100 protein-coding genes, 3 tRNA genes, 1 other RNA gene and 1 riboswitch (1 of these 105 running past the window's edge) are annotated in these 115,343 nt (G+C 71.4%); of the genes, 39 read left to right on the top strand and 65 right to left on the bottom strand.

The genetic code is table 11. The annotated features are described in order from the left end of the window. A protein-coding gene (locus G515_RS0108475) for an alkyl sulfatase dimerization domain-containing protein (RefSeq protein ID WP_028659803.1) crosses the window boundary here: on the top strand, positions 1-225 show its 3' end. 1,086 nt of this gene lie to the left of the window's left edge; only the last 225 of its 1,311 coding nucleotides appear in the window; the start codon falls outside the window, past its left edge; its stop codon occupies positions 223-225. Positions 226-296: 71 nt separating this feature from the next. Here G515_RS0108475 and G515_RS0108470 read toward each other — a convergent pair whose 3' ends face one another. Beyond that, the gene (locus tag G515_RS0108470; RefSeq protein WP_028659802.1) at positions 297-611 is read right to left on the bottom strand and encodes a DMT family transporter; all 315 of its coding nucleotides are present in this window, start codon (positions 609-611) and stop codon (positions 297-299) included. 9 nt (positions 612-620) lie between these two features. Further along, positions 621-685: riboswitch (guanidine-III (ykkC-III) riboswitch) on the bottom strand. A gap of 240 nt (positions 686-925) precedes the next feature. Next, positions 926-2,203, bottom strand: a complete 1,278-nt coding sequence (gene dctP, locus G515_RS0108465; RefSeq protein ID WP_169570503.1) for a TRAP transporter substrate-binding protein DctP — start codon at positions 2,201-2,203, stop codon at positions 926-928. Between the two features lie 504 nt (positions 2,204-2,707). On the opposite strand from dctP (G515_RS0108465), the gene G515_RS23910 reads away from it, so the two are divergent. After that, positions 2,708-2,830, top strand: coding sequence for a hypothetical protein (locus G515_RS23910; RefSeq protein ID WP_281168294.1), 123 nt, complete (start codon positions 2,708-2,710; stop codon positions 2,828-2,830). Positions 2,831-3,102: 272 nt separating this feature from the next. On the opposite strand, the gene G515_RS0108455 is transcribed toward G515_RS23910, so the two are convergent. The 8 genes from G515_RS0108455 to G515_RS0108415 form a co-directional block, all read right to left on the bottom strand. Then, a tRNA-Thr gene (locus G515_RS0108455) sits at positions 3,103-3,178 on the bottom strand. A 170-nt stretch (positions 3,179-3,348) separates the two neighbouring features. After that, entirely contained in the window at positions 3,349-4,896 is a 1,548-nt protein-coding gene (locus G515_RS0108450; RefSeq protein ID WP_028659800.1) for an alpha/beta hydrolase, read from the bottom strand. Further along, positions 4,893-6,068: a DNA polymerase III subunit delta' gene (locus G515_RS0108445; RefSeq protein ID WP_028659799.1), complete on the bottom strand. Its 1,176-nt coding sequence runs from the start codon at positions 6,066-6,068 to the stop codon at positions 4,893-4,895. Before G515_RS0108445 ends, G515_RS0108450 begins: the two co-directional genes overlap by 4 nt. Next, complete coding sequence (tmk, locus tag G515_RS0108440) at positions 6,065-6,709, bottom strand: dTMP kinase (protein WP_028659798.1); 645 nt, start codon at positions 6,707-6,709, stop codon at positions 6,065-6,067. The genes G515_RS0108445 and tmk overlap by 4 nt, the downstream gene beginning before the upstream one ends. A 405-nt stretch (positions 6,710-7,114) precedes the next feature. Then, complete coding sequence (topA, locus tag G515_RS0108435; RefSeq protein WP_028659797.1) at positions 7,115-9,865, bottom strand: type I DNA topoisomerase; 2,751 nt, start codon at positions 9,863-9,865, stop codon at positions 7,115-7,117. 249 nt (positions 9,866-10,114) lie between these two features. After that, a complete protein-coding gene (locus G515_RS0108430; protein WP_028659796.1) occupies positions 10,115-11,605 on the bottom strand; it encodes a DUF7059 domain-containing protein in 1,491 nt (496 codons plus the stop codon). A gap of 119 nt (positions 11,606-11,724) precedes the next feature. Continuing rightward, entirely contained in the window at positions 11,725-14,070 is a 2,346-nt protein-coding gene (locus G515_RS20300) for a sodium-translocating pyrophosphatase (RefSeq protein ID WP_051218032.1), read from the bottom strand. 430 nt (positions 14,071-14,500) lie between these two features. Next, on the bottom strand, positions 14,501-14,839 hold the full coding sequence (locus G515_RS0108415) for an anti-sigma factor antagonist (protein ID WP_028659795.1): 339 nt from the start codon (positions 14,837-14,839) through the stop codon (positions 14,501-14,503). A gap of 302 nt (positions 14,840-15,141) precedes the next feature. Here G515_RS0108415 and G515_RS20295 point away from each other — a divergent pair, with 302 nt between their 5' ends. Both G515_RS20295 and G515_RS0108405 read left to right on the top strand, forming a co-directional pair. Then, complete coding sequence (locus tag G515_RS20295) at positions 15,142-17,469, top strand: DEAD/DEAH box helicase (RefSeq protein ID WP_084653320.1); 2,328 nt, start codon at positions 15,142-15,144, stop codon at positions 17,467-17,469. 51 nt (positions 17,470-17,520) lie between these two features. Beyond that, positions 17,521-17,886, top strand: coding sequence for a hypothetical protein (locus G515_RS0108405; protein ID WP_028659794.1), 366 nt, complete (start codon positions 17,521-17,523; stop codon positions 17,884-17,886). Positions 17,887-18,048: 162 nt separating this feature from the next. Here G515_RS0108405 and G515_RS0108400 read toward each other — a convergent pair whose 3' ends face one another. From G515_RS0108400 to ssd, 7 genes are all read right to left on the bottom strand, one after another. Continuing rightward, the gene (locus G515_RS0108400; RefSeq protein ID WP_028659793.1) at positions 18,049-18,393 is read right to left on the bottom strand and encodes an Rv3654c family TadE-like protein; all 345 of its coding nucleotides are present in this window, start codon (positions 18,391-18,393) and stop codon (positions 18,049-18,051) included. A gap of 215 nt (positions 18,394-18,608) precedes the next feature. Further along, positions 18,609-19,037 carry a TadE family type IV pilus minor pilin gene (locus tag G515_RS20290; protein WP_084653318.1) on the bottom strand — a complete coding sequence of 143 codons (429 nt, stop codon included), beginning with the start codon at positions 19,035-19,037 and terminating at the stop codon, positions 18,609-18,611. After that, positions 19,034-19,228, bottom strand: coding sequence for a DUF4244 domain-containing protein (locus G515_RS20285; protein WP_036554974.1), 195 nt, complete (start codon positions 19,226-19,228; stop codon positions 19,034-19,036). The genes G515_RS20290 and G515_RS20285 overlap by 4 nt, the downstream gene beginning before the upstream one ends. A gap of 607 nt (positions 19,229-19,835) precedes the next feature. Beyond that, positions 19,836-20,432, bottom strand: a complete 597-nt coding sequence (locus G515_RS20280; RefSeq protein WP_036554970.1) for a type II secretion system F family protein — start codon at positions 20,430-20,432, stop codon at positions 19,836-19,838. A gap of 158 nt (positions 20,433-20,590) precedes the next feature. Then, positions 20,591-21,466 carry a type II secretion system F family protein gene (locus G515_RS20275; protein WP_051218031.1) on the bottom strand — a complete coding sequence of 292 codons (876 nt, stop codon included), beginning with the start codon at positions 21,464-21,466 and terminating at the stop codon, positions 20,591-20,593. Then, a complete protein-coding gene (locus G515_RS0108375) occupies positions 21,463-22,623 on the bottom strand; it encodes a TadA family conjugal transfer-associated ATPase (RefSeq protein WP_028659791.1) in 1,161 nt (386 codons plus the stop codon). The genes G515_RS20275 and G515_RS0108375 overlap by 4 nt, the downstream gene beginning before the upstream one ends. Further along, positions 22,620-23,693: a septum site-determining protein Ssd gene (gene ssd / locus G515_RS20270; protein ID WP_051218030.1), complete on the bottom strand. Its 1,074-nt coding sequence runs from the start codon at positions 23,691-23,693 to the stop codon at positions 22,620-22,622. The genes G515_RS0108375 and ssd overlap by 4 nt, the downstream gene beginning before the upstream one ends. A 185-nt stretch (positions 23,694-23,878) precedes the next feature. Between ssd and G515_RS0108365 the strand changes: the two genes are divergently transcribed. Further along, a complete protein-coding gene (locus tag G515_RS0108365; RefSeq protein ID WP_028659790.1) occupies positions 23,879-24,685 on the top strand; it encodes an HAD family hydrolase in 807 nt (268 codons plus the stop codon). 354 nt (positions 24,686-25,039) lie between these two features. On the opposite strand, the gene G515_RS0108360 is transcribed toward G515_RS0108365, so the two are convergent. Further along, positions 25,040-25,804, bottom strand: coding sequence for a Fic family protein (locus G515_RS0108360; protein WP_036554967.1), 765 nt, complete (start codon positions 25,802-25,804; stop codon positions 25,040-25,042). A 35-nt stretch (positions 25,805-25,839) separates the two neighbouring features. On the opposite strand from G515_RS0108360, the gene G515_RS0108355 reads away from it, so the two are divergent. Next, positions 25,840-26,883, top strand: a complete 1,044-nt coding sequence (locus tag G515_RS0108355) for a class I SAM-dependent methyltransferase (RefSeq protein ID WP_028659788.1) — start codon at positions 25,840-25,842, stop codon at positions 26,881-26,883. On the opposite strand, the gene G515_RS0108350 is transcribed toward G515_RS0108355, so the two are convergent. From G515_RS0108350 to G515_RS22625, 9 genes are all read right to left on the bottom strand, one after another. Further along, on the bottom strand, positions 26,861-27,580 hold the full coding sequence (locus G515_RS0108350) for a sirohydrochlorin chelatase (RefSeq protein WP_051218029.1): 720 nt from the start codon (positions 27,578-27,580) through the stop codon (positions 26,861-26,863). The two genes, G515_RS0108355 and G515_RS0108350, sit on opposite strands and share 23 nt — an antisense overlap. Before the next feature lie 77 nt (positions 27,581-27,657). Beyond that, positions 27,658-28,845: a uroporphyrinogen-III synthase gene (locus G515_RS0108345; protein ID WP_084653316.1), complete on the bottom strand. Its 1,188-nt coding sequence runs from the start codon at positions 28,843-28,845 to the stop codon at positions 27,658-27,660. Beyond that, the gene (nirD, locus tag G515_RS0108340) at positions 28,842-29,204 is read right to left on the bottom strand and encodes a nitrite reductase small subunit NirD (RefSeq protein ID WP_028659785.1); all 363 of its coding nucleotides are present in this window, start codon (positions 29,202-29,204) and stop codon (positions 28,842-28,844) included. The genes G515_RS0108345 and nirD overlap by 4 nt, the downstream gene beginning before the upstream one ends. Next, positions 29,201-31,759, bottom strand: a complete 2,559-nt coding sequence (nirB, locus tag G515_RS0108335; RefSeq protein WP_036554965.1) for a nitrite reductase large subunit NirB — start codon at positions 31,757-31,759, stop codon at positions 29,201-29,203. The genes nirD and nirB overlap by 4 nt, the downstream gene beginning before the upstream one ends. Positions 31,760-32,065: 306 nt before the next feature. Next, positions 32,066-33,493: an FAD-dependent oxidoreductase gene (locus tag G515_RS20265; RefSeq protein WP_036554962.1), complete on the bottom strand. Its 1,428-nt coding sequence runs from the start codon at positions 33,491-33,493 to the stop codon at positions 32,066-32,068. Then, positions 33,490-35,625 (bottom strand): molybdopterin oxidoreductase family protein, encoded by a 2,136-nt coding sequence (locus G515_RS20260; protein WP_036554960.1) that lies wholly within the window; start codon positions 35,623-35,625, stop codon positions 33,490-33,492. The genes G515_RS20265 and G515_RS20260 overlap by 4 nt, the downstream gene beginning before the upstream one ends. A 64-nt stretch (positions 35,626-35,689) precedes the next feature. After that, positions 35,690-37,207 carry an MFS transporter gene (locus tag G515_RS20255; protein WP_084653355.1) on the bottom strand — a complete coding sequence of 506 codons (1,518 nt, stop codon included), beginning with the start codon at positions 37,205-37,207 and terminating at the stop codon, positions 35,690-35,692. Between the two features lie 207 nt (positions 37,208-37,414). After that, positions 37,415-38,911 carry an alkaline phosphatase PhoX gene (locus tag G515_RS0108315; RefSeq protein ID WP_028659783.1) on the bottom strand — a complete coding sequence of 499 codons (1,497 nt, stop codon included), beginning with the start codon at positions 38,909-38,911 and terminating at the stop codon, positions 37,415-37,417. 164 nt (positions 38,912-39,075) lie between these two features. Beyond that, a complete protein-coding gene (locus G515_RS22625; protein WP_051218028.1) occupies positions 39,076-39,552 on the bottom strand; it encodes a nitroreductase family deazaflavin-dependent oxidoreductase in 477 nt (158 codons plus the stop codon). Between the two features lie 134 nt (positions 39,553-39,686). On the opposite strand from G515_RS22625, the gene G515_RS0108305 reads away from it, so the two are divergent. From G515_RS0108305 to G515_RS0108265, 9 genes are all read left to right on the top strand, one after another. Beyond that, positions 39,687-40,811, top strand: coding sequence for a sensor histidine kinase (locus G515_RS0108305; protein ID WP_028659782.1), 1,125 nt, complete (start codon positions 39,687-39,689; stop codon positions 40,809-40,811). Between the two features lie 49 nt (positions 40,812-40,860). Further along, positions 40,861-41,610, top strand: a complete 750-nt coding sequence (locus G515_RS0108300; RefSeq protein ID WP_028659781.1) for a LytR/AlgR family response regulator transcription factor — start codon at positions 40,861-40,863, stop codon at positions 41,608-41,610. Next, a complete protein-coding gene (locus tag G515_RS20245; protein ID WP_051218027.1) occupies positions 41,607-42,014 on the top strand; it encodes a DUF485 domain-containing protein in 408 nt (135 codons plus the stop codon). Before G515_RS0108300 ends, G515_RS20245 begins: the two co-directional genes overlap by 4 nt. After that, complete coding sequence (locus G515_RS0108290; RefSeq protein WP_084653314.1) at positions 42,011-43,510, top strand: sodium/solute symporter; 1,500 nt, start codon at positions 42,011-42,013, stop codon at positions 43,508-43,510. Before G515_RS20245 ends, G515_RS0108290 begins: the two co-directional genes overlap by 4 nt. A 209-nt stretch (positions 43,511-43,719) precedes the next feature. Further along, entirely contained in the window at positions 43,720-44,094 is a 375-nt protein-coding gene (locus G515_RS20240; protein WP_036554957.1) for a DUF485 domain-containing protein, read from the top strand. Then, a complete protein-coding gene (locus tag G515_RS0108280; RefSeq protein ID WP_028659779.1) occupies positions 44,094-45,695 on the top strand; it encodes a solute symporter family protein in 1,602 nt (533 codons plus the stop codon). The genes G515_RS20240 and G515_RS0108280 overlap by 1 nt, the downstream gene beginning before the upstream one ends. Positions 45,696-45,896: 201 nt before the next feature. After that, positions 45,897-47,876 (top strand): acetate--CoA ligase, encoded by a 1,980-nt coding sequence (acs, locus tag G515_RS0108275; protein WP_028659778.1) that lies wholly within the window; start codon positions 45,897-45,899, stop codon positions 47,874-47,876. 184 nt (positions 47,877-48,060) lie between these two features. After that, positions 48,061-49,353: a Na+/H+ antiporter NhaA gene (gene nhaA / locus G515_RS0108270; protein WP_028659777.1), complete on the top strand. Its 1,293-nt coding sequence runs from the start codon at positions 48,061-48,063 to the stop codon at positions 49,351-49,353. 38 nt (positions 49,354-49,391) lie between these two features. Beyond that, positions 49,392-49,826 (top strand): phage holin family protein, encoded by a 435-nt coding sequence (locus tag G515_RS0108265; RefSeq protein WP_028659776.1) that lies wholly within the window; start codon positions 49,392-49,394, stop codon positions 49,824-49,826. 368 nt (positions 49,827-50,194) lie between these two features. Here G515_RS0108265 and G515_RS0108260 read toward each other — a convergent pair whose 3' ends face one another. The 4 genes from G515_RS0108260 to nth are packed head-to-tail and all read right to left on the bottom strand — an operon-like array spanning position 50,195 to position 53,392. Next, the gene (locus G515_RS0108260) at positions 50,195-51,370 is read right to left on the bottom strand and encodes a MarP family serine protease (protein ID WP_028659775.1); all 1,176 of its coding nucleotides are present in this window, start codon (positions 51,368-51,370) and stop codon (positions 50,195-50,197) included. Beyond that, on the bottom strand, positions 51,367-52,062 hold the full coding sequence (locus G515_RS20235) for an NUDIX hydrolase (RefSeq protein WP_051218026.1): 696 nt from the start codon (positions 52,060-52,062) through the stop codon (positions 51,367-51,369). Before G515_RS20235 ends, G515_RS0108260 begins: the two co-directional genes overlap by 4 nt. Continuing rightward, the gene (locus tag G515_RS20230) at positions 52,059-52,688 is read right to left on the bottom strand and encodes a TlpA family protein disulfide reductase (protein ID WP_051218025.1); all 630 of its coding nucleotides are present in this window, start codon (positions 52,686-52,688) and stop codon (positions 52,059-52,061) included. The genes G515_RS20235 and G515_RS20230 overlap by 4 nt, the downstream gene beginning before the upstream one ends. Then, on the bottom strand, positions 52,688-53,392 hold the full coding sequence (gene nth / locus G515_RS20225; RefSeq protein ID WP_245565301.1) for an endonuclease III: 705 nt from the start codon (positions 53,390-53,392) through the stop codon (positions 52,688-52,690). Before nth ends, G515_RS20230 begins: the two co-directional genes overlap by 1 nt. 189 nt (positions 53,393-53,581) lie before the next feature. On the opposite strand from nth, the gene G515_RS0108240 reads away from it, so the two are divergent. Next, complete coding sequence (locus G515_RS0108240; RefSeq protein WP_028659774.1) at positions 53,582-54,259, top strand: Crp/Fnr family transcriptional regulator; 678 nt, start codon at positions 53,582-53,584, stop codon at positions 54,257-54,259. Between the two features lie 225 nt (positions 54,260-54,484). Here G515_RS0108240 and G515_RS0108235 read toward each other — a convergent pair whose 3' ends face one another. After that, the gene (locus tag G515_RS0108235; RefSeq protein ID WP_028659773.1) at positions 54,485-55,267 is read right to left on the bottom strand and encodes a helix-turn-helix domain-containing protein; all 783 of its coding nucleotides are present in this window, start codon (positions 55,265-55,267) and stop codon (positions 54,485-54,487) included. 114 nt (positions 55,268-55,381) lie between these two features. On the opposite strand from G515_RS0108235, the gene G515_RS0108230 reads away from it, so the two are divergent. Then, a complete protein-coding gene (locus G515_RS0108230; RefSeq protein WP_036554952.1) occupies positions 55,382-55,741 on the top strand; it encodes a DUF1330 domain-containing protein in 360 nt (119 codons plus the stop codon). Between the two features lie 18 nt (positions 55,742-55,759). On the opposite strand, the gene G515_RS0108225 is transcribed toward G515_RS0108230, so the two are convergent. The 4 genes from G515_RS0108225 to sp36 are packed head-to-tail and all read right to left on the bottom strand — an operon-like array spanning position 55,760 to position 58,106. After that, positions 55,760-56,572, bottom strand: a complete 813-nt coding sequence (locus G515_RS0108225; RefSeq protein WP_028659771.1) for an MBL fold metallo-hydrolase — start codon at positions 56,570-56,572, stop codon at positions 55,760-55,762. Next, on the bottom strand, positions 56,565-57,434 hold the full coding sequence (locus tag G515_RS20220) for an NUDIX hydrolase (RefSeq protein ID WP_051218022.1): 870 nt from the start codon (positions 57,432-57,434) through the stop codon (positions 56,565-56,567). Before G515_RS20220 ends, G515_RS0108225 begins: the two co-directional genes overlap by 8 nt. After that, a complete protein-coding gene (locus G515_RS0108215) occupies positions 57,434-57,904 on the bottom strand; it encodes a RidA family protein (RefSeq protein WP_028659770.1) in 471 nt (156 codons plus the stop codon). The genes G515_RS20220 and G515_RS0108215 overlap by 1 nt, the downstream gene beginning before the upstream one ends. A gap of 49 nt (positions 57,905-57,953) precedes the next feature. Beyond that, positions 57,954-58,106 carry a Sp36 family protein gene (gene sp36, locus G515_RS23295; protein ID WP_157571049.1) on the bottom strand — a complete coding sequence of 51 codons (153 nt, stop codon included), beginning with the start codon at positions 58,104-58,106 and terminating at the stop codon, positions 57,954-57,956. A 113-nt stretch (positions 58,107-58,219) separates the two neighbouring features. On the opposite strand from sp36, the gene G515_RS23595 reads away from it, so the two are divergent. Next, positions 58,220-59,389 carry a sensor histidine kinase gene (locus tag G515_RS23595; protein WP_051218021.1) on the top strand — a complete coding sequence of 390 codons (1,170 nt, stop codon included), beginning with the start codon at positions 58,220-58,222 and terminating at the stop codon, positions 59,387-59,389. After that, the gene (locus tag G515_RS0108200; RefSeq protein ID WP_028659769.1) at positions 59,386-60,060 is read left to right on the top strand and encodes a response regulator; all 675 of its coding nucleotides are present in this window, start codon (positions 59,386-59,388) and stop codon (positions 60,058-60,060) included. The genes G515_RS23595 and G515_RS0108200 overlap by 4 nt, the downstream gene beginning before the upstream one ends. A gap of 126 nt (positions 60,061-60,186) precedes the next feature. On the opposite strand, the gene G515_RS0108195 is transcribed toward G515_RS0108200, so the two are convergent. Beyond that, on the bottom strand, positions 60,187-60,768 hold the full coding sequence (locus tag G515_RS0108195; protein ID WP_028659768.1) for an NUDIX hydrolase: 582 nt from the start codon (positions 60,766-60,768) through the stop codon (positions 60,187-60,189). Between the two features lie 101 nt (positions 60,769-60,869). Here G515_RS0108195 and G515_RS20210 point away from each other — a divergent pair, with 101 nt between their 5' ends. The 4 genes from G515_RS20210 to bagB all read left to right on the top strand — a co-directional run bounded on the left by G515_RS20210 (position 60,870) and on the right by bagB (position 66,398). After that, on the top strand, positions 60,870-61,607 hold the full coding sequence (locus tag G515_RS20210; protein ID WP_211220986.1) for an ABC transporter ATP-binding protein: 738 nt from the start codon (positions 60,870-60,872) through the stop codon (positions 61,605-61,607). Next, on the top strand, positions 61,607-63,979 hold the full coding sequence (locus tag G515_RS0108185; protein ID WP_028659767.1) for an ABC transporter permease: 2,373 nt from the start codon (positions 61,607-61,609) through the stop codon (positions 63,977-63,979). The genes G515_RS20210 and G515_RS0108185 overlap by 1 nt, the downstream gene beginning before the upstream one ends. 101 nt (positions 63,980-64,080) lie before the next feature. Next, positions 64,081-65,097, top strand: coding sequence for an ATPase BagA (gene bagA / locus G515_RS0108180; protein WP_028659766.1), 1,017 nt, complete (start codon positions 64,081-64,083; stop codon positions 65,095-65,097). Then, the gene (gene bagB, locus G515_RS0108175; protein ID WP_028659765.1) at positions 65,094-66,398 is read left to right on the top strand and encodes an ArsA family ATPase; all 1,305 of its coding nucleotides are present in this window, start codon (positions 65,094-65,096) and stop codon (positions 66,396-66,398) included. Before bagA ends, bagB begins: the two co-directional genes overlap by 4 nt. A gap of 51 nt (positions 66,399-66,449) precedes the next feature. Here bagB and G515_RS0108170 read toward each other — a convergent pair whose 3' ends face one another. Next, positions 66,450-66,788 (bottom strand): WhiB family transcriptional regulator, encoded by a 339-nt coding sequence (locus G515_RS0108170; RefSeq protein WP_028659764.1) that lies wholly within the window; start codon positions 66,786-66,788, stop codon positions 66,450-66,452. 300 nt (positions 66,789-67,088) lie between these two features. Between G515_RS0108170 and G515_RS20205 the strand changes: the two genes are divergently transcribed. After that, positions 67,089-69,524, top strand: a complete 2,436-nt coding sequence (locus tag G515_RS20205; RefSeq protein ID WP_245565300.1) for a penicillin-binding protein — start codon at positions 67,089-67,091, stop codon at positions 69,522-69,524. A gap of 233 nt (positions 69,525-69,757) precedes the next feature. Here the strand turns inward: G515_RS20205 and G515_RS0108160 are convergent, their stop codons facing one another. Continuing rightward, on the bottom strand, positions 69,758-70,216 hold the full coding sequence (locus G515_RS0108160; protein WP_028659763.1) for a GatB/YqeY domain-containing protein: 459 nt from the start codon (positions 70,214-70,216) through the stop codon (positions 69,758-69,760). Positions 70,217-70,242: 26 nt separating this feature from the next. On the opposite strand from G515_RS0108160, the gene G515_RS0108155 reads away from it, so the two are divergent. Both G515_RS0108155 and G515_RS0108150 read left to right on the top strand, forming a co-directional pair. Then, positions 70,243-71,190: a metallophosphoesterase gene (locus tag G515_RS0108155; protein ID WP_028659762.1), complete on the top strand. Its 948-nt coding sequence runs from the start codon at positions 70,243-70,245 to the stop codon at positions 71,188-71,190. A gap of 77 nt (positions 71,191-71,267) precedes the next feature. Further along, positions 71,268-71,344: transfer RNA gene (locus tag G515_RS0108150), tRNA-Pro, on the top strand. Positions 71,345-71,685: 341 nt separating this feature from the next. Here the strand turns inward: G515_RS0108150 and G515_RS0108145 are convergent. The 7 genes from G515_RS0108145 to ffs all read right to left on the bottom strand — a co-directional run bounded on the left by G515_RS0108145 (position 71,686) and on the right by ffs (position 78,525). After that, positions 71,686-72,741, bottom strand: a complete 1,056-nt coding sequence (locus G515_RS0108145; RefSeq protein ID WP_028659761.1) for an aspartate-semialdehyde dehydrogenase — start codon at positions 72,739-72,741, stop codon at positions 71,686-71,688. Then, a complete protein-coding gene (locus G515_RS0108140; protein ID WP_028659760.1) occupies positions 72,738-74,012 on the bottom strand; it encodes an aspartate kinase in 1,275 nt (424 codons plus the stop codon). The genes G515_RS0108145 and G515_RS0108140 overlap by 4 nt, the downstream gene beginning before the upstream one ends. A 210-nt stretch (positions 74,013-74,222) precedes the next feature. Then, positions 74,223-74,831, bottom strand: coding sequence for a DUF5063 domain-containing protein (locus G515_RS20200; protein WP_051218020.1), 609 nt, complete (start codon positions 74,829-74,831; stop codon positions 74,223-74,225). Further along, complete coding sequence (recR, locus tag G515_RS0108130) at positions 74,828-75,424, bottom strand: recombination mediator RecR (RefSeq protein WP_028659759.1); 597 nt, start codon at positions 75,422-75,424, stop codon at positions 74,828-74,830. Before recR ends, G515_RS20200 begins: the two co-directional genes overlap by 4 nt. Before the next feature lie 70 nt (positions 75,425-75,494). Further along, positions 75,495-75,962, bottom strand: coding sequence for a YbaB/EbfC family nucleoid-associated protein (locus tag G515_RS20195; RefSeq protein WP_036554944.1), 468 nt, complete (start codon positions 75,960-75,962; stop codon positions 75,495-75,497). A gap of 52 nt (positions 75,963-76,014) precedes the next feature. After that, entirely contained in the window at positions 76,015-78,336 is a 2,322-nt protein-coding gene (locus tag G515_RS0108120; protein ID WP_028659758.1) for a DNA polymerase III subunit gamma and tau, read from the bottom strand. 98 nt (positions 78,337-78,434) lie between these two features. Beyond that, positions 78,435-78,525: signal recognition particle sRNA small type (gene ffs / locus G515_RS23040), an RNA gene on the bottom strand. Between the two features lie 123 nt (positions 78,526-78,648). Between ffs and G515_RS0108115 the strand changes: the two genes are divergently transcribed. Beyond that, positions 78,649-78,736 (top strand) — tRNA-Ser (locus tag G515_RS0108115). A gap of 71 nt (positions 78,737-78,807) precedes the next feature. Here the strand turns inward: G515_RS0108115 and G515_RS0108110 are convergent. From G515_RS0108110 to G515_RS0108085, 6 genes are all read right to left on the bottom strand, one after another. Then, the gene (locus G515_RS0108110; protein WP_028659757.1) at positions 78,808-80,064 is read right to left on the bottom strand and encodes a S8 family serine peptidase; all 1,257 of its coding nucleotides are present in this window, start codon (positions 80,062-80,064) and stop codon (positions 78,808-78,810) included. Further along, a complete protein-coding gene (gene eccB, locus G515_RS0108105; protein ID WP_028659756.1) occupies positions 80,061-81,485 on the bottom strand; it encodes a type VII secretion protein EccB in 1,425 nt (474 codons plus the stop codon). Before eccB ends, G515_RS0108110 begins: the two co-directional genes overlap by 4 nt. Continuing rightward, entirely contained in the window at positions 81,485-82,846 is a 1,362-nt protein-coding gene (locus G515_RS0108100; RefSeq protein ID WP_028659755.1) for an EsaB/YukD family protein, read from the bottom strand. The genes eccB and G515_RS0108100 overlap by 1 nt, the downstream gene beginning before the upstream one ends. 146 nt (positions 82,847-82,992) lie before the next feature. Further along, a complete protein-coding gene (locus tag G515_RS0108095) occupies positions 82,993-83,286 on the bottom strand; it encodes a WXG100 family type VII secretion target (protein ID WP_028659754.1) in 294 nt (97 codons plus the stop codon). 33 nt (positions 83,287-83,319) lie between these two features. Then, positions 83,320-83,634, bottom strand: a complete 315-nt coding sequence (locus tag G515_RS22620) for a WXG100 family type VII secretion target (RefSeq protein ID WP_051218019.1) — start codon at positions 83,632-83,634, stop codon at positions 83,320-83,322. A gap of 114 nt (positions 83,635-83,748) precedes the next feature. Further along, positions 83,749-85,110 (bottom strand): ubiquitin family protein, encoded by a 1,362-nt coding sequence (locus tag G515_RS0108085; RefSeq protein ID WP_169570487.1) that lies wholly within the window; start codon positions 85,108-85,110, stop codon positions 83,749-83,751. Positions 85,111-85,418: 308 nt separating this feature from the next. On the opposite strand from G515_RS0108085, the gene G515_RS0108080 reads away from it, so the two are divergent. The 7 genes from G515_RS0108080 to G515_RS0108050 all read left to right on the top strand — a co-directional run bounded on the left by G515_RS0108080 (position 85,419) and on the right by G515_RS0108050 (position 93,498). Continuing rightward, positions 85,419-89,429 carry a type VII secretion protein EccC gene (locus G515_RS0108080; RefSeq protein WP_028659752.1) on the top strand — a complete coding sequence of 1,337 codons (4,011 nt, stop codon included), beginning with the start codon at positions 85,419-85,421 and terminating at the stop codon, positions 89,427-89,429. 149 nt (positions 89,430-89,578) lie between these two features. After that, positions 89,579-89,758 (top strand): hypothetical protein, encoded by a 180-nt coding sequence (locus tag G515_RS0108075; RefSeq protein WP_028659751.1) that lies wholly within the window; start codon positions 89,579-89,581, stop codon positions 89,756-89,758. Positions 89,759-89,883: 125 nt separating this feature from the next. Next, the gene (locus tag G515_RS0108070) at positions 89,884-90,180 is read left to right on the top strand and encodes a type II toxin-antitoxin system VapB family antitoxin (protein WP_028659750.1); all 297 of its coding nucleotides are present in this window, start codon (positions 89,884-89,886) and stop codon (positions 90,178-90,180) included. Next, positions 90,152-90,712, top strand: a complete 561-nt coding sequence (locus G515_RS20185) for a LytR C-terminal domain-containing protein (RefSeq protein WP_084653310.1) — start codon at positions 90,152-90,154, stop codon at positions 90,710-90,712. Before G515_RS0108070 ends, G515_RS20185 begins: the two co-directional genes overlap by 29 nt. Before the next feature lie 109 nt (positions 90,713-90,821). Continuing rightward, the gene (locus G515_RS20180; protein WP_084653308.1) at positions 90,822-91,259 is read left to right on the top strand and encodes a hypothetical protein; all 438 of its coding nucleotides are present in this window, start codon (positions 90,822-90,824) and stop codon (positions 91,257-91,259) included. Next, complete coding sequence (locus tag G515_RS0108055; protein ID WP_028659749.1) at positions 91,256-92,203, top strand: hypothetical protein; 948 nt, start codon at positions 91,256-91,258, stop codon at positions 92,201-92,203. Before G515_RS20180 ends, G515_RS0108055 begins: the two co-directional genes overlap by 4 nt. Further along, positions 92,200-93,498, top strand: coding sequence for a hypothetical protein (locus tag G515_RS0108050; RefSeq protein ID WP_028659748.1), 1,299 nt, complete (start codon positions 92,200-92,202; stop codon positions 93,496-93,498). Before G515_RS0108055 ends, G515_RS0108050 begins: the two co-directional genes overlap by 4 nt. A 130-nt stretch (positions 93,499-93,628) precedes the next feature. Here the strand turns inward: G515_RS0108050 and G515_RS0108045 are convergent, their stop codons facing one another. Together G515_RS0108045 and G515_RS0108040 are read right to left on the bottom strand one after the other, a co-directional pair. Continuing rightward, entirely contained in the window at positions 93,629-95,065 is a 1,437-nt protein-coding gene (locus tag G515_RS0108045) for a vWA domain-containing protein (protein ID WP_051218017.1), read from the bottom strand. Positions 95,066-95,073: 8 nt separating this feature from the next. Beyond that, complete coding sequence (locus tag G515_RS0108040; protein ID WP_028659746.1) at positions 95,074-95,946, bottom strand: AAA family ATPase; 873 nt, start codon at positions 95,944-95,946, stop codon at positions 95,074-95,076. A 208-nt stretch (positions 95,947-96,154) separates the two neighbouring features. Between G515_RS0108040 and G515_RS0108035 the strand changes: the two genes are divergently transcribed. The 3 genes from G515_RS0108035 to G515_RS0108025 are packed head-to-tail and all read left to right on the top strand — an operon-like array spanning position 96,155 to position 98,972. Then, positions 96,155-96,850 carry a response regulator transcription factor gene (locus G515_RS0108035; RefSeq protein ID WP_169570485.1) on the top strand — a complete coding sequence of 232 codons (696 nt, stop codon included), beginning with the start codon at positions 96,155-96,157 and terminating at the stop codon, positions 96,848-96,850. Then, complete coding sequence (locus G515_RS20175) at positions 96,847-98,322, top strand: sensor histidine kinase (RefSeq protein WP_036554940.1); 1,476 nt, start codon at positions 96,847-96,849, stop codon at positions 98,320-98,322. The genes G515_RS0108035 and G515_RS20175 overlap by 4 nt, the downstream gene beginning before the upstream one ends. Beyond that, positions 98,319-98,972 carry a hypothetical protein gene (locus G515_RS0108025; RefSeq protein WP_028659744.1) on the top strand — a complete coding sequence of 218 codons (654 nt, stop codon included), beginning with the start codon at positions 98,319-98,321 and terminating at the stop codon, positions 98,970-98,972. The genes G515_RS20175 and G515_RS0108025 overlap by 4 nt, the downstream gene beginning before the upstream one ends. A gap of 43 nt (positions 98,973-99,015) precedes the next feature. Here the strand turns inward: G515_RS0108025 and zwf are convergent, their stop codons facing one another. The 6 genes from zwf to G515_RS0107995 all read right to left on the bottom strand — a co-directional run bounded on the left by zwf (position 99,016) and on the right by G515_RS0107995 (position 106,977). After that, a complete protein-coding gene (gene zwf / locus G515_RS0108020; RefSeq protein WP_036554938.1) occupies positions 99,016-100,443 on the bottom strand; it encodes a glucose-6-phosphate dehydrogenase in 1,428 nt (475 codons plus the stop codon). Between the two features lie 177 nt (positions 100,444-100,620). Continuing rightward, positions 100,621-102,561 carry an anthranilate synthase family protein gene (locus tag G515_RS0108015; protein ID WP_028659742.1) on the bottom strand — a complete coding sequence of 647 codons (1,941 nt, stop codon included), beginning with the start codon at positions 102,559-102,561 and terminating at the stop codon, positions 100,621-100,623. 234 nt (positions 102,562-102,795) lie between these two features. Next, the gene (gene efeB / locus G515_RS0108010) at positions 102,796-104,076 is read right to left on the bottom strand and encodes an iron uptake transporter deferrochelatase/peroxidase subunit (protein ID WP_084653306.1); all 1,281 of its coding nucleotides are present in this window, start codon (positions 104,074-104,076) and stop codon (positions 102,796-102,798) included. Between the two features lie 32 nt (positions 104,077-104,108). Continuing rightward, complete coding sequence (gene efeO / locus G515_RS0108005) at positions 104,109-105,302, bottom strand: iron uptake system protein EfeO (RefSeq protein WP_028659741.1); 1,194 nt, start codon at positions 105,300-105,302, stop codon at positions 104,109-104,111. A 62-nt stretch (positions 105,303-105,364) separates the two neighbouring features. Further along, complete coding sequence (gene efeU, locus G515_RS0108000; RefSeq protein ID WP_028659740.1) at positions 105,365-106,225, bottom strand: iron uptake transporter permease EfeU; 861 nt, start codon at positions 106,223-106,225, stop codon at positions 105,365-105,367. A 95-nt stretch (positions 106,226-106,320) separates the two neighbouring features. Then, complete coding sequence (locus G515_RS0107995; RefSeq protein ID WP_051218016.1) at positions 106,321-106,977, bottom strand: hypothetical protein; 657 nt, start codon at positions 106,975-106,977, stop codon at positions 106,321-106,323. A 427-nt stretch (positions 106,978-107,404) separates the two neighbouring features. On the opposite strand from G515_RS0107995, the gene dctP (G515_RS0107990) reads away from it, so the two are divergent. After that, positions 107,405-108,694, top strand: coding sequence for a TRAP transporter substrate-binding protein DctP (gene dctP, locus G515_RS0107990; protein ID WP_028659738.1), 1,290 nt, complete (start codon positions 107,405-107,407; stop codon positions 108,692-108,694). A gap of 86 nt (positions 108,695-108,780) precedes the next feature. Here the strand turns inward: dctP (G515_RS0107990) and G515_RS0107985 are convergent, their stop codons facing one another. After that, positions 108,781-110,952, bottom strand: coding sequence for a HelD family protein (locus G515_RS0107985; RefSeq protein WP_028659737.1), 2,172 nt, complete (start codon positions 110,950-110,952; stop codon positions 108,781-108,783). 246 nt (positions 110,953-111,198) lie between these two features. On the opposite strand from G515_RS0107985, the gene G515_RS0107980 reads away from it, so the two are divergent. Continuing rightward, positions 111,199-111,762 carry a protein-L-isoaspartate O-methyltransferase family protein gene (locus G515_RS0107980; RefSeq protein WP_028659736.1) on the top strand — a complete coding sequence of 188 codons (564 nt, stop codon included), beginning with the start codon at positions 111,199-111,201 and terminating at the stop codon, positions 111,760-111,762. 60 nt (positions 111,763-111,822) lie between these two features. Here G515_RS0107980 and G515_RS20170 read toward each other — a convergent pair whose 3' ends face one another. The 4 genes from G515_RS20170 to G515_RS0107960 all read right to left on the bottom strand — a co-directional run. Further along, positions 111,823-112,938: a YihY/virulence factor BrkB family protein gene (locus G515_RS20170; protein ID WP_051218015.1), complete on the bottom strand. Its 1,116-nt coding sequence runs from the start codon at positions 112,936-112,938 to the stop codon at positions 111,823-111,825. Positions 112,939-113,016: 78 nt separating this feature from the next. After that, positions 113,017-113,613 carry an RBBP9/YdeN family alpha/beta hydrolase gene (locus tag G515_RS0107970; RefSeq protein WP_028659735.1) on the bottom strand — a complete coding sequence of 199 codons (597 nt, stop codon included), beginning with the start codon at positions 113,611-113,613 and terminating at the stop codon, positions 113,017-113,019. Continuing rightward, entirely contained in the window at positions 113,610-114,923 is a 1,314-nt protein-coding gene (locus tag G515_RS0107965; RefSeq protein WP_028659734.1) for an MFS transporter, read from the bottom strand. Before G515_RS0107965 ends, G515_RS0107970 begins: the two co-directional genes overlap by 4 nt. 31 nt (positions 114,924-114,954) lie before the next feature. After that, a partial coding sequence (locus tag G515_RS0107960) for a 3-keto-5-aminohexanoate cleavage protein (RefSeq protein WP_028659733.1) occupies positions 114,955-115,343 on the bottom strand: 389 nt, incomplete at its 5' end.

Raw genomic sequence — 115,343 nt, 5'->3', positions numbered from 1 at the left:
CATCGGCTGGCCGGGCACCTGGCCCAGCTCGCCGTCCTTGCCTCGCCCGAGGACGCGCACGCCCACGAGGTGCGGGCCGCGGTCTTCTCCACCCGAGCCGAGCAGGAGCTCAGCACGATGTCGAAGGGCGTCTTCGGCTGGGCCGCCGCCGAGTCCCGGGCCGCGATCGCCGGCACCGACACCCTCGAGGAGGTCGGCACCGGCAACCCGCACTTCACGCTGTAGTTATCGGTGCGAGCGTGTCGCCGCCGCGCGAGTGCGTGGTGAACCCAGGATGCACCCGCGTCCTCGCGGCGTCAGTGGACCAGCTTGAGCCCGACGACGCAGCCGACCAGGCCGAGGATGAGCAGGACCTTGGCCAGGCTGACCGGCTCCGAGCCCGTCGCCATGCTGTAGACGACGGTCAGGGCGGCGCCGATACCGACCCATACGGCGTACGCCGTACCGACCGGCAGTGCGCGGAGGGCAAAGGCCAAGCCGCCCATGCTGGCCGCCAGCGCGACCACGAACACTACGCTGGGCCACAACCGGGAGAACCCCTCGGACTTGTCCAGGGCGAGTGCCCACACGGCCTCGAGCGCTCCGGAGAGCACGAGCACGATCCACGACATGATGACTCCTGAAGGCCGTCTTGTCGCGCTCCGGGTACGGCTCCCTCGTCCGGCGGTCACAGTCGCGACCGACCCCGCCAGGATACTCACGCCGCGACAACTGCACCGACTCGGCGACGATCCCCGCCGGTTCGGACACGTGCGCCGGCCGAGCGGCGCCGCGGTCCGGATCCAGCCTGGTTGCGCGCCGGGCGCGAGGGGCTCAGCGGCCCTCGACGTGGCCCGACCCATCGGCGGCGACGACAGCTTGCAGCCGACCGCGCACCTCAGCTGGGTCGAGGATCACCCGCCGCCCTTCGCGGATGATCGATCCGTCACTCCGGTCGGTGCGGAAGGGCGGCGTCCTCGAAGAGCCGCTTGCTCAGCGGGCGGAAGTCGACGCTGCCGGGCTGGTACCACTGGTCGAGGTCCTCGAGGCTGCCGCCGTCCTTGTACCCGAGTTCGTCGACGATGCCGGTCCACTTGTCGGCCAGCTCGGCCATCTGGTCCTTGATGTCGTCATCGAGGCGACCCTCGTCGATCAGGTCGTCGACAAGACCTTCCTCGGTCTGCTGGATGCGCTCCTCCGCCGCCGGATCGAAGCCGTCGATCGAGCCGCCGGCAGAGTTGGTGTCCACGACCATCTGCCGCGCGGCGTCCATGGTGCTGACGAGATTGCCGTGGAACTGGTCGATCTGAGCATCGAAGATGATCTGCTGGTAGGCCAATGGCAGCGCCTCGAAGCCGCTGCCGGCAAGGTGCGCACCGGTGGCCGAGCCTGTCATCCGGCTGCCGTTGAAGTGCCCGAGGTAGGGGGCGGCCTCCATGATGCCGGTCGAGCCGGCGACCTGGGGCTGGACGAACGTGCAGTCGACGGTCCCGCGCTCCAGGGCCTCGAAGGTTTCGCCGTACTCCATCGACACCCCGGTCGACCCGATGCTCTCCGCGATGGCGGCGTGCGCGCTACTGGCGATGCGCATCTGCCGGCCGTCCCAGTCCGCCAGGCTCGTGCCCGGCTCGCTGCACGCGGTGTAGTAGTCGCCCGCGCTCATCAGCGGGGACAACGGCACCAGGCCCTTGTCGGTGTACTCGGCGAGGAGTTCCTCGCTGTTCCACCCGAGTTCGCTCATCATCGCCGCGGACACCGCCTCACCCACCAGCGGGCTGGACTCCGAGTAGTGGGTCAGCTTGCTGTAGGCGTCGACCATCGGGTGCTCGTCCGGGAAGTAGATCGGGGCCGTGTAGGCGATGTCGATCCGGCCGTCCGCCAGCGCGTCCTCGACCTCCGGGTAGCCAGCGATCGACTGACCCCAGGCGATGTTGAACGAGATCTTGCCTCCGGACCGCTTCTCGACCGCCTTGGTGAAGGCCAGGGCGTTGGCTGCCGTCGGCGACGCCTGGGAGGAGGCCCCGGGCTGGAAGGTCAGGGTCACCGGCTCGAGGTCGGCGATGGCCTCGGCGACCTCATCCTGCGGGGCGCCGTACTCGAACCCCTCGCCGCTTCCCTCGCTGGCGGTGTTGCCGCCCACCGAACCCGCGCAGCCGACCACCACTCCCGCGACGGCGGCGAGCCCGATTGCTGTCCTTGCGATCCTGCGGATTCGCGGTGTCACGATCACGTTCGCTCCCGTTCGGTGGTCCCGGCCCGGCGTCCGGGCTGGCTCGGCAAATCACGGCGAATTTAACGAACGTTCGATGGGCTGTAAAGGAGTGCGCCCACGACTCGGATCCGAGGCGCATCCTCCCCGAGCCAGGAGTGTGGCCTGCGTCCTAGCCCTGGCCGGCCGGGAGTACGCCGGCGGGCCGCTCCCACGCTCCTGCCCCGCGACTCGACTCGCGCGTCCCCGGAGACGAACGAACCCCGCCTGTCGAGCACCTCGCGATCATGACCAACCGAAGAACCGGGCATCACCCAGTTTGGGCATTCCGACAGTGTCTTACGAATGCCTCGCCCCCTCGGCCTCGAATCTGACTACCGCTTGAACTCGAAGTCGGGATTCACGAGTGATCGACGTACCTGTGCAGTGCGGCGGCACTTCGATTGGTCGGCAACCGGGGTGTACGGAGGCTGGGATGACACCGAAACGCTGGGCTCTTCTGTTCTGATCACTGTTCTGGTGGGGCTGCTCTACATCGGCCCGATGGGGGCCGGGGAGTTCGTCATCTGGATCGCACTGGTCGTCCTGTGGGTCTTCCTGTTCGTGGTCTGGGGGTCCAAGCGCCGACGGCGAATCGGGTAGTCCCGAGCACCAGACGGCGCCCGCTTCTTCCAGGGACCTGCTGCTTCGGCGCATGCGTTCGACGCTTGACCTCTTGTTCGTCTGACTGCCCGAAGAGGTCCCACTGCTCGCGCAAGAAGCCGTGACCATGGGGGTTCCTACTCGATGCCCAGCGGTCGAGTGCCGGCCCATTCGCGGGGGCCATGATGTATCTGTCACGTACATCCCGGGCTTTCATCACCGAGAACGAATCGGCCCCTGCCAGCAGGTGCGCTGGTCAGGGGCGGATTCGGTGGAGCCGCCTGTCGGAATCGAACCGACGACCTTCTCATTACGAGTGAGATGCTCTACCGACTGAGCTAAGGCGGCGTGCTGCCTCGCGCGGCCGTGGACGCGCTCGGGACAACCCGGAGCAGTCTAGGTGACCGAGTGGCACGGTGCGAAACCGGCCCGCACGGGTGCCGGGGTGATCGCCCTTCGGATGCGTTCCGGCCCCTCCGAGAGCTTAGGCATCGCCGAAGGGCGGCGCGGGGCGAGCCTCAGCAGCGGAGGCCGTCGTCGGGGACGACGCCGTCGATGAGGAAGTCCTCGATCGTCACGTCGACGCAGGCATTGCCCATGCCGTAGCCGGTGTGGCCGTCGCCGTCGCGGGTGAGGAGGACACCGGATTCGAGTTGGTCGGCCAGCGCCTCGGCCCATTGGTACGGCGTGGCGGGGTCGCGGGTGGTGCCGACGACGAGCACCGGTGGGGCGCCGGCTCCGGTCACCTCGGGCGGGGGCTCGGCGGCCTTGCCGGGGAAGCCGCGGCAGGCGGTGAGGCTCCACGCGAAGACGTCACCGAAGGTGGGCGAGGCACGCTCGAAGTCGGGCACCTGGGCGGGCACCTGCCGGGGCGGGATCGCCCAGGGGTCGTCGAGACAGCTGATCACCCTGATCGCCTCGGAACTGTTGTCCTTATAGCCGGTGGCGCCACGGGAGCTGTAGATGTCGGAGAGGGCCAGCAGGGTGGTGCCGTCACCGTCGAAGGCCTCCTCGAGGGCGATCGTCAGTGCGGGCCAGGACTGCTGGGCGTACAACGGCGTCACGAGGCCGTAGAACGCGTTGCCGCCCTCGAGCTCCCGAGAGCCGCTGGTCGGGAGCGGCTCGGCGTCCACGGAGTCCATCAGGTCGCGGATCTGTTGCAGCCCCTCGTCCACACTGCCCTCCAGCGGGCAGTCGTCCTCGGCGAGGCACCACTCGACGTAGGAGCGCAGGGCGGTCTCGAACCCGGCGGCCTGCTCGAGGCTGGTCTCCCGCGAGGAGAGGGAGGGGTCGAGGGCGCCGTCGAGGACCAGTTGGCCGGCGCGCTCGGGGAAGAGATCCGCGTAGGTCGCGCCGATCTTGGTGCCGTAGGAGGCGCCGTAGTAGTCCAGCGCATCCTCCCCGAGGGCGGCCCGGAGGACGTCGAGGTCTCGCACGGTCTCGACGGTGGAGACGTGGTCGACCAGCGCCCCCGAGTGTCGGGCACAGCCGTGCACGAACCGCTCCCCTGCGACCGCCGCCTCGGCGGCCTCGGCCGGCGTGTCGGGATTGGGGTCACCAGCGATATAGGCGTCGAGGTCGGCGTCGCTGAGGCAGTCGACGGGTGCGCTCTCCCCGGTGCCGCGGGGGTCGAAGCCGACCACGTCGAAGGACTCCCGCAGCGGTTCCCCGAAGGCCTGGTCGGCCGAGGCGGCGTAGTCGGTGCCGGGGGCGCCGGGACCACCCGGATTGACCACCAGCGCGCCCTGTCGGTCGCCGGTGGCCGGCTCGGAGAGCAGGGCCAGCTCGATCGTCTCCCCGGCTGGGTCGGCGTAGTCGAGCGGCACGGTGAGGGTCGCGCACCAGGCGTCCTCGCACGCCGACCAGTCCAGCTCCTGCTGATAGAACCGGGCCAGCTCCGGTGCCGGCGGCTCCTGCGAACCCTCCTGCGGCGCCGGCAGGGAGTACGACGCGGAGCCGCCATCCTGGAGGCTGCGCAGCAGCGGCACGATCGCGGCGCCGGCGATGCCCAGCACCAGCGCGATCGCGGCGACCACCGCGACGGTCCAGCGGAGTGCCGTGCTCATCGGGCTCCCCCGGCGTCCGGCGCCTGCAGGGCGACCATCATCGACTCCAGCGCCAGGGCCGGCGGCACATTGAACTCCAGCATCTGCTCACGGGCCTCGAAGATCCACTCGATCCGGCGCAGGTTGAGCTCGGGACCGGTGCGGGCGACCTCGGCGACCTGGTCGCGGATCTCCTCGTTGACCAGGGCACCCGGCGCGCCGACGGCCAGGGCGATGGCGTCGCGGTAGACGCTGACCAGATCCATCAGGCCACGGTCGATCACGTCGAGCACCCGACGCTTGGCCCGGGTCTTCTGGGCCTTCTGGAGCGCGTTGAGGGCGGGGGCGTACTCGCGGGGCCTGCGGCCGCGCTCGACCACGCCGTAGGAGACATCCAGGTCGGACTTCTCCCGGGCGTCGAGCTCGCCGGTCACCGCCGCGGCCTCCTCCTCGGCCACCGCGACGAGATTGCCCGCGGCACGCAGGCAGGCCGCCAGGGAGGTGAGCTTGGCCGGCATGCCGACGATCTCCCGGCGACGTCGGGCGGTGTCCTCGTCGCGGGCCAGGGCCCGGGCGCGACCGATGTGCCCCTGGCTGGCCCGGGCGGCGTAGGCGGCCCGCTCAGCGGGTACGCCGTCGGCCCGAGTGAGGAACGCGGCCACGTCCTGGGCTGAGGGGGTCGCGAGGGTGACCAGCCGACAGCGCGAACGGATGGTCGGTAGGACGTCCTCGACCGTGGGGGTGCACAGCATCCACACGGTGCGGTCGGTGGGCTCCTCGATCGCCTTCAGCAGCGCGTTGCAGGCCGCCTCGGTCAGCCGATCAGCATCCTCGACGATCAGGATCTGCCAGCGCCGCCCGGCCGGGGCGAGGGCGGCGCTGCGCACCAGGCCGCGGACCTCGTCGACGCCGATACTGAGCTTCTCGGTGCGCACCACTGCTACGTCGGCGTGCGACCCGGCCAGCACCGTGTGGCACTCATGGCACTGGCCGCATCCGCCCGCGGCACACTGCAGCGCCGCCGCGAAGGCGACCGCGGCATTCGACCGGCCCGACCCCGGCGGACCGGTGAAGAGCCACGCATGGGTCATGCCGTGGCCGCCGACGGCGGTGGCGAGAGCGTCGATCACGGCCCGCTGGCCGACCAGCGAATCCCAGACCCTGCCGGTGCCGGTGACGCCGGGGACAGTCACGCCCGCACCGCGCGATCCAGCAGGTCCTCGAGACGGCCCAGAACGGCGGCCGCGATCACCTCGCGCGACTCGTGGGCATCGACCACCAGGTAGCGATCCGGATCGGCCGCGGCCAGGGCGAGGAAGCCGGCCCGCACCCGCTCGTGGAACTCCACCGACTCACCCTCGATCCGGTCGCGCCCCTCGAAGCGCCCGAGCCCGGCTTGGGGCGGCATGTCGAGCAGGACGGTGAGATGCGGCCGGAGATCGCCGGTCGCCCAGCGGGCCACCCGCTCGAGCTCGACGAGGTCGAGGGCACGGCCGGCGCCCTGGTAGGCGAGCATCGAGTCGACATACCGATCGGTCACCACGACCTCGCCCCGAGCCAGCGCCGGCAGCACCAGGGTCTCCACGTGCTCGGCCTTGTCTGCCAGATAGAGCAGCGCCTCGGTCTTGTCGGCGAGCACACCGGTCTCCGGGGAGAGCACGATCTCACGCATCCGCTCCCCCACGGGCGTGCCACCCGGCTCCCGGGTGAGCAGCACCCGGTGGCCGCGCCCGGTCAGGGCATCGCCCAGCAGCCGTGACTGGGTGCTCTTGCCCGAGCCGTCGCCGCCCTCGAAGCAGACGAACACTCCTCGCTGTGTCTCCCGGCCCTCCATCACGCGCCCCACCCTAGGAGGTGGCACCCACAATCGAGCCGTCGGTGGCCGCGACGACCCCTGAACGCCGCCCGCCGGACCGTGCCGGCACCCGGGTCGCTCGACTCCTGGCCGGTCCTGGCCGGCTCCGCGGTCCTCGTCCGGCCGGGTGTCGCCCGGGCCAGGGGTGCCGTCGCCCTCGGCGAGATCGACCTCGACGGCCTCCGGGTCGAGGTACGGATCGCGGAACTCCGGCACCGACTCGACCGTCTCCGGCTCGATGACGAACTCCGCGGCGTCGTCGTGCTCGTGGGAGTACGACGCTGGGAGCTCGGCAGAGCCCGGTCGGGTGACGGCCGAGCCCGCCCCTCACCCGACCAGGGCGCGATGTCGAACGACGCCGCGGCCGGCCGGGTCGGAGGAGGCTCAGGACTTCTTCGCGGTCGACTTCTTCGCGGTGCTCTTGGAGGCGGTCTTGGCGGTGGTCTTCTTCGCCGTGCTCTTCTTGGCCGCCGTCTTCTTCGTGGTGCGCTTGGCGCTCTTCTTCGCCGGCCCCTTGGCCCGTCGTTCGGCGAGCAGTTCGGCGGCCCGCTCGAGGGTGATCGCCTCGACCGAGTCGTCCTTGCGCAGGGTGGCGTTGAACTCGCCGTCGGTGACGTAGTCGCCGAAGCGTCCCGACTTCACCTGGATCGGCTGTCCCGAGACCGGATCGGCGCCGAGCTCCTTGAGGGGTGCCGCCGCGGCCGCCCGGCCGCGGGTCTTCGGCTGGGCGTAGATGGCCAGAGCCTCGTCCACGGTGATGGTGAACAGCTGGTCCTCGCTGGTGAGGGACCGGGAGTCGGTGCCCTTCTTCAGATAGGGGCCGTAGCGACCGTTCTGCGCGGTGATCTCGACGCCCTCGGCGTCCGTGCCCACCACTCGGGGCAGGGAGAGCAGCTTGACCGCGTCGTCCATGGTCACGGTGTCGAGCGACATCGAGGCGAACAAGGACGCCGTACGCGGCTTCTCGGCCTTCTTCCGGGCGGGCTTCTTGGCCGCGCCGGCCTCGGCGTCTGCGGCCTCGTCCTCGATCAGCTCGGTGACGTAGGGGCCGAAACGCCCGTTCTTCGCGACGATCCGGCGGCCCGTCTCGGGGTGGGTGCCGAGGTCGATCTCCTCGCCGGCTGGGTTGGCCAGCAGCTCGTGCGCCTTCTCGACGGTGAGTTCGTCCGGCGGCAGGTCGTCGGGCACGTTGGCCCGCTTGGCGAAGGCGGTGCCGTCGTCACCGGGCCCCTCGAGATAGGGCCCGTAGCGCCCCACCCGCAGGTGGAGCCCGTCCTCGGGAGCACCGATCCCGAAGGTCGCCAACTGGCGCGCGTCGATGTCGCCGAGCCCGTCGACCAGCGGCTTGATGCCCTGCACCTTCTCGGAGCCGAAGTAGAACTCGGTCAGCTCGGTGGTCAGGTCTGCCCGGCCGGCCGCGATCTCGTCGAGCACGTCCTCCATCGAGGCGGTGAACTCATAGGAGATCTGCCGCGGGAAGTGCTCCTTGAGCAGGCGCACCACCGAGAACGCGAGCCACGCCGGCACCAGGGCGGTGCCCTTCTTGTAGACGTAGCCGCGGTTGAGGATCGTGCCGATGATCGAGGCGTACGTCGAGGGCCGGCCGATCTCGCGCTCCTCGAGCTCCTTGATCAGGGTGGCCTCGGTGTAGCGGGCCGGGGGCTTGGTCTCGTGGCCGTCGGCCCGCAGCGAGGCCGCGGTGACCGAGTCGCCCTGGGACAGCTGGGGCAGCCGGGACTGCTCGTCGTCGCTGCGCTGCTCGGCGGAGTCGGTGCCCTCGACGTAGGCCTTCAGGAAGCCGTGGAAGGTGATCACCCGGCCGGAGGCGGAGAAGACGACGTCCTCGCCGGTCGCGGCGGCGCCGCCGAGGCGGATCGAGACGGACTGACCCACCGCGTCCTTCATCTGGGAGGCGACGGTCCGCATCCAGATCAGCTCGTAGAGCCGGAACTGGTCGCCGGTGAGGCCGGTCTGGGCAGGAGTGCGGAAGGATTCTCCGGCCGGGCGGATGGCCTCGTGCGCCTCCTGGGCGTTCTTCACCTTGCTGGCGAAGACCCGCGGCTTGTCGGGGAGGTACTCGGCGCCGTACAGCTCCCGCACCTGGGTGCGGGCAGCGTTGATCGCGTCGCCCGACAGCGTGGTGGAGTCGGTACGCATGTAGGTGATGAAGCCGTTCTCGTAGAGCCGCTGGGCCACCGACATGGTGACGCTCGCGCTCATCCCGAGCTTGCGGCTCGCCTCCTGCTGCATGGTGGTGGTGCGGAACGGCGCGTACGGCGAACGCCGGTAGGGCTTGGCCTCGACCGCACGCACGTCGTAGGTCGTCTCGGCCAGCGCTGCGACCAGGCTCTCCGCGCGCTGCTGGTCGAGGTGGACGACCTGCCCCGGCTTCTTCAGCAGGCCGTCGGCACCGAAGTCCGAACCGCGGGCCACCCGACCGCCGTCCACGGTGTGCAGTCGAGCGGGGAACATCCGCTGCTCGACACCCTCACCGGCGTCGAAGGTGCCCTCCAGGTCCCAGTAGGACGCCTGGCGGAAGTCCATCCGCTCCTGCTCGCGGTCGACCACCAGGCGGGTGGCGACCGACTGGACCCGGCCCGCGGAGAGGCCGGACATGACCTTCTTCCACAGCACCGGGGAGATCTCGTAGCCATAGAGACGGTCGAGGATCCGGCGGGCCTCCTGGGCCTCGACCAGCTCCATGTTGAGCTCGCGCGGGTTGGCGGCGGCCGCCAGGATCGCGGGCTCGGTGATCTCGTGGAAGACCATCCGCTTGACCGGGATCGACTTCTTCGGCTTCAGCTCGTCCAGCAGGTGCCAGGCGATCGCCTCGCCCTCGCGGTCCTCATCGGTGGCGAGGTAGAGCTCGTCGGCGTCCTTGAGCAGGCCCTTGAGCTTGGTGATGTGGCTCTTCTTGTCGCGCGGCACGACGTAGTACGGCTCGAAGCCGTTGTCGACGTCGACGCCGAACCGGCCCCACGGCTTGTCCTTGATCTTGGCCGGGGTGTCCGCGGCGCTCTGCGGCAGGTCACGGATGTGACCGATCGAGGCCTCCACGACGTAGTCCGAGCCGAGGTACCCGCCGATCTTGCGGGCCTTGGCCGGAGACTCGACGATCACCAGCTTGTGTGCCACTGAAGTCCTTCGCTGCTGCAACACGGATGAGATGCGAACCAGGCCCCACTCGGGCCTTGGGCCGACACGGTAGCGCGTCCTGCCGCGGCGACCGTTTCGCGGTGACCCCCGGGACGGTCGCCGTCTGATCGGACAGAGTGCCACAACCACCGCGAATTTCCCCGGGCCCGGGCGCCGACGGGACGCAGATCACCCCGTCGGGTGCTCGCCGTGGGCTCGCCATCCTGCTCGGGACCGGGCCCGCGACCCTCAGGCGTCGGCGAGGGTCAGGAAACCCTCCGCGACCAGCTCTCGGGCCGAGGGGAGGTACGTCGCGCGGATCTCGGCCGGATCCCGGTCGAGCACGTCGCTGATCGCGTCCAGGAGCTGTCCGACGGTGAGTTCGCCGTCGCACGCCCCGGCGAGAGCCCCCTCCACGGTGTCGACCTGACGCGCCCGCCTCAGCCCCCGCTGCTGCCGCAGAACCACCGTGGCGGGATCCTCGGCGCCCGGAGCACCCTGGGTCTCCTGGAGGACGTCCTCGCGGAGCACCAGCCGACTGGCCGGCCCGACCTCGGCACGGACGCCGTCCGCCCAGGCACCGATCGCCTGCGCGATCGGCTGCTCCACGTCGTAGGGCCACTCGATCAGCTCCTGCCGCGGTCCGTCGGTACGGCCGTGCTTGCGCAGGTTGATCCACCCGAAGCCCACCCCCTCCACGCCCTGCTCCTCCAGCCAGGACAGCCAGGTGTCGTAGCGCGCGTGGTAGTCGTCCACGTCGCGCGCCCCGGTGGACGGGTGATGGCCCGCGTCCTTGAGCCACAGCTCGACGTACGCCGCCGGGTCGAGCACCTCTCGCTGAACCACGAACGCGTCGCAGTCCTCACCCAGCCAGCCGCCGAGCCGCTCGTCCCACGGCCGATCCTCGGCGATCACCCAGTTGGCCAGGATCTGGCACCAGCCGCCGTCGGTCAGGTGGGCGGGCGCCGTACGCACGATGTCCTCGACCACGCGGTCCCCCGGGAGGCCGGAGTCGCGGTAGACCAGCCGCTCCCCGGTCGCCGGGGAGATCACGAACGGCGGGTTGGTGGCGATCAGGTCGAAGCGCTCATCGGCGACCGGTTCGAAGAAGGAGCCCTCACGGGCCTCGACCCGATCGGCGATGCCGTTCAAGGCGGCGTTGAACCGGGTCATCCACAACGCCCGACGGTTGACGTCGGTGGCCACCACCCGGCCGCTGTGACCCGCCAGGTGGAGCGCCTGCACACCGCAGCCGGTGCCGAGGTCGAGGCTGCGACCCACCGATTCGCGCAGGGTGAGCTGGGCCAGCGAACTGGATGCCGGGCTGATCCCGAGCACGTAGTCGCTCCCGACCCGCTGAGGTACTCCGTCCAGACCGGGAGTGAGGTCGCTGACCACCCAGAAGTGGTCCTCGTCGGCGGCGTACGGACGGACGTCCATCCGCGCGGCCACCTCGCCCACCGACTGTTCGAGCAGCCCGGCTACGGCCAACTCGTCGACCAGGCCGGGCAACGCCGCCTCGGCCCGCTCGACCGGCACCGTCGTCTGCAGCAGGAAGAGCCGGACGAGGGTCTCCAGAGCGGAACCGCCGGTGGTACGACGCAGCCCCGGCGTCGTCTCGTTGCGCCCGAGCGCCGCGTGGGCCAGCGGGCCGAGGGTCTCGGCCACGGAGTCGTAGGTGAAGTCGGCCTGCTCCAGCGCCGCACGCAGGCGGGCGGGGAGATCGGTGGGGGTGTTCACGGACGAAGCGTACGTAGAACGTCCCTCCGACAGCGATCGATAGGTGCGGATCGCTCTCGGAGGGACGCCCTCCGTGGCTCGGCGTCGATCCCCCTCTGTCTCGGCGCCGGGCGCGCGGCTCACTCCGACGTGTGGCCGGTCACGGCCGCCTCGCCGTCGTCGGAGGTCTCGATCGCGGTGCTGCGCCGCTTGGAGAGGAAGACCGCGACCGCGATGCCGAGGGCGGCCACCACGGCGATGGTGATGCGCACCGCGTCGTTGGCCCCGTCGCCGTAGGTGAGGGAGACGATGGCGGCGACGATCAGCAGGCTGACCAGGTTCATCACCTTCAGCAGCGGATTGATCGCCGGGCCGGCGGTGTCCTTGAACGGGTCACCCACGGTGTCGCCGATGACGGTCGCGGCATGCGCGTCCGACCCCTTGCCGCCGAAGTTGCCGTCCTCGACCAGTTTCTTCGCGTTGTCCCAGGCGCCGCCGGCGTTGGCCAGGAAGACCGCCATCAGGGTGCCGGTGGCAATCGCCCCGACCAGGAACCCGGCCAGCGGGCCGATGCCCAGCCCGAAGCCCACGGCGATCGGGCTGAGGATCGCGAGGATCCCCGGCGTGGCCAACTCCCGCAACGAGTCGCGGGTGACGATGTCGACCACCCGGCCGTACTCGGGCCGGGCCGTGCCCTCCATGATCCCGGGGATGTCGCGGAACTGCCGGCGCACCTCGTAGACGACCGCACCCGCGGCCCGGCCGACGGCGTTGATCGCCAGCCCGGAGAAGAGGAAGACCACCGCCGCGCCGAGCAGGGTGCCGACCAGCAGCTTCGCGTCGAAGACCAGGAAGAGGCTCAGCAGCTCGGTGCCCTCGCCGCCCACGCTGTCGGCGTACGCGTCGAAGGCGCTCTGGGTGTACGACGCGAACAGGGCGCTCGCCGCGAGGACCGCGGTCGCGATCGCGATGCCCTTGGTGATCGCCTTGGTGGTGTTGCCGACCGCATCGAGCTCGGTGAGGATCTGGGCTGCCTCGCCGTCCACGTCGCCGGACATCTCGGCGATGCCCTGGGCGTTGTCGGAGACCGGGCCGAAGGTGTCCATCGCGACGATGACGCCCACTGTGGTGAGCAGGCCGCAGCCGGCGAGGGCGACCGCGAACAGGGCCACCGTGACCGTGCCGCCCGCCAGCAGCGCGGCGCCGAAGACCGCTGCCCCGATCACGATCGCGGTATAGACCGCGGACTCGAAGCCGACGGCGAGACCGGAGAGGATCACGGTCGCAGCGCCGGTGAGGCTGGTCCGGCCGACGTCCTGGACGGGGCGGTGCTCGGTGCCGGTGAAGTAGCCGGTGAGCGCCAGGATCGCGGCGGCCAGGACGATCCCGATCACGACCGCACCCGCGGCCAGCACCTGCGGGCTGACATCGGCGGACACACCGGAGGCGCCCGGCAGGTCGCTCCAACTGCTCGGCAGGTAGATGAAGGCCAGCGCGACCGAGGCGATCGCGCCGATCACCGCCGAGACGTAGAAGGCCCGCTGGATGGTGACCAGGCCGTTCTCCCCGGCCCGCGGCCGGCACAGGTAGACGCCGACCACCGCCGTGAGCGCGCCGATCGCGGGGACCAGCAGCGGGAACACCAGGCCGAGGTCACCGAAGGCCTGCGCACCCAGGATGAGGGCGGCGACCAGGGTGACGGCGTACGACTCGAACAGGTCGGCCGCCATGCCGGCACAGTCGCCGACGTTGTCCCCCACGTTGTCCGCGATGGTGGCGGCGTTGCGGGGGTCGTCCTCGGGGATGTTCTTCTCGACCTTGCCGACCAGGTCGGCGCCGACGTCGGCGGCCTTGGTGAAGATCCCGCCGCCGACGCGCATGAACATCGCCAACAGCGCGGCACCGAACCCGAAGCCCTCCAGGACGTGGGCAGCCTGGGCGTCGAAGATCAGCACCACCACGCTCGCGCCGATCAGACCGAGCCCGACGGTGAGCATGCCGACACAGGCACCCGTCCGGAAGCCAATCCGCATGGCAGGGTCCCGACCCTCCTCATTGGCCGCCGCGGCGACCCGAAGGTTCGCGCGCACCGCCAGCGACATGCCGAGGTACCCGACCGCCGCGGAGAAACCCGCACCCAACAGGAAGAAGATCGACCTCCCGATCCGCACCCCCCAGTCGTCGGCGGGCAACGCCAACAACAGGAAGAAGGCGATCGCGGCGAACACCGCCAGGGTGCGGAACTGCCGGGCGAGGTAGGCGTTGGCGCCCTCCTGGACCGCATGGGCGATCTCGCGCATCCGCTCGGTCCCCTCCCCCGCGGCGAGCACCTCTCGCCGGAAGACCGCCGCCAGGGCCAGCGCCCCCAGTCCGATCAGGGCGACGACGACGACGAGGATCAGGTCACCGCCGGCGACGTCGATCCCCGCACCTGGCTCCCCTGGCGCCTGCGGGCTGGTGGTCGTGATGTGGGCGAGGGACGGCATCCAGTGACCTCCTGCAGGAAGGGACCTGTGAACGTGACTTGCACCACACCACGTCGGCCGCGTGATGGCAAGAGACATCGCCGCACGTCAGGGCTTTCGCCGGGACCTCACTTCTGGTCGCCCCGGGCCGGGTCGGTCCGGGTCGGGTCGGTCCGGGTCGGGTCGCCCCGGTTCGGGTCGGACGGGTTGGGTTCGGTCCGGGTCGGGTCGGGTCGCCCCGTGCCGGATCGCACAGCTCTGCGGTCGGGTCGCGTCGATCGGCGGGCGGGTCACGCGCGGCGTAGCCGTGCGAGCCGATCGTGCGGGGACGGTCAGGCCTCGACGGTGCTCGCGCCGATCCCGGCGGCGCTGCGGTCGCCGTGCCGGAACCGCGCAAGGTCCCGCGGCGCCGTTCGCCCCCGGTGCCCCGATGAGACGTCGAGCCGAAGGTTCAGGAGGCGGCCAGCGCGGCGTCCGCAGATGTGTGGATGGCGAAGACCTTGGCCAGGCCGGTGATCCGGAAGATCTTGAGCAGCCGCTCCTGCGTGCAGACCAGCAGCAGCGAGCCGTCGTGGGCGCGGACCTTCTTCAGTCCGCCGACGAGCACACCGAGCCCGGTGGAGTCCATGAACTCGACCCGCTCGAGGTCGATCACGAGGTCGTAGTTGCCCGCGGCGACCAGGTCGGTGATCTGGTCACGGAGTTTCGGCGCCGTGTAGACATCGATCTCGCCGCCGACCGCCACGACCGTCTTACCCTCCGCCTCACGCGTGGCAAGCGTCAGATCCACAAAGCACTCCCTACACCTCCGGGCCGTCCGGTCCGACTCACGACCTCGTGTCGTGATCGCCGAACCGCAGGTCGAGGTCTCGGGCCTCGCCCGGCGCCGGTCCCGGCCACCCTAGTGCCTGCCTCGGCCTCTTGTCCCGGGTACGTCGAACGACGGACGTAGCGGCCCGGCCGGCCTGCTCCGGGCCCGCACAGGACGTCTCCCCGCTGATCCTGCTCCTCGGGAGGAGACCGGCGCGATGTCGTACGAAGCAGTGCCGCCCCGGGCAAGGGGGCGAGGGGGCACTGCGGGAGAATGCGACCGTGGCCCCATCGGCGAGCACCCCGGCGGCGTCCGTGACCCGCGCGCTCGACCGCGTGCTCCGCGCCCCCGGCCGGGAGGATCGACTCACCCACCTCGAACAGCTCCCTCCCCGAACGGCCGTGGTCGAGGAATGGCCGCCCTGGGTGGATCCCCGGGTCGTGGAAGCCTTCGGACGCCAGGGCGTCGAGCAACCGTGGCGGCACCAGGTCGTCGCCGCCGAGGCCGCGCACTCGGGGGAGCACGTCGCGGTGGCCACGGGCACCGCCTCGGGCAAGTCCCTCGCCTACCAGGTGCCCGCCCTGGACGCCATCCTGCGCTCCCGCGGCCCACGCGACCGACGGGGCGCAGGAGTCCTCTACCTCGCTCCGACCAAGGCGCTCGCCCAGGACCAGCTCACCCGCGTTCGCGGGCTCGGGCTCGACGTCCGTGCGACCACCCACGACGGCGACTCGAGTCGTGAACTGCGTGACTGGACCAGGGACCATGGCGAGTACGTGCTCACCAACCCGGACATGCTGCACCGTTCGCTGCTCCCGGGACATCGGCACTGGGCACGCTTCCTCGCCTCCCTCGCCTTCGTGGTGATCGATGAGGGCCATCACTACCGCGGGGTCTTCGGCGCCCACGTCGCCCAGGTGATCCGCCGACTGCGGCGCGTCTGCGCGTCCTACGACGCCTACCCCACCTTCGTGCTGGCCTCGGCCACCATGGCCGAGCCCGAGGTGACCGCCCGTCGTCTGACAGGTCTCGAACATCTCCCCGTCACCGCGGACCACTCGCCCCGCGGTCAGGTCTCCCTCGCCCTGTGGCAGCCGCCGCTGAGCGGTCACGCCGGCGAGCACGGCGCCCCGGTACGCCGGGCCGCCTCCTCGGAGACCGCCGACCTGCTGGCCGACCTGGTGTCCTCCTCCGTGCGCACGCTCGCCTTCGTGCGCTCCCGGGTCGGTGCCGAACAGGTCGCCCTGACCACTCAGCGCCTCCTCGCCGAGGTCGACGTCTCGCTTCCCGGCCGAGTGGCGTCGTACCGAGGGGGATATCTGCCCGAGGAGCGGCGTGAGCTCGAGCAGGCCCTGCGACGCGGCGACCTGTTGGGCCTGGCAGCGACCAACGCCCTCGAGCTCGGCATCGACATCAGCGGGCTGGACGCCGTACTGATCGCCGGATTCCCGGGCACCCGGGCGGCCCTGTGGCAGCAGGTGGGGCGCGCAGGGCGCGGGGCCCAGGACGCGCTCGGGATCCTGGTGGCCCGCGACGACCCCCTGGACACCTATCTGGTCACCCACCCGGAGGCGCTGTTGGACCGGCCGGTGGAGGCGACCGTCTTCGACCCGGGCAACCCCTACGTGCTCGGACCCCACCTGTGCGCGGCCGCCCAGGAGATCCCGCTCACCGAGGCCGACTTCGACCTGTTCGGCCCCACGTCGGGCGACGTGGTCGCATCGCTGAGTCGGTCCGGGCTCCTGCGCAAGCGCCCCCGCGGGTGGTACTGGACCGATCGGCGCCGGGCCGCCGACCTCACCGACATCCGCTCGGCCGGGCGCGCGGTACACCTCATCGAGGCGGAGACCGGGCGGGTGATCGGCACCGTGGACGGAGCGCGGGCACACAGCACCGCCCACCCCGGCGCGGTCTATGTGCACCGGGGCGAGACGTACGTCGTCGACGATCTGGACCTCGACGAACACGTGGCGGTGCTGCGTCTCGAGGACCCCGGATACTCCACGACGGCGCGAGAGACGACCGAGATCACCGTGGTCACCGAGCGCGATCATCGCGCGTGGGGAGGATGCCGGCTGTCCTTCGGGGAGGTCGATGTCACCCATCAGGTGGTCGCGTTCCTGCGTCGTCGCCAACCCGGCGGGGACGTGATGGGTGAAGAGCCGCTCGATCTGCCCGAGCGCAGCCTGCGCACCAGCGCCGTCTGGTGGACGGTGCCCGAACTCATCCTCACCGAGGCCGGCCTGTCCCCGGCCAACCTGCCCGGCGCTGCCCACGCCGCCGAGCACTGCTCGATCGGCCTTCTCCCCCTCCTGGCCACCTGCGACCGCTGGGACATCGGCGGAGTCAGCACGGCCCGCCACCCCGACACCGGGCAGCTCACCGTCTTCGTGTACGACGGCCATCCGGGCGGGGCGGGCTTCGCCGAGCGCGGCTTCGCGACCGCCCAGCGCTGGCTCGGCGCCACCCGGGACACGATCGCGGCCTGCGAGTGCACGGAGGGCTGTCCGTCGTGCATCCAGTCACCCAAGTGCGGCAACCAGAACAACCCCCTCGATAAGCAGGCTGCTCTGAGGCTGCTCGAGGTGTTGTTGCGCCACGCCGGGTGAGGCTCGGCTTCGGAGCCACCCGGCGCTCGTCCCCCGACGTAGGCTCGGCACATGCTCCCCCTCGGGCTCGTGCTCCTCGGCGTCGGCGTCGTCGTGTTGGCGCTCGGCATCGTGACCACCAGCGACAACGGGGCGGACCCAGCGACCATGCTCGGCCTGGAGCTGGGGGCCACCACCATCTTCCTGCTCGGCACCTTCGCCGGACTGGCGGTGCTCCTCGGCCTCTGGCTGACCAAGGTGGGCACCAGACAGGGGCTCCAGCGTCGGCGCGACGCCAGGCAGCTCGCCCGGCTGAAGAAGGAGCAGGGGGAGGCTGAGGTCGCGGACCGTCCTGAGCGGGAAGCACCCCCGGCACCCCCGGGACCCCCGGAGGCGCCACGGGAGCAGGGGCCGCCGCGCGGCGAGACACCGTCCTGACCAGCACCTCTCGCCCGAACACCCTCCTTCCTCTTCCCTCTTCCTCCTCCCGCGGCCCGATTCCTGTCCGCGCGGGCTCGGATCCGGTGCGTCGGTCTCGCCGGCGGCGGCTGAGTGCCCTCATCCCCTCCCTTGGGCCGAACGCGGCATCCCGGTCAAACGTCAGCGGGGGTGCCCCGATTGAGGGGCGGTCACTGGTCCGGCACGCGCCTGACCTTGCAGATCACCGGTCTGACCCAGCCAGCCCGGCCCGGGCACCGTGACCGTGACGACCACCTCGAGCCCCGATACCTCGCAGGTGGTCAGGTCACCGCGGTTGCGTCCGGCCACCTCGGCGGCGACCCCACAGGGGTCCTCACCCCTCCCGACCGCACCGGCCGCTGCCAGGGCCGACAGATCGGCCGCCGCCTGGGCAGTGCGATGACCGACGAACATCGCCGCGACGACCCCCAGTGCCGCGCCCAACACCAGCAGGAGGCCGAGACAGGCGGTGGCGAAGACGGTCACCGACCCTCTCTCGCCGCGTCCCACCAGGCCATGGCATCGGTGCAGCGGCGCCTGCGGACCACGTCGTCGGCGCTCGTGAATGTGGGATGGGGATGCGCCTCGGGCCGCGTCTTCGGCGACGCCTTGGTCGACGCCTCGGACTCCGCCTCCGACGCGGCCCGGCCGGCCCGGCCGGCCTGCCGGGGGGCGACAGGGCCGGCCGCCCGTTCGACCGCTCACGACCCCGCTCCGCCCGACCAACTGACCGAGCCCTCCTCGGCCGCGGCGACTGCCTCGGCCCGCACCGTGACGCCGCCGACGAACCGGAACAACCCGCCCGGCCCGGTCACCCGAGCCGAAGCATCCACGGTGACCAGATCGTCGTCGGCGCTCACCCGCACGCGGGTCCCCTCGGGCCCGACACGCACGCCACGGGCCACTGCCGCGGCACGGTCATCGCCGCGGGCGACCGCCCGGGCCGTCTCACGCGCGGCGTCGATGGTGCGCAATTGTGCCGTGCCGACGGAGAGCAGCCACACCAGACCGACGGTGACGGCGACCAGCATGGGGAGCATCATCACCAGCTCCGCCGTCGCCGCCCCGTGATCACCGGCGCTCGAGAATCGCGAGCGCAGGCGTGCCCGGACGGTCCCCGCTGCGCTCACTTGATGCCCAGCAACGACATGACGTGGTCGAACAGGGTCGTGAGCAGGGTCTTGCCGAAACCCCCGGTGAGCAGCGTGTAGAGCAGCCCCGCCAGGCCCGCTCCCGCGGCAGTGCCGACGGCGTACTCGGCCGTCGTGATCCCCCGCTCGTCCAGGTGGCGACGGGCCAGCCGCTTGGTCAGATGTGTCATCGGTCCTCCTCGGTGGCGGCCGCCCGATGCGGCCGTTGACCTCGACCTTCGCCCGCGGGGAGGGCAGCGGCGACGTCCGGAGATGGAACTGTGGAGAGGCGGCTCCCGGTGCCACCGAGTGAAGGCCAACCGGCCCGAGGAGCAGATCTCGCCCGAATGCGGCGCCGCGCTACACAGCGCGCACCATCGCCGCCGGGGCCCTCGAGTCTCTGCCCGCACCACCGCCGACCCACGCCGAACCACCCCGAACCACCCCGAACCACGCCGGACGAGCCGAACCACCCCGGACGAGTCGGGCGACCCGGGCGGTCATGGCGGGACCGACATGGCGAGGTCGGGCGGTCATGGCGGGACCGACATGAGCGAGGTCGGGCGGTCATGGCGGGACCGACATGAGCGAGGTCGAGCGCGCAGGGCCCAGAGGTGACCTCAGCCCGAGTCCGAGGCCGGTCGACCCGGCGGGCTCACATCATGGCCTACCCGGGTCGGAGTTCGGACGTCACAAGGGCCGCCACTCCGTCAGCCACGCAGCCAGTCGGGTCAGTCGGGTCAGTCGGGTCAGTCGGGTCAGTCGGGTCAGTCGGGTCAGTCGGGTCAGTCGGGTCAGTCAGAAGGAGAACTGGCTGAACAGACCCGCCACCAGCGGGACGATGCCGATCAGGACGAAGGCTGGGAGGAGGCACAGCCCCAGGGGCACAGCGGCTCGGACGCCGACCGCTCGGGCCCGGTCCTCGACGTCCGCCCGGGCACTCCTGGCGAGATCTTCGGCGAGCCGTTCGACCGCGATGGCGACCGGGGCACCGGTGAGGTGGGCGCGGGCCAGGGATCGACCGAGCGGGGCGAGCGCCGGTTCGGCGGCGAGATCGCGCCAGACCTCGGCCGGGTCGGCCCCGAGCCGGAGTTGGGCCACGACCCTGGCGAGCCTCCGCTCCACCACGCCGGGCATCGCCTGGGCGATCGCTGCCAGGGCCGTCACCGGGGACGCGCCGGCCGCCAGCGCGGCGGCCAGCAGCCGGACGACGTGCGGGAGGTCTCGCTGCAGTTGCTCCCGCTCGGCGCGCTGGTGAGCAGGCTCCGCCCGTGAGATCACCAGCCAACATCCGACGCCCAGCACCGCACCGGCCACTGCACCGGACGGCCCGCGCAGCAAGGCAAAGGCACCGAGGCCGGCCAGGATCGACCAGACCAGCCGGTGCCTGGTCATCCAGTCACTCTCGTTCGCGCCCTGCCCACCACCTGGGCCAGCCACACCAGCACCCTGAGCGACCTGAACCAGCCGGCCTCGCCCGGTCGTCCGCACGAGACGCGACGGAGGCACCGCAGCCAGCACCGACAGCGCGACGGCAATCACCGCGACCCAGGTCATCGGCCCACCCCGCGGGCGATGCTCTCGATCCACCACAACCCCAACCAGCCGAGCAGGAGCCCGGCCGCCAGGCAGCCCAGGCCCACCGGCGTGTGGAGGAGGAAGTGCCACGGGTCACCGCCCATCCCCGACCCCATCACCAGGGCTCCCAACGGGAGGACCGCGACGAGGCGCGCGGTGGCCCGGGCCGAGGCGAGCTCGCCGGCCACCACCCGCTGGGTGGCCTGCCCGGCGCGAAGTTCGACCGCCACCCGGTCGACCGAATCAGCCAGACCCTGGCCCGTGCGGTGTGCCACCTGCCAGGCAGCCGCGACCCACCGCAATTCGGCGGTGCCGGGCGCAGCGGCGAGGCGCCGCAGTGCGCCCGGCACGTCGGCCCCCATCCGCGCGGCCTCGGACGCCGGTGCCAGAAACGACCACTCGGCAGCGGCCCGGGCGAGGGCCTGGTCGGGAGGTTGACCGGCGGCGAGCTCGGCGGCCAGCTGCTCGCAGAGCTCGACGACGCGTGCGGAGTTCCGCGCTGCTGCCACTCGTCCCTCGCGACGGCGCCACAGCGCCCAGCCGCCGAGGGCCGCCAGCACCGCGACGATGACGACGGGCACCACCTCCGGAGCCACCAGAAGGGCTGCCGTCACCGGTAGTGCGGTCGCAAGCCCGACCCGTCGGGCAAGCATCCGGCGGCCCCCGCGTCTTCCCTCATCCCGGCGGGTGGTCGAGGGGACGACCGGCTCCCGGCGCGGTGCCAGCAGCAGCCCCACGGCTGCCGCCGCGCTCAGTGCGGCCCACGCCGGGGACGGGGTGAGGTCGCCCGGCCCGACCAGCCCGAGCGCCTTGGCCGTGGCCGTGGCCGTGGCCGTGAGGGACCCGCTCACCGGAGCAGCTCCGCCAACCGACCGGCCCCGGCCCCCTCCTCCGGCCCTGCCGGGCCGACCTGGACGGCAGCGGCCATGGTGACCAGACCCGACTCGTCCCGGAGGGGCACTCCGATCTGCTCGAGCCGGCGCACCCGGTCGCGGCCCCGGGACAGGTGCAACACGACGTCCACGCCCGACGCCAACTGACTGTGGGCGGCCTCCCGGCCGAGCCCGGCGGCCAGGGCGAGCGCCTCGATCCGCGCCGGGACGTCGAGAGCCGAGTTGGCATGGAGGGTGCCGCAGCCGCCCTCGTGACCGGTGTTGAGAGCCGCCAACAGGTCGACCACCTCACCCCCGCGGACCTCGCCGACCACCAGCCGATCCGGGCGCATCCGGAGGGCCTGACGCACCAGGGTGCGTAGCTGGATGGCCCCGGCACCCTCGATGTTGGCCGGCCGCGCCTCGAGGCCCACGACGTGGGGATGATCCGGGCGCAGCTCGGAGGCGTCCTCGACCAGCACCAACCGCTCCTGCGGGGGCACCAGCGAGAGCAGTGCGGCGAGCAACGTGGTCTTCCCGCTCCCGGTGCCGCCGCTGATGAGGAAGGCCCGGCGCGAGTTGACCAACGCCCGCAGCACCTCCGCGAGCCGCGCGTCGACCGTGCCCGCCGCGATCAGCTCGGCCAGGGTGAACGCGCGTCGCGGTGGCACCCGCAGGGAGATCACCGTGCCCGGCCGAGCCAGCGGGGCCAGCACGGCGTGGAACCGGGTGCCGTCGGGCAACCGGAGGTCACAATGCGGTGCGGCGTCGTCGAGTCGGCGGCCTGCGCCGGCCGCGAGACGCTGGGCCAGCCGGCGGACGGCCGCGTCGTCGGGGAAGGTCACCGGGCTCAGCTCGAGACCGCCGCCGCGATCGAGATAGACCGCGTCGGGACCGTTGACCAGCACGTCGGTGACTCCGGCGAGCCGGAGGAGCGGATCGAGAGGACCGGCGCCGACGACGTCGCGTCGAAGTTCGTCGTAGACGGCGATCACCGTCGCATCGCCCACCGGGCGCCCGGCGGCCCGGAGCGCCTCGGCCACCCGGTGCGGTGTCAGGTCGCCGGGAGTCCGGGCGAGCCGCTCCCGCACCGTCTCCACCACCTCCGGCGCGAGGTCGAGCGCGGGGGGCCTCATGCCGCCTCGCTCCTGGTCTCGTGCTGCAGACCGGCGCCGCGGAGACTCGCGTGCGCCAACACCTCCGCAGCGGCCCTCGCCAACGGCCCGCGCGTCGCACGCATCGGCCCGAGGCCGAGGTCGATCGATTCGCGCAGCCCGCGCTGATCAGTCATCGACGTCACTGCAGGCACGCCCACTGCGCGGGCGATCTGCGCCGGGTCGGCGCCCCGACCGCGGACGAGGAGACGGAGCCGCTCCGCGTCCGGGAGCTCCGCGGCAATCCGTGCCGACGAAGCGACCCCCGTGATGGTCGGCGGCACCACGATGACCACCAGGTCGCATCGGCCGCGGAGATCGGCGGTGACCACGTCTCCGGCACGAGGCAGGTCGAGCACCACGGTGTCATGCCCGCGTCGGGCCGCGGCAAGCACCTCCCGGGCGACCGTCGCGGGCAGCTTGCGCTCCTCCGCCGCGCCCCAGGCGAGCACGCGCAGGTCGTGGCGGCGGGGCAGGGCGTCCCGCAGGGATCGGCCGCCGAGTCGACCGGTGGTCTCGGCCAGGTCGCCCCAGCGCACACCGGCGGCCTCCTCCACGCCCAGCACCCGATCGACTCCCGGCCCGAGCGGGTCGGCGTCGATCACCACCGTCGGACCGGCCCGACCGGCGCACTGACCGAGCGCGCTCGCGAAGGTCGTCGCGCCGGCCCCGCCGGCGCCGCCGAGGACGCCGATGGTCAGTCCCCGGGCGGGCACCGAGTCACCGACGTCGGCCAGCAGGTCGCCCAGCCAGACCGATGCCTCGGGCAATTCGGCCACGCTCTCGGCGCCCACGTGAACGGCGGCCCGGAAGGTCTCCTCACCGGCCGCACCCCAGCAGACGACCTGCACCCCCGGCCGCCTGGCCGGCTGGAGCCGCCCCAACTCCCCGGCCAGGTCGGCGCCGAGCAGCACGAGCGGCATCGAGGACCAGGTGCGCATCGCTGAGGCCGGATCGGTCGAGGTGTCGAGCTCGGTGCCGGCGGCGGCAGCCAGTCGGTGGAGCTCGTCGCGGAGGAGGTCGTCGGCGGTGATCAGGAGGGCACGAGTCATGAGCCCAGGGTCGATCCTCCGAGGTCGCCGAAGGGCCGGTCCAAGGCGTTGGTGTGCACAACGGCGTCGGACTCCGGCAGTGTGGAACGACACCGGCCCGAGCCGCTCTTACGGCTCGATGGGCCGCCGCTCAGCGGGTGCCGGCCAGACACCGGAGCCGAGGTCGGGCCACCTACGATGGAGCCATGGCGACCCGCCGACGTACCGCCGCGTTCTTCGACCTCGACAAGACCATCATCGCCAAGTCGAGCGCGCTGGCCTTCAGCAAGCCCTTCCAGGCCGGGGGGCTGATCTCCCGGGCCTCCCTGCTGCGGTCGGTCTACTCGCAGTTCGTCTTCAGCGTCGGTGGCGCCGACCACGACCAGATGGAGAAGATGCGCCACTTCATGTCTGACCTGGTCACCGGATGGGACGCCGCCCAGGTCCGCGAGATCGTCGCCGACACCCTGCACAACGTCGTCGACCCGCTCGTGTACGTCGAAGCGGTGCAGTTGATCGAGGAGCACAAGCTCGCGGGACACGATGTCGTCATCGTCTCCACCAGCGGGATCGAGGTGGTCAAGCCGATCGGCGACATGCTGGGCGCGGACCGGGTGGTGGCCACCCGGATGGGAGTGGGCGAGGACGGCCGGTTCACCGGCGAGATCCTCTACTACGCCTACGCCGAGGAGAAGGCCCGCGCGGTGCGTCAGCTCGCCGACGACCTCGGCTACGACCTGGGCGAGTGCTACGCCTACAGCGATTCGAGCACCGACGTACACATGCTGGAGGCCGTGGGACACCCCTCCGCGGTCAACCCGGACCGTGATCTCCGCAAGGTCGCGCTCGCCCGGGAGTGGCCGATCCTGGAGTTCAACAAGCCGGTGGCCCTGCGCAGCGGGATGTCTCTCCCCCCGGCGGGCCCCACCCTGGCGGCGCTGGCGGTCACCGGGCTGATCGCGGTGGGCGGGGTGCTCTGGGCCGGGGCTCGACGTCGCCGGCCGGGCGGGTGAGGCCGACCGAGACGGTCGGAATCGCGAGCCGCGAAGAGGCCGGACATGCAAGTGGCATCCGGAACTCAAGGACTCCGAATGCCACCGCAGACACGTGACCTGTGGGCTACCAAGCGTGCAACTCAGATGCGGCCTCGGGCAGTTTCCCGATCGGCTCGCGCCCTGGAAGAAGGGTCGATCGCCGCGTGGGTACCCGGTCACGTGTACGTCTGGACTTGTAGGTCCGTTCTACGCCGGAACCGGGGACGGATCAAGGGTGGGCTGGACCGCCCCGCTCGACGACGGTCGCCAGATGCGGCGAACCACCGCGGATGAGGTGGTCCTGGACCTGGGGGTGACGTCCCGGCACGACCCTCAGCCGGCGTCGCGGCGCAGCGGTGAGGCCTCCGCGCCGGCCGCGAAGGCCTCGGCGGCGTACAGCAGCCAGGCATGGACGCCGGCCTGGCCGCCGTCCCGGTAGGCGCGGAGATTCGACTCGTACTCCGCTCGCAGCGCCAGGTGGCCGGCCTCGGGTACGACGAGCGACTTCTCATCCACCCCCCGGGCGAAGAGCACCAGCCGCTCGGCGGCGCGGGCGAGGAGCCCGTTGTGCGACGGGAAGGGTGCCGCGGTGGCGAGTTCCGCGTGGACAACGGCGGCGACCACCAGGGCAGGGGCCGCGGTGTGGCGGGTGAGGTGGCCGCTGAGTTCGCGCAGCCGCGCCGCGCTCGCGGCATCACGAGGGCGCCCCAGCTCCTCGCGTTCCAGCGACCCTGCCCCCGCCACGGCATGCAGGCGGGCGAAGGCCTGGAGCGGCGTCTGGCGCAGCACCGGCACCAGCGAGAGCAGTTCGGCGGAGAGCCGGACGGCGTCCTGCGCGGTCGGGTCGCCGCCGCTCTCCCGCACCTCGGCAAGGGTCGAGGAGGAGCCCTCCAGGACCCCGCTGGCGTGGGCCCCGCGGAGCAGCGACTCCGCGGTGGTCTCCGGCGAGGTACGCCGGAGCCCCCGGTCGCGCAGCATCACGTCGATGCCGTCGCGGGTGGCGGCGTACGCCGAGGCCACGCCCTCAAGCGAGACCAGTGCGGACAGCGGATCACCGGAGGACGACGGATCTGCGGAGGGTCGGGGGGCAGAGGTCACGAGAACCACCGTATCGAGCGGGTAATCTGCCACTGATGACCGATCCCGCCCGTACCCCGCGTCGAGACCCCCGACTCTCCTTCGGGTCGGTGGCGGCCGCCTACGAGCGCGGCCGTCCCGCCTACCCGACCGAGGCCGTGGAGTGGCTGCTCGGCTCCCAACCGCTCAGTGTGCTCGAGCTCGGCGCGGGCACCGGCAAGCTCACCTCGACCCTGGTGGAGCTGGGTCACGACGTGTTCGCGACCGATCCCGACGAGCAGATGCTCGACGTCCTCTCCGCCCGGTTGCCCGACGTCCGGGCCACCGTCGGCACCGCCGAGCAGATCCCGGTGCCCGATCGGTCCTACGACGCCGTCGTGGCCGGTCAGGCGTTCCACTGGTTCGACCTGGAGCTGGCGCTCCCGGAGATCGGCCGCGTGCTCAAGCCGGGCGGTCGGGTGGCGCTGATCTGGAACCTCTACGACACCCGGATCCCGTGGGTCCGCCGCCTGGGCCGGCTGCTCGGCCAGCAGGACGCCGAGCGCGAGGACCTGGTCGCCGAGCTGGACGAGTCGGGGATGGTCAGTGCGATCGACGAGCGGTCCTTCCGGCACTGGCACGTCGTCCACCGCGAGACGATCCAGGATCTCGCCCGGTCGCGCTCCAACATCGCTTCCCTCGACACGGCGGCCCAGGACGCCCGGGTCGAGGACGTGCTGGCCTTCTACGACGCCTTCGGCCGCGGTATGGACGGCATGCAGCTGCCCTTCCACGCGGCCTGCTACCGCGCCTCGTTCCTGCCCCTGGCCCAGGTGCTGCGGACCCCCGATCCCGAGCCGGCCGCGCCACCCGACTCCTCGGCCACCGCCGGCAGCGGTGAGGACGGCGATGACGATGTCGACGCGGTCGCCCGGGTCGTCACCGATTCCGCCTACTTCGACCGGCCGCTGTTCGCCGACAGCCGGACCGACACCGCCGAGCGGCTGCCTCGGATCGTGACCGACACCGCCGACCGGATCCCGCGGGTCCTCACCGAACCGGTCGACCGCACCTTCGGCCCGGACGACGACACCGGCATCATCCTCTTCGACTTCCGCTGAGCAGGCTCCCCGCCATCCTGTCGCCGGCGGCCAGGAGAGACTCGGTCCGCGTCACCAGCAGGTCGACCAGCAGCGGGTGGGTGCCGAGGACGTCCGAGACGACGCCAGCACCCGCGGCAAGCGACTCGCTCCGGGCCCGGTCGGCGAAGTACCCCGGCGCGAGCAGGTAGGACGCCACCGCGTCGCCCGGGCGGATCACCTCGGCGGGACGCCTCCCCAGCCCCGCGAGCGCTGCCCAGCGCACCGGAGTGCCCCAGACGCCGGCGAGGAGAGCCGCGGCCGCGTCGAGATCGGCGGTCGCGCGGGGGTCCCGGGAGCCGGCGGCCACCATCACGACCGGCTGGCCGGGTCGCGCGCCCGCCGTCCGCAGGCGGGCGACCATCGCGTGGGCGAGCAACGGGTCGGGGCCGAGCGGTCCGCCCAGCCTGACCGGGCCGTACGACGTGGCAACGGCGGCCGGCAGGTCATGTCGTACGTGGTGGCCGGTCGAGAGCAGCAGCGGCACCGCCACGGTCGGCGCCTCCGCACCGGGCCAGGCGGGGCCGAGCACGTCGGTGACCAGCGGCGAGCACAGTTCCACGTACGACGTCACGGCCTCGATCCCCAGCCGCTCCCCCGCGGCGCGGGTGAGTTCGGACGCGACGGTGTTGCCGTAGGCCAGGCGGGTGCCGTGGGCGATGGTGACGAGTCTGGTCATGGCGGGTTCCTCGGGGCTGGTGGGCCACGGTCACCACGGTGTGACTGCGGGAGGACGGGTCCGGTGGTGCGGGCGGATCAGCGATCCACGGCCAGGCGGTAGCCGCGCTTGACCACCGTCTGGATGCTCTTGGTGCCCAGCGCGGATCGGAGTCGGGCGACGGCCATCTCGACGGCGTGCTCCGAACCGGCCGTGCCCGAGGGCAGGGCGGCGAGGAGCGCGGGGCGGGAGACGACGTTGCCGGGTTGGGCGACGAGCTCCTGGAGTACGGCGGCGGGAGCCGGGGAGAGCTTGACCTCGGCTCCGTCGAGCAGGACGTCGTCGCCGTGCAGCAGCAGCTGTTGTCCGGTGGCGAGGTCGATGGAGAGCCCGGCGCGGCGCGAGGGCAGTTCGACCTCGAGCTGCTTGATCATCGCGCCGAGGCGGGACCGGTCGGGGAACATCGTGGGGACGCCGTACATCTCGAAGGCGGCGGCCGTGACCGGTCCGACGCACACGGCGACGACGTCGGCCTGGAAGGCGCTCACCACGTCGTCCCGCCTCCCGACCGACCCGGCCGCCTCCATCAGAGCGGCGACGGCGGGCGCGGCGGTGAAGGTGACGGCGTCGACCCGGTAGGCGGCGATCTCCTCGATCAGCCCGAACAGGGGCCCGGGATCGTCGACCGCCCGCACCCGGTAGACCGACACGGTGGTGACGGTCGCCCCCTGACGGCGCAGGGCGTGCGCGACCATGGACAGCGACTGCCCGTGCTCCTGGACGACGATGCGCTGGCCGGTGAGGTCGCGGCCCCGCAGGAAGCCCAGGACGTCGTCGAAGGACTCCGACTCGGGCGCCCACAGCTCGCGCAGGCCGCGCCGGCGCAGCGCACCGACGCTCTTCGGTCCGCGGGCGAGGATCTGCGCCTGCTCGAGGTGACCGACCAGCTTGTCGAGCATCCCCCAGGCCTCGGCCCGGTCGAACCAGGTGCGCAGCCCGATCCCGGTGGTGGCGAGGAAGAGGTCCACCGGCGCCGCCAGCACCTCGTCGGTGGCGGCACGCAGGGACGCGTCGTCCACGACGTTGGGGTCGGTGGACAGGGCGGGGCCCCAGACCGTCTCGGCGCCGCGCCGCTCCAGCAGCGCGATCTGCTCCTCCACCTTGCGGGCCGCGGTGATGCCGATCCGGAAACCGGCCAGCGGGCCCTGGCCCGCCGGCCCGCTGGTGGCCTCGGCGGGGGTCGTCCCCGGGTCGCGGGGATCCTCGGTGTGTTCCTGGCCGTTCACCGCTGCTCCTTGACACCTCCCACGAGGACCGCGCCCTCACTGATGATCACTTCGTACGCCGACACCCGCACGTCGGGGTGGTCCAGGCACCGACCGGTCCGCAGGTCGAAGGCCTGCTTGTGCAGGGGCGAGGCGACGAACGGCACCTCGTCCCCGTCCACAGTACGAGTGCCGACGATCCCTCGGGCCAGGACCGATGCCTTGCCGAACGGATCGTAGTTGGACAGCGCATAGACCCGGTCGTCGTGGGTGCGGAAGATCGCCACGGCGCGGCCGTGGACCAGGGCGGTCACGCCGCTCTCGCGGTCGATCTGCTCCAGCTCACACACCCGGGTCGGCTCGGTGACCTTGCTGCTCATCGAGCGCCCTCCACCTGACCGGTGACCGGCGCACCCACCGGGATGCTGGCCCCGAGGGAGACCGGCCCGGTCGGCTCGGCCGGCACCGGCATCGCCCGCTCCTCACGGAAGGTGATGTGCGGATCCGGGGTGTCGGGGGCGTTGACGAAGGAGACGAACCGGCCGAGCTTCTCCGGGTCCTCCAGGGTCGCCTTCCACTCGTCGACGTAGGTGTCGATGTGGGCGGCCATCGCGGCCTCGAGCTCACTCCCGAGCCCGAGTGCGTCCTCCACGACGATCTCGCGGACCCGGTCCAGCCCGCCCTCGACCGAGTCGAGCCAGGTGGAGGTGCGCTGGAGCCGGTCGGCGGTGCGGATGTAGTACATGAGGAACCGGTCGAGGTAGCGGATCAGGGTCTCCCCGTCGAGGTCCCCGGCCAGCAGCTGGGCGTGGGCGGGGTTGGCACCACCGTTGCCGCACACGTAGAGGTTCCAGCCCTTCTCGGTGGCGATGATCCCGAAGTCCTTGCCGCGGGCCTCCGCGCACTCCCGGGCGCATCCGGAGACGCCGCCCTTGAGCTTGTGCGGCGACCGCAACCCGCGGTAGCGCAGTTCCAGTTCGATCGCCATGCCGACGGAGTCCTGCACGCCGTACCGGCACCAGGTCGAGCCGACGCACGACTTCACGGTCCGCAGGGACTTGCCGTAGGCGTGTCCGGACTCGAACCCGGCGTCCACCAGCCGCGTCCAGATCGCCGGCAGGTCCTCCATCCGGGCACCGAACAGGTCGATCCGCTGGCCTCCGGTGATCTTGGTGTAGAGATCGAAGTCGCGGGCCACCTCGCCGATCACGATGAGTTTGTCCGGAGTGATCTCGCCACCGGGGATCCTGGGTACGACGGAGTAGGTGCCGTTGCGCTGGAGGTTGGCCAGGTAGGCGTCGTTGGTGTCCTGCAGGGTGCGGTTCTCCCGGGCGAGCACGTGTCCGTTCAGCTGGCTGGCCAGGATCGAGGCGATCGCCGGCTTGCAGATGTCGCACCCGCGGCCGCGGCCGTGCGCCTCGATGATCTGGTCGAAGCGGGTGTAGCCGTGCACGAGGACGACGTCGAACAGTTCGGCGCGCGTCATCGCGAAGTGCTCGCACAGGCTCTTGTCGATCGTCTTGCCCTGGGCGGCGAAGTAGTCCTCGACGATCTTCTTCACCTGGGTCTTGCAGGACCCGCAGGTCGAGCCCGCGCCGGTGCACTGGGTCACCGCGGCCTGGGACTCGGCTCCGTCCGCGACCGCCTGCTCGATCTCGCCCTTGCTGACGTTGTTGCACGAGCAGATCTGGGCCTCGGCAGGAAGGCTGAACCCGGCCCCGGAGGACTGCGGGAGGATCAGCTCCTCGGGGTTCTCCGGCAGCGGCAGCCCGGAGGCGACCATCGGTCGGAGCAGTCCGTACGCCGACGCGTCGCCGACCAGGACACCGCCGAGCAGCTTGGTGCCGCACTCGCTGATCACGAGCTTCTTGTAGACCCCGGCGACGGCGTCGGAGTAGACGAGTTCGAGGCTGTCGGGGGTGGTGGCGTGGGCGTCTCCGAAGGAGGCCACGTCGACGCCGAGCAGCTTGAGCTTGGTGGACATGTCCGCTCCGGCGAAGACCCCGGGGCCGCCCAGCAGGGCGTCGACCACGATCTCGGCCATGTCGTAGCCGGGGGCGACCAGGCCGTACATCTTGCCGCCCGGGGCCGCGCACTCACCGATCGCCCACACGTGCGGGTCGGAGCTGCGGCACTGCTCGTCGACGAGCACGCCGCCGCGCTCGGCTAGGTCGAGTCCGGCCTCCCGGGCGAGGGTGTCCCGCGGCCGGATGCCGGCGGAGAAGACCACCATGTCCAGCGGCAGGACCTCGTCATGGTCCTTGAACTTCAGCCCGGTCACCCGGTCCTCGCCCTGGACGCACTCCGACATCACGCCGGTGTGAACGGTCAGGCCCAGTCCTTCGACGTGGCGGGTCAGCGTGCGACCGCCGGCCTCGTCGATCTGGACGGCCATCAGCCGGGGGGCGAGCTCGACCACGTGGGTCTGGACGCCGAGCTGGTGCAGCGCGTTGGCGGCCTCCAGGCCGAGCAGTCCGCCGCCGATCACCGCGCCGACGCGAGCGGTCGCCGCCCGGTCCCGGATCGCCTCGAGGTCCTCGATGGTCCGGTAGACGAAGGTGCCGTCCAGGTCGTGGCCCGGCATCGGCGGCACGAACGGCGACGCACCGGTGGCCAGCACCAGTTCGTCGTACCCGATCCGCTCGCCGCTGCTGAGCTCGACGCTGTGTGAGGCGCGGTCGATCCCGAGGACCTGGGTGTCGAGCACGAGTCGTACCCGCGGGTCCTCGTAGGCGCCGCCGGGCAGGAACGAGAGCTCCTGGGCCCCCACCTCGAAGAACGAGGTCAGCGCGACCCGGTCGTAGGCCGGCCGCGGCTCCTCGCCGATCACCACGATGTCGTGGGTCTCGGTGAGGCCGCGCTCGATGGCCGCCTGCACGAACCGGTGCCCCACCATGCCGTGCCCGGCGACCACGATGGTCTTACGAGTCTTCATCGGGTCCGCTCCTCTCGCTGCTCCGAATGCTGGGACCGAATCTTTCAACCGCGTGTTCGCACCGCGTGACGGCTGTGTAAATCCCAACGTGTCGTTGTCCTCACCGCCTCACACCCCGCTCCGCGATGAGGCGGATCCAGGCGTGGCCCGGGACGAGCACGAGGGGTCCGGCAATGCGAGGACGCGGTCCCGTCCCGGCCAGCCGGGCAGCCGGGACGGGAAGGCGAGGTCATTGGGCCGGACAGAACGCGGCACGCCCCCGCAGCAGGGCGGGAGCGGTCGAGAGGACGCCACCGGGGAATCAGGTCAGGACGGCACCGCGCGCAGGCCATTCTCGATGAGGGTGCGTACGACGGAGGCGCAACCCCCGCAGCCGGTGGTGGCGCGGGTCGTCTCGCGGGCCTCCTCGACGGAGGTGCAGGCACGGATCCGACCGGCCGAGACGCCGGCGCAGGCACACACCTCGGCGTCGTCGGGCAGCGCCTGGGCGGCCTGGTCGGGGCTCGGTCCCGCGGCGTACCCCATCAGCAGAGCGCCCGGCTCGTGGTCACCGAGCACGGTGCCGCGATCGAACGCCTGGGTGATCAGGCCGATCCGGGACAGGTCGCCCACCAGGGTCGCGGCGACGACCACGCCGTCCCGGATCACCAGCCGCCGCCGGCTGCCGGCGATCGGGTTGGCGACCTCGACGACCTCGGCCCCCTCGGGGGCGGGTCCGGTGGTGAGGTCGGGGTCGCCGAGCACGGCCACGTCGAGCCCGGTCGCCCGCAGCCTGGCCACCAGCCGGTGCCCGTCGTAGTTCGCGCTCCCCCCGGCCAGCCGGTCGGCCAGGATCTCGGCCTGTTCCCAGGCCGGCGGGACGAACCCGGTCGTCCGGCCGTCGTGCTCGGCGCAGTCGCCGATGGCGTGGATCCGCTCGTCGTCGACGGAGGCGAGGGTGTCCTCCACGACCACGCCGCGGCGGGTGGAGAGTCCCGCCCGGCGGGCGAGGTTGATGCTCGGCCGGCCACCGGCGGTGAGCACGATCAGGTCGCTGTCCAGGGTGTAGCCGTTGTCCAACCGCAGGCCGTCGTCGGTGAGCCGCACCGCTCGCGCCCCCGTGTAGACGGTGGTGCCGAGCCGGGTGAGGCTGCGCCGCAGGATCGCCCCGGACTTCTCGTCGACGTGGCTGCGGAGAAGGTGTTCTGCCCCCTCCACGATCTCGGTCTCGACGCCCCGCACGCTCAGCGCCCGAGCAACCTGCAACCCGAGCAGCCCACCGCCGACGACCACGGCGCGGCGGGCCGAGGGCACCGCCCGCTCGAGCCGCGCACAGTCGTCCAGACTGCGGAACGCGTGCACCTTCTCGTGCAACTGCCCGTCCACCCGGACCAGTCCGCGGATCGGCGGCAGGGTCGGGATCGACCCGGTGGCCAGGACCAGCCGGTCGTAGGGCACCAGCTGCCGGTCGGCCAGTTCGACCTCGCGGGCCTCCCGGTGGACGTCGACCACGCGGGTGCCCAGTCGCAGCTCGACCCCGTGCTCGGCGTACCACTCGGGCGAGCGCAGCGTGATCGCCTCGGGCCGGTGGGTGCCCTCCAGGACGGCGGACAGCAGGATCCGGTTGTACGGCGGATGCGGCTCCTCGCCCAGGACGGTGATGTGGCCGGTGCGGTGCACCCCCCGAGCCACCAGTTCCTCGACCAGTCGGACCGCTGCCATCCCGTGGCCGACCACCACGATCCGCTCGGTCATCGGGTGGCCCCGACGGGTTGGGCCGGTGCGGGGGCCGCGACCTCAACGGCGAGCTCGACCCGCGCGGCGCAGACCTTGAACTCCGGCATCCGCGAGCTCGGGTCGAGGGCGTCGTTGGTGAGCCGGTTGGCGCCGACCCAGTGGAACGGGACGAAGACCGTGTCGGGCCGGATCGTGCGGACCACCCGCGCGGGAGCGCGCATCGTCCCGCGCCGGGTGGTCACGATCAGGGCCTCGCCATCGACCGCTCCGATCCGGTCCGCGAGCAGCGGGTGGAGTTCGACGAACGGGCCGTCGTCGGGCAGTTCCTTGATCCGTCGGGTCTGCGCGCCGGACTGGTACTGGCCCAGCACCCGCCCGGTGGTCAGGTGCACGGGGTAGTCGGCGCTGGGCTCCTCGGCAGGTCCGACGTACTCCACGGTCTTGAAGCGGGCACGGCCGTCGGGGTGGGCGAACCGCTCGCCGAACAGCCGCGGGGTGCCGGGGTGCGCCTCGGCCCCGGTGTCGGGACAGGGCCAGAACACGCCGTCCTCCGCCCGGATCCGGTCGTAGGTGATGCCGCTGTAGTCGGCGAGACCGCCGGCCGAGGCGGCCCTGAGCTCGGTGAAGATCTCCTCCGGCTCGGTGGACCAGGTGGAGGGCGCCCCGAGACGTGTCGCGAGGCCGGCGATCACATCGAGGTCGCTGCGCACCCCCTCCGGCGGGGTGATGGCGCGCTCGCGCAGGATGACCCGGCCCTCCAGGTTGGTCATCGTGCCGCTCTCCTCCGCCCACTGGGTGACCGGTAGGACCACGTCGGCCAGCGCCGCGGTCTCGCTCATCACCAGGTCGCACACCACCAGCAGGTCGAGCGCCTCGAGCCGCTCGGTCACGTGCTCGGCGCGCGGAGCGGAGACCACGATGTTGGAGCCGAAGACGAGCAGGCTGCGCGGCCCGTCGCCGTCCTCGGAGCGGGTGCCGAGCGCGTCGAGCAGCTCGTAGGCGCTACGACCCTTCCCGGGCAGGCTGTCGGGATCGACACCCCACACCCCCGCGACGTGGGCACGCGCGGCCGGGTCCTCGATCATCCGGTAGCCGGGCAGCTGGTCGGCCTTCTGGCCGTGCTCCCGACCCCCCTGGCCGTTGCCCTGCCCGGTGAGGCAGCCGTAGCCGGCGTACTCCTTGCCCGGGAGACCGAGGGCGAGCGCGACGTTGATCCAGGCCAGCACGGTGGCGGTGCCCTGGCGCTGTTGCTCCGCTCCACGGGCGGTCAGGATCATCGCCCGGTCCGCACCGGCGAGCAGGTCGGCGAGCTCGCGCAGGACCGTGGCCTCGACACCGGTGACTCGCTCGACCCGCTCGGGCCACCAGCCGGCGACGGAGGCGCGTACGTCGTCCCAGCCGGTCGTGCGCGCCGCGACGTACTCCTCCGCCACCGCCCCGCGTGCGTCCAGGAGGTGGAGCACCCCCAGCGCGAGGGCGAGGTCGGTACCGGGCACCGGCTGGATCGCCAGGTCGGCCCGTTCCGCGGTCGCGGTGTGGCGCGGGTCGATCACGACGACCCGGCCGCCCCGCTCGCGGAGCCGGTCCAGGTGACGGGCCGCGGGCGGCATCGTCTCGGCCAGGTTGGACCCGACCAGCACGAGCACGTCGGTGCCCTCGATGTCAGCCAGCGGGAACGGCAGACCGCGGTCCAGCCCGAAGGCCCGGTTGCCCGCGGTGGCGGCCGAGCTCATGCACCAGCGGCCGTTGTAGTCGATCTGGCTGCTGCCGAGCGCGACCCGGGTGAACTTGCCGAGTTGATAGGCCTTCTCGGTGGTGAGCCCGCCGCCACCGAAGACCGCGTTGGTGTCCGGGCCGTGCGCCTCCCGCAGCGCCCGGAGCCGGTCGGCGATCAGGTCGAGCGCTTCGTCCCAGGAGGCCGCCCGCCAGCCGCCGACGTCCCGGTCGCGCAGCATCGGGGTGGTGATCCGCTCCCGGTGGCCGCGCAGGCCGGCCGCCGTCCAGCCCTTGCGACACAGGGCTCCTTCGGTGATGGGGCTGTGCGGGTTGGCCGGCATCGCGCGGGCGTCGACCTCCAGCGACCGGCCCTGACGGGTCAGGGTCATGCCGCACTGGAGGCTGCAATAGGGGCAGTGGGTCGCGGTGGCCATCTCGCTCGATTCGGCTGGAGTGCTGCTGGGGTTGCTGGAGTGTTCGCTGGAGTGGTGACTGCGGTCAGATCCGGGTGAGCGCCCGCTCCGAGGCGTGCGCCCCGGATCCGTTCGCCGAGGCGCCCGATTGCCGGATGTAGAAGCCGACACACAGGGCCGCGCAGAGGAGGTAGTAGACCACGAAGCCGAGCAGCGCGCCCTTGGTGGCCGACAGGGCGTTGTCCACCCACGGAGCGCTGAAGGCCAGCGGGATGAGGAAGCCCCCCAGCGCACCCATCGCGCCGATCAGGCCGAGCGCGGCCGAGGACTTCTTGGTCGCCTCGACCAGTCCGAACTCCCGCTCCGGCGAGCCGGGCTCGGTCTCCAGCTCCACCTCACGCCGGAAGATCGCCGGGATCATCGTGTACGCCGACCCGTTGCCGATGCCGGTGCAGGCGAAGATCAGCAGGAAGAAGGTGAGGAACAGGGGGAACCAGGACTGGTTGTCGGCCGCGATCGAGGCCGTCTGCTCCGGGTTCGGGCTGAGCTGCCCCAGGGTCCACACGACGCCGAGGGTGAAGATCACGATGCCCAGGATCGCGCCGAGGGTGACCCGGGCGCCGCCCACCCGGTCGGCCAGCCAGCCGCCGAAGGGCCTGGTCAGCGAGCCGATGCCGGCGCCGAGGAAGGCGTAGTAGGCGAAGTAGATGCCGGTGCCGAGCGGGGCCGGGTCCGGCACCCAGAAGTTGAGCTTGATCAGCAGCGGCATCGCCGAGGCGTAGCCCATGAACGAGCCGAAGGTGCCGATGTAGATCAGCGACATGATCCAGATGTGCTTGCTGCGTACGACGCGGAGCTGCTCCCGCGGGCTGGACTTGGCGCCGGCCAGGTTGTCCATCCAGCGCCAGGCGGCGAAGGTCGCGACGAGGCACAGCGCGGCGTAGACGTAGGCCGCCCGTTCCAGGTGGATGCCCTCGCTGGAGGCCTGCACCAGCCCGAACATGCCGGCCCCGCCGACCATGATCGGCAGCAGGAACTGGATCAGGGACACCCCCAGGTTGCCGCCCGCGGCGTTGAGCCCGAGCGCGGCGCCCTTCTTCGAGGACGGGAAGAAGAAGTTGATGTTGGTCATCGAGGAGGCGAAGTTGCCACCACCCAGGCCGGCGAACGCCGCGATCACACAGAACGCCCAGAACGGCGTGCCCGAGTTGGTCACGGCCAGCGCGTATCCGGCGGTCGGCACCAGCAGGGCCGATGCGGAGAACACCGTGAAGTTCCGCCCGCCGAACTTCGGTACCGCGAAGGTGTAGGGCAGTCGCAGCAGTGCCCCAACGAGGCTCGGGATCGCGACCAGGAGGAACAACTGCTGGGTGCTGAACCCGAAGCCCACCTGGGTCAGGAATGCCGCACTGACGCTCCAGATCATCCAGATCGAGAAGCCCAGGTGCTCGGCGAAGACCGACCAGCCCAGATTCCGCCAGGCGACCCGCGACCCGCCGTTCGCCCAGAACTCGGGGTCCTCGGGGCGCCAGTCCTCGATCCAGCGGCGGGTGCGGTGCGGGCGTTGCTGGCCCGCCAGGCGAGTGGAGGTCTTGCTGGTCATGCTCACGGGAGACTCCTGGGTCGCGAGAGGATGTCCGTCCAGACTCGGCACCCGGCGTAACGCCTGCGACATGGAGCCGTCTCCGCTCGGTCAACTTGTTCTCACGGCCTCACGGGCAGACAACCCCCGGAGCCGAGCCGACCTCGGTACGCCGCCCGCCCGGGGACGGCGTACCGAGGTCGGCTGCCGAGGGTCCGCGATGCGCGCTCAGCCCAGGTAACGCTCCCACGGTCCGGTGATGGCGAGGGTGTAGCCGGGGTCCTGCATGTTCACGAAGAGCACCTTGCCGTCCTCGCTGAAGACCGGGCCGGTGAACTCGGAGTCGTTGAGCATGTTCCGCGCGATCGCCTGGGCGGGGCCGTAGGGCACCGCCGCGAGCACGTGGGAGGCGCCGACGCCGTCCTCGGCCAGCACCAGCGAGCCCCACGGCGTGACCGTCACGTTGTCGGGACCGTCGAAGGTGAGGTCGTCGTAGGCGGCCGCCTCCTCGGTCTCGGCGGTGAGTTGGTGCGGGAAGTAGGTGACCAGCGAGATGGTCTCCTCCTCGTAGTCGTAGAACCACACCATCCCGTCGTGCGGGACCGCGTCGGCCGGCAGGTCGCCGTCCTCCCAGGCGTAGGAGTTCACGACGTAGACGCCCTTGTCGGTGCCCCACACCCCCTCGAACTTCCGGCCCCGGGTGATCTCCCCGTCCGCGAACTGCTCGCGGGTCGACGTGGTGCGCGCGTCCCGGTCGGGCACCTCGGCCCAGGTGACCCGGAACGGCAGCCCCAGCTGGGCAGAGGTCAGGTAGGCCACGTCGGGGAGGATCGACCCGTCGGGGAGGTGGATCCGCATCGCCTCGAGCCGGCCCGACCGGTCGCCGAGCTGCTCGGCGATCCCGGCGCGGAGCCGGTAGCCGCGCGGGGCGGTCCAGCGGTAGAAGAGGCCGTTCGGCCCGTCGGCGTCCTCGGAGAGGAAGACGTGCGTCCGGTCGGCGTCGATCGCCAGCGCCTCGTGCGCGAACCGCCCGAAGGCCTTGATCGGCTCGGGCAGGGTGCGACCGTCCTGGAACACCTCGAACACGTATCCGTGGTCCTTCTGGTACGTGCCGGTGGCGGCGCCGTCCTCCCCCTCCCAGGTGGTGCCGGCGCGGTCCTCGGTCTCCTCACAGGTGAGCCAACTGCCCCACGGCGTCGGACCGCCCGCGCAGTTGTCGACGGTGCCCGAGATGGCGACGAACTCACCGAGATTGCGCCCGCGGGCGTCGGTGGTGATCACGGTGCAGCCGCCCGCGGCGAGCGCCCCCGGGTCGTAGACGGTGCCCTCGAGGTGGGGTACGCCGTACGTCGCGCCGCCACCCTGCTCGTGGTTCTGGATCAGCCGGTAGCGACCGCGCGAGGAGAAGACCGCGTTGCCGTCGTGCGCGCCCGGCGTCTTCTCGCCACTGTCGAGGGACGTCACCCCGGCGGTGGTGACGATCGCGTAACTGAAGCCGTCGGCCAGGGCGAGGATGCCGTCCGGGTCGTCGACGAGCGGAGGGAACGGCTTGGCCACACGCGCCACCGGCGAGCGGTCGCCGTCGGGCCGGACGGTGTGCTGGCCACGGTTGCGGTGACGGCCGGCGGGGCTGGCCTCGGCCAGGGAGGGCACGGCTCCGGCCACGGCGAGGCCGAGGCCGGCTGCTGCTCCGCCGCTGAGCAGGGCGCGGCGAGATGCGGACATGGGGGGCTCCTGGAAGGGGGGTTGGGGACAGGACCACCGCGTAACCCACCGTCCCCAGGCGTCCGCAACACCCCCGAGACGTGACATGTCAGTGTCCGATCGATGAACGTCCCTTCGACCTCATCCCGCACTCATGAGTCACCAGCGCTGGAACCGGGTCGGCCTCAGTCGGCGACGGTCACCCGGAGGAACTCCCGGACGTCGAAGAGCCTGGCGACGACCTGTTCGCCGCGGGGCAGCAGCGGTAGGGCCTCGTCGGCGGAGATGATCCGGGGCTCGGTCAGCCGGTGGCTGCGCCCGTCCAGGTCGAGGGTGGCCTCCCCAGCGGCGAGCACGTTGCGTGCCCAGTCGGAGCGTGAGGTGTAGGGCAGATTGATCACGTATCCGCCCGGCGCCGGGTGCGGACCGATCGGCGTCACGTACGGCGTACCGCTGCGGCGGCCGACGTGGTGGATCAGCCCGGTCTTCCTCCCCTGCGTGCCGCCGGTCTCGAGGTCCCACTTCCGCCCCACGTCCCGCTGGAACCGGGTGAACCGCTCCAGCAGCCACGGCGACTTCCGCCGCATCCCCACCAGGAAGACGGCCGTGAGGAGGGCAGCGACCCCCAGCACGCCGATGAACAGCCTCCGCACCAGGCGCATGACTCACCCTAACCTCGGTCTCGGCCGAGCGGCGTGCAGCGAGGGACACCATCTGGTGGATCGGCATGACGCCCGCGCCGAGGCGTGGTCGCGGCGTCGCGCCGGGAGGTCGCGGCACCCTTAGGGTGTGATCCGTGGCACTGCGGCGGCCGTGGCGGCGTACCCATCTGGGAAGTGAGGCGGACCGGGCGACGTTCCGGACCCTTCACACCGCGTCCTTGGCGAGCCCGGCGCTCCGGGAGGGGCTGACCGTCGAGAGCGCGGAGCGATCGATCCGGCACCTGCGTACCCTGCTCGGGACGCCGGCGGTGGCGCTGACCGATGGGGACCGACTGCTCGCCTGGGACGGTGCGGGGTCGGGGCACCACGCGGCGCAGACAGCCGAGCTCGCGACCGCGACGCTGGAGCGCGGCGGCACCCGGCTGGTCGACCCGGACGATCTGACCTGTGCCCAGCCGGACTGCCCGATCCGGGCCGGGGTGGTGTCGCCGCTGGTGATCGAGGAGCGGCTGGTGGGCACCCTGCAGGTCTTCGGCCCCTACGCCACCGCGAGCCTGGCCCGCGCCGCCGACGAGGTCGCCCACTGGGTCTCGGGGCAGCTGGAGCTCGCCGAGCTCGATGCCTCCCGACGCCGACTAATGGAGGCCGAGGTGCGAGCGCTGCGGGCGCAGATCAGCCCGCACTTCATCTACAACTCGCTGGGCGCGATCGCGAGCTTCGTGCGCACCGACCCGGAACGGGCACGGGATCTGCTCCTGGAGTTCGCCGACTTCACCCGCTACAGCTTCCGCAAGCACGGCGAGTTCACCACCCTGTCCGAGGAACTGCGCAGCGTGGAGCGCTACCTGCTGCTGGAGCAGGCCCGGTTCGGCGACCGGCTGCGGGTGCGGCTCAGCGTCGCGCCCGAGGTGCTGCCGACCACGGTCCCGTTCCTGTGCCTCCAGCCGCTGGTCGAGAACGCCGTACGACACGGGCTCTCCGGCACCCAGCAGGGCGGCCGGATCCGGATCAGCGCCGCCGACCTCGGGCAGGAGTGCGTGATCGAGGTCGAGGACGACGGCATCGGCGAGGACCCGGAGAAGGTACGCCGGGCGCTCGCCGGCGACGACGCCAGCGACTCCATCGGACTGGGCAACGTCGACAGCCGGCTGCGCAACGCCTTCGGCGACGACTTCGGCCTGGTCGTCGAGACCGCCCCCGGCGCCGGCACCAAGGTCACCGTCCGCATCCCCAAGTTCGCCTCCGGAGTCCACGCATGAACACCCCGTCCGGATGCTCACTCCGCTCCGCTGCGGACAGGGACCCCGCATGAGCACTCCCTCGAACGGGCTGCGGGTGCTGGTGGTCGACGACGAACTGCCGGCCCTGGACGAACTCTCCTTCCTGCTCCGCGAGGACCCCCGGGTCGGGGAGGTGCTCACCTGCGACAACGCCACCGAGTCGCTGCGAGTGCTCCAGGACAACGAGGTGGACGCGGCGTTCCTCGACATCCAGATGCCCGGCCTGACGGGGGTCGAGTTGGCCGGGGTGCTCGCGCGCTTCCGGACGCCGCCCGCGCTGGTCTTCGTCACCGCGCACGACGAGCACGCGCTGGCCGCCTTCGAGCTGCGCGCCGTCGACTATGTGCTCAAGCCGGTGCGGGCCGAACGCATCCGCGACACCCTCACCAGGCTGGTCGGGCCGCACCCGGAAGGCGCCCCCGGCCCAGCCCGGCAGGACCTCCAGGTGCCGGTCGAGCTCGGCGGCGTCACCCGGTTCGTACGCCGCAGCAACATCACCCACGTCGAGGCACAGGGCGACTACGTGCGACTGCACACCGCCGGCGGCTCCCACCTCATCCGCATCCCCCTCACCCAGCTCGAGGAGGAGTGGCGGCAGGCGGGCTTCGTGCGGATCCACCGGTCCCTGCTGGTCAACCTGGCCCGTGTCACCGAGGTCCGGACCGACGCCGGCCGCTGTTCGGTGCTCGTCGCCGGCACCGAACTGGTGGTGAGTCGCAGGCACACCCGACAACTCAAGGACCTCCTCGCCGAACGCAGCACGGGGCCAGCCCGATGAGCGAGTCACCACCGGGCCGGGTGCGGATCACCGGGCCGCCGCGCCGCCCCACCCAGGTCAGCCGACGCACCGACATCGACCACGACACCCCCCTGGGTGAGATGTACGTCGGCTCGCTGCTCCGCGCCCAGCTCGGACTGGCCGCGCGGGTCCTGCTGGTGATGCTGGTCGGGCTCGGCAGCCTGCCGCTGGTCTTCCACCTCTTCCCGGGACTCGCGGGGATCCGGATGCTCGGCATCCCGGTGCCGTGGTGGCTGCTGGGGGTGGCGGCGTACCCGTTCCTCTATCTGCTGGGCCGCCACTACGTCCGGCGCGCCGAGCAGCACGAGAGCAGCTTCGCGGAACTGGTCAGCAGCCGCGACCCCGGCGGACGGCCCGCCCATGATCCGCCGGAGGAGCCGTGAGCCTGGACGCCGCGCCCGGCATCATCGCGGTCACCCTGGTCACCGTCGCCACCGTGGCGATCGGCACCTGGGGGCTGCGGTTCAGCCGCACCACCAGCGACTTCTTCGTCGCCTCGCGCACCGTTCACCCGCGCCTGAACGCCAGCGCGATCGGTGGCGAATACCTCTCCGCAGCCTCCTTCCTCGGCATCGCCGGTCTGGTCCTGACCTTCGGCGCGGAGATGCTCTGGTACCCGATCGGCTGGACGGCCGGTTACCTCGTCCTGCTGGTGCTGGTGGCGGCACCGCTGCGCCGCTCGGGCGCCTACACACTGCCCGACTTCGCCGAGGCACGCCTCGGCTCGCGCGCGATCCGACTGCTCTGCTCGCTCCTGGTGGTAGCGATCGGCTGGCTCTACCTGATGCCCCAGTTCCAGGGCGCCGGCATCACCCTGCACGCGGTCGCCGGGGCGCCCACCTGGACCGGCCCGCTGATCGTGGGCGCAGTGGTGCTGGTCAACGTGATGTCGGGCGGGATGCGCTCGATCACCTTCGTCCAGGCCTTCCAGTACTGGCTCAAGCTCACCGCGCTCCTGCTGCCCGCAGCTGTCCTGCTGATCGTGTGGGCCGGGGAGGGCCGTCCCCGGCCCGACGTCGACGCGGCCTGGTCCCTCCCGCTGGCCGACGGCGGCGGGATCGGGCTCTACACGACGTACTCCCTGATCCTGGCCACCTTCCTGGGCACGATGGGACTCCCGCACGTGGTCGTCCGGTTCTACACCAACCCCGACGGCCGGGCGGCTCGGCAGACCACCCTCACCGTGCTCGCTCTGCTCGGCGTCTTCTACCTGATCCCACCGGTGTACGGCGCCCTCGGTCGCGTCCACACCGCGGAGCTCGCGTCCGCGGACGCGCTGGTCCTCGAACTCCCCCGGTTGATGCTCCCCGGCCCGCTGGGCGACGTACTGACCGGGCTGGTGGTGGCCGGGGCGTTCGCGGCCTTCCTGTCGACCTCCTCGGGGCTCACCATCGCGTTGGCAGGGGTGCTCAGCCAGGACCTGGTGGCGAAGCTGCCCCAGCATCGCCTCTCCGGTGTGGCCGCGTTCCGCCTCGCCTCCGTGGTCGCGGTGGCGATCCCGTGCATCGCCGCGGTCGCCGTGCCGCACGTCAGCATCGCCCGGGCGGTCGGGCTGGCCTTCGCGGTCGCGGCCTCGACGTTCTGCCCGCTGCTGTTGCTGGGCATCTGGTGGCGGCGGCTGACCGACGTGGGCGCTGCCGCGGGACTGATGATCGGCTTCGTCGGGTCCGGCGGCGCCGTGGTCTGGACCCTCAGCGGCGGCAGCGAACCCCCGTTGCTCGACGCCCTGCTTGCCCAGCCGGCCGCCTGGTCGGTCCCCCTCGCGTTCGCCGCCATGGTCCTCGGCAGTCTGTGCACGCCACGCCGGGTGCCCGCGCACACCAGCCGGCTGCTGGTGCGTCTGCACACCCCCGAGTCGGTCCCGCTCGACCGCGGCTGACCGTCGATCCGCGCACCCTGGATCGGGCCCGCTGCCGCCCCGGGACTACCGCTCGGCGCTCGTCAGCGACCACCCGGCGACGCACAGCAGCCGTTCACCGAGGCCCCCTCCACGAACGGAGACCGGCGGGCCCGCCGCCTCCTAATGTGAGGCCGATCACACGTCGGCGACCCCGGTGTGTCCCCCCACGATCCAGAAGGAGGGTTCCCGTGCCCACCAGCGCCCATGATCAGGCCGAACGACACGACCCCGTCTACGACCAGCTACATGCCACCCCCGAGTTCAAGGCCCTTCGCTCGGCGTACCGCAACTTCGTCTTCCCGGCGACGGTCGCCTTCCTGACCTGGTACCTGCTCTACGTCGTCCTGTGCAACTGGGCCCCCGGTCTGATGAACACCCAGGTGTGGGGCAACATCAACGTCGCCCTGATCTTCGGCCTGCTCCAGTTCGTCACCACCTTCGGGCTGGCCTGGTACTACGCCCGGTACTCGGCCAAGCGTCTCGACCCGCTCGCCCGCGAGCTCAACGACGAGTACGAGCGCGCCCAGGGCAACGGCGGCGTCTCAGCTGGAGGGAAGCACTGATGGACGGCGACCAGATCCTCACCACGACCCTGTTCCTGGCCGTGGTCGCGCTCACCATCGCGATCACGTTCTGGGCCAGCCGCAACACCAAGAGCGCCGCCGACTACTACGCGGGCGGCCGCAGCTTCAGCGGCCTCCAGAACGGTCTGGCCATCGGCGGCGACTACATGTCGGCCGCCTCGTTCCTCGGCATCTCCGGCGCGATCGCGCTCTCCGGGTACGACGGCTTCCTCTACTCGATCGGCTTCCTGGTCGCCTGGTTGGTGGCACTCCTGCTGGTGGCCGAGGTGCTCCGTAACTCCGGTCGGTACACGATGGCCGACCAGCTGGCCTACCGCATGCGGCAGCGACCCGTTCGGATGGCGGCGGCGACCTCCACCGTGGCGGTCTCGATCTTCTACCTGCTCGCCCAGATGGTCGGCGCCGGAGCACTGGTCAGCCTGCTGCTGGGCATCGACCCCGACAACAACTTGGTCAAGAACCTCACCATCTTCGTGGTCGGCGCACTGATGATCTTCTACGTCACCGTCGGCGGCATGAAGGGCACGACCTGGGTACAGATCGTCAAGGCCGTCCTGCTGATGACCGGTTCGGCCCTGGTCGTCGTCCTGGTGCTGGCGCAGTTCGGCTTCAACCTCTCCGAACTGCTCGGTAGCGCCGCCGCCAACCGCGACGCCGGCCAGGCGTTCTTGGAGCCGGGCCTGAAGTACGGCGTCGACCTGACCTCCAAGATCGACTTCCTCTCCCTCGGGCTGGCGCTGGTGCTGGGCACCGCCGGCCTGCCGCACATCCTGATCCGCTTCTACACCGTCCCGACCTCGCGAGACGCCAGGAAGTCGGTGCTCTGGGCGATCGGGCTGATCGGCGTGTTCTACCTGTTCACCCTCGTCCTGGGCTTCGGTGCCGCAGCGCTCCTCGACCCCGAGGACATGGATGCAGCCGGCAACCTGGCCGCGCCACTGCTCTCCCAGGAGGTCGGCGGAGGCGACGGCTCGGTCGGTGGCGCCGTCCTGCTGGCGCTGATCGCAGCGGTCGCGTTCGCCACCATCCTCGCCGTGGTGGCCGGGCTCACCCTGACCTCCAGCGTCAGCGTGGCCCACGACATCTACAACTCGGTGATCCGCAAGGGCGAGGCCAGCGAGAAGGAAGAGATGAGGGTGAGCCGCTGGGCAGCAGCCGGGATCGGCCTGGTGTCGATCCTGTTGGCCATCCCGGCCCAGAACCTCAACATCGCCTTCCTGGTGGCGCTGGCGTTCGCGGTGGCGGCTTCGGCGAACCTTCCGGCCATCCTCTACAACATGTTCTGGCGGCGGTTCAACACCCGCGGTGCCTGCTGGAGCATCTACGGCGGCCTGATCTTCGCGGTCGGGCTGGTGTTCTTCAGCCCGGTCGTGTCGGGCTCCGAGACCGCCATGTTCCCGGACGCCGACTGGGCCTGGTTCCCGTTGCAGAACCCCGGCATCATCTCGATCCCCGCCGGGTTCCTGCTCGGTTGGCTCGGAACGATCACCTCGCGCGAGCCGAGCACCGCGGAGCGGTACACCGAGCTCGAGGTCCGCGCCCTCACCGGTGCCGGAGCCGAGCAGGCCGTTCAGCACTGACCGTTCAGCACCGACCCTCCGAGCCCGGTGGGCGGGCCGTAGCCACGGCCCGCCCACCGGCGTTCAGCACAGTCCCCCGCTGCGCGACCCGCTCGGATCCTGACTGAGTCCCTCGGTCCCCACCACCCCGGTGCGCACTGTCGGCATCGCGTCCTACTGTGGTGTGGACCACCCCGACCCGACCCTGAAAGGGCTGCCCCCGTGAGCGACGAGACCCTGTCCAACCTGCTCCACGAGACCCGCCGGTTCGATCCTCCGGCAGACCTGGCCGCGCAGGCCAATGTCACCGCCGAGGCCTACGACCGCGCCACCTCGGACCGGCTCGGGTTCTGGGCCGAGCAGGCCGAGCGGATCACCTGGGCCGACCCGCCGCAGCGCACCCTGGACTGGGACAACCCGCCGTTCGCGAAGTGGTTCGTGGGGGGCAAGCTCAACGCCGCCTACAACTGCGTGGACCGGCACGTCGAGGCGGGCCTGGGCGACCGGGTCGCGATCCACTGGGTGGGCGAGCCGGTCGACGACAAGCGCACCATCACCTACGCGCAGCTCCAGGACGACGTCTGCCAGGCGGCCAACGCGCTCACCGACCTGGGCGTGCGCAGCGGCGACCGGGTGGCGATCTACCTGCCGATGATCCCCGAGGCGATCGTGGCGATGCTGGCCTGTGCCCGCCTGGGTGCCCCGCACACCGTGGTGTTCGGCGGGTTCTCCGCCGAGTCGCTGGCCACCCGGCTCGACGACTGCCAGGCCAAGGTGATCATCACCTCCGACGGCGGCTACCGGCGCGGCGCGCCGGCCGCGCTCAAGCCGGCCGTCGACGAGGCCGTCGCCAAGACCCTGGCCGGCGACATCCGCAGTGTCGAGAAGGTGCTGGTGGTCCGTCGTACCGGCCAGGAGGTCGCGTGGGACGACACCCGTGACGTCTGGTGGCACGAGACCGTCGGCACCGCCTCCACCGAGCACACCCCCGAGGCCTTCGACAGCGAGCACCCGCTCTATGTCATGTACACCTCGGGCACCACCGGCAAGCCGAAGGGGATCCTGCACACCACCGGCGGCTACCTGGTGGGCACCTCCTACACCCACAACGCCGTCTTCGACCTCAAGCCGGAGACCGACGTCTACTGGTGCACGGCCGACATCGGGTGGGTCACCGGCCACAGCTACATCGTCTACGGCCCGCTCGCCAACGGCGCCACCCAGGTGCTCTACGAGGGCACCCCCGACAGTCCCGAGCGGGGCCGCTGGTGGCAGATCATCGAGGAGTACGGCGTCACCCTGTTCTACACCGCACCGACCGCGATCCGCTCCTTCATGAAGCAGGGCCGCGACATCCCCGACGCCCGGGATCTCTCCTCGCTCCGCCTGCTCGGCTCGGTGGGCGAGCCGATCAACCCCGAGGCCTACATCTGGTACCGCGAGGTCATCGGCGGCAGCCGCACCCCCGTCGTCGACACCTGGTGGCAGACCGAGACCGGCATGATGATGATCAGCCCGCTGCCCGGTGTCACCTCCGGCAAGCCGGGCTCCGCGATGAACCCCCTCCCCGGGATCAGCGCCGACGTGGTCGACGACCAGGGCAAGTCGGTCGGCAACGGCGAGGGCGGCTACCTCGTGCTCACCGAGCCGTGGCCCGCGATGCTGCGGACCATCTGGGGCGACGACCAGCGCTTCATCGACACCTACTGGTCGATGTTCCACGACCTGGGCTACTACTTCGCCGGCGACGGTGCGAAGAAGGACGAGGACGGCGACCTGTGGGTCCTGGGCCGCGTGGACGACGTGATGAACGTGTCCGGGCACCGGCTGTCCACCACCGAGATCGAGTCCGCCCTGGTCTCGCACCGCAAGGTCGCCGAGGCGGCCGTGGTCGGAGCCACCGACGCCGACACCGGCCAGGCGGTGGTCGCCTACGTGATCCTCCGCGAGGACGCCGGAGACGGTGGCCCGGACGTCGTCAAGGAGCTCTCCGACCACGTCCGGTCCGAGATCGGCCCGATCGCCAAGCCCCGGCAGATCATGATCGTGCCGGAGCTGCCCAAGACCCGCTCGGGCAAGATCATGCGCCGCCTGCTGCGCGACGTGGCCGAGAACCGGGAGATCGGCGACGTCACCACGCTTGCCGACTCCTCGGTGATGGCCCTGATCGCGGCCGGCAAGAGCACCGCCACCGAGGAGTGACGCGGGCCACCCCCACCTCCGCCCGGTCCGCGGGGCCGGGTACCGTCCTCCGCGATGGTGCCCGGCCCTCGTACCGACGCGGGTCGCGCATCCGCACGTCGGTTAGGGTCAGTATCTCTGGTGTGCCGGGAAGTCTGGTCGGCGTTGTTCTCGACGTACCCGTATGCCCCAGGAGGCCAGCACCGTGAACGCACCAACCCCGCTCTTCTCCCGAGGCTCGTGGCTGGAGAGTTCGCGCATCGCCAACGTCCTCCGGGCCGAGACCACGGGCGGCATCCTGCTCATCATCGGGGCCGTGGTGGCCCTGATCTGGGCCAACAGTCCCTGGTCGGACTCCTACGTCGCGCTGCGTGACTTCCACATCGGCCCCGAGAGCCTCAATCTCCACCTCTCGCTCGGACACTGGGCCTCCGACGGTCTGCTGGCGATCTTCTTCTTCGTGGTCGGCCTCGAGCTCAAGCGCGAGTTCGTCGCCGGCGACCTCCGCGACCCGCGCCGCGCGGCCCTGCCGATGGTGGCCGCGGTCGGCGGCATGATCATGCCGGCGATCATCTTCACCGCCGTCCAGGTCGTCACCGCCAGCGGTGCCACCGGTGGCTGGGCCGTCCCCACCGCCACCGACATCGCCTTCGCCGTCGCCGTGCTCGCGGTGATCGGCTCCCACCTCCCCAGCGGGCTGCGCACCTTCCTGCTGACCCTCGCGGTCGTCGATGACCTGCTCGGCATCACCGTGATCGCGATCTTCTACACCGACGAACTGCACCTCCAGTACCTCGCCGCCGCTCTGATCCCGCTGGCCGTCTTCGCCTTCCTGGCGCAGAAGCGGATCCGCAGTCCCTGGCTGTTGGCCCCCCTCTTCGTCCTCACCTGGGCGTTGATGCACGAGTCCGGCGTCCACGCCACCGTCGCCGGCGTCCTGCTCGGCTTCACCGTTCCCGTCCTCCGCAGGGATGGTCAGGACGGGCCGGGCATGGCCGAGTACATCGAGCACCGGGTCCGGCCGCTGTCGGCCGGCTTCGCGGTGCCGATCTTCGCGTTCTTCGCCGCCGGGGTCACCGTGGGCGGCTTCTCCGGGTTGGTCGACGCGCTCAAGGAGCCGGTCACCATCGGTGTCATCGCCGGACTCGTGCTCGGCAAGATGATCGGCATCACCGGCTCCACCTGGCTGCTGCACACCTTCACCAAGGCCGAACTGGATGAAGAACTGACCTGGACCGACGTCGTCGGCATGTCCATGCTGGCCGGCATCGGCTTCACCGTGTCCCTGCTGATCGGCGAACTCGCCTTCGGTGAGGGCAGCCATTTCAACGACGACGTGAAGATCGGTGTCCTCGTCGGGTCTATCGTCGCGGCACTCCTGGCCGCGGTCACCCTGCGCACGCGTAATCGGACCTATCGTCATCTGGAGGAGGTCGAGACCAGGGACGAGAACCAGGACGGCGTTCCTGACGTCTTCGAGCAGGACTCGGATCGATAAGGTCAGGTATCCGCGATCGAGCATTGAGGGGTAAAGGCATGGCAGACCAGCCCGTGAAGGCGTCCAAGGACGATCCGACCATCGGGGCGCTCGTGGCCAACGCGAGCCGCGACATCTCCACCCTGATCTCCAAGGAGATCCAGCTGGCCAAGTCCGAGCTCAAGGTCAGCGTCAAGGCCGGCGGCACCGGCGTGGGCCTGTTCGCAGCCGCGGCGTTCCTCGCGATGCTCGCGATCATCATGTTCTCGGTGTCCCTGGCCTACTTCATCCACTGGGCCGGGCTCGGGCTGCACTGGGCCTTCCTGATCGTCTTCGCGGTCTACCTGCTCATCGCCGCGCTGCTGGTGTTCATCGGGGTGAAGAAGGTCAAGCAGGTCAAGGCCCCCGAGCGCGCCATCCAGCAGGGCAAGGAGATCCCCAAGGCGCTCAAGGGCCAGCACTCGACCCCCTCCGCCACCCCCGTCAAGCGATAGCCGTCGCCGCCGGGCGCTGCCCAGTGCGGGCACCGCCCGGTTGGCCCCGAGCCACCGGCGCGCCCGGCCCCGGCGGCGTTCGGCCCACTCCCCGCGGCACCGGGCCTCACAACCCGCCGCTCCGGCCGGCCGGGCCATCGACCTGTGCGACACCCGGACTGAGAACCCGTCCCCCGGCGGGCCCGGGGCAGGGGAGACGCGCAGCGCTGGACGACGACCGCCACCCCCGGCCCGCCCGGGCCGGAGATCCGCGCGGCACAGGACTCACCACCCGCCGCCCCGGCCGGCCCGCCAGAGACCAGCGCAGCCCGGGACTCAGCTTCCCGCCGACCGACAAGCCCGCATGGGGCCCGCGGCCGGCCCGAGGATCAGGCGGCGCAGCCGCCGGTGGAGACGACCTCGTTCGCCGTACGGCCCTCCCTGGCCACCGAGGCGACCTGGTCGGCGGTGAGGGCGTATCCGGTGTCGTGATCGGTGACCGAGGCGGCGAAGACGACTCCGAGCACCTCGCCCTCGGAGTCCAGGATCGGGCCACCGGAGTTGCCCGGCCGCACCAGGCCGCGGATGGAGAAGACCTCACGCAGCACGGTGCCCTCCCCGTAGATGTCGGGTGAGCGGAGCCGCTGCTCGGAGCGGATCCGGCCGCTCTGGACGTCGTACGGGCCGTCCTCCGGGTAGCCCACGATGCCGACGCCGTCGCCCGGCCGGCCGCCACGGTCGAAGGACATCACCGGTTCGCCGCTGCCGTCGAAGGCCAGCACGGCGATGTCGATGTCGGGGTCGTAGGCGACGACGCGGGAGGTGATCGAGCCCTCCGGAGTCTCGATGGTGGGTTCGGTGACACCGGCCACGACGTGTGCGTTGGTCATCAGCCGGCCGGGGGCGTAGACGAAGCCGGTGCCCTCCACGCCTCGACCGCAACTGTTGTTGCCGCGGATCTTCAGCACGCTGCTCTCGGCCCGGACGACGTCAGGATCGTGCAGGAGCCGCTCCGGTCCCGGCCCCACCTCGACGATCCGCTCCGGGGCGAACGGTTCGAGGTAGCTCGGGAAGAATCCGGCTCCCACCACGTCGTTGAACTGCTGCAGCGCCCCGTCGGCGACCGCCGGGAGCACCTGGTCGACCTCGCCGAGCACCGTCGAATCGCGCACCTGGGCGGTGATCGCACCGAAGCGTGAGCCGGTCACGGCCACACCCAGGGCCCACGCGACGATCAGCACCGCAGCCGCGCTCAGTGCTGCGCCGCCGACCGCATCGAGCACCCGGGCGGGCTGCCAGGTGATCACGGCCCGCACCCGCGCCCCGGCGTATTGGAAGAGGCCCTGACCGATGGAGGCGCACAGGATCACGATGAACAGCGCGCCCAGGGAGACCCACAGCGAGGGGTCGGCGTTGCCCAGCGCGATCGGGGCGAGCCAGATGCCGAGCAGGCCGCCGAGCAGCAGGCCGGCGGTGGCGAAGGCACCGGTGATGAAACCCTGCCAGTAGCCCGAGATGGCATAGGCGGCCACCAGGACCACGAGGATCCAGTCGAGGACGTTCATTCAGCGCGGGTCCGATCCGGGCTCCGGCGCTCCCGGCCGCCGAACATGTACGGCGGCAGCTCGGTCAAGGGCGCGTCGGGCAGGTCGGTCAACCAGCCGAGGTATTCGAAGAGCTTGGCCACGATGCCGGCGGTGAACCCCCACAGGATGACATCCTTGTCGGGGCCGATCAGGAAGCCGGGGGTGACCCAGCCCGAGGGGCCGTGCACCCGGATCCGGTGAGCGGGATCGGTGAGTTCGTGCAGCGGGACGCGATAGACGGCGTGCACCTCCTCGGGTGAGGCGGGGGCGACGGCATGCGGGTCGCGCCACCAGCCGAGCACCGGGGTCACCGCGTAGTTGCTGGGGGGCAGCCACAGGCCGGGCAACTCCGCGAACAGGACGACGCCGGACGGATCGAGCCCGACCTCCTCCTGCGCCTCCCGCAGGGCGGCCTCACGCACGGTCTCGCCGGGGTCGATGGCGCCGCCCGGGAAGGAGACCTGGCCGGGGTGCGAACGCATGGTGTGCGAGCGCTCGGTGAGCAGCAGGTCGGGACCGGCGGGCCCCTCCCCGAAGAGCAGGAGCACCGCGGAGTGCCGGGCGTCGGAGTCCTCCGGCACCGGGAACCGGGTCAGTTCGTGGACGTCGATGGACCGGGCTCCCGCCTCCACCGGGCGCAGCCACTCCGGGATCGTCGCGTCGGCGCTCACAGCGTGATCCCCGCGTCCTCGACCATGTCGACCACCTGGTCGAGCGAGGTCAGCCCACCGGAGTGGAAGTGCAACTCGCCCTCCTCGTCGAGGATCCAGAACTGTGGGTAGCCGGTGATCCGCAGCTTGGTCTTCTGCAGGTCCCCGCCCGGGTCGGCCACCATCGGATAGGTCACGCCCCGGCTGATCGCCTCGTCGAGCGCCACGCCCGGGTAGGTGTCGTTGGAGTCGATGCCGAGCAGGGCCACCCGGTCGCCGTACTTGCGGTGGAACTCCTGCAGGGCGGGCATCTCCAGGCGGCACGGCTCGCAGGCCGCCTGGAAGAAGTTGATCACCAGCGGCCCCTCGAGCGTGGAGAGGTCGACCGCGCGCCCACCCCCGAGGCAGTCCAGGGTCACCGCGGGCAGGGCACCGCCCTCGGTCTGCGGAGCGGGGCACTCCTCGACGCCGCCCTGCTGTTTGGCCTGGACCATCTCGGGAGCGGCCACGTCGACGTCGGCCGGCGGCGGGGCCGTCACCATCCGCGGACTGTCGCCGCTGCACCCGGACAGCACCAGGGCAGCCGCAACGGTGGTCGCGAGGACGGCGAACGCGCCGCAGCGTCGGGTCCTGCGGAGGCGGGGCATCAGTTGCGTCCCTCCGTGCGCACCAGCTTGGCGGCCGCCACCGGGTCGGTGGGGCCGGCACCGAACGCCGGGCACTGCCGGGCCACCGGGCAGGCGCCGCAGGCGGGTCGCTGGGCGTGGCAGATCCGGCGACCGTGCCAGATCAGGTGATGACTCAGCGGAGTCCACTCCTTCTTCGGGAACAGCTCGCCGACCTCGTGCTCGACCTTGACCGGGTCGGTCTGCTCGGTGAACCCGAACCGGCGGGCCAGCCGGCCGAAGTGTGTGTCGACGGTGATGCCGGGCAGTCCGAAGGCGTTGCCCAGCACCACATTGGCGGTCTTGCGGCCGACTCCGGGCAGCTTCACCAGCTGGGCCAGGGTGTCGGGGACCTGGCCGCCGAACTCGGAGGCCAGCGTGGCCGAGAGCCGCAGCAGGGAGTCGGCCTTCGCCCGGAAGAACCCGAGTGAGCCGATGATCTGCTCCAGCGTCTCGCGGTCCGCCGCGGCCATCGCCGCGGCATCCGGGTAGGCGGCGAACAGGGTGGGGCTGACGGCGTTGACCCGCTTGTCGGTGGTCTGGGCGCTCAGCACCGTGACGACCAGGCACTCGAACGGGTTGGCGAAGTCGAGCTCCGCCTTCGCGTCGGGGTAGGTGTCGGCCAGGATCCGGTTGATCTTGCGGGCGCGCCGGACCAGGCCCAGGTGAGTCTCGACGGCAGGCACGCGGGAAAGAGTACGGGGCCGCACCGACACTTCCCGCCTCGCAGCCGCCTCGAACGCCGCTCCGGCGACGTGAAATGCGTCATTCTCCGTCGTTTCGGGCGGCGACGATTCGTCCTGTGAGGAATTCCACTGGTTAGTATCGCCCCTGATGCCCTCGTTCGAAGAGGGTTCGGTGACCAGGAGGTAGGCGTGGACAACGACGTACTCCGTCAGGCGCCGCTGTTCAGCGCGCTCGACGATGAAGCCGCAACGGCCCTGCGAACGTCGATGGCGGAGAGCAGACTCCGTCGCGGTGAGGTGCTCTTCCATGAGGGCGACTCCGGCGACAAGCTCTATATCGTCCTGGACGGCAAGGTGAAGCTCGGCCGCACCTCGCCCGACGGGCGGGAGAACCTGCTGGCCATCCTCGGCCCCGGCTCCATGTTCGGCGAGCTCTCCCTCTTCGACCCCGGCCCGCGTTCGGCCACGGTCACCGCGGTCACCGACGCCTCCTTCGCGTCCCTGGCGCACGAGGACATGCTGCGCTGGCTCGAGGGCCGTCCGGCCGTCGCCCGCGGTCTGCTCGCCCAGCTCGGCGGCCGGCTCCGCAAGGCCAACGACGTGGTGGCCGACCTGGTCTTCTCCGACGTGCCCGGCCGTGTCGCCAAGGCACTGCTCGACCTCGCCGACCGCTTCGGCCGCACCGCCGACGACGGCGTCCACGTCCACCACGACCTCACCCAGGAGGAGCTTGCCCAGTTGGTCGGCGCCTCCCGCGAGACGGTCAACAAGGCGCTCGCCGACTTCGCCTCCCGCGGCTGGCTGCGCCTCGAGCCCCGCTCGGTCGTCATCATCGACGTCGAGCGGATGGCCCGCCGGGCCCGCTGACGCCCACCCCCCGTACACCGAAGCGCCGGTCACTCCCCTTTTGCTAGGGGGTGACCGGCGCTTCGTTGAGTTGGGCCTCGTGGCACGTTGAGTCGGGGCTCGTGGCACGTCGAGTCGGGTCTCGTGGCACGTCGAGTCGGGGCTCGTGGCACGTTGAGTCGGGCCTCGTGGGCCGTTGGCCCGCACCTCATCCGCGCGGCCGAAGCGGCCCAGCACCTGGGCGCGTCAGACCGGGGACGCCGGACCGGCCAGCGCCGCGCGGGTGGCGGCGTCGGCGGGGTAGAACGCCTCGATGGCGAGTTCGGAGAGGGTCACCTCGCGGGCGGTGCCGAACACCGTCGTGGTGGAGAGGAACGAGAGGATCCCCTCGCCCGCCCGCACTCGGAACGGTACGACGAGCGCCGACCCGGCCGGCGCGGGGCACGGGCCGCTCGCGCGGAGGTCGGCGATGAGCACGGCCAGCTCCGGGTCCGCCGTCAGGTCGTACTCCTGTGCGAGCCGGTGCGCGAGCGCACCCCGCCACTCGTCCAGGTTGAGGATCCGCGGTGCCAGCCCGCGCGGGTCGACGGAGAGCCGGACGACGTTCACCGGCGGCTCGAGCAGGTCGGCGTCCACGCCGTCGAGCAGCGCGTAGATGGCGTCGTTCGCGTCGACCAGTTCCCAGTGCCGGTCGACGACGAGGGCCGGCCACGGCAGATGGGCCGTCAGGATGTCGGTCAGCGCGTGGTGCACCTCGACCATCGGCGGTGAGTCCAGCGCGAGGTCGGGATGGGCAGGGGCATACCCGCCGGCGAGCAGCAGCCGGTTCTGCTCCCGCAGCGGCACCCGGAGGTGGTCGCTGAGCCTGAGGATCATGCCGCTGGTCGGGCTCACCAGCCCGCCCTCCACCCGGCTGACGTGACGGGGCGAGACCTCGGCGCGGCTGGCCAGCTCCAGTTGAGAGAGCCGGCGGCGCTGCCTCCAGTCGCGCAGCATCGGGCCGACTGCGGTCTCGGCGGTGCGGGTCATGGCCTGAAGCTACCCAGCCCGCGCGTGGGCCGCCATGACCTGCGGGGTCATCGACGCCGTGACCCGGACCGCGGTGTGATCCTCGGGTCACATCACCCGATGAAGGAGACCATCATGAACACCACCAAGACACCCGCGTACGCCGTCGCCTACCTCCGCGACGTGGAATTCGGCGAGGCGATCGCGGAGTACCTGCGCCGGATCGACGCCACCCTGGCGCCGTACGGCGGACGCTTCCTGGTCCACGGCGGCCGGCTGGAGCCCCTCGAGGGTCAGTGGGACGGCGACCTGGTGATCCTCGAGTTCCCCGACGGCGAGGCCGCTCGGGCGTGGTACGACTCCCCCGGCTACCAGGACATCCTCGCCCTGCGCACCGAACACTCCCGCTCGATGACCACCCTGGTGGAGGGCGTGCCGGGCGGCTACCGCGCGGACAGCAAGATCGCGGCGCTCGAAGCCCTCCAGGCGCGCTGACCGCGGTCCCGTCCCGGGTCAGCGCGCCTGGAGGTAGGCGATCTGGGCGCGGACCGACATCTCCGCGGCTCCCCACAGGACCCGGTCGACGTCGGCGTACACCCGCTCCACCACGGCGCGCGGCAACTCCTCGGCCGGGGTGTCCTCCGGGATCTGCGGCAGCGCCGCGGCCACCTGCTCGAGCCGCTGCTTGCGGTGGGCCAGGTAGTAGTCGAGGGCGGCCAGGGCGTCGGCGATGACCGGACCGTGACCGGGCCAGATCTCCACCGCCTCGTGCTCGGCGGCCAGCGCGTGCAACCGGTCCAGTGAGTCCAGGTAGGCCCCGAGCGCGCCGTCGGGGTGGGCCACCACGGTGGTGCCACGCCCGAGCACGGTGTCGCCGGTGAGGATCGCGCCGTCGGAGGGCACCCAGAAGGAGAGTGAGTCGCTGGTGTGGCCCGGCGTACCGACCACGCGCACCTCGTGGTCACCGAGGCCGATCACGTCGCCGTCGCCGAGCCCTTCGGAGCCGTACTGGTGCGTCGGGTCGAGCGCACGTACGCCGCAACCGACCCGGTCGGCGAACGCGCGAGCGCCCTCGGAGTGATCGAGGTGGCCGTGGGTGAGCAGCACCGCGGTCACGTGTCCGGCACGCTCGGCGACCCGCTCGAGATGGGCCGTCTCGAGTGGACCGGGGTCGATCACCACGGAGTCCTCGGAGTCGGGGGCGCGCAGGATCCAGGTGTTGGTGCCGTCCAGCGTGATCGGGCCGGCGTTGTCGGCGAGCACGCACTCGGCCAGGGCGCCGAACCGGCCGCCGCTCCAGGCCGCTGCCGGGTCGGTGTCAGACACGGCCACGAGCCTCCAGAAGGGTGCGGTGGACCGGCAGCATGGTCAGCGCGTGGCCGTCGTCGACCGGTTCGATCTCGGGGGTGAACATCTCGATGCTGCGTCCACCGGCAGCGGCGAGGGCTTCGGCCGGCGAGCCGAACTGGGCGATCTCGAGACAGTTCAGGTACGTCGGCGGCATCATCGCCAGTTCACCGGCTTCCACCCGGTCCAGCGCCTCGCCGGCGCCCAGCCACAGCACCTCGGTGGACTCGGTGGAGACGTCGCGGGTCAGCTGTCCCTCGGGAAGCTCCGCGACGAAGAACCAGGTGCGGTAGCGCTTCGGCTCCATGACCGGGGTGGTCCACGCCTCCCACGCACCGAGCAGGTCGGTGCGCAGCACGAGCCCGCGCCGATCGAGGAAGTCGGTCAGCGACAGCTCGCGCGACTCGAGGGCCTGCCGGTCGGCCTCCCAGTCCTCACCCGACACGTCGCTGACGACCGTGTCGGCCGACGTACCGGCCAACAGCACGCCGGACTCCTCGAACGTCTCCCGTACGGCGGCGCACACCAGCGCTCGGGCCTCCAGGGTGGTGCAGCCCAGCTGGGCAGCCCACTGCTCCGGGCTCGGCCCGGCCCACGCGACCGAGTGGTCGCTGTCGCGCGGGTCGACCCCGCCGCCCGGGAACACGCACATCCCGGCCGCGAAGGCCATCGTGCGTTGCCGGCGGAGCAGGTAGACCTCCGGACCGGTGGTGCCCGGCCGCATCAGGATCACCGTGGCCGCGTTGCGCGGCTCCGCGGGCGTGAGCCGGCCCTCGGCGTACTCGGCCGCCTTGGCGACTGTCTCGGCGGGCATGCTCACGGGCGGGATGGGGATGCGCATCAGACCTCCACGATCAGTTCGACCTCGACCGGTGCGTCCAGCGGCAGCACCGGCACACCGACGGCGGACCGGGCGTGCTGCCCCGCCTCGCCGAAAACCGCACCCAACAGCTCCGAGGCGCCGTTGGCGACGCCGGGCTGACCGGTGAACTCGGTGGTGGACGCGACGAAGGCGACCACCTTCACAACCCGCTTGACGGCGCCGAGGTCGCCGATCTGGGACTTGACCGCAGCCAGGGCGTTGAGCGCGCACTGCCGCGCGCACTCGTAGGCCTGCTCGGGGGTGACCGCGTCACCGACCTTGCCGGTCGTGAGCAGCTTCCCCTCGCTGATCGGGAGCTGACCGGAGGTGTAGACGTAGTTGCCGCTGCGCACGGCGGGCTGATAGGCGGCCACCGGGGCCGCCACCTCCGGGACGTTCAGCCCGAGCTCGGCCAGGCGCTCCTCCGGGGTGATTGCGGGGGTGCTCATGCGGGGTCCCCGTTCGAAGCGGAGCGGAGCGAGCATTCGAATGGGGTGTTCATTCGGCGGGCCGCTTGAAGTAGCCGACCAGGTTGCCCGAGCCGTTGTCGGTGATGGCGACGAGCTCCCAGCCGTCCTGGCCGAAATTGTTGAGGATCTGCGCCGCGACGTGATTGAGGATCGGCGCCACCTGGTACTCCCACTTGGTCATGCCCGCACCCTAACGAGAACCGGTTCCCGGTGGCACCCGTCCCACCGCAGGAGGATCCGGGTCCGTCCCGGGTCGGACCTCACCGGCCCGCCGTTCCGTCTACGGTGAGGGGCGTGGAGGTACGGCGCCAGCCCTGGCAGCTCGACGAGCGCGGCCGGCGCTGGTTCGACGTCGCGCTGGCGAGTGTGTTGCTCGTGCCTGTGCTGGCGATGCCCGCGCTGGGCTGGGTCGCGGCTCTGTTCTCCCTCGTCGAAGTGATCCCCCTCTACTGGCGCCGCCGCCATCCCGTTGCGGTCTTCGCGGTCATCGCCGGCGCCTCAGCGCTCCAGGCGACGGTCGTCACCGTCCCGGTGTGGGGTCAGGTGGCCTTCCCGATCGCGGTCTACTCGGTGGCCCGGTTCGCGACCACTGCGGCGGGCTTGGCCGCTCTCACCGTCGGGCTCGTCGGCGCGCTGGTCGCCTCGGTCACCTGGCTGTCCGCGCTGGCCGCGCTCAGTGGCGAGGGGGTCGCCAGTTACACCGTCACGATCGGCACCATCGTCCTGGCCGCCTGGGCGTTGGGCACCCTGGCCCGCACCCGCCAGGCCTACATCGCGTCGCTGGAGGCACGACACGAGCAGCAGCTCCGCTCCGCCGAGCAGCGGGTCGCGCTGGCCGCCGCGGACGAACGGGCCAGGATCGCGCGCGAGATGCACGACGTCGTCGCCCATGGACTCTCCGTGGTCATCGTGCAGGCCGATGGCGGACGGTACGCCGCCGGCACCGACCCCGACGCCGCCCAGCGGGCACTCACCACGATCGCGGCCACCGGCCGCGAGGCGCTCCGAGAGATGCGCCGCCTGCTCGGCGTCCTGCGCGACACGGACGCCGGAGTCTCGCCCCAGCCCAGCTTGGCCGACCTGGGCCACCTGGTCGAGGAGGCCCGGCAGGCCGGTACGCCGGTGTCCGCGGACTTGCCCGACCCGGACGAACTCGCCCGCCAGAGCACCGGCCCGGTCCCGGGCGGGGCCGGGCTGGCGTCGTACCGGATCGTGCAGGAGGCGCTCAACAACATCCGTCGGCACGCCGGGCCGGGGGCTCGGGCGTGGGTGCGCGTCGTCGTGCATCCGGACTCGGTCGAGGTCGATGTCGTGGACGACGGCCGTGGTGCGGCGGCGGCCAGCGAGGAACACGGCCTCGGTCTGATCGGCATGCGCGAGCGCGTGGACGCACGAGGTGGCCGGCTGGACGTCGGCCCGCTGCCCGGCGGGGGCTTCCGGGTCTGGGCCAGGATGCCGTTGTGAACGCCGCCCCCGACCCCATCCGCGTCTTCCTCGTCGACGACCAGGCGATGGTCCGCGCGGGATTCCGCATGCTGGTGGAGAGCCAACCCGACCTGGCCGTCGTCGGGGAGGCCGGTGACGGGCTGGCCGCCCTCGAACTGCTCGCCGTGACCCGCGCGGACGTCGTCCTGATGGACGTTCGGATGCCCCGCCTCGACGGCGTCGAGACCGCCCGCCTGCTCTCCGAGCGCGGCCACTCCGCGCGCGTCCTGGTGCTCACCACCTTCGACCTGGACGAATACGTCTTCTCCGCGATCCGCGCCGGTGCCGCGGGATTCCTGCTCAAGGACGCCCCGCCGGAGGAACTGCTGGCCGCGATCCGCACCGTCCACGCCGGCGACGCCGTCGTCGCCCCCAGCGCCACCCGCCGGCTGCTGGCCCATGTCGCCGGATCGCTGCCCGTCCCCTCCGAGGGTGAGGACCGCCGCCTGGCCGACCTCACCGACCGCGAGCGCGACGTGCTCATCCTCGTCGGCCGGGCCCTCACCAACGCCGAGATCGCTGCCGAACTCTTCCTCGGCGAGGCGACCGTCAAGACCCACCTAGGCCGGATCCTGGCCAAGACCGGCAGTCGCGACCGCGCTCAGCTCATCGTGCTCGCCTACGAGGCCGGGTTGGCGGGGCGGCCGTGAGGCCTGGACGCATCCCCGGTTAACCGGCGAAAAGTTCGCATTCCCGGGCGTGTCACACCCAGAAAGCGCACCTTCCAGCCAGGTCGTGGGACTGAAGTGACGCCTGGGACCCCGCCACGGCGACCCTCAGCCGGGAACGGTGGACTCCTCGACCGAGCCACCCTCCAGGGGCGGGAGGGGCGGTGCTCCGGCGGCGGCCCGGCGGCGGCGTACGTCGGCCTCCTCCCACAGGGGCAGCAGGTCGGCCGGCCACACCTCCTCCAGGGTGGCGGCGAGGTCGGCACGGGTCCACCAGCGGTGTCCGGCCAGGCTCACCGTCTCCTCGTGGGTGTGTCCGTCGGTGGAGACGTCGAAGGCCGGGACCCAGCAGGCGAAGAACACGTCCCGCTGGTCGATCACGACGTCGGTGTAGCCGTGCACCACGCGGCGCACCATCAGCGGACCGTGGAGATCGGCCTCGTCGACGACGACACCGGTCTCCTCCTCCAGTTCCCGCACCGCGGCCGCGCGCTCGGTCTCACCGGGGTCGATGCCGCCGCCGGGGGTCATCCACCAGCCGCTGCCGGGCAGCCCCGGGTCGGTGTCGGCGAACAGGAGCACCCGGTCCAGGTCGTCGACCAGCACCACCCGGGCGGTACGACGCCGACGTCGCGGCCGCTGCTCTGGCGGTACGACGCGAAAGGTGTGCACCTGCTCCGGAGTGTCCACGCCCGACAGTGTGGCAGCAGGTCCTCCTCCGGAGGGACCACGGTTCCGACCACGGTCCGATGGATCCGCGCTCGTCGCCGACCACGCTGAGGCGCATGACGATGCCTCCTTCCACTCCCACCGACACGCCCCCCGAGAACCGGTCCACGGCCATGCCCGCTGCCCGGGCCCGCGGACTCAGCAAGACCTACGGCCGCGGTGAGACCGCGGTGCATGCCCTACGGGAGGTGGACCTGGAGATCCCGGCGGGACGGTTCACCGCAGTGATGGGCGCCTCCGGCTCCGGCAAGTCCACGCTGATGCACTGTCTGGCCGGCCTGGACCGGCCCACCGCAGGCGAGGTGACCGTGGCCGGCACCACCCTCACCGGGCTCGACGACGACCGGTTGACCCGCTTCCGCAGGGACCGACTGGGGTTCGTGTTCCAGGCGTTCAACCTGCTCCCGATGCTCACCGCCGGGCAGAACATCCTGCTCCCCCTCGAACTCGCCGGCCGCCGGATCGACCCGGCAGCGCGCAGCCGTGCCGCGGAGATCGCGGAGATCCTCGGCATCGAGCGGCGCCTCGGTCACCGGCCGGCCGAGCTCTCCGGCGGGCAGCAACAGCGGGTGGCGATCGCCCGAGCCCTGATCACCGAGCCGGACCTGATCTTCGCCGACGAGCCGACCGGCAACCTGGACAGCGGGTCCTCGGCCGAGGTACTCGCCCACCTGCGCTCCACCGTGCGCGAACTGGGTCGCACGGTGGTGATGGTGACCCACGAGGACTCGGCCGCGGCGTACGCCGATCACGTGGTGCTGATGAGTGACGGTCGGGTCGCGGCCGGGGTGGGGGTGTGATGCGCACGCTCGTGTGGGCGAGCCTGCGCAGCTACTCGCGGCGCTACGTCGCGGCGGCACTGGCGATCGCCACGGGCGTCGCGTTCGTGGTGGTCACCGGCCTGCTGGCCTCCTCGGCGCGCAACGGGCTGGCGGCCGGGGTGGAGGCGCCGTACGCGAGCGCCGACTCGGTGGTCGCGCAACCGGGGGTCGACGTGGCCCACCGGATGATGGCGGAGGCCGGCGACCGGGCCACGCCGATGGCCTTCGTCCAACAGCCGGTGGGCACCGACGGGCGGCAGCTCGGCGAGGAGATCTCGGTCGGTTCGGTCAGCACCGTACCGACGCTTCGCTGGCAGGACTTGGACGACGGCCGTTGGCCACGCGGAGCCGGTGAGGCGCTGGTGGACACCGAGGCAGCGGCGGACCAGCACGTCGCGGTGGGTGACGTCCTCACCGTGGGTTCGCGCCCCACGGCGGTGGAGGTGCGGGTGGTCGGTACGGCGTCCTCGCCCTCGACTCTCGACGGTTCGCCGCTCTACCTCACCTGGCCGGACCTGGCCCGCTTCGGCGATCAGGTGAGCGTCACCGCCGTGGCCCTGCTCGGCGAGGCCCCCGCCCTGCCGGAGGGAGTCGAGGCGGTGCCCCCCGACCGGTTCGTGAACAATCTGCTCACCGAGATCAACAACGAGGTCGACGCGGTCGCGATGATGGTCCTGCTCTTCGCGGGGGTGGCACTGTTCGTTGCCGTGCTGGTCATCGCCAACACCTTCGCCATCCTCTTCGCCCAGCGTCGCCACGACTTCGCCCTGCTCCGTTGCCTGGGCGCCACCCCGGGGCAGATCCGAGGATCGGTGCGCGTGGAGTCGCTGCTGCTGGGGGTCGGCGGATCCCTGGTGGGGGTGCTGGGCGGCGCAGGACTGGGTCTGGCGCTGATCGCCGGCGTCCGCTCCGCCTTCGCATCGGCGCCGCTCGGCGCCGCGGATCTCTCCCCGGTCTGGGCCACCGGCGCCTTCATCGCCGGGCTCCTGACCACGATGGCCGCCGCGTGGTACCCGACCCGGCAGGTGCTGCGGGTCAGCCCGCTGGCCGCGCTGCGTCCAGACGACTCGGCCTCGGCACGTACGACGGCCGGCCGGGTCCGGGTAGCGCTCGGGATCGTGCTGGTGACCGGCGGGCTGGCGGTCCTCGGCTGGTCGATCGCCGCCACCCGGACGCCGCTGATGGCGGCCGGCGGAACCGTCTGCTTCCTCGGCGTCCTCACCCTCGGACCGGTCCTGGTCCCACCGCTCATCGCGATGGTCGGGCGGGTCGCGGGGAGGGCCCTGGGCGTCCCGGGGCGAATCGCGGCCGCGAACGCCGTCCGCAACCCGCGACGCACCGCGGCGACGACCGCGGCCCTGCTGGTCGGAGTCACCCTCACCGCGGCCGTACTCACCGGGTTGCAGTCCACCCGAGACTCGCTCGCCTCGGAGATGGACACCGAGCATCCGATCGATCTCGCCCTCACCGGCGCGACGCCCCTGCCCCAGGATCTGCCCGACCGGCTCGAGTCCGTCGACGGTGTGGCCGAGGCGGTCGCGGTCCATGGCACCGTGGGCCGGATCGCCGACACGGAGGTCACCCTGCTGGCCCCCGAGCACGTCGACGGGGTGGTCCGCGATGCCCTCGCTCCCGCGCCGGGCACCATCGCGCTGCCCTACTTACTGCTCCAGGACGCCCCCGACACGGTGACGGTGAGCGTCGCCGGGCGGCACGCCGACCTGCGCGTGACCCGGGGAGCGGGCTGGGGAACCGCGGCGCTGGTCGCCCCGGCCACCCTCGCCGACCTGGGCGGCCGGAGCGCGCCGTACGCCGTCTGGGTCGGGGCCGAGGACGGGGCCGACGCCGGGTCGCTGGCCTCGGACGTGTCCGCGGTGGCCGGAGCACCGACCCTCGAGGTGGTCGACGGCTTCTCTCGTCGTGCCTGGGTGGACCTGCAACTGGACGTCCTGGCCTGGGCGAGCGTCGGGCTGCTCGGCGTGGGGATCGTGATCGCGCTCGTCGGGATCGCCAACACACTCGGTCTCTCCGTGCTGGAGCGAACCCGCGAGAACGCCCTGCTCCGCGCCCTCGGTCTGACTCGATCGGAGCTGCGCCGGATGCTCGGCTTCGAGGGCCTTCTGCTCGCCCTGGTGGCCACCGCGATGGGTACGGTCCTGGGCATCGGGTTCGCCTGGGTGGGGCTACAGGTCATGGTCGAGCCGGCGGTCCGATCCGCACCGCTGTCCTTGCCCTGGCTGCCGCTGGGAGCCGCGCTCGGCGTGGCGATGCTCGCCGGGCTGCTGGCCGCCGTACTGCCTGCTCGGCGGGCCGCCCGGGTCACGCCCGCCGCGGGACTCACCCTGGACTGAGATGCGAGTGGTGGGCGTCGGGCACCCGCTCGGCGGCGCTCACGCCCACCTCGCTCGCCGGAACCGAGGACCATCCCCCGCCTGCTCGGTAGGGTCGGAGCATGAGTACGCCGTCGGGGAGCCGGGACTGGCCGCGGGTGCAGCTGCACGTGGTCACCGGCAAGGGCGGCACAGGCAAGTCCACCGTCGCGGCGGCCCTGGCGCTCGGCCTGGCCAGCCAGGGACAGTGCGTGCTGCTGTGCGAGGTGGAGGGCCGGCAGGGGATCGCCCGGATGTTCGACGTCGACCCGCTCCCCTACGACGAGACCCGGATCGCCACCGGGTTGGTGCACGACGGCGAGCAGCCGGGCAGCGTCCACGCCCTCAACATCGATCCCGAGGCGGCGCTGCTGGAGTACCTCGCGATGTACTACAAGCTCGGCCGGGCGGGCCGGGCCCTGGACCGGTTCGGGGTGATCGAGTTCGCCACCACCATCGCGCCCGGCGTCCGGGACGTCCTGCTGACCGGCAAGGTCTTCGAGGCCGTACGCCGCAACAGTCGCAACAAGGGGGCGCGACAGTACGACGCCGTCGTGCTCGACGCGCCACCCACCGGTCGGATCACCCAGTTCCTCAACGTGAGCGAGCAGGTGGCCGGGCTGGCCAGGATGGGCCCGATCAAGAGCCAGGCCGACACCATGATGACCCTGTTCCGGTCGCCCCGGACCGCGGTCCACCTGGTCACGATCTGCGAGGAGATGCCGGTCCAGGAGACCACCGACGGGATCGCCGAGCTGCGGGCCGCCCGGCTTCCCGTGGGCGGCGTGATCATCAATCAGCTGCGTCCGCGCGATCTGCCTCCCGAGCAGTTGGCGGCGGCGCGGGCCGGCACCCTCGACCGCACCGTGATCGCCAAGGACCTCACCCGGGTCGGCGTCGACGCCGACGACGAACTGCTCGACGGGCTGTTGGCCGAGGCCGCCGACCACGCCGAGCGACGCGCTCTGGAGAGCACCCAGCACCGGCTGCTGAGCGACCTGGACACCCCCACCTACGAGCTGCCCCGGCTGCCGGGCGGGGTCGACCTGGGCGCCCTCTACGAACTCGCCGCCACCTTGAAGGAGCAGGGTCTGGCATGAGCAGCGCACGCGCGCGTCCCCGGACGCACCCTCGGGTCGGCCCGTTGGCCGCCCACCCGCACGGCTCGCCCGCGCTGGACGTCGACGCCCTGCTCGACGATCGGGAGACCGGGATCATCGTGTGCTGTGGCGCCGGTGGCGTGGGCAAGACCACCACGGCGGCGGCGCTCGCGCTCCGGGCGGCCGAGCGGGGGCGCCGGGTGGTGGTCCTCACCATCGACCCGGCCCGCCGGCTCGCCCAGTCGATGGGCATCGAGGAACTCGACAACACGCCTCGGCCGGTGGTGGGGGTGAGCCCACAGGGAACCTCCAGCACAGACCAGCCCGACGATCAGCCCGACGAGCCCGGGCGCCTCGACGCGATGATGCTCGACATGAAGCGGACCTTCGACGAGGTCGTCGAAGCACAGGCCAGCCCGGAGAAGGCGGCCCAGATCCTCGCCAACCCCTTCTACATCGCGCTGTCCAGCTCCTTCGCCGGCACCCAGGAGTACATGGCGATGGAGAAGCTGGGCCAGTTGCACCGCGATGCCAAGCAGAGCGGCAGCCATGACCTGATCGTGGTCGACACTCCGCCGTCCCGGTCAGCGCTGGACTTCCTAGACGCCCCCGAGCGTCTCTCCAGTTTCCTCGACGGCCGCTTCATCAAGCTGATGCTCGCCCCCGCCCGCGGTCCGGCGCGGCTGCTCTCCGCCGGGTTCTCACTGGTCACGGGCGCCCTGACCAAGGTCATCGGCGGTCAGATGCTGGCCGACGTCCAGGCCTTCGTCGCCGCGCTCGACACGGTCTTCGGCGGCTTCCGGCAGCGGGCCCAGCAGACCTACGCCCTGCTGCAGGCGCGCGGCACCGCGTTCCTGGTCGTGGCCGCACCCGAGCCCGACGCCCTGCGCGAGGCCGCCTACTTCGTCGAGCGCCTCGCCGGCGACGGCATGCCGCTGGCCGGCCTGATCGTCAATCGGGCCGGTACGCCGCCCTCCGAATCGCTCTCCGCGGAGGCAGCTCTCGCCGCGGCCGAGCGGCTGCGCGCCGAGGACCCCGACCCGGCCAGCACGGATTCGGCCAGCACGGATTCGGCCAGCACTGACTCCGACAGCGGTGAGGACGGGCACGCCGACCTCACCGCGGGCCTGCTGCGGCTGCATGCCGACCGTGCCCGGCTGGTCAGTCGCGAGCAGCAGCTCCGCGACCGGTTCTCGGCGGCGCACCCCGGCGTGGCCACGGTCGTCGTACCCGCTCTCGCCGGCGACGTCCACGACCTCACCGGGCTACGCCGGATCGGCGCACTCCTCGCCCGCGAGTGAGCCCTGGCGGCGACGGCCGACGAGCAGACCGTCGGCGAGCAGTCGGCGCGGTCAGCCCACTGCGAGCGCGAGCGGATCCGGCAGCCCCTGAGCGGCCGACGGCAGCCGTCCGCCCAACGGGTCACCCGAGCGCTGCTGCGCCTCCTGGAAGAGGGCGCTCCAGGAGTCGACCGTGCGCTGTCGTAGCAGCGCGCGTCGCTCTCGCTCGGTCATGCCGCCCCACACGCCCCACTCGATACCGTTGTCGAGCGCTTCGGCGAGGCACTCGGCCCGCACCGGGCAGCCATGGCAGATCGCCTTGGCCCGGTGCTGGTCGGCACCTTGCACGAACAGATCATCAGGTCTCCCCGCCCGGCATTTCGCCTGGGGGGTCCAGTCGTTCACCCACATTGCGTTGTGTCCCCAAATTCCCTGAGGTGGGACCTTTGCTGCGTCCCCACGACGCAAGCCCCCACCGCTTGGCGGGATCAACCTAGACCATGGTCCACGTCAGTCGGAAGTAAACACGCCGACTGGTCTAGTCCAGCGCTTCGGGCAGGGGTGCCGATCGCGATCGACGGCCCATCCCATGACCCTGCTCACAGCCCCTCCCGAGCGTGTCCGCGGGACGGCTGCGACGAGCAGGGGGTTCTTCACCTTGTCCCGTACCCTGAGGCCATGGCAGCTCCTGACCGTCTACCACCTCGTCGTGTGTTCACACACCTCGGGGCGATGCTGGCCGTCGCCGTCGTGATGGGGGTGGTGGTCGCCGGCCTGGCGATCCCCTTCGCCGGGGTGCTGGGCATCAACGCCCGCAACGCCGCGCAGACCATCGACAAGATGCCCCAGGAGCTGGAGACCGGCGAGCTGGCACAGCGCACCCGCATCCTCGACTCCGACGGCAAGCTCATCACGACCCTGTACGACGAGAACCGGGTCTACCGGCCGCTCTCGAAGATCTCGCGCACCATGGTCGAGTCGCAGGTGGCGATCGAGGACTACCGTTTCTACCAGCACGGCGCTCTCGACCTGAGGGGCACGCTGCGCGCCTTCGTCACCAATCAGGCCAACTCCGGCGTGGTGCAGGGCGGTTCGTCGATCACCCAGCAGCTGGTCAAGATGACGCTGATCGACCAGGCCGACGATGACGAGCAGGCGATGGCCGCGGCCACCGAGGATTCCTACGCCCGGAAGCTGCGCGAGCTTCGCTACGCGATCGCGCTGGAGGAGAACCACTCCAAGGACTGGATCCTGGAGCGCTACCTCAACACCGCCTACTACGGCGACGGCGCGTACGGCGTCCAGGCGGCTGCGCGCACCTACTTCAAGGTCAACGCGGACAAGCTCACCCTCCCCCAGGCAGCCATGCTGGCCGGGCTGGTCAAGAACCCCACCGGCTACGACCCCACCAACTTCCCCGACCGCGCGCTCCAGCGGCGCAACGTCGTCCTCGACCGGATGGCCCAACTGAAGGTCATCACCAAGCCCGAGGCGGAGCAGGCCAAGGCCACCAAGCTCAACCTCAACACCTCCAAGCCCACCAACGGCTGCGTCAACTCCACCACCCCGTTCTTCTGCGACTACGTCGTGCAGTGGCTGCTCAAGGACACCCGCCTCGGCGACACCGTCGAGGAGCGGAGCAACCGGCTCAAGTCCGGCGGCCTGACCATCCGCACCACGGTAGACATGAAGGCACAGCGGGCTGCCGACGCGGCCGTCGCGGGCCACGTCTACCCCACTGACAGCGCGATCGGGGCGATCGCGGAGGTCGAGCCGGGCACCGGCAACGTGCTCGCGATCGCTCAGTCGCGGCCGATGGGCAACAACAAGGACGCAGGCGAGACCTACCTCAACTACGTGGTGCCCCAGCAGTACGGCGACTCCGCCGGGTTCCAGGCCGGCTCGACGTTCAAGGCGTTCACCCTCGCTGCCGCCGTGAGCCAGGGCTTCGGGCTCAACACCACGATCAACGCCCCCCAGTCGCGGACCTTCAACCTCTCCGACTTCAGCAACTGCCAGGGCGAGCCGAACTTCGCGGGCACCTGGACGGTGGGCAACTCCACGACCAGCGGTGTGAAGAACATGTACACCGCCACGCGCGAGTCGGTGAACACCTTCTTCGCCGAACTGATCCGGAAGACCGGCGTCTGCGACCCGTTCAACCTGGCCACCTCGATGGGGCTCGAGCTCGACCAGCCCAACGGCACCGAGAGCGGCGGCGGCTGGGAGCGGATCCCGTCCTTCACCCTGGGCGTGGTGAACGTCAGCCCCCTGGAGATGGCGGAGGCCTACGCGACCTTCGGTGCCCGCGGTGAGCACTGCTCCTCCCGGCCGGTGACCGAGATCGAGGACGCCAACGGCACCACGATCCGCAAGTACTCCACCGACTGCGACCAGGTGATGTCACAGAGCACCGCCGACGGTGTCAACGACGTCCTGCGTGGCCTCCAGGAGCCCGGTGGCTTCGGCTACGACCTGGGTGGCACCGGCCTGACCAACGCCCAGGGCACGACCATCCCGTCGGGCGGCAAGACCGGTACCACCCAGGACGGCAAGTCGGTCTGGTACATGGGCTACACCCCGGAGATCGCCACCGCCGCGATGATCGCCGGCGCCAACTCCGAGGGCAGCCCGCTCGCCCTCGGGGGCCAGGTCGTGGGCGGCGTCTACCGGCCCAGCGCCTCCGGCTCGGGCTTCGCCGGACCCATGTGGGCGGACGCGATGCACGCGGTCGACGACGACCTGGACCCCGTCGCTTTCGTGGCGCCGCCACAGTCTGTGGTCACCGGCGACGTGGTCGGCATCCCGAGCCTGTCCGGCCAGAGCGTGGACAGCGCTACCAAGACCCTGCGCGGGCTCGGCTTCACCGTGCAGGTCGGCTCCTCGACCTACAGCTCCGCGGCGTACGGCACGGTCAGCTACACCTACCCGAGCAGCAGCGCCTCCAAGGGCAGCCTGGTCACCATCCACCCCTCCGCCGGTGCGGCACCCCCGCCGCCCAAGCCCGACAAGAAGAAGAGCGGCAACGGCGGCAACGGCGGTAATCGGGGCAACGGCGGTGACAACGGCCGGAACAACGGTGGCGGTGACACCCCGCCCAGCAACGACAGCTCCGACTGGGGCGACTGGGGCTGGGGAGACAACTGAGCCGAGGGTCAGCTCGCGACCCCAGGGTCGCACGGGTTCGGACGCCCTCGGCGCGACCCAACCCGTGCGGCCCCGACCGTCGTCGGAATCCCCCACCTCAGCCGACTCCACGGGCCGACCGGCTGCTTCCCCCACCGCCCCCTATCGGGCGGTCGGTGCGCGGCCTGGGTCGCTGCTTTCCGGGAGGGCGCCGCTCACCGGACGACCGGTGATGCGTGCAGCCCCGACTCTTCTCAGCCCAACTGGCGCCGTACCTCGGCGGCGACCAGGGAGCCGTCGGCGCGGCCCTTGACCTGGGGCTGGACCTTGCCCATGACCTTGCCCATCGCCTTCATCCCCTCCCCGGCGGCCCCGGTCTCGCTGATCGCGGCGGAGACGATCTCGGCGACCTCTGCCTCGCTGAGCTGGGCGGGGAGGTAGTCGGCGATCACCGCGGCCTCGGCCTGCTCCCGGGCGGCCTGCTCCGGACGTCCACCGTCGGCGAACGCGGTGGCGGCCTCGCGGCGCTTCTTGGCCTCGGAGGAGAGGACGCCGATCACGTCGTCGTCGCTCAACTCGCGCGCGCTCGTACCCGCCACCTCGGCGTTGGTGATCGCCGCAAGCACCATCCGCAGCGTCGAGGAGCGCACCTCATCACGCGCCTTCATCGCGGCGGTGAGGTCGGTGCGGACACGATCCTTGAGGTTGCTCATGAAGGACATTGTGGCAGCCTTGCCCCATGCGGCTCACTCGGATTGCCGGCGGTCTGGGCGCCGCAGGAATGCTCGGCGGGGCCGCCCTCACGGCATACGCCGCCTGGGAGGCCCGGCAGTACACGTTGCGGCAGGTCACGGTGCCGTTGTTGCCCCCTGGCGCCGACCCGGTGAGGGTGCTGCACCTCAGCGACCTGCACCTGACGCCGGGCCAGGTGCGCAAGCAGGCCTGGCTCAATGAGCTGTCGGCGCTGCGGCCCGACCTGGTGATCAACACCGGCGACAACCTCGCGCACCGCAACGCGGTCGGACCGCTCGCCGACGCGCTGGGGGGTCTGTTGGACCGGCCGGGGGTGTTCGTGCTCGGTTCGAACGACTACTTCGAGCCGAGCCTGCGCAACCCCCTGCGCTACCTGCTGCCCGACGACGGTCACCGCGCCACGCACCGCCCCCAACTGCCGTGGGAGGCGCTGAAACGGATGCTGACCCACTCCGGCTGGCTGGATCTCACCAACACCACCGGCACCCTGGAGGTCGCCGGGCTCCGGTTCGCGTTCGCCGGCGTCGACGACCCGCACCTCTCCCTCGACCGCCTGGACGCGGTGGCCGGGCCCGCCGACCCGCACGCCGACGTCCGGCTGGGCGTCGCGCATGCGCCGTACCTGCGGGTCTTGGACGCCTTCGCCCGGGACGGCTACGACGCGGTGATCGCAGGGCACACCCACGGCGGCCAGGTCTGCCTTCCCGGTGGCCGCGCCCTGACCACCAACTGCGACCTCGAGCCAGCCCGCGCCCGAGGTCTGCACCGACACCCGGCAGGCTCCCTTCCCGGCGAGCCAGGTTCCTCCTGGCTGCACGTCTCGGCGGGGCTCGGCACCTCGCCGTACGTCCGGCTCCGGGTCGCCTGTCGCCCCGAGGCCACCCTGCTCACCCTGGTGCCGCAGGCCGGGGTCGAGGCCGCCCTGGTGGCCTAACCCCCCGATTACGACTCAGCCGGACCGCTCCGCTATGCTCCCTGTTCTGTGAGCCCAGGTTCCCTGGGAACACGGATCGGGGTGTGGCGCAGCTTGGTAGCGCGCTTCGTTCGGGACGAAGAGGCCGCAGGTTCAAATCCTGTCACCCCGACCATTTGATGAGGCCCCCGCGGCGGTATCCCCGCCGCGGGGGCCTCGCCCTTTTCCCAGGTGATCGGGCCTCCCAGGCCCGTCGGGTCGCCCTTCCCGGGCCCCGTCGAATCGACCCTCCCGGACCGTCGAATCGGGCCTCCGGGCCAACAGGGCCACACACGACCGGCGCCGACACGATCGGTACGGCGGGTACGCCAGGCCAGCCGGTTGAGCCGGCACGGCGAGCCTCAGTCGGGTCGGTGACGGCACGTTGATGGCCGTGGGAGCACCGAGGAACCGGGCAGCACGACAGAGGGCCCCGGCGCACGCCGGGGCCCTCTACGACGCTTCTGCGTCAGCGCTTCACAGCTGTGCGGCGACGATCTCCGCGAGCTGCACGGTGTTGAGCGCCGCGCCCTTGCGCAGGTTGTCGTTGCTGATGAACAGCGCGAGCCCACGGTTGCCCTCGACGCCGGGGTCCTGCCGGAACCGGCCGACGTAGGACGGGTCCTTGCCGGCGGCGTGCAGCGGCGTGGGGACGTCGCGGAGCTCCACCCCGGGGGCGTCGCGGAGCAGCTCCTGCGCGCGCGCCGGGGTCATCTCGGCACCGAACTCGGCGTTGACCGCCAGCGAGTGCCCGGTGAAGACCGGGACCCGCACGCAGATGCCGGAGACCTTCAGCTCCGGAAGGCCGAGGATCTTGCGGGACTCGTTGCGAAGCTTCTGCTCCTCGTCGGTCTCGTTGAGCCCGTCGTCCACGATCGAGCCGGCCAGCGGCAGCACGTTGAACGCGATCGGCGCGACGTACTTGTTCGGCTCGGGGAAGCTCACGGCCTCGCCGTCGTAGGCCAGTTCGCGGGACTTCTCACCCGCGGCGGCGACGCCCTCGGCCAGTTCGTCCACACCGGCGATACCCGAACCCGAGACCGCCTGGTAGGAGGAGACGATCAGACGCTCGAGGCCCGCCGCCTCGTGCAGCGGCTTGAGCACCGGCATGGCGGCCATGGTGGTGCAGTTGGGGTTGGCGACGATGCCGCGACCGGCCTCGATCACCGGCTGCATCGCCTCGGGGTTGACCTCGGAGACGACCAGCGGGATGGCCGGATCCTTGCGGAACGCGGAGGAGTTGTCGATCACGATCACGCCGGCCTCGGCGAACTTCGGGGCCAGCGCACGGGAAGCGGTCGCACCCGCGGAGAAGAGCGCGATGTCCAGCCCGGCAGGATCGGCGGTCTCGGCATTCTCGACGGTGACCTGACGCCCGGCGTACTCGAGCACCTTGCCGGCCGAGCGGGGCGAGGAGAAGAACCGGATCTCCCCGACGGGGAAGTCCCGCTCGGCGAGGATCTGGCGCATCGCTACGCCGACCTGGCCGGTGGCGCCGACGATGCCGATGTTGACGGGGCGCTGTGCGTTCATCGTCCGGTACCTCCGTAGACGACGGCCTCGACCTCATCGGCGTCGAGGTCGAAGGCGGCGTGGACGGCCTGGACGGCGGTCTCGATCTGGGCCTCGTCGACGGTCACCGAGATCCGGATCTCGGACGTCGAGATCATCCCGATGTTGACCCCGGCGCTGGCCAGGGCGGAGAAGAACTTGGCGGTCACACCGGGGTGCGAGCGCATGCCCGCACCGATGAGCGAGACCTTGCCGACCTGATCGTCGAAGAGCAGCTTGTCGTAGCCGACCTCGCTCTGGATCCGGGCGAGCGCTGCCATCGCGGCCTGCCCGTCCGCCCGCGGCAGGGTGAAGGAGATGTCGGTCAGCGCGGTGGTGGCCGCGGAGATGTTCTGCACCACCATGTCGATGTTGACCTCGGCCTGGGCCAGGGTCTCGAAGATCCGCGCGGCCTCACCGACCTTGTCGGGGACGCCGACGACGGTGATCTTGGCCTCCGACCGGTCGTGGGCGACGCCGGAGATGATCGCCTGCTCCATGTCCTGTGCTCCTGGGTGGTTGTCGGGGATGATCCACGTGCCCTCCAGATTGGAGAACGACGACCGCACGTGGATGGGCATGTCGTAGCGGCGGGCGTACTCCACGCACCGCAGATGAAGGATCTTGGCGCCCGAGGCGGCCATCTCGAGCATCTCCTCGGTGGAGACCCTCTCGAGCTTGCGGGCCGTGGGCACCATCCGGGGGTCGGCGGTGAAGACACCGTCGACGTCGCTGTAGATCTCGCAGACCTCGGCACCGAGGGCGGCGGCCAGCGCGACGGCGGTGGTGTCGGAGGCGCCGCGGCCCAGCGTGGTGACCTCCTTGGTGTCGTGCGAGACACCCTGGAAGCCGGCGACGATGGCGATCGCGCCGTCGCCCAGCGCCTCCTGGATCCGGCCCGGCCGGATGTCGATGATCTTGGCCTTGCCGTGCACCGCGTCGGTGATCACACCCGCCTGCGAGCCGGTGTAGGAGCGGGCCTCGTGGCCGAGGCGCTGGATCGCCATCGCGACCAGCGCCATCGACATCCGCTCGCCGGCGGTCAGGAGCATGTCGAGCTCACGCGGCGGGGGCAGCGGCGTCACCTGCTGAGCCAGGTCGCGCAGCTCGTCGGTCGTGTCACCCATCGCGGAGACGACCACGACGACGTCGTGGCCCTGCTTCTTGGTGTTGACGATCCGTTGGGCGACGCGCTTGATGCCGGCCGCATCGGCGACGGAGGAGCCTCCGTACTTCTGGACGACGATTCCCACGTGGGTGTCCTCAGGGTGTGAGCGTGCAAGGGCGCGGTCGTGGCCTTCGGCGTACGCCGGACCAGGCTCGACCAGCCATGAAGTCTACCGGCGGACCGGAAGCCCGCGACCCCATATCTCACCGCACCGGCGGTGGTGATCAACGACACGCCCGCCAGGCGCTTGACCGCTCCGAACGCTGCCCGGCCCGCGGGCTCGTCCCGGGCGTGCCTAGGTGGTCGGGTCGTCGGCGAGGATCTCGTCCGCAACCGCGAGCTGGTCACCCTCGCCGGGGACCTCGCTGTCGAGCCGGTCGTGTGCCACCACGGTGAGCAGCGCGTTGAGCACCGCCCCGGCGAGATTGCCCCACGAGGAGACGTAGGAGAACTGCCACCACCACAGCGCTTCGTCGACGTTGCCGGAGCGGTAGTGGCGCAGCCCGTTCTCCAGGTCGGTCGCGATCGCGGACAGGTCGTCGGAGAGCTGGCTGTCGACGACCTCCGGGACGTAGGGGTCGAAGACGAAGCTGTAGGTGTCGACCGGGCCGAGCATCGTGGCGAGCCGAAGCCGGAGCTCGTCGACGTCGGCCTCGGGGCCCACATCGGGCTGATACTCCTGGCGCGGCTCGAAGTCGCTCTGGGCGCCGAGTCGTGCGCCGGCCAGCAACACCTGGCTCACCTCGAGCAGTAGTAGCGAGATCGCTCGACCACCATCACCCTCCTGGGCCACCGCCCTGAGGGCGAGCAGGAAGCTCTCGACCTGATCGGCGATCTGCTCGGCGAAGTCCGCCGTCTGAGGGTCCACCCCGCCGGGGGCCGCCCCGCTCGCTGTCTGGATCATTCCGCCGCCCGCCTTCCCACGAAAGCCCGCCCCAAGGTGACCTCGTCGGCGTACTCGAGGTCACCGCCTACCGGCAGTCCACTCGCCAGCCGCGTCACGCGCAACCCCAGCGGGGTGAGTTGTCGGGTGAGATAGGTCGCGGTCGCCTCGCCCTCGAGGTTGGGGTCGGTGGCGAGGATGATCTCGGTGAGGGTGCCGTCGGAGAGCCGCTGCAGCAGCTCACGGATGCGCAGCTGCTCCGGGCCCACCCCGTCGATCGGAGAGATCGCACCACCAAGGACGTGATAGCGGCCACGGAACTCGCGGGTGCGCTCGATCGCAACGACGTCCTTGTACTCCTCGACCACGCACAGCACCGTCGGGTCGCGCCGCGGATCACGGCAGATGCGGCAGGTCTCCTCCTCGGAGACGTTGAAACACACGCTGCAGAACTTCACCCGGTCCTTGACCTGCACCAGGATCTCGGCCAGCCGGCGTACGTCGGCAGGGTCGGACTGCAGCAGATGGAACGCGATCCGCTGTGCGCTCTTCGGCCCCACACCCGGCAGTCGGCCGAGCTCGTCGATGAGGTCCTGGACGACGCCTTCGTACACCTGTCTCCTGCTTCCCGACGCCGTGCCCGGCGCCATGCGTGCGCGCCCCGGTCGGGGCGTGCCTGATCGATCAGAACCCGAATCCGCGCGGTGATCCTGCCTCGCCGCCGCTCTGGGGGCCGCCGCCACCCTCCGGACCACCGGCACCACCGGCACCACCGGCGCCACCAGGGAGTCCCCCAGCCAGGTCGCCGAGCCCACCCAGACCCCCCGCCAGGGGACCGAGCGACTGCCCGGCCAGCGCGTCGGCCTGGGCCTTGGCGTCGCGGTAGGCGGCGACGATCATGTCACCGAGATCGGCCAGGTCGTCGGGGTCTCCCCCGTCGAACTCCCCCCGCTTGATCTCGACCGCCTCCAGCTCCCCCGTGCCGGAGAGCCGGACGGTCACCGCTCCACCGGCGACGGTGCCCTCCACGGTGCTCTCGGCGAGCTTCTCCTGAGCACTGACCAACTGCTCCTGCATGGCCTGGGCCTGCTGGAACAGGGCATTGATATCGAACCCGCCCCCACCGAGGGCGTCGAAGGGGTTCTGGCTCATCTGGCTCACCTCGGGTGTGTCGGGACGGTCGGGTCGGTCGGCTCAGGGACGGTCACGGATTGTGTGGGATCTCTTCGATCATCCGTGCACCGAGCTCCCTCTCCAAGAGTTCTGCGCCGCTGATCTCGACGTGCTCGGCGTCGAGGTCGTCGTGCCTGGCGAAGGAGTCGGGATCGGCGGCGGGCGGGGTCGCGGCCCCGTCCGAACCGGGGCCACCCGAACGGGTCTGCTGGATCGCCTCCCTGGCCCGGCGGGTCACATCCGTGCGCTGGCCGGGAGACTCCTGGGATGACTGTTGCGGCGACCGCAGCGCTGACGGATCGGGCTGGGCTGTCGGGGCGGACGGGGAAGATCCCCCGGGCCCGGCGGTCGCACCCGGCGAAGCGGTGGGGTCGGACGGAGGCCGATCTTCCTCAACCTGCGGTGCCGGCGACTCCGAAGCGGCCATGGGCGAGCTGTCACCCGCAGGCCGATCACCCGCGGGGGCGGGGTGTGACGGCCTCGGCCCGGACCCGCCCGGCGAGGTCTGTCCCGGATCGGCGGTGGCGCCCGGGTCGACGATCGCCTCGATCCGCCAGTCCGCCCCCAGTACGTCGATCACCGCCTGCCGCAGGACCTCGTCGCAGCCGGAGTTGACGAACGACTCCCGTGCCCCCTTGTTGTTGAACCCGACCGAGAGGGTCCGCTCGGAGAGACCGACCACCTGTCCGTGCTGGGAGAGCTGGATCCACGCGAGGCGGCGGCGGTGCTTGACCTTCTCGACGATGTCGGGCCACACCCGGCGGACGTCGACCAGGGTGAGCCCGCCCTGTGCCGGCGCGGTCGCGGATGCGGGGGGTTCGGGCGTGGCGGGGGCCTCCTGCTCGGGCGCGGCAGGGGCCGCCGGCTCGGGCTGGACGGGATCCACCGCTGCCTGGCCCGCCGGCTCCGCGTACTGCGACTGCGGCTGCGACTGCGGCTGCGGCTGGGGCTGTGACTGCGGCTGTGACTGCGGCTGTGACTGCTCCGGACCGTGCTGCGTGCTCGGCTGCGGGGCTCCCGGTGTCTGCGGCGCTCCCGGTGGCTGCTGCGCATGCGGTGGCTGCGGGGCCGATCGCGGCGGCACGGACGCTGGCTCCGCCCCCGCGCCGAGCGCACGCTGGGAGAAGGGACGATCCTGGGCGGGCGCCGCGGGAGCAGCGGCAGGTGCAGAGGTGGGGACGCCGGTGACGGCCAACCGGTTTTCCAACCGGTCGAGCCGGGCCGCCAGCCCCTGGGTGCCGTGATCGGCGGCGGGCAGCAACACCCGGGCGCAGACCAGCTCCAGCAACAGCCGGGGCGCGGTGGCGCCGCGCATCTCGGTGAGGCCGGTGGCCACCAGATCCGCGGCCCGGCTCAACTCGGTGACGCCGAACCGCGCCGCCTGGGCGACCAGGCGCTCCGCCTGATCCTCGGCGACGTCGATCAGGCCGGTGGCCGGTGCGTCGGGCACGGCCGCGACGATGACCAGGTCGCGGAGCCGGCGGAGCAGATCCTCGGTGAACCGACGCGGATCCTGGCCGGTCTCGATCACCTTGTCGACCACACCGAACACGGCCGCACCGTCGCCGGCGGCGAAGGCGTCGACCACCTCGTCGAGCAGCGAGTCCGGCGTGTAGCCCAGCAGGCCGGTGGCGAGCGGGAGCGTGACCCCCTGCTCCCCGGCACCGCCGATCAGCTGGTCGAGCACGGAGAGCGTGTCACGCGCCGAACCGCCGCCGGCACGCACGACCATCGGCAACGCCGCTGGCTCGATCGCCACCCCCTCCCGCTGGCACAGCTCGGAGAGGTAACCGGACAGGAGCTTGGGCGGGATCAGCCGGAACGGGTAGTGGTGGGTGCGGGAGCGGATCGTGGGGATGACCTTCTCCGGCTCGGTGGTGGCGAAGATGAACCGCAGGTGCGGGGGCGGCTCCTCGACCAGCTTGAGCAGGGCGTTGAAGCCCTGCGTGGTCACCATGTGTGCCTCATCGATGATGTAGACCTTGTAGCGGCTCTGCACGGGGGCGAAGAACGCCTTCTCCCGCAGGTCGCGAGCGTCATCGACACCACCGTGCGAGGCGGCGTCGATCTCGATCACGTCGATCGAGCCGCCACCGTTGCGGGCGAGGTCACGGCAACTCCGACACTCTCCGCACGGATCCGCCGTCGGCGCCTGCTCGCAGTTGAGCGCCCGGGCCAGGATGCGCGCCGAGGTGGTCTTGCCGCAGCCCCGCGGCCCGGAGAACAGATAGGCGTGATTCACCCGGTTGTTGGCCAGCGCGGCACGCAGCGGCTCGGTCACGTGCTCCTGGCCGATGACCTCCGCGAAGGTCTCGGGCCGGTAGCGGCGATACAAGGCGAGGGGTGACTCCACGTCAGAACCCTAACCAGGGCCACCGACAGAATCGATGGGCCGGTCCCGCACAGATCCCGAGCACGGTCCGGACGCCGGCCGTCGTACCCCGGACATGAAAAGGCCCCCCGTGTACCCGGCAGAGCTCACTTACCCTTGCTGCCTTCCGGCCCTGGGGGAGTTGGGCGAGATGCCGCCACACGGGGGGTTGCCCCAGAGCATACGGGGAGGCCCCGACCTCGCCCAAACGACGGTCGCCGGGCCGGCACGCCACCCACTCGGGACCCCAGGCCGATTTCGTGCCGGGCCGCGGCGGCGGGTACTCTCCTCCGCGGAGGTATCGCCTAGTGGCCTATGGCGCTCGCTTGGAAAGCGGGTTGGGTTAACGCCCTCGGGGGTTCGAATCCCCCTACCTCCGCCACCACGAACGGCGCCGGGTCCACCCGGCGCCGTTCGGCGTTCCGAGCCGGTACGCCGAGGCTCGAACAGAGGTCAGCGGCGGCGGGCGAAGAGCGGCCGCAGCAGGACGGCGACCAGGAGCGCGCCACCACCGAGAACGCCCCACCACACCGCCGACCGCTTGATGTCGGCGAGTACGTCGTCCTCCACCGGCGGCAGCGCCGCCTTCTCCGAATCGACCGCCTGCCGGGCGGCCTGGACCGACCCGTCGGCGTCGATCTTCAGCGGCCTGGTCAGCGCCTCCATCGGCTGCACCATGCCGGCGCCCCGGAACGTGCCGGGGACGTCGACCCGTCCGCTGGCGGTGACCTTCAACCGGGTCACCAGCTGTTGGGGCGTGTCGTCGGGGTAGGCCGACCTGAGCAGGGCCAGGACGCCGCTGACGAGACCGGCCGCCCACGAGGTGGCGTTCTCGTTGAGCAGGCAGCTCTCCCCGGTGACGGCGTAGCTCACCGCACCCATGGTCGGGGCGGAGACGTCGATCGCCGAGCTGGCCAGGTCGGCCGAGGAGGCATCCGCGCCCCCGCTGCCGGACTCCTTGACCTCGGCGCTGGCGGCGAGGACACCGTCGTACCCGGCCGGGAAGACCTCCTCGGCGACGTCCTCCACGCCGTAGTAGACGTGATAGGGATCGGACTGATCATCGGGACGGTTGCCGGACGCGGCGACGACGATCTTGCCCCTGTCGACGAGTTGGGCGATCAGCCCGGCGACCTCGTCGGAGTAGTTCAGCTTCACCGAGAGGTTGACGATGTCGAAGGAGTCGGGTCGCGCCAACAGCCACTGCAGGGCGGCGGCGAGGTTGGCGTTGGTCAGATCCGGGGACTCACCCTCGTCGTTGACCTCGGTGTAGAACCGGGCGTCGACGATGTGCGCGTCCGGCGCGACACCGGTCAGCTCGTCACCGCGCGGGCGGCCGGCGATCAGTCCGGCCACGGCGGTGCCGTGGTAGTAGACCGGAGCGGCGGGGATGCGCTGTTCGGAGACGGGGACGTTGCCGCCCCCCGAGGCGACCCCGGAGTCGACCACCGCGACCCCGACGTCGCCCAGCGCGCGGCCGTGGTCCGCGAGCCAGGCATGCGCGTCCGCGATCCCCAGCGTCTCCAACGGTGCGCTGGCCGCGGAGGTCTGGTAGCGCTCCGGGTCATCGCGGGGCGCGAGGTCCGCGCAGGCGTAGTCACCCTCCACCGCGTACGCCGGGGCAGACCCGGCCACCGTGATCGCGCCCGCCCCGAGCGCGAGCGCGCACAGGCCGGCGGCCAGCCGGCAGGGGACCGGGCGGCGGCTCACGGGCACTCCGTGACCGGCTCGGTGTCGGGCTCCACGGGCGGGCAGAGCGCCAGTTGGCTGGAGAGCGGCACGCCCTTGTTGAGGACCTCGATCCACGCGTCGGGGATCAGGGGCGTCGCCTCCTCGTCGTACTCGAGGCGCTCGAGGGTCTGCTGTCCCTGCAGTGAGTAGGCCTTGGCGTTGTTGTCCACGACGTAGGTGGTGGTGCTCGTGGAGGAGGTCCAGTCGCCGGTGTTGACCAGGGCGCCGTGCCCGGGGTCGATCGTCGCCCTCCGGTCGCCCGGCTCGACCTCGGCCGCGCTGTGGTCCTCGGTCGGGTCGGTGGCCAGCGTGACGAAGGGTGGCTCGCCCTCCTGCGCGTGCAGGACGGCGCAGGTCTCGCCGCGCACGGGGTCGGCGGACGGCGGAGCGTCCGGCCAGTGCGCCGTGTCCGCGGGAGAGACGCCGAGTCGGCCCTGCGGGGTCGAGCCCGGCCAGGTCTTGGCGTCGACGGTGCCGGTGTAGACGATCCTTTCGAAGGTGTCGAGGGGGACCATCTCGCCGTCGGGGGTGGCGAAGACGAACAGGTCGCCGTCCTCCGCCTCGAGCAGGTCACCCACCTTGGCACCGGGCTGCAGGCCGGGCGCGGTGACGACCTCGCCGGCGCCGGGGAAGGACAGTGTCTGCGGGCCGAGAGGTCCGCCCTGCGGGAAAAGGCCCAGCCACTGCTGCGACACCGCTCGCGCGCTGCTGGCCGGCGGCAGCCCCAGATCCTGAAGCATCCCGTCGCGTCCGGCGGAGTTGGGCACCAGGTAGCGGAACGCCTCCGGCTCGGAGGCATCCGCGGTGCGGTAGGCCTGCGCGATCATCCAGACCTCGCCGCCGGACCTGACCAGCGTCGCACTGTCGGGGGCACCGGTGACCCCGGAGTCGGTGCCGATGTGGACGCGCATCGCGGTCGACTGCGCGGCGGTGCAGGCGGTCCAGCCGGTGTTGATGAAGTCGCTGCTGGTGGGCAGCTGCTGCGGGGCCCCCAGGATGCCGATGTCCTCGCCCGGCGACTCGCCGTCCAGGGCGTCCTGCTGCACGATGGTCGGCTTGACACCGACCCCGAGCAGGAGCTGCGCGGAGGTGACGTTGATGACCGGGCGGAGCTCGGACTCGCCGCCGTCCTCCTCGTCGAGGATGACGTACCGCTCACCGGTGTCCTTGGAGATGACCAGACCCGGCTGCTTCCAGTCGGCCGGGGTCCGGGGCGAGAGCACCGAGCCGATGGCCGCGGCGGCGACCAGCAGCACGGCGAGCGCGACGCCTCCGACCACGGTGCGACCGGGGCGGGACGGCTCGACCTCACGCCCTCCCGGAGCGCCGGAGAGGAAGGCGGTCACCAGCCTGCGGCGGGTGAAGGAGTGCGCCTCGACGAGGTCCTTCTTGGTCGCCATCAGAACCCCATGGAGCCGAGCACACCGCTGGCGAGCACCAGCAGCGGGATGAGGGCGAGCAGCCCGATCGTCTCCACGATGTCGCCGATCCGTCCACGGCGCAGCGAGGGCTCGCCGGGCACGAGGGTGGCGGCCAGCAGCAGCCCGCCGGCCACGGCCAGGACCACCGCGACCGTGGGCCGCCAGTCCGGGTGCAGGACGATGACGGCGGCGGCGGTGACCAGGAGGCCGGCGATGCCGGAGACGAGGCCGACCAGCACCTCCGCGCCGACGCGGTACTGCCGGGTGCGGGTCATCACCACGATGCAGGCCGCCACGGCGAGCAGCGTGCCCCACAGCCCGAGCCCGACCGCGAAGGGGGTGACCAGCACCAGCAGCAGTCCGACGGTGCCGGTGACCGCGATCAGGATCTCGTGGGCGACCCGGGCGTCGTCGGTGACCTTGGCCGCGTCGATCTCGTCCGGCTCGGCGGTGATGTCGGCGTGGGTGAACAACTGATCCACGTCCGTGGTGGTCATGCCCAGTGCCAACCACGGGAAGACACTCCCCGCCAGCACCACGACGACGAGCACGGTGCAGAGGACCACCGCGGGGTCCCAGCCGGCCAGATCGACCAGGCCGCCGGCCACCAGCAGGATCGCGCCCACCACGACGCCGGGGATGACCAGCGTGCGTCCCTGGCCCAGCCCGAGCAGCGCGACGGCGCCCAGGAGGAGGGCACCCGCGCCGGCGCAGGCCAGGGGCAGCCCCCAGGTCGGACCGTCGAACACCTGGGACCCGAGCATGAAACCGGCCATCCCGGCGTACGCCGTACCGATCCAACCGACCGCGACCGCGGCCGCGGGCTCACGCTGGGCTCGGGAGAGCACGATCGCCCCGGTCACCAGGGCCACCGCGAGCACCGCCGCGGTCACTCCGGCGAGCAACGAGTCGCGCTGCACGAACAGCGCGACCGCGCCCAGGGCGAGCAGCAGCCCCGCGGCCCACAGGGCGGTACGCCGGCCCGCGGCCGGCTGCCACGGGGTGAGGTCACGCTCGACGACGTCGGTCATCGCTTCGACGATGTCGTCGTAGACACGCGGAGCTTCCTTGTCGGCGCCGGCACCGAGGGTGAGGACGCCGCCGTCCTCGATCCCCTGGGCGATCAGCCCGATGTCGGTGGCCAGTTCGCGACCCTCGGCGGTGACCACGCTGTAGCCGCCGTACACGGTGGCGGCGTCGAGCAGGCCCACGCTGCGCGCCAGCTCAGGCACGAGCTCGGCCACCGGGATCGACCCGGGCAGCACCAGATCGACGCGCCGAGCCCCCGAGGCCACCGTCACCCGAACCAGTCCCGAGGCTCCAACGGGCGCCTGCGACATCACCACTCCTTGCCGTCAGCCGTCCTCAGCCTGCTCGGCTGTGGCCAGCTCGTCATCGGTTTGCAAACCATCGCGCACGAAGGGGCCGGCGCTACCCGCCGACCCCTTGTGAGTGCTCACCGGAGTGAGACTAGAGCACTGCTCGTTCAGCCACCGAAGGCGGCCGCGCCGCGCTTGTCGGCGGCGGCGTACTCCTGGTTGGAGTTCTGGACCGCGGTGCCGGTCTGCGCCAGCAGGGTCTGCATCTCGTTGATGGCCTGGTCCCACTTGGCCTTGGCCTGGTGGTAGGCGGCCTGGGCGTTACCCTCCCAGTCGCTCTTCAGCGGGGCCAGCTCGTTCTCCAGGCGGTCGAGGCGCTGCTCGATCTTCTTCACGCCCGTGGCGAGGTCGGCCGCGACCTGCTCGAGGCCGCCGTGGTTGACAAGGATGCCGTCGTTCATCACTGATTCTCCTTGAAACTCGTAGGTGGCCGGTCAGCCGAGGCGGTTCTGGAAGCCGGCGAAGTTCTGGGACTGGGTGTCGTCGGTGCTGACGTTGTCCTTCTCGGTCGAGCGGAGCGAGCTCTCGAACTCGTTGAGGGCCGAGACCACGGTGCGCTGCTTCTCGGTCCAGGCCTGGTGGAGGGCGAAGAAGGCGTTACCGCCCTGGCCCTTCCACTGCGCACGCGCGCCGTCGATCTGGCTGCTCAGTTGCGAGGCCAGGTTGTCGAAGTCGCCCTTGGCCTCACGGACCATCTCGGCGGCCTTGGAGAGAGTGCCCTCACCCTGCCCGAAGTTTCCCTGCGCCATGTCGTTTCCTTTCCCCGTACGGCATGACGCCGCCGAGTTGGTACATCGAGTATGTCGATCCTTGGGCCCGCCCCGGAGGCCGGACGGCAGGGTGTATGCCCGGTCGATCAGGGTCTAAACACTGATTCCTGATTCCCACAGCGAGCGCACCAGGCCGGTGGCCACGACCAGTGCCGCGAGCGCCGCGGCACCGCACAATCCCTCCGCCACCTCGGCCCGACGCGACCACCAGGCAGAGCGCCATCCGCGCCCGGTCGCGACCGCGGCCACGACCAGCACCGCGGCCAGTACGACGGCGACCAGCGCGAGCGTCCACAGGCCTGCGGGGCCCCATTCGTCGAGCAGCGTCGCCAACAGCGCCGCCCAACACGCCAGGCCGGCCAGGCGCAGCAGTGTCCGTGCCGCGGCGTAGCGGTAACTGCGGGCGGCGAGCAGCAGCGCGGCACCGGTGAACAGGACCAGTGCCTGAGCACCACCGTGGTCGATCGGCAGGTCGGCCGCGGTCAGCAGCAGCGGGGCCGCGAGGGCGGTCGCGACGAAGACCGCGACGGCTCCGGCCAGGAGCAGCCGCGCTCCCTTCTCGGCGACGTTGGACACGGCCGAGGCGGGCACGATGGTGCGGTTGCGCCGGCCGGGGGGCTGGGCGCGGGCGGACCAGGCGCTCACCGAGAGCCGGTCCAACTCCAGCAGATAGTGGTCCGGGACGTCGATGGCGTACATCGGTACGAACCTGGCGGCGAGCATGCCGACGCCGAGCACCACCGCCCACACCACCTGGGGCTCGCGGTCCAGCAGGGCGGCGACGGTCGTGAGCAGGAACAGCCCGATGCCGCCGACCATCCACACCTTGAGGGCCTCATCGGCACGTCGGTCCAGGGCCCGCACCACCCCGGCGGTGACCGCGCCGAAGAGGGCGGCGGTACCGATCAGGGTCGGAAGTCGTTCGGGGACCGGCTCCCATCCGTAGGCGAAGGCCGCCGCGGCCGCGAACGCCGGGGCGGTCACGGCCCGCCGCTCGGCGTACCTGCCCACGGGCACCAGGCCGGTGAGCGCCGCGGCCGCCAGCAGACCGATCACCATCTGATGGGAGAGCCCGTCCGAGCGGGCGCCCAGCCACCCGGCGAGCACCGCGGCGGCCGCAGCGACGGTGACCCAGAGGGCGGAGGCGGCACCTGGCCGCCCCTCCCGCGGGCCGACGTGTTGGTCTCCGGCGGCGGAGCCTCCCGCGTGATGCTCCGCGGCGGCGAAGAGGGGATCGGTGGCGGCCAACAGGTCGCCGGTGACGACGCCGGCGTCGACCAACGGCTGGTCCGCAGGGAGCGTGCGACCGCTCCTGGTCACCAGCGCCGGTGCTGCGCTCAGGCCGGCCACCGCGGCGTACTCCCGGGCCAGGTCGACCGCGGCAGCGTCCTGCGGCACCACCAGGTCGACGACACCCGCCGGGCCGTGGACGCTCAGCGCGAGGCTGCTCGCCAACGATCCACCGCTCGCCACCTTGCTGCCTCCTGATCTGCTCGTCGCCCGCGCCGGGGGTCGTGAAGGACCCGGTCACGCCTAGTCTCAGGTACGGCGTGCCGAACCGCGACCGGCGGGTCCGCACCACGACCTCGCCCCGGTCTCCTAGAACCGGCAGAGTAGTGGGTGTCCGGGGCCGGCTCTATAGTCGAGCGGCACAGTCGCACGGAACGGCCGCGCGGGCGCGCCCGGCAGCACGGACCAACCGGCCGATCAGGCCGGGCCGCGGCCGTAGGGCGACACCGACCAGGGAAACCAGGGGAAGCACAGTGACGACGACGCTCCGGGGCGGACGACTCGACGAGCCCGAGATGCCCGCCGGCCAGCTGCAGCTCCAGCCGCCGCCGCAGATCGAGCAGGCCGAGGGCGCCGCCGGCGTACTGATGAACGCCATCCCCATGCTGGGAAGTCTCGGCTCGATCGTCCTGGTCGCCACCATGAGCGGGAGCAGCACCGGCGGGCGGCAGTACATCGCGGCCGGGATGTTCCTGTTCGCCACCCTCGGTTTCGTGGTCGTGCAGATCGATCGCCAGCGCAAGCAGCGGCATCAGCAGGTCACCGGGTCGCGCACCGACTACCTGCGCTACCTCGCCAGCGTCCGCTCCACGGCACGCAAGGCCGCCGACGCCCAGCGCCGGGCCCTGACCTGGCAGCATCCCGACCCCTCCGCCCTGGTCGCGCTGGCCGACGAGCGCTCCCGCCTCTGGGAGCTGGGCGCGGGTGACCCCCGCTTCCTCCAGGTGAGGTACGGCGTGTGTCACCAGCCGCTCTCCCTGGAGCTGGTGCCTCCCGAGAGCGCGCCGATCGATCAGGTCGACCCGGCCGCCGCCTCCGCGCTCCACCGGCTGCTGGTCGTGCACCGGCTCCAGCCCGACCTGCCCGCCTCGATCGACCTGCGCGCCTTCGACTTCATCGAGATCTGCGCCGACGAGGAGCCGGCCCGGGCGACCGCCCGGGCGGTCCTGTGCTCCGCGGCCGCCTTCCACTCCCCCAACCAGCTCGTCATCGCCGTCCTCACCGAGGAGACCAACCTCGCGGATTGGGACTGGATCAAGTGGCTCCCGCACGCCCAGAGCACCCGCGAGTCCGACGCCGTCGGCCCGGTCCGGATGGTCACGACCTCACTCGATGAACTGGCCTCGCTGCTGCCCACCGATCTCGCCGAGCGGCCGCGATTCGGGGCCGAGCAGCGTCCGGCCACCCCGCACGTGCTGATCGTGCTCGACGGGGTGTCGCTCCCGCCGGGCAACCACGTGCTTCCGCAGGACGGCATCCACGGGGTGACAGTGCTCGACCTGCCGGTGCGATGGGACGAGCTGACCGACTCGAGCCGGCTCCGATTCCAGTTGGAGCAGGAGCCCGCCAAGGACGGCCGCTATCCCGCCTCGGTGATCCGGGTGCGCGAGGACGCCGTCCATGCCCGCGTCGACCAGTGCGACATCGCCACCGCGGAGGCATTCGCCAGACGACTCACCCCGCTGCACACCGTGAGCACCGAGGCCGACGTGAAGAGCGACGCCGGCGACGAGGCGATCATGCGGCCCACCGACTTCATGGAACTGCTCGCGCTCGGCGACGTCCGCACCCTCGACCCCGAGGTGGCCTGGCGGCCCCGGCCGCAGCGTGACCGGCTGCGGGTGCCGATCGGGCTCGGCGACGGCGGCGGGCTCGTGCACCTCGACATCAAGGAGTCCGCCCAGCAGGGCATGGGCCCGCACGGCCTGGTCATCGGTGCCACCGGCTCGGGCAAGTCGGAGTTCCTCCGCACCCTGGTGCTGGGCCTGGCGATGACCCACCCGCCCGAGCAGCTCAACATGGTGCTGGTCGACTTCAAGGGCGGTGCCACCTTCGCGGGCATGTCGGAGATGCCGCACGTTTCCGCGGTGATCACCAACCTGGCCAACGAACTCACCCTCGTCGACCGGATGCAGGACGCCCTGTCCGGCGAGATGGTGCGTCGCCAGGAACTGCTCCGCGAGGCCGGCAACTTCGCCTCGCTCAAGGACTACGAGAGGGCCCGGACCAACGACCCTTCCCTGGCCCCGCTGCCGTCACTGTTCATCGTGGTCGACGAGTTCTCCGAGATGCTCTCGGCCAAGCCCGAGTTCATCGACCTCTTCGTCGCCATCGGCCGGCTGGGCCGCTCGCTCGGTCTGCACCTGCTGCTCGCCTCGCAGCGGCTGGAGGAGGGCCGACTCCGCGGCCTGGAGTCGCACCTGTCCTACCGGGTCGGCCTGCGCACCTTCTCCGGCCAGGAGTCGCGCGCCGTGCTGGGTGTGCCCGACGCCTACGAGCTGCCGGCGGTGCCCGGCCTGGGCTACCTCAAGCCCGACCCGACCTCGATGGTGCGGTTCAAGGCGGCGTACGTGTCCGGTCCGCCGAGCGCCAAGGGCAGTCGGGTACGCCGCGACGAGGGCGGCAAGATCCACGGCATCCTGCCCTTCACCATCGCCGAGGTCCGGCAACTCGACCTGCCCGAGGACGACGAGGACGCGTCGCGTCCGATGCCCGCCGGGGAGGGCAACCAGCCGTCGCTGCTCGACATCGGTGTGGAGCGGATGGAGGGCCACGGCCTGCCCGCCCACCAGGTGTGGTTGCCGCCGCTCGACGTACCCGACACCCTCGATGCCCTGATGGGCGGCCTGACCCACGATCCGAGCGCCGGGCTGGTCTCGCCGAGCTGGCGGGCGCTGGGCGGTCTCACCATCCCGCTCGGCACCGTCGACCGGCCGCGGGAGCAGCGTCGCGACACCCTCAGCGTGGACCTGTCCGGATCCGCGGGTCACGTGGCCGTCGTCGGCGGCCCGCGCAGCGGCAAGTCCACCCTGGCCCGCACCATCGTGGCCAGCACCGCCTTGACCACGACTCCGCTGGAGTCGCAGTTCTTCGTGCTCGACTTCGGCGGCGGCACCTTCGCACCGCTGCGCCGGCTGCCGCACGTGGCCGGTGTCGCCAGCAGGTCGGAGCCGGACATCGTGCGGCGGATCATCGCCGAGGTCACCGGAGTCGTCGACCGGCGCGAGGCCTACTTCCGGGCACAGGGGATCGACTCCATCGAGACCTATCGGACCCGGCGGGCGGCGGGTCGCGCCGATGACGGATACGGCGACGTGTTCCTGGTCATCGACGGCTGGAGCACGCTGCGGGCCGACTTCGACGACCTCGAGATCGAGATCCAGCAGCTCGCCACCCGCGGCCTGACCTTCGGCCTGCACATCGTCGCGGCGGCCACCCGATGGGCGGACTTCCGGGCCGCGATGCGGGACATGTTCGGCACCCGGCTCGAGCTCCGCCTCGGCGACCCGATCGACTCCGAGCTCGACCGCAAGATCGCGGCGCTGGTCCCGACCGGGCGTCCGGGCCGAGGCCTGACGCCGAGCAAGCTGCACTTCCTCTCCTCGCTGCCGCGCATCGACGGCATCGCCTCCGCCGACAGTCTCGGCCCCGGCGTCGACGACCTGATCGAGAAGGTCGCCGCCGCCTGGACCGGCCCGTCCGGCCCCAAGCTGCGTCTCCTACCCGAGCAGATCCGGCTCGACGAGATCCGGCAGCTCGCCCAGGTCCCCGCCGATGAACACCCGGGGGGCCGGATCCTGCTCGGCGTGAACGAGAAGGAGCTCGCGCCGGTCGGCCTCGACCCCGACTCCGAACCGCACCTGCTGGTCTTCGGTGACGGCCAGTCGGGCAAGAGCGCGCTGCTGCGGTCCTACGCCCGCGAGGTGATGCGCACCCGCAGCCCGAAGCAGGCCCAGCTGGTGGTCGTGGACTACCGCCGTTCGCTGCTCGGCGAGATCCCCGACGAGTACCTCCTCAACTACCTCACCTCGGCCAACCAGGCGACTCCGGTGCTGCGCGACCTGGCGACGTACCTGGAGAGCCGGATCCCCGGCCCCGACGTCACCCCCGAGCAACTGCGCAACCGGTCCTGGTGGACCGGTGCGGAGGTCTTCGTGCTGGTGGATGACTACGACCTGGTCGCCACCCAGCAGGGCTCGCCGCTCCAGGCCCTGCAACCTCTGCTGGCGCAGGCGCGCGACACGGGCCTGCACGTCGTCCTCGCCCGCCGGTCCGGTGGCGCGTCGCGGTCGCTCTACGAGCCGACCATCCAATCGATGCGTGATCTCGCGATGCCGGGTCTGCTGCTGTCCGGCTCCCCCGACGAGGGCCCGCTGATCGGCAACCTGCGACCCACCCCGACGATCCCGGGCCGAGGTCGCCTGGTGACCCGCGACCGCGGGGTCGAGGTGGTCCAACTCGGGTGGAGCGACCCGTCCCTATGAGGTCAAGAACGTCGAGTGTGATCTGTCCCATACACCATCTGAGTCGTTCGCACAACGGTTCACACACTCGTCATCTGGAAGCAACGACGCGTCGATTCACCGGGGCAAGGATGGGAGCCACCCGACAGTGACCACCACAGGAGGCCCCGATGGAGAACCCCACCGCGACCGACCGCACCCGCGAGTTCGAGCCGACCACGCTGCAGCGCCACAGTCTGAAGAGCCGACACGCCCAGGGGCTGAACCGGTTGATGGAAGAACGTGAGGACCTGCGTGGCGTGAACGCGCTGGCCGACATCGCCTACGACTCCCTGCGCTGGTCCGCCTGACCGACCCCGTCGGCTACCCGCCACGAGACTTCCCCGCGGCCCGTCCGGAACCTGCTTCCGGACGGGCCGCGGTCGTGTCCCGGACCAACCTCGGGAAGCGGAGTCACCGGGTTTATAGTGCGCCCGTGATCTTCAAACGCGTGGGGCTGGGGCGGCCGTACCCCGAGCACGGCCTCAGCCCGCGCGACTGGGCCGCGCTGCCGCCCCGCCAGATCCGACTGGACGAACTGGTCACGACCAAGGACACCCTCCAGTTGGCGACCCTGCTCGACGAGGACTCCACCTTCTACGGTGACCTGTTCGCCCATGTGGTGCAGTGGCGGGGCGACTACTACCTGGAGGACGGCCTGCACCGCGCGCTCCGCGCCGCGCTCCAGCAGCGCATGGTCCTGCATGCCCGAGTCCACACCGTGGGGGCGTGAGATGTCCCGGCACGTCCGCGCCGCCATCACTCTGGTGGTGCTGTGCCTGCTGCTGGTGGCGGGAGGGTACTGGGGCTGGAACAGGCTGACCGAGCCGGTGCCCGAGGCGGTCGAACCGCCGCTGTGCATCCAGAAGAAGTACTCCGCGGGCGACAAGCTCGCCCCCAAGCAGGTCGTGGTGAGCGTGCTCAACGCCGGCAAGCGCTTCGGGCTGGCGAGCCGCACCATGTCCCAGCTCAGCGACCAGGGCTTCGCCCGCGGCACCAGCGGGAACGCGCCCGAGGGCACCAAGGTGCGCAAGGTCCAGATCTGGACCGCCGACGCCGGCAGCCCGGCGGTGCAACTGCTCGCCAACCGGCTGGGCCGGCCCAAGGTGGTCGAGCGGACCACCTCGGCTCCCGGCATCGTGGTCGTGGTGGGTGACAACTTCGACAAGCCGTCCTCGGGGAGGCGCACGGTGAAGGTCAAGGCGGACACGCTCGTGTGCGGGCCGGTGCCCTCGGCCCAGCCCTCCGCCGACCCCGCCGTGTGACGCCGTACCGCTGACACCGGCCGGTACGGCGCGAGCAGGGCCGCGCCGGGTACTGTCGGCGCCGTGCGCCATGATCGTGATCTCACGGCGCGAGGCTCGAGGGGGGCTGATGTACGGCGACAGCGAGGTGATGCGTCGACGGGTCGACCAACTGCGCGAGCAGGCCGTCGACATCCGGATGCTGGCCGATCAGCTGGTCGCCCGCGCCGAGTCCTCCGCCTGGCACGGACGGGCCGCGGACTCGATGCGGCTCCGGATCCGCGAGCGGGCGATCGCACTCCGTGAGACCGCCGCGCGGCACGAGACCGCCGCCGAGAGCCTGGAGCAACACGCCACCGAGATCGACGTGCGCAACGACATGATCGATTCGCAGGAGCGAAAGGCGGGCGCCCTCCGTGCGGAGGCCCGTGCCCGGCTCGCCGCGGGCCACGACAGCGACCCCGCCGATCGGCAGCTGACGGCCTTCGTTCCGCCGCCATCCGGCCACAAGGACTGGCTCAGCGTCGAACTCCCGGGACTCCCGACCCCATGGACAGGACGCCCGTGACCACGATCGACCTCGGTTCCCCGACGCCCCCGGCCCCCACACCGCCGGCCCCGCTCGACGCGGTTCCCCGCCGGGCCGCGCTCACCCTGCCGGAGCTGAGGTTGGCTGCCGAGCACGCCTCCGGCGCCCCGCTCCCCTTCGACCTCGCCGCCCCGCGCGGCGGGTCCGCGCTCGACGCCCGGCTCGGCGTGAGCCCCGGCACCGTCGAGGAACAGGTGTACACCGAGGCCCTGGCCGCCCTGCACGATGCGGAGGAGTCCCTGGCCCGGCGGGGCCTGCTCTCCGCCGAGGGCCGACTCGAGCGCGGCCTCGCCGGCGCGATGGGCCTGCTGGCCACGCCGGTGCTGGCCCTCGACCTCGACGTGGCCGTCGAGGAGAGCCAGCTGCACGCCTGGCACCGCCAGGCCGGAGAAGCGGTCGCGACCCTGGCCACGGTCGACGGACTGGTCTTCGAGCTTTCCTGGTTCGCCACCAGCGCCTGGCCGGGCGAGCTCGCGCGCGTGGCCGTGCTGCCCGAGGAGACCGCGTTGGGCGCCTCCGCACTCGAGCCCGACTCGCTGCTCGTCCCCTTCGAGCTCGTCTCCGCCACCACCGAGGCACACCGCTCGGGCCGGACCGATCTCGTGCCGGTGCTCGCCGCCCACCATCAGATCACCGATCCCGACGGCCGCCCCCTGCCCACCGGCGAGGTCGCCACGCTCCTGGGCGCACTCGCCGGCGAGGCCCGCGGAAGGCTCCGCGCGCTCGCGGCCGACGTGTCCGCGGAGGCGACCACCATGGCCGGCGTCCTCAGCTGGACCCTCCTCACCGACGGGTGGCGCGCCCTGCGGCCTGTCCACCGGGACGGCGAGCTGTGGGTCGACGTACGCCGCATCGAACCGGGGGACCTCGCCCAGGAGCTCGCGCCGGTGCTGTCCGAGCTGAGTGCGGGAGCGAGCGCATGAGCACCGAGGAAGACAAGTACCAGCAGATGCTCGCTCTCGCGGACGCCTTCGACGGCGTCGGCGAGGACCTCCGTGCCCGTGCGGGCCTGGGTGGCGACATCCTCCGCGACCCCGCGGTGGCCGAGTCCGCCCCGCTGTCCACCACGACACACGCCCGCGTGGAAGAGGATGTCCGGGCGGCGACGACGGGCAAGGCCGGCCTGCTGAGCCGCTCCATCGAGCTGGACGCCGACGCGCTCGTCGTCCGGGCCACGGTGCTGACCTACCGCTGGATCGATGAGCTGCAGCAGGCGGCGTATGCCACGCTCGGCTCGATCGCCGGTCGGGCGATCGGCTACCTCGCTCCGGAGGTCGCGCTGGGCGGCGCGATCGTGACCGCCGGGCTGATCGAGACCGACGCGCTGGATCGGGACAGCGTGACCAGCTTCCTGGGCGAGCTCGCCACCGATCACCCGGAGCTGATGGACCATCTGGCCACCGGCGGCGGGCTGATCGAGAGCCTCCAACTGCGGGCCCTGCTGACCGCCGGGATGCCACCGGGTGAGCAGGCCCCGGCCGCCGCCCGCGCCGGGCTCCGAGCGATGGGGGTCCTCCCCCTGCCCACCCACGCCGCTGCCGCGCTGCGCGATCTGGCCGGTGAGCTCGCCGAGGACGCCTCGGTCGAGGAGCCGACCGAGCCCTCGCCCGACGGGGTGAGCGTCGCCACCGTCCCTGCTCCGCGCGGCCTGGAGGGGCTGATGGCCGCCCTGGAGGAGGTCACCGCGACCGTCGCGGTGCGCCCGGTGGGTGCCGGTCGCTACATCGCCTTCCTGCCCGGCCCCTCCGCGAACGTCCAGGCCGGCGGCCGGCTGCGGCTGGTCAACGGCGACCTGTCCAGCTACACCTCCGAGGCCGCCCGTGCCATCGAGAGCTCCGTGCCGCCCGGTGCCAAGGTCATGCTGGTGGGTTCGGCCGCGGGCGGTGGCGCGGCTGCCGAACTCGCGGCGGACCCGCCCGAGGGCACCTTCGAGGTCGAGCAGGTCGTCACCGCCGGCTCCCCCGCTGCGCACGTCCCGCGCGTCCCCGAGCGCGTGCGGATGCTCGCCCTGGAGGACCGCGCCGACCCGGTCGCCCTGCTCGGCTCGCTGGTCAACGCCTCCGCCGAGCACCGGGTCACCGTCGTCTTCGACGCCGACGCGGTGCTCGGCACGGCCGAGAGCCCGTACGTCGCCGGCGCCCGAGCCGCCGATTCGGCCGAGCACGAGACCCTGCGCGCCGAGATCGACCGGATCCGAGACCTGGGCTACCTCAGCTGATCCGGTCCCTGAGCGTTACACCGCGGCAGCGTGGCGCACGGTCGGTGCACCCTGTCCTTTGCACGCACCGGCCGGGCGACACGCTCGCGCCGGGAGCTACACCGCGGCAGCGTGACGCACGGTCGGGGAGCTACAGGATCTCGTGGACGAAGGACTCGAGCTGGGTGAGGTTGCGGCACTCGACCATGTCGACCACGTCGCCGTACTCGCGGGCGGCCGAGTCGCCGGTGTTCCAGTGCCGCAGGGCCTCCGGGTTGAGCCACCAGGCGTGCCGGACGGCGGACTTCATCGTCTTGAGGGCGTCCAGTTGCAGGTCGGCGTAGTTGCTGCGGGCGTCCCCGAGGATGAGCACGGAGCTCTTCGGGCCGAGCGCCTCGCGGTGCTCCTCGAGGAAGCGGTTGAACGAGCGGCCGTAGTTGGTGCGGCCGTAGACGGTGGCGTTGGCGGAGGCCTTGGCCAGCTCGGTCATCGTGTCGACCATGTCGTTGCCGGGGTCGAAGTAGGAGGTGACCTCATGGATGTCGTCGATGAACATGAACGCCCGCACGCCCTGGAATGCCTCCCGCAGGGCGAAGACCAGCATCAGGGTGAAGTTGGCGAAGTTGGCCACCGATCCGGAGACGTCGCAGAGCACGACGAGTTCGGTGCGGTGGGGCCGCTTCGGCTTGTGCCGGGTGTCGATCGGTACGCCGCCGGTGTTGATCGACGCGCGGACGGTACGCCGGAAGTCGAGGGTGCCGCGCCGCTTGGCGTGGTGCTCCTGGGTGAGCCGGGTGGCGAGCCGGCGCGCGAGCGGGTAGATCTGGCGGCGCATCTCCTCCAGGTCGGAGCGCCGAGCGGTGAGGAAGTCCAGCCGGTCGATCGGTGAGCGCACCGCCACCTTGGCGACATGGTCGGGGCCCTTCTCCTCCGCGATCCGGCGACGGGCGTCGGCCTCGACCATCGTGGTCCAACCACCGACCCGCTTGTTGATCGCGCGGGCGGCCTCCTCCTCGCTCCAGCCGCCGCGGCGAAGGCCGGAGATGATCCGGGCGACCAGCTCGTCCGGCGCGAGCCGGCGCAGTGCGGTGTACGACGACCAGGAGCTGAGTCCGGGCCCACGACCGGGCATCGCGCCGAACCGGCCGACGGCTTCGGCGGCCAGCTGCCGCATCCGCTCCTCGTCGCCCTCGGCCAGGGCCTCGGCCAGCAGTTCGCGGAACTCCTCGAGCGCCTGGGGGCCGTCCTTGGCGCGAGCCTCGGGCTCCGCGCCCTGGTCGGCCGCCTCCTCCTCGGCCTCGGCGACGCGGCGGCCCTCCCCGACCATCCGGGGGAAGTACAGCTCGAAGAGCGCGTCGAAGGTCGGCCGCTGGGTCTGCTTCTTGACCAGCGTGGCGGCGTACGTGTCACGGACGGTGGTCCGGTCGCCCCACTCGACCACGCTCAGCGCGTCGACGGCGTCGAGGCCCTCGACCAGCGAGACCGGCAGGCCGGCGCCGCGCAGAGCGTCGAGGAAGGCGATGTGGCGCTCGACCAGTCCCGTCGGGGACGAGGCCTGGGTCTGGAGGTGGGTGTCCGGCGTACTCATCGCGCGCCTCAGCGCCGCAGCTTGAGCTCGCGGATGGCGCGCTTGTGGTCGGAGGAGTGCTTGAGCACGACCCCGAGGGTGTCGTCGATGACCTTCTCGTCGAGCTCCTGGATCTCCAGGGCGACCAGGGTGCGGGCCCAGTCGACCGACTCGGCGATCGAGGGCGCCTTCTTCAGCTCCAGCTCGCGCAGTCGGGCCACGGTCGTCACCAGCTGCTCGGCGACCTTGTCGGAGAGCCCGGGCACCTGGGAGTGGACGATCTCGCGCTCACGGTCGGCGGTCGGGTAGTCGAGGTGGAGGTAGAGGCAGCGCCGCTTGACCGCTTCGGAGAGCTCGCGGGTGGCGTTGGAGGTGAGGATGACGAACGGGCGACGCCGCGCGGAGACGGTGCCGAGCTCGGGAATGGTGACCTGGAAGTCGGAGAGCACCTCGAGCAGGAGCCCCTCCACCTCGACGTCGGTCTTGTCGACCTCGTCGATCAGCAGCACGGTCGGCTCGTCGCGCCGGATCGCGGTCAGCAGCGGCCGGGTGAGCAGGAACTCCTCGCTGAAGATGTCGTCGTGGGTCTCCTCCCACGCCTGGTCGGTGCCGGAGGCCTGGATCCGGAGCAACTGCTTCTTGTAGTTCCACTCGTAGAGCGCGCGGGCCTCATCCAGGCCCTCGTAGCACTGCAGACGCACCAGATCGGCGCCGGTGGCCCGGGCGACCGCCTTGGCGAGTTCGGTCTTGCCCACGCCGGCCGGCCCCTCGAGGAGGAGCGGCTTCTCCAGGGTGCCGGTGAGGTACGACGTCAGCGCGGTCGTCTGATCCGCGAGGTAGCCCACCGCCTGGAGACGGTCGACGGCATCGGCGGGCGAGGTGAACCAGGTCATGCCGCCCATCCAAACACTTGCGGTCGGCGTACGGAAGAGGTTACTGAGCGCTTGCTCAGTAGGTGGGCACCGACGTGGTGGGCATCAGGCGCAGTCCCCCGGTGTAGCGACGACCGGGGAGTGCAACTTTCCCCGGTCCACCGGGGAAAGTTGCGCCGCCACCCCCCTCATCCCACGTTCTCAGGCTCGGCTCAGCAGGGAATGGCACAGTGGACCCGTGACCACGGCCAGCAAGCCCAGAATCCTCGTCGTCGACGATGACCAGGCGGTGCGCACGTCGCTGCGCCGGTCCCTCGAGTTCAACGGCTACGAAGTGGTCCTGGCCGCGGACGGCGCGGAGGCGCTCGTGACGCTGGGCAACGTCCACCCCGATCTGGTGGTGCTCGACGTGATGATGCCCCGGCTCGACGGGATCGAGACGACCAAGGCCCTGCGCTCCGCGGGCAACGACGTACCCATCCTGGTGCTGACCGCGCGCGATGCGGTCGGGGACCGGGTGGAGGGGCTGGACGCCGGCGCCGATGACTACCTCACCAAGCCGTTCGCACTGGAGGAACTGCTCGCCCGGGTCCGCGCGCTGCTGCGGCGCGTGCCGACCGGCGAGGAGGCCGAGGAGCTGCTCACCTTCGAGGACCTCACGATGAACACCGCCACCCGGGAGGTCACCCGGGGCGAGCGCCGCATCGAGCTGACCCGCACCGAGTTCTCGCTGCTGGAGATGTTCCTGCGCAGGCCGCGCCGGGTGCTGGAGCGGTCCTTCATCCTCGAGGAGGTCTGGGGCTTCGACTTCCCCACGACCGCCAACTCGCTCGAGGTCTACGTGGGCTATCTGCGCCGCAAGACCGAGGCCGACGAGGAGCCCCGACTGATCCACACCGTGCGTGGGGTCGGTTACGTGCTCAAGGACGCATGACCGCCGCGCCCTCGGGGACGCCCACCCCCGGCGGCCCCGACCCCACCGACCGCGTCCGCTCCTTCGACGAACGGCGCTGGCACTACCGGCGTTCGCTGGCCAGCCGGGTGGTCATCCTGACCACCCTCGCGGTCGGCATCACCGTCGCGGTGATCTCCTTCGGCGTGTACTGGTCGGTCCGTCTGCAGCTGAGCGACACCCTCGACGACTCGCTGCTCGAGCGGGCCCACGGTGCCGCGTCCAATGCCGACAAGATCCTCGCGGCCCGGGGCAACGTCCTGATCGAGCAGTGGGTGCTCGGCGCGGGCGACGTCCGGCTCGCGGTCCTCGACCCGGACCGGACCGTGCACATCCCCGACCTCTCCGAGGGCGCCTTCCCCCGCCTGAGCGAGCCGGAGTACGGCGTCGTGGACGGTGACACGCCCTACAGCATCCGCACCATCAGCACCGTGGACGACGACTACCGGGTCGTGACCGTGCCCATCGAGAGCACCGGCCAGGCGTTCGTGCTGGCCGAGTCGCTGGCTCCCCAGCAGGCCATGCTCCAGCGCCTGGGCGTGGTGATGTTCTCCTTCGGCATCGCCGGGGTGATCGCCTCCGGCATGGCCGGCTGGGCGGTCGCGGCCAACGGCCTGCGCCCGGTACGCCGGCTGACCGCCGCCGCCGAGCGGATCGCCCGCACCGAGGACCTCACCCCGCTGCCGGTCGAGGGCGATGACGAGGTCGCCCGGCTCGCGACCGCCTTCAACAGCATGCTGGTCGCGCTGGACGCCTCCCGCGAACGGCAGCGCCAGCTGGTCGCGGACGCCGGCCACGAGCTCCGTACGCCACTCACCTCGATGCGCACCAACATCGACCTGCTCTCCCAGATGGCCGCCGCGCCGGACAACCCGTACATCACCCACGAGGCCCGCCAGGAGCTCCTCGCGGACGTCCGCGCCCAGATGGAGGAGCTCACCCAGCTGATCGGCGACCTGGTCGAACTGGCCCGCGACGAGCCGCTCGCCCCGGTGGTCACGGCGGTCGAGCTGCCCAGTGTCGTGGAGCAGGCGGTCAACCGGGTGCGCCGCCGGGCTCCCTCGGTCTCCTTCGAGGTCACCACCGAGCCGTGGTGGGTGATCGGCGAGGCGGCCGGTCTGGAACGCGCCATCACCAATCTGCTCGACAACGCCGCCAAGTTCAGTCCGCCCGAGGGCACCGTCCGCGTCTCGCTCAGCCGAGGGCTGGTGACCGTGGAGGATGAGGGTCCCGGGATCGCCGAGGAGGATCTCCAGCACGTGTTCGACCGTTTCTATCGCGCGACCGCGTCGCGCTCCATGCCCGGTTCGGGGCTGGGTCTGTCCATCGTCCGGCAGGTCGCGGAACGTCACGGCGGCACCGTCTCCGCCGGCCGCGCCGCCTCCGGGGGTGCCCGGATGGAGTTCCGGGTGCCCGGTTCGACCGAGCCCGCGCCGAGCGGACCTCCGGCATGAGGCGGCTCGCCCGGGCCGGCGGCGCGGCCACCGCGGTGGCCGCCGTCCTCCTGGTGGCCGGATGCGGTGACGGGGAGGATCCGGGAGTCGACCCCGGCGACCTCGCCTCCGCCTCCTCGGCGGCGGCCGGCGCTGCCGACGAGCAGGGCGGCGTACCGGAGTCGGACGCATCGCAGAGCAAGCCGTTCAACCCGTGCGACGGCCTGAAGGTGGGGCCGGTGAGCAAGGCCCTGGGCGCCGAACTGACCCTCGACACGGGCACCGAGGACGCGCCCCGCTGTGCGCTGGTGCCGGTCGAGGACGGCGGAGCCGCCTTCACCCTCAACTACCTCTTCTTCGCCGGCAGCCTGGAGGAGGCCTGGCAGACGATGGACCTGGAGGGCGGCACCGTGACCCGGCCGCACATCCCCGGCACCGCCGACGCCCGGCTGGTCACCAACCGCACCAAGGACAACTACGTGGTCACCGGGTTCATCGAGAACGGCGATCTGATCCAGACCGTCGACGCCGTCGACCCCCGGCCCTACGACGTCGCCGGGGTCGACGCCGCTGTGACCGAGATCCTCACCCAGCTCTCCGCCAAGGCCCCCGACACCGGCACCCAGGGCGGTTCCCCCACGGCCGACCCCTCGCCCGACAGCGGCCACTGACGCCGCCGCGCCGACCCTGCCGAGCCCTCGCCGGACCGGCCGGTCAGATCCGCCAGGAGCGCTCGAAGGGGAGGCGCCAGGCGCGGGGGGCGATGAGCTGGTGGATCGAGTTGGGTCCCCACGAGCCCGGCGCATACATCCGCACCGGGGAGGGGTTGTCGAGCAGCGGCTGGGAGATCTCCCAGAGCGCCTCGATGCCGTCGGCGCTGGTGAACAGGGTGTGGTCACCGCGCATCGCGTCGTGGATGAGCCGCTCGTAGGCCTCCAGCACGCTGGTCGAGGAGGAGGTGTCGGCGGTGGAGAACTGCATCGACAGCTTCTCCAGCTTCATCCCCGGCCCGGGTCGCTTGCCGTAGAAGGAGAGCGACATCCGGGACTGGTCGGCCAGGTCGAAGGTGAGGTGGTCCGGGCCCATGTTGCCGGCGTTGGAGCCTGCCGGGAACATCGTCAGCGGTGGCTCCTTGAACGCGATCGAGATGATCCGTGCGCCCTCGGCCAGCTTCTTGCCGGTACGCAGGAAGAACGGCACCCCGGCCCAGCGCCAGTTGTCGATGGTCACCTTGAGCGCGACGAACGTCTCGGTCTCCGAGTCGTCGGAGACCTCCTCCTTGCCGCGGTAGCCGGCGTACTGACCGCGGACGACGTCGCGGGGGTCGAGCGGCCGGATGGACCGGAAGACCTTCTTCTTCTCATCACCGATCGGGCCCGGCGCCAGCGACGTCGGGGGCTCCATCGCCATGAAGGCGAGCACCTGCATCAGGTGGGTGACCACCATGTCGCGGTAGGCGCCGGTGGACTCGTAGAACGCGGTGCGCCCCTCGAGCCCCAGCGTCTCGGGGACGTCGATCTGGACGTGGTCGATGAAGTTGCGGTTCCAGATCGGCTCGAACAGACCGTTGGCGAAGCGGAAGGCCAGGATGTTCTGCGCCGCCTCCTTCCCGAGGAAGTGGTCGATCCGGTAGACCTGCTTGTCCCGGAACACCTCGTGCACCCGGGCGTTGAGCTCCTTGGCCGAGGCCAGATCGGTGCCGAACGGCTTCTCCATGATCACCCGGCTGCGCTCGGCCAGCCCGGCCTCCTGGAGCTGCCTGATCACCTGGAGGGCGGCCTTGGGCGGCACGCTGAGGTAGTGCAGGAGCTGCACCTCCCGACCCAGCGGCGCCAGGGTGGCCTCGGCAGCGTGCACGGTCTGGGCCAGCGCCCGCGGGCCGTCCCCGGTCGGCACGTAGCTGAGCATCGCCGCGAAGGGCTGCCAGCGCTGCTCGGTGATCTCACCCTTGCCGAACTCCTCGCACGCCTCCCGGGCCATCTTGACCCAGTCCTCGGTGCTCCACTGCTCCAGCGAGGTGCCGACGATCATCGCGTCGCGGAGCAGGCCCGCCTCGAAGAGACGCAGCAGCCCGGGCAGCAGCTTGCGACGCGCGAGATCGCCGGTCGCGCCGAAGAGCACGACCACGTGGGGTTGTTCCATGTCAGCGACGTTAGCCATAGGGATGTTGCCACGGTATTACGGGTGGCCAGCACCGGTGGGCGGGGCGGTGAAGGCCACATGGCGGGGTGGTACGCCGCCACCGGGCACCGGGCACGGGCCGGGGCGTCGCGGCCACGATATCGGACCTGACCCGCACGGCGAGGCGGCTCGGACGGGTCAGCCGACCAGATCCTCGATCAGGCCATGCAGCAGGTCGCGACCGCGCTCGGTCAGGATCGACTCGGCGTGGAACTGGATGCCGTGGAAGTGCGGTCCGTGCAGGGCGTGCACGTCGCCGGTCTCCGGGTCGGCGTCCACGCTGATCCCGTCGGGCAGGTCGCCGGCCGCCCGCCCGACGAAGGTGTTGTAGAAGCCCACCCGATAGGGCCGCCCGGACACGGTGACCGCCGATTGGGTGCCCTGGAACACGATGTCCTTGTAGTGCAGTCCGATCCCGAGCTCGTGGCAGAGCGCCTGGTGACCCAGGCAGACCGCGAGGAAGGGGGTACGACGCGCCAGCAGCTCGCCGACCGCGGCGCGTAACTGCTTCATCTTCGGGTCGGTGTCGTCGCGAGGGTCGCCGGGACCCGGCCCGACGATGACCAGGTCGGCGTCGTCGAACGCCCCGGCGGCGTACTCCTCGTGGCGGAGGATCGTGGACTCCATCCCGAGCACACCCAGGATGCGACGGAGCATGTTGACGAAGTCGTCCTCGCCGTCCAGGATCACGACCCGCTTGCCGGCCAGCCTCGGGTCGGGCAGCTCGTCCGCCTGGTCGGTCAACCAGAACGAGGAGAGCCGGCGATTGCGGGCGTTGAGCGCGACCAGGACGTCCTCATCGGTGACCAGGTCGGCCACCGGCACGCTGGTCGGAGGGGCGGGGGGCACCAGTCCGAAGGCGGCCAGGATGCCGCCGGCCTTCGCATGGGTCTCGGCGACCTCGTAGTCGGGGTCGGAGTCGCGGACCAGGGTGGCGCCGGCTGTGACCTTGACCCGGCCGTCGAGGTCGACCTCGGCGCTGCGGATCACGATCGGGCTGTCGAGAACCGACTCCCCCGTCTCGTCCCGCCCGAACACCGCCAGGGCGGCCGCGTAGTAGCCGCGCCCCTCCGGCTCGTAGCGCTTGATCAGCCGGCAGGCGTTCTCCACCGGCGAGCCGGTCACGGTGGCGGCGTACATCGTGTCGCGTAGCACCTCGCGCGGGTCGCGGGTGGTCCGCCCCGCGAGGAGGTACTCGGTGTGGATGAGGCGGCTCATCGGCTTGAGGAACGGCCCCAGCACCTGTCCGCCCTCGGTGCAGATGTCGCACATCATCTTGAGCTCTTCGTCGACCACCATGTAGAGCTCGTAGATCTCCTTCTCGTCCGCGAGGAAGTCGAGGAGTTCCTTCTTCAGTCCGGCCCCCACCTCCACGGACCCGGCCCCGAGACCGCCGTGGGCGGCGCTGCCGGTGGGGAGACGGAAGGTGCCCGAGATGGGATTCATCCGCACGTCGCCGCCGTGCACGCTCACGTGCCGCTCGGGGCTGGCGCCGATCAGGTAACGGTCGCCGGTGAAGAAGCAGAAGGTCCAGTAGGCCCCATGCTCACGCTCGAGCAGTCGGCGCAGCACCGTGAGCGCGCGCGCATGACCCCAGTCGGCGACCCGGGCGTGATATCGACGCCCGATCACCAGGTTGGCGCCCTCGCCCTGGCCGATCTCGTCCTCGATGATGCGGCGGACGATGTCGGCGTACTCGTCGTCCGGAATGTCGAAGCCGCCGCGGTCCTCGAACTCCAGCGGGAGGTCGGGCAGCGCCGCGATCACCTCGGGGACGCTGAACTCCAGCTCGGTCTCCACGTCCACCACGACCAGCGGGGTGCCGTCGTCGTGCGCCTCGAACCCACGCTCGGCGATCTGCCGGTACGGCACCGCGACCAGCCGGTCACACCCCCGCCCCGGCTCCGGCACACCCTGCTCGAGGGGGATGTCGAGCAGCGACTCGACCTCGCTGCGAGTGCCGCCGATCAGCCCCACCGTGTCCCGATCACCGGCCCGGGTCGAACGACGGATCAGCGCCCAGGCCTCGTGCTCCAGCAGCGACTCGATCGCGGACCGGGCATCTGGCTGGGCAGTCATGGGGAGAGGGTAGTCGGCGCGCTCGTCCACCCTGACAGCGCTTCCGGCAGGAGAGATCGGTGCAGGCTCGGGGTCCGGTATCGCGACCCCGACCGTCGCGACCCGAGCCGCGGGTACCACGGATATGGCGTGAGCCGTGGCCGTGATCGACTCGAGTCCTGAGCAGCGCGTCGGCCGGGAGGCTCGATGGTCTGCCGCGCTCCGCGCTCTCGCGCCGACGGGAGGCCCTGCCGACTACGTCCGAGCGGGGCTGAAGAGCCCTTGCCCGATGTATCCGCCCTCGGCGACCCCGGGAGGCACCGCGAAGACGGCCTGCCCGGTGAAGCGCAGATACTCCATCAGCGCGTCGTTGGTCGCCATCGCACGCTGCTGGGGGATGAAGTGGGTCCGCGGGTCGCGGACGTAGGCCAGGAAGAAGAGGCCTGCGTCCAACCCACCGAGGTCGTTGCTGCCGTCGACGAAGTTGTAGCCACGACGCAGCATGCGGGCACCGTCGAACATCGAGGGATGCACCACGCGGATGTGGGCGTCGGTCGGAATCACCGGGCCGGCGCTACCCGCCATCGCGAAGTCCGGCTCGGTGAACTCCTCCCCACCCGACAGCGGCGCACCGGCGCCCTTGGTGCGCCCGACGAACAGCTCCTGGGACTCCAGCGGCTGGCGGTCCCAGACCTCGATGGTCATGTTGATCCGACGGCTGACCAGATACGAGCCGCCGGCGAGCCAGTCTGCAGGGGGGTCGTCGCCGGCGCCCACCCACAGGTGGGCGTCGAGATCGGAGGTCTCCTCCGCCTTGAGGTTCGCCGTACCGTCCTTGAAGCCGAACAGGTTGCGCGGCGTGGCCTGGGTGACCGAGGTGGTCGAGGTGCGCCCGAACCCGAGCTGCGACCAGCGGACCGCCGTGGTGCCGAACCCCATCCGCACCAGGTTGCGGATCGCGTGCACCGCGACCTGCGGGTCGTCCGCGCACGCCTGGATGCAGAGGTCTCCTCCGGTCCGCCTCGGGTCGAGCACGTCCGCGGAGAACGTCGGCAGCGGGGTCAACGCCTCGGGACGCCGGTCGGCGAGGCCGAACCGGTCGCGCCCCTCGGCATCGGTGAACAGGCCGGGCCCGAACCCGAAGGTGATCGTGAGTCTGCTGGCGGGCAACCCGATCGCCTCACCGGTGTCGTCCGGTGGCGCGGCGGCCGCGCCCTCGACCGGTCCGACCGGCCCGGCTGGGGCACCTTGGGTCATCCGGGCGGCCGACTCGGTCCACCGCTCCAGCAGGTCGACGACCTCACCGCGGTCCTCGGTGGTCAGGTCGAGGGCGACGAAGTGCAGCCGGTCCTGGGCCGGGGTGATGATCCCGGCCTGGTGCTCGCCGAAATACGGGTACGTCGTGACCGGGCCGGCGTCCGGCGCCGGAGTCGACCCGTCACTGACCCGACCGAGGGCGAACGCCCCGGCCACCCCGGCAACGGCCGCCCCGCTACCGAGGAGACCTCGCCTGCTGAGCCTCGCCCGGTCCTTCATCGTGCCTCTTCCTCGCGAATCCGACGGCTCGCTCAGGCGGTGAGCGTGGAGGTGAGCTGGGACAACGGCTCGGCGAGTGCGTCCACGCCGTTGGCCAGTGCACGTACGTCGTCCTGGGAGAGGTCGGTGTAGAGCACGAAGCCGTCGCCGTCGCGGTACTGGTCGAGCAGCGCGTCCAGCTCGTCGAACTTCGCGGTCAGGTCTGCCGCGAGCTCGGGGTCCTTCTGCTCCAGGAGGGCCTGGACGCCCTCGTAGGCGACCCTGGCGCCGTCCACGTTGGCCTGGAAGTCCCAGAGATCGGTGTGCGACCAGGCCTCCTCCTCGCCGGTGATCTTGCCGTTGGCGACCTCTTCGAGGAGCCCGATCGAGCCGTTCGCGATGGCGTCGATCGGGTACTCCAGCGCCTCCTCGCCGGTCGCCTGGATCCGCTCGTTGAGGGTCACCGTGTTGGCCAGCAGATCCGCGGCGTACTTCTTGCGCTCGGCGGGGGTGAGCGGCTCGTACTTCTGCGCCTCCGCGGGCCACAGGTCCTTCTCGATCAGGTGCCAGCCGGTCCACTTCTCACCCGCAGCGAAGTCGACGTCGGCCTCGCGGGCGTCCATCTTCGGGTCGAGGTCGCCGAAGGACTCCGCGACGGTCTCGATCCGCTCCCAGTGCATGCGCGCATCCGAGTAGAGAGCGCGGGCCTGGTCATCGGAGTCCCCGGCCTCGTAGAGGGCCACGAACTCCTCGGTCTTGGCGAGCAGCTGCGCCGACTGATCCTGGATGTAGGCGCGATAATTGGCTTCGGCCTGGTCGATCAGTTCCTGGTCCGACGCACTGACCTCGGCCTCCTCATCGGAGGCGTCCACGGTGAAGTCGGCACGGATGCCCTCGCCGACCATGCCTGGCTTGCAGGCGGTCACGTAGCTGCCCTCGGGCGCGTTGACGGTGAGCGTCTTGGTCAGGTTCGGACCGATGTTCTCGACCTCGCCGATGATCCGCAGACCATCCTCGGCGAGGAGGTAGAACTCGGTGACGTCGGACCCGGTGTTGGACACGTCGAAGCTCAGCGTGCCCGCCGGGGCGCTCAGCGCGGACACCTCGCAGGCATCGGCGCTCGAGGTGACCGTCAGGGCACGGGCGTCGCCGGTCTCACCCCCGGATTCGGAGGCGTTCTCGGTGCAGGCGGCCAGAGCCGGGACGAGGGCCAGTGCGGCCAAGGGGAGCAGAACGGTCTTGCGCATCGAGCGGTTCTCCTGGGTGAGCGGGTGGACGGTGGAGCGGTACGAGGTGCGGAACGTCGCGGTCAGCGCCCAGCCGGCGTCGTGGAGGGCGCCGTGGCGGCGGGGCGGCGAGCACGGAGGAAGAAGATGGTGCCGACCGGGATCACGTAGAGCAGCCAGGCGACGAGCTCGAGCTTGGTGGTGGCCGGGGAGAAGTTGAAGACGCCCTTGAGCAGGGTGCCGTACCAGGACGAGGGCGGGATCGTCGCGGAGACGTCGAAGGCCAGATTGTGCAGGCCGGGCAGGATTCCGGCCTCCTGGAGGTCGTGGACGCCGTAGGCGAGGACACCACCGGCGATCAGGATCAAGAACGCGCCGGTCCAGGTGAAGAACTTGCTCAGGTTGATCCGGACCGCACCGCGGTAGATCAGGTATCCGAGCACGATCGCGACCGCGATGCCCAGTGCGGCCCCGACCAGTGGCTCCCAGGTCGGGGTGACCGCACCTGCCGCGTCGCGGGTCGCCTGGGTGGCGGCCCACAGGAACAGCGCGGTCTCCAGACCCTCGCGCCCGACCGCGAGCATGGCGACCAGGACCAGCGACCAGCCATGGCCCTGGGCGGCGTCGTCGACGCGGCCCCGCAACTCCGAGCCCAACCCGCGGGCGGCCGTCGACATCCAGAAGATCATCCAGGTCACGAATCCGACCGCGACGATCGACAACGCGCCACCGATCGCCTCCTGTGCCTCGAAGGTGAGGCCACGCGGCCCGAAGGTGAGGGCGGCGCCGAAGGCGAGCGAGACCCCAACGGCCAGCGCGACACCTGCCCAGATCCGCGGCAGCAGCTGCCGCCGATCGGTCTTGACCAGGTAGGCGACCAGGATGCTGACGACGAGGGCGGCTTCCAGGCCCTCGCGCAGACCGATCAGGAAGTTGGCGAGCACGGGTCGGGATGCTACGCCTACAAGGGTAGGCTGCCCTACCTTCTGTCCACGCCCAACACCTGGGCCCCTGAGGAAAGCCCCGGCCCGGGCATCCCTCAGATCACGACGGGGAAGGTCGCGAGCAGGCCGACCCCGCCGAGGCCGAGGACGATCGCCAGCACCAGGAAGAACCTGGCCGCCCAGACCGGGAAGTTGCGCCCCGACATCGCCGTGAAGAAGAGCACGAGCGCGAAGAGCACGGTGAGGAGTGAGTAGCGGTCGCCGTTCTGGTTGGCGGCGAGGGCGTCGTCGTACTTCTGGTCCGCCGTCGCGGTCGCCTCCACGGCCTCCTCCTGACCCGGTGGCACGTAGGACTCCTCCGCCAGCGGGCTGGGCAGGTCCCGACCGCTCTGGTCCCAGTCGTCGAACGCGACCGCGAAGTGCGGCGTGAAGCGCTCCTGGATGTAGGTGGCCAGGCGCGGCTTGCCCGTCGCCACCGCGTCGACCCACTGGGCATAGATGGTGAGGTCGAAGGAGCGGGCGTCGCGCGCCTCGCCGTCCGCGGTGGCCGCGGCGATACGCGCACTGGAGGCCTGGCTGAAGGCGATCGACATCTCGCCGCCCCACTTGGATGCCTCGAAGCCGCACCAGGCGGTGAGCACGGCGGTCACGGAGAGCACGATGACGGCGATGATCTCGCGCAGGTCTTTCTTCTCCTTCGGTGCTTCCTCGGGAAGCTGAGCGGGAGCATGCTCCGCGGCAGTCGTACTCATGGGGACTCCTGTCCTGGGGAAGCAGATCATGGCAGAGACCGATCGTGGGACGCGCCGGGCCCGGCCGCCGACGTCCGAGCCGGTCATCGGGGCACCCATCGGGGCACACATCGGGGTCGGGTCGGTGATCCGCGCCGTGACACTCAGCCGTGCCACTCATAGGTGCCACCTATGGGGTCGATCCCCGGCTGGTCTTGGTGGCGATCGCGCCACTGCAGTTGACTATGACGTGCGTCATAGCGGCCAGTCCGCCGCCTCGACCTGGCTTCGGTCTCGACCAATCGAACAGCCCGAGCCACAGGTCCTCTGACCATGCGAGTGCGTCCGCGCTCATCGACCGCGTGAGCGCCGTCGCGCGGACCCCCGACTCGCGATCGCCCGATGAGTCGCGGCCCCTGGGCCCGACCGCACCGAGGAGGAGACAACGATGAAGTTGAAACACCCCAGGCGCACCGCCGCGCGCACGTCGCAGGCATGCGCCGCGGCGGTCACCCTGTCAATCGCCCTCACCGCCTGCGCCGGGAGCGCCGGCGGCGGCGATGACGACGCTTCCGGCGGCGGCGAGGGCTACGCGGCCGGCGCCTCCCAGGCGGAGATCGACGAGGCCCTGGCCGACCTCGACCCCGTGACCCTCACCTTCCAGCCCTCCGCGGCCTCCGAGCAGTCCATCCAGTCCCCCTCCGGCACCGAGTTCGCCACCGCCCTCGAGGAGAGGTCCGGCGGCAAGATCACCGTCGAGACCGTCTGGGGCCAGGCGATCGCCGGCTACACCGAGGTCCACGACGCCCTGGCGGACGGTCGGATCGACCTCGCCTACACCCTCCCGGTCTACGAACCCACCGAGTTCCCGGCGGTCAATGCCGTCGGCGACGCCCTGGCCGGCATCTCCCCCTCACCCTTCGTCGGCGAGATGATCGCCAACGCGGTGGCCGCGGACGTCTCTTGGGACACCCCCGAGGTGGTCGAGGAGTATGAGTCCAAGGGCCTGCACCCCCTCGTCCCGGTGGTCGCCTCGGGCGGCTATTACTCGGTGTGCAGCGACACCGGTGTCGCCGCCGATGACTGGGACGGCCGCCAGGTCCGGATCGCGTCCAAGACCCAGGGCGAGTTGATGAGCCACCTGGGTGCCTCGCCGGTCTCGATGGAGTACACCGAGACCTACGAGGCGCTGCAGCGCGGCACGGTCGACTGCACCCTGGCCCAGCTGGTGCCCTCAGCCGAGAGCGGGATCTTCGAGGTCGCACCGAACGTCGGGTACATGACGACCACGAGCTTCACCCGCGCCCCCGGCGCGATGGTGGCCGGCTCGTCCTTCGAGGAGCTCCCGCTGGCCTACCAGCAGGTCATCTTCGACACGTACGTCGACTACTTCCAGGGCCAGATGATGACCACCGTCGGCGGCAACGCCGAGGCGATCAAGCAGGCGAAGGCCGCAGGCGGCGCGATCGAGCAGTTCCCCGAGGACGTCCAGACCTCGATCGAGGAGTTCAACACCGAGAAGAACGAGGAGATCGCCGCGTCAGGCGTCGCCGGCGACGACCTGACCGACAAGATCGCCGAGTCGGTCGAGAAGTGGACCGCCGAGGCCGAGTCGCTCGGCTACGCCGACGCCGGCACCACCGCGGACTTCGACCAGTGGTACGACCCGAAGACCGACTACCGGCCGCTGGCCGAGGCCCTCTACGCGGACGCCTTCGAGGAACACCGCCCGAGCTGACCGCGACCCCACACCCGGCACCACGTCTGGGCCCCGGGGCCGTCGACCACGACGACCCCGGGGCGGAGCCGCGTCGGACGAACGACTCAGCTGACCGTCGTGAGCAGCTGGGTGGCGCGGGTGAGCACGACGTACAGGGTGGCCCGTCCGGTGGCGGACTCGTCCTCGATCTCCTGCGGGCGGACGACGACGATGCCGTCGAACTCCAGGCCCTTGGTGTCCAGGCCGGTGAGGACGACGATGCGGTCCTCCCCCGAGGGCGGGGCGGCCGGGTCGGCGGCGGAGGCGGCCGCCGACGGGGCGGCCGCAGCGAACTCGGGCCAGGAGGCCAGCCAGCGGTTGGCCTCCGAGCGCCGCGCCACCGGCACCACGATGCCGACCGTGCCGCTGACCTGCCCGGCCAGGTCGCCGACCACCTCCCGCACGGCCGTCTCCAGGTCGTGGACGTCCTCGTGCACCACCGGGTCGATCCCGGTGGAGCGCACCGCGGTTGGCAGGTCGGCGTCCAGGCCGACGCGCTCGGCGTACGCCGCGGCGAAGTCGTAGATCTCGGAGCTGTTGCGGTAGTTGGTGGCCAGGTGGAACTCATGGGTCCGCTTGCCCTCCAGCGCGTCCGCGCGCGCCTGCGCGGCCTCCCGCGGCACCGGCCAGGACGACTGGGCGGGGTCACCGACGATGGTCCAGGACGCGGTGCGGCCCCGACGTCCGACCATCCGCCACTGCATCGGGGTGAGGTCCTGCGCCTCGTCGATCAGGACGTGGGCGAACGGGTCGTCCTCGATGCGGTACTTCGGCGGCTGCCATCCGGGACCGCTGGCGAACTCCCGATCGGCGGAGGTGACCAGCTCGGTGAGGTCGATGCCGTTGGCGTCGACGTCCCGCTCGTCGGCGGGCGCCTCCGGCAGGTCGCCCAGGGCGTAGCGCAGCTCGTCGAGCAGCGGGATGTCCTCGACCGCGAGATCGTCGACGGGACGGCCCGACCACGACTTGAGCAGCACCTGCTGCTCGTCGTGGCTGAGCAGCTGGTTACCCACCCGGGCGAGGAACTCCGGGTCGCGCAGCCAGCCCAGCACCTGGCCGGCGTCCAGGGCCGGCCACCAGGCGGCCGCGAAGTCGACGAAGTCGGCGTGGTCGAGGAGCTCGTCATCGAACGCCGCCCGGCCCCGCTCGCGACCGCGATCACCCTTCACCTGGCGCCACAGCTGGTCCAGCAACGCCCGCGGCACCCGGCGGATGGTCTGGTTGCGCCGGCCCTGGGACATCAGCTGCCGGCGCAGCTGACCGAGCTTGCCGGGCTGCAGGGCGAGCACGTCATCGCGGTAGAAGATCCGGAAATCGGTCGGCGAGCCCGGTGCCTGCTGCCGGGTGGTACGGCGCAGCACCTCCGCCATCCGCGCCGACCCCTTGATCGCCGCCGTGGCCGGATCGTCGTGCCGGGTCGCGCGTACGCCGTCGACGACCTCGCCGAGGGAGCGCAGCGCCACCGCGGTCTCGCCCAGGCTGGGCAGCACCCGCTCGATGTAGCGCATGAAGACCCCGGACGGGCCGACCACCAGGACGCCGCCGGACTCGTAGCGGCGCCGATCGCTGTAGAGGAGGTACGCCGCCCGGTGCAGAGCGACCACGGTCTTGCCCACGCCGGGACCGCCCGAGATCGCCACGACCCCCTTGGCAGGTGCTCGGATCGCTCGGTCCTGCTCGGCCTGGATCGTCGCCACGATGGAGTGCATCTGCCGGTCTCGAGCCCGGGAGAGCTGGGCCATCAGCGCACCCTCGCCGACGATCGGCAGGTCGGTGTCGGCCTCGCTGTCGAGCAGTTCGTCCTCGACCCCGACGACCGAACGGCCGGCGCTGCGCAGCACGCGGCGGCGTACGACCTGCTGCGGCTCGGCGGCGGTCGCCTGGTAGAAGACCGCCGCCGCGGGGGCGCGCCAGTCGATCAGCAGCGAGTCACGCTGCTCGTCGCGCAGACCGATCCGGCCGATGTAGCGCGGGGCGGGGTCGGCTTCGGAGCGCAGGTCCAAACGACCGAAGACCAGCCCCTCGTGGGCGGCGTCCAGCTGAGCGATCCGCCGGGCCGCCTGGAACACCATCGCATCCCGCTCGACCAGACCACCCTCGTGACCGAGCCGGCCGCGGTCATGGCCCTCGCGGGCGAGCTCCTCGGCCGCCTTGGCGGAGCTCTCCAACTGGGCATAGACCCGGTCCACGAACGCCTGCTCTGCTGCGATCTCCCGCTCGACCAGTTCCTCAGTCAACGCCTGTTCCTTCACCCGCTGCGCCCCATCTGCACCCGCGCCGACCAGCGACGGTCGGCGACGGCAAGGGGTCAACTCTACCGGGTCACCCGCGAACTCCGGATTCCCGTGCTGCACCTCGGACGCTCGTCGGTCCGCAAGGCCCGACTCAACGGTCCGCAAGGCCCCACTCAACGGTCCCTAACGCCCGACTCGACCGTCCAGGAGGCCCGACTCGATCATGGGAGGCGTGGGAGAATCGGGCCCATGAGCGGCGACCGGGTCGAGGCCGCCTTCGCGGCGGTGCCGCGGGCTGGGTTCCTGCCCCGCGCGGACCGTCGGCGGGCTGGATACGACGGCCCCATCCCGATCGGGCACGGCCAGACCAACTCCCAGCCCCGCACCGTCGCCGACATGCTCCGGCTGCTCCGCGTCGAGCCGGGGCACCGCGTGCTCGACGTGGGGTCGGGCTCCGGCTGGACCACGGCGCTGCTGGCCTGGCTCACCGGTCCGACCGGGCAGGTCCGCGGGGTCGAACTCGAGCCGGCGCTGGTCCGGTTCGGCGGCGACAACCTGGCCGCACTGGACTGCCCCTGGGCCGGCATCGGGGCCGCTCGGCCGGGCGTGCTCGGTTTGCCCGAGCATGCGCCGTACGACCGGATCCTGGTGTCCGCCGAGGCCGAGGAGCTGCCGGACTCCCTCGTGGACCAGCTGGCCGCACACGGACGACTGGTGATCCCGGTGCGGGGTCGGATGCTCCGCGTCGACCTCACCGATGACGACGTGGTGATCACCCGGCACGGTCACTACCGCTTCGTCCCGCTGCGCTGACGGTGCTCCGCCCGCCGGACTGCTCACCAGACCGATACCGGACCGCGGTCCGGGCCAGGCTCACCGATGCTCGGGACGGTCCCAGGGTTCGGGCGGAAGGTGCGGGTTGACCGACTGCGGGTCAGAGTCGGTCTCCGGCTCGGCAGGCGACGGCTTGCCCTTGGCGGCCCAGTTCGGGTTCATCACGATCTCGTGGGTCTCGCCGTCGCGCTGGTCGAAGGTGACCGTGATGGTCTCGAAGCCCTTGTGCCGCTGCATCAGTGCATAGGAGGCGTAGGCACGCCGGTCGGCGTCGGTGGGGTCGATCGCATCGGTGAACGGCGTCAGCAGCGCACGCGGCCACAGCCGGCGGGCCAGTACGACGTTGATCTGGATCCCGAAGACCCCCATCACAGCGGCGATGTAGATCAGACCGATCAGACCGAGGACCAGTGCGAAGGTCTGGTTCATGCCCTGGGTCCCGCTGATCACCCGGGTGACGTACACGGTTCCGACGTACTGGAGGAGCTGCCACATCACGGCGAGCGAGAACGCCCCCGGGATGGCGCTGAGCAACTGGTGCTGCCGCGCCGTGGCCACCCGCAGCAGCAGGGTCAGCATGGTGCCGACGATGAGGATGGTGAGCAGGGCGATGATCAGGCTCTGGACCCCGCCGCCGAAGTCGCCGAGAACGTCGGTGGTGGTGATCAGCACCGAGGTCAGGCTGATCGCCAGCAGGGCGAAGCCGGCCGTTGTGAGCACGACCAGGCTGCGCACGCGGAGCAGGATCGGGTTCGGCCGACTGTTGCGCGGTACCGACCAGGCGGTGTTGACGATGTGCTGGATCGCCAGACCGAGCCCGAGCGCACCGTAGAGGGCCACCAGCGATCCCACGACGATCGCCGTCGTCGAGCCGGTCAGTCCCTCGGGACGGCCGAGCTGGTCACCGATGATCGGGAACTGCGCGAACGCCGAGTCGAGCAGTTCCTCCTGCAGGTGCGGCCGACCTTCGAGGAAGAAGCCGAGGATCGAGGAGCCCAACAGCATCAGCGGGAAGATCGCGATGAAGGCGTAGTAGGTCGCCACCGCGGCCAGGTAGTTGCCCTGGTCGTCGAAGAACTTGTAGACCACCGCCAACGGGAAGGCCACCGGCGGGAAGCGTCGCTGTGCCTGGTCGATCGCCGCGACAGCCCCCACGAGTCACACCCTAACCAACCGTCACGTCCCGCCGTGGCACACGGGGCCTCAACGGGGTGCCGCGGGGACCAGCGCGGGTCAGGCGACGTCGACCCGCAGGGGCATGCCCAACTGCGCGAGCAGCTCCTCGCCCCGCCACCAGGGTCCGTAGCCGGCGGCCGGGTTGAGGTGACCGACCGCGCCGAGGTTCTCGAGACGGCTGCCCCACGCGGCGCCGTACTCCTCGATCCGGGGAAGATCGCCGATCCGGTCGTCGGTGCTCACCGCGACCACACTGGGGAACGGCAGCCGGTGCCGCGGCACCGGCGTCCAGCCCCCCGCGGCCAGCCGGTCCAGCGACGGGTACTCCTCGGCCAGCGGTGAGACCAGGTCGGGCGGAGTGGCCAGCAGCGCTCCCCGAACCGCACCCGTCGACGCCGGGTGCCGCGCCGCCCAGTGCACCGTGGTGATCACGCCCGCGCTGTGCGCAGCGATCACGACCGGGCCGGCGGCCGCCGAGACCGCCTCCTCCAGGTCGGCGACCCGCTCGGCCAGGTCGTCGTGATCCCGCCCCCTCAACGGCACGGTGCGCACCTGTCGGCCCTGATCGGTCTGGCGGTGGGACAGCCATGTCTGCCAGTGCTTCGGCGCAGGGCCCCGCAGGCCAGGAACGAGGACGAGGCTCGGCGTACTCATGCCCTCGCCTCCTCGACCCTCGCCTGCACCTTGGCCAGCGCGGCGGGGTAGCTGCAGCGACCGGCCCAGAAGAGAATCGCGCTGACCGCGCAGGCCACCGGCAGCGCGAAGAAGGCGACGTCCAGTCCGAACCGATCGGCCAGCACCCCGATGACGAACGGTCCGGCCGCCAGCCCCAGCAGGTTGTTGGCCAGGGTCAGGGTGCCCATCGCGGTCGCCCGGATCGGCTCGGGCGTCAGCCGGGCGACCATGGCCCCGGCTGGCCCGGCCGTGCCCGCGCTGAAGAAGGCGCCGACTCCGAGGAGCGCCATCTGCACCGCCCCCGGCTCCTGGAGGAACGACAGGCCCAGCATGACCAGGGTGATCGCGGAGTAGAGCAGCGCGATCGTCCACGTCCGGATCGGCAGGGCGAAGGACAGCCGGTCGGTCAACGCCCCGCACACGATCATGCCGACACCCATCAGCATGAAGAACCCGGATCCGACCACGGCCGCCCTCTCGACGGGCAGGTCGTAGGTGCGGTGCAGGTAGGTGGGCAGCCAGCTGTAGAGCGTCCCGGCGGCGAAGAGCTGGATACCGCTGGCGGCGTAGGCGAGGATCACTGCGGGCGTGGAGAAGAGGGTGGACAGCGGCGGTCGGACCGCGGTGACCGCGGCCGGCTCGTCGCTCTCCTGGCGGTGGCGCTCCAACCGTTCCTCGGTGATCAGCACGCGGTAGAGCACCACCAACATGAGACCGATGACGGCCATCACCACGAACGACGCGCGCCAGCCCAGCCGTTCGGCGGCGATGCCGCCCAGGGCCACACCGACCACCGCGCCGAACACGCTGCCGGCCATGAAGCTGCCGGTGAACACGGCGCGCCGGTGGGGCGGGAACACCGCGAGCACCACGGCCAGTCCCACGCTGCCGAAGGCGGCCTCTCCGACGCCGAGCAGCACCCGGGCCATCATCAATTGCCCGTAACCGGCGGCGAGCGCGCACCCCAGGGTCGCCACGCTCCAGACCGTTCCCATCAGCAGGATGGCCCGCACCCGGCCGAAGCGGTCGCCGAGGATCGACAACGGTACGGCCAGCGCACCGGCGGCGAGAGCCACCACGCTGGTCAGGCTACCGAGCTGGGTGTTCGTGAGTCCCCACTCGGCCTCGAGGAAGGGAAAGATCGCCGACAGCACCTGCCGCGACATGTGGTCGCTGAGCAGCAGCCCGAAGGTCAGTGCGAACACGACCCACGGAAAGAGACGCTCGGTCACGGGGGGCCGGGTGGTCGGCGTACTCAGCGAGGCGACTCCGGTCGTGGACATGGTCATGGGTGGCTTCCTCCTGACTGATGGACGCGGATCAGGCGTGGAAGGTGAAGCCACGCTCGCCGGGACGGCGGTTGGGTGCGTAGCCGAGCCTGGCCAGGGTTTCGTCGACCGAGTCGTAGGTCTGGCCGATCCGGTAGATGTCGCGGGCCTCCTTGCCGGTCGCGACGTCGCGGCCGAGCTCGCCGGCGATGCGGACCAGCTGCTCGATCTGCTGGACCGAGGTCATCTTCTCGCCCTTGGCGCCCCAGATGGTGTCCTCGTTGCCGACCCGGCAGTGCAGGCCCATGGCCAGGGCCATCGTGTTGACCGGCAGGGTGCTGCGCATCAGGGTCTCCAGGGTCAGGCAGGCGCCGTCGGGGACCCGGTTGATGAAGTTCATCATGTTGTAGGGGTTCGGGCCGTCGAAGCCGCCGCCGATGG

It is taken from the genome of Nocardioides insulae DSM 17944 (assembly GCF_000422825.1).
GTDB classification, from domain to species: domain Bacteria; phylum Actinomycetota; class Actinomycetes; order Propionibacteriales; family Nocardioidaceae; genus Nocardioides; species Nocardioides insulae.
This window is presented reverse-complemented; position numbering and strand designations above follow the sequence as displayed.

Coding starts and splice junctions, on each gene's coding strand:
- G515_RS0108470 (WP_028659802.1), bottom strand. CDS start 611: ATGTCGTGGATCGTGCTCGTGCTCTCCGGAGCGCTCGAGGCCGTGTGG.
- G515_RS0108450 (WP_028659800.1), bottom strand. CDS start 4,896: ATGAGCACGGCACTCCGCTGGACCGTCGCGGTGGTCGCCGCGATCGCG.
- tmk (WP_028659798.1), bottom strand. CDS start 6,709: ATGGAGGGCCGGGAGACACAGCGAGGAGTGTTCGTCTGCTTCGAGGGC.
- G515_RS20300 (WP_051218032.1), bottom strand. CDS start 14,070: ATGCCGTCCCTCGCCCACATCACGACCACCAGCCCGCAGGCGCCAGGG.
- G515_RS0108405 (WP_028659794.1), top strand. CDS start 17,521: ATGCTCCCCCTCGGGCTCGTGCTCCTCGGCGTCGGCGTCGTCGTGTTG.
- G515_RS20285 (WP_036554974.1), bottom strand. CDS start 19,228: ATGACACATCTGACCAAGCGGCTGGCCCGTCGCCACCTGGACGAGCGG.
- G515_RS20280 (WP_036554970.1), bottom strand. CDS start 20,432: ATGACCAGGCACCGGCTGGTCTGGTCGATCCTGGCCGGCCTCGGTGCC.
- G515_RS0108375 (WP_028659791.1), bottom strand. CDS start 22,623: ATGAGGCCCCCCGCGCTCGACCTCGCGCCGGAGGTGGTGGAGACGGTG.
- ssd (WP_051218030.1), bottom strand. CDS start 23,693: ATGACTCGTGCCCTCCTGATCACCGCCGACGACCTCCTCCGCGACGAG.
- G515_RS0108365 (WP_028659790.1), top strand. CDS start 23,879: ATGGCGACCCGCCGACGTACCGCCGCGTTCTTCGACCTCGACAAGACC.
- G515_RS0108355 (WP_028659788.1), top strand. CDS start 25,840: ATGACCGATCCCGCCCGTACCCCGCGTCGAGACCCCCGACTCTCCTTC.
- G515_RS0108350 (WP_051218029.1), bottom strand. CDS start 27,580: ATGACCAGACTCGTCACCATCGCCCACGGCACCCGCCTGGCCTACGGC.
- nirD (WP_028659785.1), bottom strand. CDS start 29,204: ATGAGCAGCAAGGTCACCGAGCCGACCCGGGTGTGTGAGCTGGAGCAG.
- nirB (WP_036554965.1), bottom strand. CDS start 31,759: ATGAAGACTCGTAAGACCATCGTGGTCGCCGGGCACGGCATGGTGGGG.
- G515_RS20265 (WP_036554962.1), bottom strand. CDS start 33,493: ATGACCGAGCGGATCGTGGTGGTCGGCCACGGGATGGCAGCGGTCCGA.
- G515_RS20260 (WP_036554960.1), bottom strand. CDS start 35,625: ATGGCCACCGCGACCCACTGCCCCTATTGCAGCCTCCAGTGCGGCATG.
- G515_RS20255 (WP_084653355.1), bottom strand. CDS start 37,207: ATGACCAGCAAGACCTCCACTCGCCTGGCGGGCCAGCAACGCCCGCAC.
- G515_RS0108315 (WP_028659783.1), bottom strand. CDS start 38,911: ATGTCCGCATCTCGCCGCGCCCTGCTCAGCGGCGGAGCAGCAGCCGGC.
- G515_RS22625 (WP_051218028.1), bottom strand. CDS start 39,552: ATGCGCCTGGTGCGGAGGCTGTTCATCGGCGTGCTGGGGGTCGCTGCC.
- G515_RS0108300 (WP_028659781.1), top strand. CDS start 40,861: ATGAGCACTCCCTCGAACGGGCTGCGGGTGCTGGTGGTCGACGACGAA.
- G515_RS20245 (WP_051218027.1), top strand. CDS start 41,607: ATGAGCGAGTCACCACCGGGCCGGGTGCGGATCACCGGGCCGCCGCGC.
- G515_RS0108280 (WP_028659779.1), top strand. CDS start 44,094: ATGGACGGCGACCAGATCCTCACCACGACCCTGTTCCTGGCCGTGGTC.
- G515_RS0108265 (WP_028659776.1), top strand. CDS start 49,392: ATGGCAGACCAGCCCGTGAAGGCGTCCAAGGACGATCCGACCATCGGG.
- G515_RS0108260 (WP_028659775.1), bottom strand. CDS start 51,370: ATGAACGTCCTCGACTGGATCCTCGTGGTCCTGGTGGCCGCCTATGCC.
- G515_RS20230 (WP_051218025.1), bottom strand. CDS start 52,688: ATGCCCCGCCTCCGCAGGACCCGACGCTGCGGCGCGTTCGCCGTCCTC.
- G515_RS0108235 (WP_028659773.1), bottom strand. CDS start 55,267: ATGACCCGCACCGCCGAGACCGCAGTCGGCCCGATGCTGCGCGACTGG.
- G515_RS0108230 (WP_036554952.1), top strand. CDS start 55,382: ATGAACACCACCAAGACACCCGCGTACGCCGTCGCCTACCTCCGCGAC.
- G515_RS20220 (WP_051218022.1), bottom strand. CDS start 57,434: ATGCGCATCCCCATCCCGCCCGTGAGCATGCCCGCCGAGACAGTCGCC.
- G515_RS0108215 (WP_028659770.1), bottom strand. CDS start 57,904: ATGAGCACCCCCGCAATCACCCCGGAGGAGCGCCTGGCCGAGCTCGGG.
- sp36 (WP_157571049.1), bottom strand. CDS start 58,106: ATGACCAAGTGGGAGTACCAGGTGGCGCCGATCCTCAATCACGTCGCG.
- G515_RS20210 (WP_211220986.1), top strand. CDS start 60,870: ATGCCTCCTTCCACTCCCACCGACACGCCCCCCGAGAACCGGTCCACG.
- G515_RS0108185 (WP_028659767.1), top strand. CDS start 61,607: ATGCGCACGCTCGTGTGGGCGAGCCTGCGCAGCTACTCGCGGCGCTAC.
- bagA (WP_028659766.1), top strand. CDS start 64,081: ATGAGTACGCCGTCGGGGAGCCGGGACTGGCCGCGGGTGCAGCTGCAC.
- bagB (WP_028659765.1), top strand. CDS start 65,094: ATGAGCAGCGCACGCGCGCGTCCCCGGACGCACCCTCGGGTCGGCCCG.
- G515_RS0108170 (WP_028659764.1), bottom strand. CDS start 66,788: ATGTGGGTGAACGACTGGACCCCCCAGGCGAAATGCCGGGCGGGGAGA.
- G515_RS0108160 (WP_028659763.1), bottom strand. CDS start 70,216: ATGAGCAACCTCAAGGATCGTGTCCGCACCGACCTCACCGCCGCGATG.
- G515_RS0108155 (WP_028659762.1), top strand. CDS start 70,243: ATGCGGCTCACTCGGATTGCCGGCGGTCTGGGCGCCGCAGGAATGCTC.
- G515_RS0108145 (WP_028659761.1), bottom strand. CDS start 72,741: ATGAACGCACAGCGCCCCGTCAACATCGGCATCGTCGGCGCCACCGGC.
- G515_RS20200 (WP_051218020.1), bottom strand. CDS start 74,831: ATGATCCAGACAGCGAGCGGGGCGGCCCCCGGCGGGGTGGACCCTCAG.
- G515_RS20195 (WP_036554944.1), bottom strand. CDS start 75,962: ATGAGCCAGAACCCCTTCGACGCCCTCGGTGGGGGCGGGTTCGATATC.
- eccB (WP_028659756.1), bottom strand. CDS start 81,485: ATGGCGACCAAGAAGGACCTCGTCGAGGCGCACTCCTTCACCCGCCGC.
- G515_RS0108100 (WP_028659755.1), bottom strand. CDS start 82,846: ATGTCGCAGGCGCCCGTTGGAGCCTCGGGACTGGTTCGGGTGACGGTG.
- G515_RS0108095 (WP_028659754.1), bottom strand. CDS start 83,286: ATGAACGACGGCATCCTTGTCAACCACGGCGGCCTCGAGCAGGTCGCG.
- G515_RS22620 (WP_051218019.1), bottom strand. CDS start 83,634: ATGGCGCAGGGAAACTTCGGGCAGGGTGAGGGCACTCTCTCCAAGGCC.
- G515_RS0108075 (WP_028659751.1), top strand. CDS start 89,579: ATGGAGAACCCCACCGCGACCGACCGCACCCGCGAGTTCGAGCCGACC.
- G515_RS20185 (WP_084653310.1), top strand. CDS start 90,152: ATGCCCGAGTCCACACCGTGGGGGCGTGAGATGTCCCGGCACGTCCGC.
- G515_RS20180 (WP_084653308.1), top strand. CDS start 90,822: ATGTACGGCGACAGCGAGGTGATGCGTCGACGGGTCGACCAACTGCGC.
- G515_RS0108050 (WP_028659748.1), top strand. CDS start 92,200: ATGAGCACCGAGGAAGACAAGTACCAGCAGATGCTCGCTCTCGCGGAC.
- G515_RS0108045 (WP_051218017.1), bottom strand. CDS start 95,065: ATGAGTACGCCGGACACCCACCTCCAGACCCAGGCCTCGTCCCCGACG.
- G515_RS0108040 (WP_028659746.1), bottom strand. CDS start 95,946: ATGGGCGGCATGACCTGGTTCACCTCGCCCGCCGATGCCGTCGACCGT.
- G515_RS20175 (WP_036554940.1), top strand. CDS start 96,847: ATGACCGCCGCGCCCTCGGGGACGCCCACCCCCGGCGGCCCCGACCCC.
- G515_RS0108025 (WP_028659744.1), top strand. CDS start 98,319: ATGAGGCGGCTCGCCCGGGCCGGCGGCGCGGCCACCGCGGTGGCCGCC.
- zwf (WP_036554938.1), bottom strand. CDS start 100,443: ATGGAACAACCCCACGTGGTCGTGCTCTTCGGCGCGACCGGCGATCTC.
- G515_RS0108015 (WP_028659742.1), bottom strand. CDS start 102,561: ATGACTGCCCAGCCAGATGCCCGGTCCGCGATCGAGTCGCTGCTGGAG.
- efeB (WP_084653306.1), bottom strand. CDS start 104,076: ATGAAGGACCGGGCGAGGCTCAGCAGGCGAGGTCTCCTCGGTAGCGGG.
- efeO (WP_028659741.1), bottom strand. CDS start 105,302: ATGCGCAAGACCGTTCTGCTCCCCTTGGCCGCACTGGCCCTCGTCCCG.
- G515_RS0107995 (WP_051218016.1), bottom strand. CDS start 106,977: ATGAGTACGACTGCCGCGGAGCATGCTCCCGCTCAGCTTCCCGAGGAA.
- dctP (WP_028659738.1), top strand. CDS start 107,405: ATGAAGTTGAAACACCCCAGGCGCACCGCCGCGCGCACGTCGCAGGCA.
- G515_RS0107980 (WP_028659736.1), top strand. CDS start 111,199: ATGAGCGGCGACCGGGTCGAGGCCGCCTTCGCGGCGGTGCCGCGGGCT.
- G515_RS0107970 (WP_028659735.1), bottom strand. CDS start 113,613: ATGAGTACGCCGAGCCTCGTCCTCGTTCCTGGCCTGCGGGGCCCTGCG.
- G515_RS0107965 (WP_028659734.1), bottom strand. CDS start 114,923: ATGACCATGTCCACGACCGGAGTCGCCTCGCTGAGTACGCCGACCACC.